Raw genomic sequence first — 115,343 nt, forward strand, 5'->3', positions numbered from 1 at the left:
AGAGTAGACATCATTAAATCTCTGGAAGAGTCGGTGGATACCTTCTTCTATCAAATCGCCTATGACATGGGGATTGATAAACTCTCAAACTGGATGCGCCGTTTTGGGTTTGGTGAACTTACAGGAATTGATATTTACGAAGAGAGCAAGGCGAATATGCCAACGCGCGAATGGAAAATGGCGCGTCACAAAGTTCCTTGGTATCAAGGAGATACAATCCCAGTTGGGATTGGTCAAGGTTATTGGACCGCCACACCAATGCAAATTGCTAAAGCGACGTCGGTGGTTGTCAACCATGGTAAAGTAATTGCGCCGCATCTGCTGCGCGCCACAATAGATAATGGTGAACAGTTCACTACCCAAAAACAGACCGAGTACACTACTTATCCATCGATTGATGGTGTACCGAAAAAGTATTGGGATATGGCCATCCATGGCATGTATTTGGTTAACCACGGAACCAAAGGAACCGCACGTCGCGCTTTCCAAAACATGCCTTATGAAACGGCAGGAAAATCAGGAACCGCACAAGTATTCGGTTTAGCCGAAGGTCAAAAATATAATGCTAGCCAGTTAGCTGAGCACTTACACGACCATGCTCTTTTTACTGGATTCGCTCCACTAAAAGACCCTAAAGTCATCGTAGCTTTGGTACTAGAAAACGGTGGTGGGGGATCCAGTAATGGTGCGCCAGTGGTACGACAAATTTTCGATCACGTGATTTTGGGTAAAAAAGAAGAAGAGCCAAAAGAAGAGGTAATACAGCCATGAAGATGGATCCTGCAACCGGACAAAACCGTGCGCTGTTTGAACGTTTTCACATCGATCTACCTCTGCTACTTGGCGTTCTTGCCCTAATGGGATTTGGCTTAGTGGTGATGTACAGTGCCAGCGGTCAGAGTCTCGCGATGATGGATCGTCAAGCCATGCGTATGGCCATGTCTTTAGTTATTATGGTGATTCTGGCGCAAATTCCACCTCGCACTTATGAAAGTGCCGCACCTATCCTATTTTTCTTCGGCGTCGTGCTACTCGTGTGTGTGCTACTGTTTGGGGAAATATCGAAAGGCGCACAACGTTGGTTGGATCTCGGCGTTGTCCGGTTTCAGCCTTCAGAACTGCTCAAACTTGCCGTACCTTTGATGGTGGCACGCTACATCGGCAAACACGCCCTCCCACCTTCGTTCAAAACTTTAGTTGCCTCGTTGATGATGGTGTTTGTACCAACGATTTTAATTGCGAAACAGCCCGACCTTGGTACCTCAATTTTGATTGCGGCCTCAGGTATTTTTGTCATTTTCTTGGCAGGTATTAGCTGGAAGCTGATTACTGCAGCCGCCGTAGCAATCGGTGGTTTTGTGCCTGTGCTGTGGTTTTTTCTGATGCACGAATACCAAAAAACCCGCGTACGTACTCTATTCGATCCTGAATCAGACCCCCTTGGGGCTGGCTATCACATCATCCAAAGTAAAATTGCAATTGGTTCAGGTGGCTTGTCAGGAAAAGGTTGGTTACACGGCACACAATCACAACTTGAATTTCTTCCTGAACGACATACTGACTTTATCTTTGCAGTCATTGCCGAAGAATGGGGTATGATCGGCATCTTAGTCCTACTCAGCCTCTATTTATTTATTATTGGCCGTGGACTCTACCTTGCTAGTCATGCGCAAACGTCCTTTGGGCGTATGATGGCTGGTAGTATCGTACTGAGCTTCTTTGTTTATGTGTTTGTTAACATAGGCATGGTGAGCGGAATTTTACCCGTGGTGGGTGTTCCACTACCACTGATTAGTTATGGTGGAACATCGATGGTGACACTGATGGCCGGCTTCGGTATTTTGATGTCAATCCATACGCACCGCAAAGCGTTTTCGAAGACGATTTAATGAACCGAATTTATTTATACTTACTGCTCGTTTTAATCCTCGCCGGATGTAGCTCGCCTGGTGGTCGCTATGATATGTCTGATGATCAGGCACCTGATACACCGCTGTCTGTCGAGCATATTGAAGATGCACATCCACAATACGAACCGTACAGCTTCGGGGGTAATAAAGATTACAATCTGCGCGGTAATAGCTATCGCATCATTAAAAACCCTAAAGGTTTTACCGAAAGTGGCAAAGCCTCTTGGTACGGAAAAAAGTTTCACGGCCATCTCACCTCAAATGGCGAGATTTACGACATGTACTCGATGACGGCAGCGCACAAAACGCTACCAATTCCAAGTTATGTTAAAGTGACCAACACGGATAATGGCAAATCGACCGTGGTCAGAGTCAATGACCGTGGGCCTTTCCATGATGGCCGAATCATCGACCTAAGCTATGCTGCAGCTTATAAAATAGGGGTTGTACAAGCAGGAACGGCCAATGTGCGTATCGAAGTGATAACCGTCGACAAACCAGCCAGACCGCGCCCCAAAAATAAGAACAACGCACTCGAATATGTGATTCAGGTGGTTTCGTCACAACATATTGAACGCGTGCGAACTTTAGCGCAAAACCTCGGTCAGAACTTATCGTCACCGAGCTTCGTCGAGAGTACAAATAATACTCATCGCTTATTCCTCGGGCCATTTACTGACGATGACCTGACGCAGACTTTACTTGAACAAGTAAAATCCGCAGGCTATGACGGCGCATTTATTAAAACGATTAATAAACGCGCTCAATGACCACTCAAACCTGACTTGAGACTATCTGGTCTGGTTTGAGACGTTATTTTTGTTAAGATTACAGACACTTAAGTAGAACTAAGCATTCACCATGAAAAAATCAATTCTCAAATCTGTGCTAGCGTCTTCTATTACGCTTTCTATCACGCTAAGCAGCACTGCTTTCGCCTCTCCTATCGTAACACCCGACGCTCCGCAAATTGCCGCTAAAGGCTATGTCTTGATGGATTACCATTCAGGCAAAGTGCTAGCCGAAAGAGAGATGGATACCAAACTCTCTCCAGCTAGTTTAACCAAGATGATGACCAGTTACGTGATTGGTCAAGAAGTAAAGCGTGGCAACATCTCGCTAAATGACGATGTAGTGATCAGCAAAAATGCTTGGGCTAAGAATTTCCCTGATTCTTCGAAAATGTTCGTTGAAGTCGGTACCACGGTTAAGGTCAGCGATCTCAACCGCGGCATCATCATCCAATCGGGTAATGATGCGTGTGTAGCGATGGCAGAGCACGTCGCAGGGACGGAAGATGCGTTTGTTGACCTGATGAATGCTTGGGCAAGCTCACTTGGGATGAAGAATTCGCACTTCACTAACTCTCACGGCTTGGACGACCCAAGTCTTTACTCTACGCCATATGATCTGGCTCTACTTGGCCAAGCACTGATCCGCGATGTGCCTGAAGAGTACGCGATCTACTCTGAGCAAAAATTCACTTACAACGGCATCACTCAATACAACCGTAACGGTTTGCTTTGGGATAAAAGCATGAATGTGGACGGCATTAAAACCGGACATACGAGTGGTGCTGGCTATAACCTCGTGAGCTCTGCTACAGAAGGCAACATGCGCTTGGTTGCTGTGGTGATGGGCACTGACAACGAAAACGCACGTAAAGCGGAAAGTAAGAAGCTACTGAGCTATGGCTTTCGCTTCTTTGAAACCGTGGCACCACACAAAGCGGGTGAGACTTTCGTGAATGAAACCATCTGGATGGGCGATAAAGACACGATTGCACTCGGTGTTGATAAAGATACTTACGTGACTTTACCACGCGGACAGGCCAAAGATCTCACCGCCAGCTTTGTACTTGAAAAACAATTGAAAGCACCGCTAGCTAAAGGCGATGTCGTTGGTACGCTTTATTATCAATTAGCTGGTAACGATGTTGCACAATACCCATTGCTCGCACTGGAAGATGTGCAAGAAGGCAGCCTATTTAGCCGCCTATGGGATTACTTGGTTTTGCTGTTCAAAAGCTGGTTTTAAGCCGTTAAGCCAGTAAAGCCTATACTGCCTAAAGAGATTTATCTCCCCAAAAGCCGCTTCATGCGGCTTTTTTGTGAGCTTGAGATCACACCCGAATGGCTGTAGTATTTCGTCCCGTTTTTCCAATGCTCAAACTGGAGTTTCACCATGCTGAACATCAACTCTGATGCGAAATTAAAAGATCTGCTCGAATTCCCATGCTCCTTTACCTACAAAGTGATGGGACACGCTAAGCCTGAGCTGCCAGAACGTGTGTTGGAAGTGATTCAACGTCATGCTCCTGGTGACTACAGCCCGCGCGTTAAACCCAGCGCTAAAGGTAACTACCATTCAGTGTCGGTGACCATTCACGCGACCTCAATTGAACAAGTAGAGATCCTTTATAAAGAGCTCGGTGAAATCGATATTGTGCGTATGGTTCTGTAAAACCACGCTATTATTTTATTTATTCAAATATTTTTGAAAGCAGCTTAGGCTGCTTTTTCTTTATTTTTCAAAAAATTAACAAAACCACCTTATTATCAGGGTCAAAAAGTTCCCCCTGATGTGTAGTTCATTACAGGTAAGCAGTTTATAATCGAAAAACTTTATATATCTCTGGCGGATGACAATAATGGAAAACCAGCTGTTGGTGAGACGCCTTGGCAGACAGGACTACACTCCCGTTTGGCAGGCAATGCATCAATTCACTGATCAACGTGACTCCACAACGCTTGATGAAGTGTGGCTTGTCGAACACAACCCCGTGTTTACTCAAGGACAAGCCGGCAAAGCTGAGCACCTCCTCAATACTGGAGATATTCCTGTTGTACAAAGTGATCGGGGTGGGCAAGTCACCTACCACGGACCGGGGCAATTAGTCGCCTATTTTCTGATTGACCTACGCCGTAAAAAGCTCGGCGTCCGTGAATTAGTGACACACATTGAAAATTTGGTTATTCACACCTTAAAACATTATCAAATTGAGTCAGCCGCACGACCCGATGCCCCCGGAGTTTACGTACAAAATAGAAAAATCTGCTCTTTAGGTTTGCGTATCCGCAAGGGATGCTCTTTCCACGGACTCGCACTCAATATTCAGATGGATCTTGCTCCATTTTTACGTATTAACCCTTGTGGGTATGCTGGAATGGAGATGATTCAAGTGAGTGACCTGCATCCGGTCAGCATGGAACAGGTTGAAAAAGTATTAATCCAAGAACTCGTTACTCTACTGGACTACGAGCAAGTCGAATTCAGCACAGAAGCATACAATCATGAGTAAACCAATTCAGATGGAACGCGGCGTTAAATATCGTGACGCCGACAAAATGGCTTTGATTCCCATCAAGAACATGCCGACAGAGCAGAAAGAAGTTCTGCGCAAACCAGAATGGATGAAGATAAAGCTACCTGCGGATAGCCAGCGCATTCAAGACATCAAGGCCGCCATGCGTAAAAATAATCTTCACTCAGTCTGTGAAGAAGCCTCCTGCCCTAACTTGGCTGAGTGTTTTAACCATGGTACGGCGACCTTTATGATTTTAGGTGCTATCTGTACCCGTCGCTGCCCATTCTGTGATGTTGCCCATGGCCGCCCCAATGCACCAGAAGCGGAAGAGCCGAAAAAGCTCGCACAAACCATTCATGATATGAAGCTCAAGTACGTGGTAATTACTTCGGTGGACCGCGATGACTTGCGTGATGGTGGTGCACAACATTTCGCCGATTGTAACCGTGAAATTCGCGCTTTGAATCCGCACATCAAGATTGAAACCTTAGTGCCTGATTTCCGTGGTCGTATGGAAGTGGCTCTTGAGGCCTTAAAAGACAATCCGCCCGATGTTTTCAACCACAATTTGGAAACCGCACCACGCTTGTATCGTAAAGTGCGCCCAGGCGCTAACTATAAGTGGTCGTTAGAGCTGCTGCGTCAATTTAAAGAGCAGCATCCTCATGTACCGACTAAATCAGGCTTAATGATGGGCTTGGGTGAAACTAAAGAAGAGATCGTCGAAGTATTGAAAGATCTCCGTGCTCACGGCGTCACCATGCTGACTCTTGGCCAATATCTCGCACCAAGTCGCCACCATCTGCCGGTTGAACGCTACGTGCCACCCGCAGAGTTTGATGAGCTGAAAGAGATTGCTCTAGAGCTCGGCTTTACTCACGCCGCCTGTGGACCCTTTGTACGTTCCTCTTACCATGCTGACTTACAAGCCAAGGGTTTAGAAGTCAAATAAGCCTCTTCATCAAGCCTGCACCTCGCAGGCTTGATGCTTTTCACGGGGATGAGATCCTTCACCATAATCTCAACCGATTCCCCGATTTAACCTTGAATCCTACGCTTGGCTTCTATACGCTTAGGCTAAAGTTTCGATTAATTTTCGCTCGCCCGATGGTACTTTTGAGTGAATCCTGACCACAAGGAAATAATAATGAATCATATCGGCTTATTTGCCCTAACTGCTGCAGCGCTATTAGCTGGTTGTTCCTCGAACACCAAGCAAGATAATTATCGTGAAGCCTCTTTTGAGCTGTGTAATACCGAAGTGAACATTTACTCAGTCAGCGATGATGGCCAAGTACGCATTGTGTGCGCTGATGGTGCAAAGTTTGCCCTGAAAACCGAGAAAACTCTCGATATCATGCGTGATATCAACGTAGATTATTGTGATGGGGAAGGCTTAGGTAAGTTTACCGAAAGCAACAAGTACTACATGTTCAAGTGTAAATCCGGCACCATGATCAGTGTCAGTAAGTAAATACTGACTCCATTGACCAAAACAATCACCACCGCTAAAAGCGGTGGTTTAGGGATGACAACAAAAAAACCTGCGAAGTTCGCAGGCTTTTTTATCAGAACAACCTAACCAAAGAAAGTTGCACCATTGCGTTGCAACTTCACATGGTTGGGGTTTTAGCGCTTAAGCGTAAACAGGCAGACGTTGACAGATCGCCAATACTTTTTGTTTCGTCGCTTCAATCACACCTTGATCATTGATGTTGTCTAGAACATCACACATCCAGTTCGCGAGATCTTTTGCGTCTTGCTCAGTAAAACCACGGCGAGTGATTGCAGGCGTACCAACGCGGATACCTGAAGTCACAAACGGGCTACGTGGGTCATTTGGTACCGAGTTCTTGTTAACCGTGATATTGGCAGCGCCCAGAGCGGCATCAGCTTCTTTACCTGTGATGTTTTTATCAATCAGATCAACAAGGAACAAATGGTTTTCCGTGCTGTTAGAGACGATCTTGTAGCCACGTTCTTGGAACTGCGCCACCATGGCTTTGGCGTTTTTCACCACACGCGCTTGATACTCTTTAAACTCAGGCTCCATCGCTTCTTTGAACGCCACCGCTTTAGCCGCAATCACGTGCATCAAAGGACCGCCTTGGCCGCCAGGGAATACTGCTGAGTTCAGCTTCTTGTACATCTCCTCACCAGCATTTGACAAGATCAGGCCACCACGTGGACCTGCCAGTGTTTTATGCGTGGTAGTCGAGACAACGTGTGCAAAAGGCACTGGGCTTGGGTAAACACCCGCAGCAATTAGACCTGCAACGTGTGCCATGTCAACAAACAGGTAAGCCCCCACTTTATCGGCGATTTCACGCATGCGTTTCCAATCCACGATTTGTGAGTAAGCCGAGAAGCCACCGATGATCATCTTTGGCTTATGCTCAAGTGCCAAAGCTTCCATTTCATCGTAGTTAATTTGACCCGCTTCATCGATACCGTAAGGGATCACATTGTAGTGCTTACCCGAGAAGTTAACCGGTGAACCGTGAGTCAAATGGCCACCGTGAGCAAGGCTCATACCTAGCACGGTGTCACCTGGGTTGAGCAGCGCCATGTACACAGCACTGTTCGCTTGAGATCCAGAGTGCGGCTGAACGTTCGCGTATTCACAGCCAAACAGTTGGCAAGCACGATCAATCGCTAAAGCTTCTGCTTTGTCCACGTACTCACAACCACCATAGTAACGCTTACCTGGATAACCTTCGGCGTACTTGTTGGTCAATTGAGAACCTTGTGCTTGCATTACACGCGGGCTGGTGTAGTTTTCTGAAGCAATAAGTTCAATATGTTCTTCTTGACGAAGCGTCTCTTCCTGAATGGCAGCGTATAGCTCCGGATCGTAATCAGCGATGTTCATATCACGCTTAAGCATCTGTATCTCCTGACTCAGATTGACTGAAATTGCAAAAAAACCACACAATGACTCCACGCAAACGTTTTCGTCATCACTTTATGGCGCGCATTCTACATAATTTGATCTTTATCATAAAGCCCAAATTCATGAATTTATCATGCAGTTTTTTCATAACCACTACGACAGTATTCATGCTCTAGGTATAAAACCTATCTAAACAACAAAACTGTCAATTTTTTGCTTTACACCCTGTAAAGCGGATGTGACATAGGTTTACCTCAATTTTCCATCCCTAGCTACCGAAAATATCCGCTTTTCATTAACATCCGCGCCATTCTCTCTCCTGATAACGGAATTTATGGAAAAACATTCACATAAAGAAGATTGGATCGCGATTCTGACTGGGACATTTCTTGTCGCACAGGGCGTCTATTTTCTACAAGCGGGGCAACTGCTAACCGGAGGAACCACAGGATTAGCGCTGTTAATGACCCAATTTTTGCCACTGACTTTTGGCGTGCTTTATTTTCTCTCAAATTGCCCATTTTATCTGTTGGCTTGGAAGCGCTTTGGTGCTCGTTTTGCGTTTAATAGCGCGATTTCAGGCGCTTTAGTCTCGATTTTTGCCGATCATCTGGCCATGTTGATTACTCTTGAAAAAGTGAATGTGGTTTATTGCGCGGTAGCCGGAGGGCTATTGATGGGCTTAGGGATGCTGATTTTGTTTCGTCATCGCTCAAGCCTTGGCGGCTTTAATGTGCTGTGTCTCTTTATTCAAGACAGATTTGGCATCTCAGTCGGGAAAAGCCAGATGGCGATTGACGGTTTAATCTTGCTCGCCTCGTTCTTTTTTGTTTCTCCACTGACCATAGGTTTGTCGATTTTGGGGGCGTTTTTACTCAATATCGTGCTGGCAATGAATCATAAACCGAGCCGTTATCGCGTCATTTATTAGTCTGTTCTGCTAGTTATACCAAAACTACTTGGAGTTGCAGGTAGGCGGCAAGAGAGTGAATCCCCATGAGCATAGATACACTATGTGATTGGGGTGAGCGAACGTAGCCAACACCGCTGCAGCTTCAAGTAGGAAGGGTATAGTGAAAAGAGAGCCTAATAAGGCTCTCTTTGCTTACGTTGCAGTAAACCCGCGAGCATAGTGTTGATCACGCTCGCCAGTGTCACCCCAATCAAACTGGCTAAGATGTCTTGAATAGAAAAAGTGCGAAGTGGTGTGAAGGCTTGAATACCTTCATCAATCAAGCAGCAAATCGCCACCAACAGGCCAGTGAATACGACCAGCTTATAGCTGTGGCTCGTGGCAGAAAGCACTCGATACAGCGCCAACGTCAGCAACATGGCTAATAGGCCATGCAAATGGGTATCTCCCCCCACTGCCCTTTCTAACTGGTAAACATAATCGGCATGCCAGCCGGAAGATTTCAACCAAGAAGCCAAAGCCGTTGACGAGGCTAACAAGCCAAACAACACCAAAGAAACTGGACGCTGTTGATAGATTTGAAGGCCTATTTTAAGACGCTGTTGCAAATGGAAATCTCTAATTTGGGCTCACGGCGTGAGGCTAAAGTGCAAGCCAGTTTGAACTGATGCGCCGATTTTAGGTAATCCGCCAAAAGGTGTCGACTATTTTTACCGTCTAGTCCGCGTGCTAGATGTTCAATCACCAACCACTTTTGTTCACTATCCCACTGTTTCCAGTGTGCTAACCCCACCTGCGAGATGGCAATATTCACGGCTGGTGTATACGGCCCATACCAGTCAGCATTGCGCATAAATTTATCGAGAGAGTCCTTGCTCGAATGAAGCTGCGTTACATGATGAGCAGATAACTGAGCTTCGATCTTTAACAATTCAGCCCAAGTGTCAGGCCAAGTTGGGCGCCGCTCGGCACTGTCCAGAAACGCGGTTTTAGCCGCATGCAACGCTTGCTGCGTATCTTGCTCCTGAGCAAGATACGCTTGCCACTGAAAAATCCGTCCCTGTAAAAAATAATACTGCGGATGTTCAGGGCTATACTCAATCGCACTCTGGATAGCCTTGTGCACATCATCCACGGCCGAGAGCGTCGCCGGAGAATGATTCCAAGCTAGCAGAGCCTTCTCAGCGGTAACACCATACAAGGAGGCGATCCCTTGTTGGAAGGCGAAATAGATCACCCACAATGCCGAACTCGCCACCCCGACACGCCATCCAAACTGAAAAAAAGCGTTCACTTTGCCGCGCCCGATTTCGTCTCTTCGCCATAGTAAGCTTGGTAGTGATAATAGCCGCTGTAGCGTGAAGCCTTTTTCGCATTAAGACGATTGAGTATCACACCATCAATACGACTGCCCTGCTGAGTCAATTTACCCACCACTTCACGCACGACTGGCGTTCGAGTATGGTTGGCATCGATCACCAAAATCACAGAGTCCACGTATTGCGCCAACATAAAGCTATCGCTCACCGCGAGACAAGGTGGCGTATCAATCACAATGCGTTGATAGCGAGTACGTAAATCAGCCAACAGTTCACTAAATTTGCTCGAAGAAAGCAGCTCTAACGGGTTGGAAGCATAAACACCCGCAGTAAGAATATCGAGCCCGGATTGCTCATCATGGTAGACGCAATCTTCTAAGCTTTGCGTGCCATTGAGTAAATTGGTGACGCCCGGTTGTGAGCCAGAAATACCAAAACGGTGTGCAATCGCCGGTTTGCGTAAATCACAGTCAATCAGCAAGGTTTTTTCCATTTGCGCCAACGACAAGGCCAAGTTCAGGCTAGATGTCGTCTTCCCTTCTCCGGGCAGACAAGATGTGAGCATCACGACATGCTGATCTTGGTTGACATGCGCAAGCAGATAGCTGGTCCGTATCGTACGCACCGCTTCGGTTAGCTCACGCAGTTTCTCATCAAAATAGGCTTTCGCATCCAGTTTGCCACGCTGTTTACGCACCACAGGAACAACACCCAATAAACTCAGTGCCAGCTGTTTCTCGACCTGTTTGATGTCGGCAAAGGTATCAGTCATCGCATCAGCGATAAACGCCACTACACAAGCAAAACCAAACGACACCACAAAGGCGAGCAATACAATCAATTTTTTATTGGGTTTACTCGGCGCTAACGGTGCACTGGCTTGGTCAGTAAAGCGAGCAATCGTAGTATTAAAATCCCCCGAAGCACTGGTCTCTTTTTGACGCGCTAAAAACAGGTCAAACAATTCACGGTTAGTTTGTACTTCGCGCTTCAGCTCAGAATACTTAGCATTTTTTACCGTCAGGGTCTGAAACTCAGATTTACGCTGATTAAATTCCGTTTGTAATGATCGCTCGGATTGCTTGGCCGCTTGCACCTCGTTGTTGATCCCATTGAGTAACTGCCTTAGCTCTGCACGCAGATTTTTACGCACCGCTTCTAACTGCGCTGATGCCGATTTCAATTTCGGGTGTTTAGGGCCATAACGCTTAGAAAACTCAGAAACTTTCCGCTCTGCATCCACTTCAGCGACTTTCAAATCACGAATAGTTGGATGATTGGAAATTTCAGGAATCGACGACAAAGCCGTCAAGTCACTGTCATTTTTACTGTAGCTGTTCGCCACTTGATACAGGGTTTCCGCGGCCACGCGGCGATCGCGTGCTTTATTCATCTGCGAGGTCAGATCTTCCAACTCTTGCGTTGCGAGCCCTTCGACACCCTGCACATCAACCAAGCCTTCCGCTTGCAAAAACGCTTGTAACTTAGCTTCCGATTCTCGTAATTGAGTACGCAGCTCTTCCATACGGGTATTTAGCCAAGTATTCGCTTTTAGCTCTACCTCTAACTTGGCTTCCAAATGGCTGTCCATATACACCCGCGCAATCTCATTCGCGATTTTCGCCGCCAACTTAGGATCACCTGCGGTGTAGTAGATATTCACCAACTGGGTTTTGCGGATCGGGCTAATCTCCATTCCGCGTTTGAACTTATACAAGATCAGTCGATTTTGACGATACGCTTCCAAATCAGGATCGGCGACGGTCTCTTCCTGCTTAAATCCCTGCAGGAATGGCATCCACTCTACCAAGCGTTCTTTTAAGCTTGGAGAAGCGTCGCTCTCTGGGCTTAAGTCGAATTCAGGATCGGAGGCTAAATCAAGCCGTTCAATGACTTCTTGAGCGATCGTGTCAGATTTGAGGATCTCAATTTGGGTCAGGTAATACTCCTGACTTTTAGTATCGAGCCCATACACTTCTTCAATGGATACCGCTTTCGCTTGCGTCGATTCAATCAAAATAGTCGCACGCGCTGTGTATTCTGAGCGCATTGAGAGCACGAACAGTAAGGTGATCGCCGTCACCATCACGGAGAAAAGTAAGATGCGCCACTTATAGTTAAGTAGCACATTAAAATACTGACGAATATCGATCACTTCTTCTTGAGTGAATTGTTTGCCTGTCATCTTGTGTACCGTTACACCCTAAAATTAAAAGAAGCTTTCGGCGACTGTCAGTATGTCACCGGGTTGAAGTTTACTCAGCAATGTGGCTTTGGTCGGTTTGGCTTCCGGATCGTCACTACTGGAGATAAACAGATTGGTTTTTGAGGCACGCTCCGTAAACCCACCTGCGATAGTGATCGCTTTGTTCACCGTCAAACCGGGATGATAAGGATAACTTCCAGGCTTCATTACCTGACCATTCACAAAGAAAGGACGGTATTCCAAGATCGAGACGGAGACATTAGGGTTGAGCAAATAACCATCCAGTAAGCCATCATGAATCGTGGTTTTGACTTCTTCCAAAGTTTTGCCTTTCAAACGAATTCGACCAAGAAAGGGGTAATCAATATTGCCGTTGTCACTCACTCGCGTCTCAAATGAGAGTTCGGGCTCGTCATAAACTTGAACACGGATCTGATCGCCAACACCGAGACGATAAAAATCCTCATTGGCGACCGCCAATGACGGCCATACCAATAGGCACAGCAAAAATGAGAGTAGGTATTTCATCATGGGTTACATCACGCCCTGAACAGACAGGTAATACACATTTTGACTATAGCTTAACGAGTCGATATTGGAGTCTTTCCGTTCTCGTCCTACACCCAACTCAAAGGTCAGCCAACGACGAAAATCATAGCTGGCACGTAAACTCGCATTCATCGTTTCATCAGCACGATTCGATGCTGTGTAGTCTTCCTCTAAACGCGTTAATGCGGCTTCAGTCGTCCATTGGGTATTCCAATTGTGTGACCAGTTGACTTGATAGGTTGCTGCGTCAATCGCGTCACCATCGCCATCAGAGTCGGTCGAACGTCGATTGGTCACCAGTTGGAGCGCTGAGTAGGTGCGAACCAGATAAGTCACATCGACATCCCATGAAAAAGAGTCAAAGTCTTTACGGCTGGCTGCATCAAAATCTTTTTGCTGGTAACCAAGCTTTGCGTTGCCTCGCAACTTCCCTGTGGCATCCCAAGAAGCACCGAGATAACCAAAGTAGTGATTATTATCTTTACTGCTGGCTCCCGGTGCGATCAGGTCATAACGACGAGAGTTAGCAATCACTTGCGCGATAAACGAGGTACGCGGTAATGCCTGATAATAAAAAGTGGAGTTAAAGCGCAGCTCATCCCAATCCTGATATTGAGTAATGGTGCGGTTATTTTGGTAAGTAAAATCTTGCCAACCGATATTGGTTTCAATCCGACCAATCGCTTCTGTTGAACCAAAGCCATACCCAAGATTGGCACTGTGGCTTTCATATTGGTTATAATCAAGTCCGAGTGTTGTATCGTTCTCGCCACGGCCTTCATGGGCTAAGGCTAAGTTATACTCAAACCCAATGCGGTGGCGGGAGTTCAATTCCCAATCACTGGTCAGATCAAGGTAGTGATCGGTAAAGTTATCTTGTTGAGAACTAAAATACGTTCCGTTGCGAAAACGGTATCCCAATTGGGTTTTGCTGCTTTGCGGCTCGACTATAAAACCGATCCCCGATTCAATCACCGAGAAGGCCGAGCTGTCTTGCTGCTGGTTTGATTTGGCCAAGTTATCGTTATAGCCCGTCGAAAGATTAAGAAACGGCACTACCGCCATCCCAGATTCCGTCACGATAGGATTCGGCGTTGGCTTCGCAACCCCCAATGGCGCATAAGTCACAGCCAGCGTGACCAAGCTGGCTGAAAAAAGAGAAGTCAGTTTAATCGGTTCCATTTGCCTGCACTTATTTAAATCGATATTTATTCAAGAGTAGCACTCGCGCTTGCGACGTAGACGTAAGTGCTCAGTCCTAATACGCGTTTTTTCCAACAAATCCTTTGAAAATAGTCAGGAAGACGATTTTCAGATCAAACCACAGCGACCAGCGATGGATGTAGTCCAGATCGAACTGCACTCGCTTCTCCATCTTGTCGAGCGTATCGGTTTCACCACGCCAACCATTGATTTGTGCCCATCCAGTAATACCGGGCTTCACTTTGTGACGTAGCATGTAGCGATTCACTATGGTGCGATATTGCTCGTTGTGCGCAACGGCATGTGGCCTTGGCCCCACGATCGACATACTTCCTTGCAACACATTGAAAAACTGCGGTAATTCATCCAGCGATGTTCGACGAATGAACGCACCAAATCGTGTAACTCGTGGATCGCCTTTGGTGGCTTGCTGCACATGACTGCCATTATCCATCACTCGCATACTGCGAAATTTCCAAACTTGGATCGGCTTGCCATCTAAACCATAGCGGTTTTGTTTAAAAATGATGGGGCCAGGCGAGCTCAGCTTAACGCCAATAGCGATGGCCAATAACACTGGGCTGATCAAGAGCAAAATCAAGCTGCTCAGCACCAGATCTTCAAAGCGTTTCACCCAGTTGAGCAAACCATTAAAGGGGGTATCAAAAATACTAAACGCGTTGACATCGCCAATCGTGTACCAGCGTGAGTGCAGTAAATTAAAAGTAAAAAAGTCAGGCACTATGTAGGTATTGACCGTACTGTCCGAAAACGCATCCAAAATTTGGTTGATACGGCGCTGTGCTTGCATCGGCAAAGCAATATAGACATTTTGCACCTGCCCTGTTTTCGCAAGGCTTAATGCATCATTGATATTGCCAAGCACAGGCGCCCCCTCTTTAAGACGCTCAGGCGCACGGTCATCATAAAAGCCTTGCATCACAATCCCTAGTTCAGGGTTTTTGAGCAGATTGTTTGATAACTCTTGCCCTTGAGTAGTCATACCGATAATGACCGCTTTCTTGGTATGCAGACCCTTTTTGTGCATGTAGTGAATGGTCGCAAATGCCAATACACGCCAACCAATCAAGCCCACAAAAGAACCGACAAACCAAGCGCCCATCACCATGCGAGAAAACTCGATCCCCGTTTTGGAGAAGTAAGCCAATAGGGTCAAGCTAGCGATGGTCGCAGCCCAACAGAATGCCGTATGCAAAGAAAGTGAACGCAGCTTTGCTGTTCGCCAACCACTGTAAATATCTAAACTTTCTGCAATGTAGGAGTAAAAAAGCACTCCTAGCAAGGCAACCGAAATATAAGACATGGTAACAACATGCTGATTCGACTTAATCGATATATACATAATTACTAATATAAAAATGCTATCAATTAATCGGTAGAAAAATTTACCGTGATAGTTAGTAATGCGTATTCTGCTTTTTTCCTTCATCACTAGACGCTCCTAACCGATGTAAGATTTCCCGAAGAATAATTGGAATGTATTAAATTCTTTTTTAAAGACTACATCTTTATTAATAGAAATACCTGAATCAATTCTAAGACTGAATACAAATAAAAAAGCACATTGAAACAGATTGAAATAAACCTAGACACATACAGACCAACATCAACACCAACAAACAAACCACATAAAAACAAATAGTTAAACGAAACACAACTTGAGAGAACATTTTCAATCAAGCTCAAAACAAACCAAAGTTAACACGATGATTAAACAATTAGTTTACAAAGGTACAAAATCAAAAACAAAAGAACCAATCTAAATAAAAACACAACCTGTATTACTTTTTGGACTTTATTTGATTTATTTTTGAGAAAAATGAAAAACAAATTATTTAACCCGCAACATAGACCAGTCGTGATTTAAGATACCATAGAGAAATAATATGAATCGTTTATCGAAAGGAAAAACAAAACAATATGAAACCCATACCATTACCACTAGTGCTATTGATTGCATTTTTTCCTAGCATGAATGCATTCGCAGAATCTGTAATAAACACTACCGCTTCATTTGATCCTGCTCTGTGTACACAAGAGAGTCAGTTGAACAGCGCTTTAAATCAAACTACCGACCTACTGACAACGGTGGCATCACTCATGGCGACATGTCCTGAGAATGCCGTGCAAATCGCCGCCCTAGCGAGCAACCTAAATCCGTCACTAACACGAGAAATTTATCTCGTGCTTTTTAGTGATGTTGCGGATGACCAACGAGTACAACTCGCCGTTGACGCAGTGCGCAGTATCGATCAAGAACGACGTGCCGATGTGGTACAAGCCGCGATTGAAAGTGCTCCACAAGAGCTTGCTCAAGCGATCGTTGATGCCGTTGCCGAAGCTGGGTTGATGGACCCTACCGAGATTATCATCGCCGCCATCGCGGGAGGTGCCGACCCAGGTTCAATCACTGAACCAACCGCGGCAGGTATTGCTACGCCGCCGCCAATTGCATTGGCTCCGGGCTTAACCAATACCTTTGGTACAGGTAACGGTAATGGTGGTGGTACTGCATCACCTAACTAACCCACATCACTGACTTGATATTCCTAGCATACAGCGCGGAAACACCGAATCAACGTGACCGCGTGTTATGAGCCGGCCATGGCATGGCGGAGCAAGTTGAAGGATTTCTCTCATTACCCACTTAAATCGATCAAATCTTTAAGTGGGTAAACTGCTATTTTGAGCCACCGAATTTATGCTTTCGTTTCACAAAACTCTATTTTTCGCTTTTTTACTGTTTGTTTTCTGGTTACCAATCCCTCTTGGCAGTAATCGTCCTTGGGCATGGTCGCTCAATGAAATTTACGTAGCCTTCTTATTATTAGGCTGTTTGTTTCTGCTCCCTGCAGCACAGTGGTGGCTAGCTATACAACGAGCGAAAGTCATTCTCATCCCCGTAGCGCTTTTTACTCTATGGTCTTGGGTGCAAAGTTGGCCAAGTTTGGGGCTCTCATCCGATCAAGCTTTGGTATTTATCTCTGCCGTTAAATCCTTACATTACCTACAAATCTGCTTGGTTGCCGCGTTATTGGTCGATACCCCTCATAAGCTCAAAATGCTGGCGACCACTATGATCGCAAGTGGTATCTGTCAGGCCTTCTATGCTGGAGTAATCCTGCTGCTCGAATTGCAAACCTCACCGTTTTTTTCCTTACCGTTAAACCAACGAGCCTCGGGAAGTTTTGTCTATCATAACCATTTAGCCAATTTTCTAATGCTCAATCTTTGTCTTGGTTTTGGTTTGTTGATTGCTGAGCTCAATCACCAAACAACACAAGGTTGGAGAAGCACCCTAAAAAAATTATTGGCGATACTCCTCTCCGACAAAGCATTTATTCGTCTGGGCTTGGTCATTATGGTGATCGCTCTGGTACTCACCCGCTCAAGAATGGGCAATATCGCCTTTTTTGTCGCACTCAGTATCGGAAGCTTACTCATCCTTCTCTTCTATAAAACGAAGCCGAAAAGCCTCTATCTGTTGATCGTGAGCTTATTTATTGTGGATGCTTTGGTTGTCAGTAACTGGTTTGGCTTAGATAAGGTTCGCCAGCGTTTAGTTGAAACCAGTTTGCAAAATGAATCGCGGGATGATGTGGTTCGTGATGCCTTAAACGCCATTCAAGAACGTCCCCTTACCGGTTTTGGCAATGGCTCGTTTTACTCCACGCTCCCCTCTTACAATCAAGGTAAAGTGGTGCTTTTTTATGACCATGCACACAACGATTATGTGCAGTTCACCTTGGAGTCAGGCCTGATTGCCACCAGCGTATTTGGCATCATGGTTTTGTTTTGTGCATGGCGGGCTTTATCAGCCTTTCGCAATCGAACCAATAAGACTATGCGTGGTATTGGCCTGGGCAGTTTAATGGCGATCATCGGGATGCTGTTGCACATGAGTGTGGATTTTCCACTGCAAGCCCCAGCCACGGCGCTCTACTTTCTATTTTGTCTATTAATCGCCAATTGGAGCATCACGCTTCCTACCCCGAAATACCGCTCATCCAGAACCTGATTGCTCTTCATCTCCTGCATGATCACTGCGAAAACGATGAGTTACAGAAGATAAACAATCGCCACCGCTAAAAGCGGTGGTTTAGGGATGACAATAAAAAATACCCCGATAAATCGGGGTATTGCTCGGTAAGTAATTTCTTATCTAATCATGATTAGTAGATGAACTGGAAGCCTTCCACTAACCAACCACCGGTCCATACATTAATCTGTTTGATACGTTTACCTTGAGGCACTGTGTATGTTTCCACTTTCTTATTGCTCGCATAGTGGGTTGAACCAAATAACACATTAGAGCCATCCTTCATCGTGAACTTAATAGCCACTACGTGGTACCCACCCCAGTTATAAAGCCCCGAGGTGACTTCAACTGATTGCAATTGATCAAGTGCAATCGGTGCTCTTAACACACCACCGTTAGTGCCTTGCACCGGCCCGCCTATCAAGTTGTTGGCGGTAGTACCAATGGCATCGATCGCAAAACCTGAACGCAGATACATCTGGTTATCCGCCGTCACGACACGTTGCGCTTGCTGAGTATTTGAGTAACCGAAAATTGGAGACTCACCACCCACTGCAGCGCGTAATGTGCTTGAACGGTACGTATTATGGCTCAACCAACTTGGCTCAACAAAAGTCGGCAAAGTACCATCTTGATTGATGTTGGTGAGATGGAAAGCATGCTGGTTCCAAATACGAGTCGCATTCTTCCAAGGTTTCGCACTGTCCGCAGATTGGTAAACGTAAACCCCATGGTTAATCGAATATTGGCGATCGAAATCGTTCGCTACCACGATCAACTCTGCGTTGTTATCACCTTCCAGATCGACCACGATAGGATATTCCCAAAGTGTTGCCGTGGAGTGTGCTAGCGATGCACGTTCTTTGCCCGTTTTGCCATCTAATACACGCACGCGTGCATGATCTTGCACGAGCACTTCATCGATACCATCGTTATCAAAGTCATACGCAGAGACACCAATTTTTCCGCTACCAGCGTCGTCATTCGCCACAGACCAAACACGCTCGCCTTTGCTGTTATACATATCGACAGCGGCATAGCCTGCGTAAACAATCCCTTTTACATCCAGATCATTGGTACCATTTTGCGTAGCTAACTCAAATTGAACACCGTCCAACAGCCAACCCGCGGTCCAAGCTTTGATGCCTTTAATGCGGCTACCTGCTGGCACAGTAAAGCGCTCGGTCTGCTTGGAGTAAGCATAGTTTTTAGAGCCCATAGAAATCACGCTACCATTGCTCATTCTAAAATCGAGCGCTAATAGATGATAACCACCCCAATAGTATTTACCCCAAGTCAGGTCAATCGCCTTAATATCTTTGACGTTAACCGCGGCATTAAGATTGCCTCCCGTGCCACCGACTAACGTCGAAGCAGAAGCACCAATCGCATCAATCGCGAATCCTGAACGAACCGAGATCTTGCCATCGACGGCCAAAGCAATCGAAGCTGGATTGTTATTAGGCTGATAACCATAGACTTTTGAGAACTCACTCGTTTCAACGGCTTGAGCTTTACCTAAAAAGTTAGATACCGCCTGCACGCCACCACCTGGGTTTGCTGTGTTGTTGATTTCCCATTTAATGGTGCCATCGTGTTCTAGCACAGCAAAACGTGCATTATGCCCCGTTGCTGCAGAAGCAGGAACAGAAGCAACAATTTCAGGTTCAGGATCATTATCTAAATTAACTAATGAAGAGAACCAAACCGCATCGTTCGCTTGATACTGCCAATTGATCGCACCGTTATTTTGAAACAGAGTACCACCTGAAAAAACTTCTTGTTGCTGATCGCCATCGACATCGACGTTGATCGATGACGGCGCCCAAGGGTGATTAAAAACCAGTCCAGTGTGGTAATTATACACACCATCTGCAGCCAGAATTTCTACACTGCCATCATGGTCTAAATCCGCCAACGTGATATCACCAACAATCCGCCAGCCACTTTCTGTGGTTGGGATCTGTTTTTTAATGTTGCCTTGGTTATCCAAAATCGTAATGAATTGATCGCGATTATTGGTTGTCACAATCTCAACGATTCCGTCACCATCCAGATCGCCTACCGCAGGGGAATAACGCGCATCCGCGATCACACCACCATTCGCATAGCTCCACAGCTCAGAACCATCCACGCCACTTAAAGCACGCACTAAGCCGCCATTGGTGTATTTGTTTCCTTCAAATGTCACCACGATCAAATCTGCGACATCTTTTTCATCAATCTTGCCATCACCATTGTCATCGTTCAGTTGCGCGACAACAGGCGTAACCATCACTTGGTTAGAATTAGGTTGGAAAGCACTACCTTGCCAAGACCACTTAAGCTTCATATTAAGTGCCGAGCTGTCACCGTCATAAGGGACAACGCGCATTGAGCGTGGTTTAGAGAAATCAAGCGTTTCGCCATTGTAGGCTTTGGTTGCACGCATTTGCTCGTTCTGGGTGTTACCACCGAACACCGCAAGACGGTTGTATGAAAGGTTATCCCAATCACTCAGCATGACACCCAAACCTAGAGGTGCTTCAACATCAACCTCATGGCCATAAATGTACGCTGGTAGCGAGTAACCAGAGCGCTCACCCTCTTTTAAACAGAAACGTTCACCCGTTTGGCGACTCACAATACAAGCCTCAGGATAAGTTTCATAAGCCAGTACTCGCATTGAGCGTGGTTTAGAAAAATCTAAATAAGCACCGTTGTAGGCTTTAACATTCTTAAGATCTTCGTTGCCGGTATAACGATTGAACACCGCCAAACGGTTATAAGACAGGTTATCCCAATCACTTAGCATGACAGAGACACCACTCGGAGCCTGTACATCTACTGGATGAGCATAAATCCAGCTAGGGAGGGAGTAGCCCGAACGTTCTCCCACTTTTAAACAATATTTTTCGCCATTCAGGCGGCTGATAATACACCCTTCGGCTTCATTCGTTGTGGCTTGAGCCACTGTACTGCTTAACGATAAAAGACCGACAGCAAGTGCAATATGGTGAGACGTCATTTGTAAGACTCCCTTTACCTTGTGTTAATTTTATTCAAAGCCAGAGACAATATGCATCTGGTTGATTTGTTGTAATTATTATTCTAAAACCTAGGAACTGGTATCACGGATTGCCAATAACAACCTGACGGAATTATCAATACCTGAAAGCGCCATTTCAACACAGCACACCTATTTTTACGCCTCACTAATGAGACATCTCAAAGTTGAGAAATAAATCGACTACAATGAATCTCTTTCTCTTTTTCAAGAAGCATTTTCTAGGTGCTGTTATACTTTAATCAATTCGATAAAGGGGGCCGCATCTTGCGTTACATATTTATTTCACTTTTTCTCTTTAGCCCAGCTATTTTTTCAGAGGTCAATTCTCATAATGTCATAGAATATGGCGCCATCGCGAATGATGGAGAGGATGATTCGAGCGCATTTCAACATGCACTCAATCAATTAAACAATGGTGATGCCTTGATTATCCCTACAGGGGAATACCAAATTTGCAAAACGCTTTATTTAAAAGAAAAGAATAATATTGAAATTATTGGTTCTATAAACAGTAAATTAAAGAAATGTCGTTCATTTAATGGGGAATACTTACTCCATATCACCTACACACAAAATCTCAAGATACAAGGCCTCAGTTTTGAAGGGCTAAATAATGGTGACCTAAAACCTTTGTGGGGAGAACAAGGTGTCTACCTTGGCAGCACTAAAGGTACCTTAGTGGTTCAAAATCAATTCGCTCGCTTTGGTGACGCCGCATTGCGCATGACGACGGCAAGTCAGGACCACTCTATACCGCCAGGATCTATGGCAATCAAAGTGAGCCATAATCACTTCAAAGACTGCGCTCAAGTCACCACGACGCAAGCGACAACAGGAACAGAAATGCCAGGTACACAAGATATTATTATTGATAACAATCAATTTAATGCTTGTAAATTAAAATTATCTGCACGAGCAGATACTAGAGGTGCCAAGGTTATTAATAATAAATTTGAAAATATTAATGGTACCTCAAATGAGGTTAGTTATTATTCTGACGTTTATTACTCAGGAAACACATTTTCAAATATCAATGGGTTCGCTATCAATATTTACCCAAACTCTAAAACAGAACAAAATGTTCAGTGGGGAAACATCTCCATTATAGGTAATACTTTTGATGCAATCCAACAAGGTATACGTTTGCAAAGCTTCAGTACAAATGACTCTATTAATCAACCCATCAAGAACATTCAAATTAGCGATAATACATTCGAAAATATTTACTTTGGCAATGAAATAGAAGATAAGTATAAATCCATTATTAGAACAAATAGCCAAGATAATCTCGTTTCTTTCGAACATGTCAATATAACTGGCAATCAATATCAATTAACACCACATAGTAAATTCATTTCAATTGATCATAAAAGCAAGTTAATCAATATTAAAAACAATGACAGAATTTATAGTGACCATTATTATATCCAGCACTTTATTAAAGATTGATTATAGATAACAACTTGGATTGATAGGTAGAGAGGCAGAGAGTGAATGGAAGAAGAACAGGTCATCATTATGCTTAATGAGGAAAGAGATAACTCACACCATAAAATCACTCATCACATTATGCACTAGTTTTAAATAAGAAAATAAAAACCGCCATCGGCGGTTTTTATACATACGACTAAGTAACTAAGTAAAATTATTTTTTTACCACTGTCATTGACTGTTCTACTCGCTCACCAGAAACAACATCTACAACTTGAGCATTAATTGTGTATTCACCCGCTGGATAGCTTTTATCAAAATTAATTCCACGCACTTTAGAGAAAGTGTTTCCAGCGGTGATCATCCATTTTTCTCTTGAATGAACCGGAATAATCAGACCATCAGGACCTACCGCAGTCATCCAAAACTCAACTTTAGCTTCTCCCTCACGGCCATTATTTAAATCAATGGTGAATGGAACAAAACCGCCGGTACTTTCCACACTATTAATACCAAATTGATTTTTGATATCAATAGTCAAACCATTGAGTTCAGGTAGGCTATTTAAATCGACACCTTTCACAAATTCTTGGTTGGATTTAAATACTTCTCCATTTTCTGCAACGACTTGAAGAGAAACAGTATATTTACCATCAGCCATATACTCTGGAACCCAGAAGCCACGCGTAACATTCAACATACGACCATCAGTAAGAGCGCCAGACTCTTGTTGCGCTGTATCGACTCCAACTACCGCTTTGGCTGGGAAGTAGATACCTTCTGGACCTTTAATCGATACCCAGTACTTGAACTTCACTGTTTCGCAGCTTTCATTACGGATCCCTAGCTGACTAGAAATGTATCCACCGTTACTTGCCAACTGATTTTGATTCAATGAAAGGTTTGCCTCAATCACTGGCTGTAACTCACAATCCACTTCCGCATAAGAAGCAGCTGAAAATAACAACGCCAAGCATGATGCCAGAGAATAATAACGTTTGTTCATGATAGATCCTTTAAAGTTAGACAACCATTTGTTTTTACAACTGGCGCTAAGGCTAATTCATAACTATAGAAAATACATCCGCTTTTTATTAAAGGATCTACCTTTATCAAATCTAAGACAATTGCATTGGCTAAGCATTAATAATATTTAAAAAACTTGATTCAATGAATAAAATCCAGAATACAAAAAATAAACCAAAGTTTATCACCGCGTTAAAAGATTAATTCTTTGGTTTTATTTTTTCATTAAGTAATAACCAAGCATAGCGGCTATTAGTAATTAAATAACGCTTCCACATTCTTTCGGGTTCTTGTAACACACGATATAGCCATTCCAATCCGGCTTTTTGCATCCATAAGGGAGCCCGAGAAACATGACCGGCGACAACATCAAATGTCCCGCCAACCCCCATCACAAATAACACCCCTAACTGCTCTTGCCAGCGGTTGATAAAGTTCTCTTTTTTCGGGGATGTGATCGCCACAAACAGAAGTTTTGCACCTGACTGACGGATTTTTTCAACTATCGCTTGCTCATCATCCCAAAAATAACCGTGGTGATAACCAGCGATCACTAATTGTGGGTGCTTTGCCTGCATCACGGCTGCCGTTTTTTCAACAATCTCCGGCTTTGCACCGAGGTAGAATACGGGCATTTGTTCTTGTGCGGCCATTGCATTGAGCTCAAGAAATAAGTCAACGCCCGCCACTCGTTCGGGAACCTGGTGGCCTAAAAAGCGTGCACCCCAAACCACCCCCATACCATCGATATTGATAATGTCACACTCGGTCACGGACTGAGCCAATTCCGGATCCTTACGCATATTGACCAACTTAGCGACATTGACCACCACGTGCTGGGTAAACTCTTGGCACAAAATGCGTTCACGGATCAGCGCAACCGTTTCACTCATCGAAGCCACATCCATTGGGCTACCCAGAAAATTAATGCGTTTCAATCGGTTATTCCTCATTGGTAATTCTTAAATAAAAACGGAATGAAAAGTACATCCACGCCTGTGTCCAGCGCGCGTAGTGAATTCGGTTAACCCAACGTTTGTTACGTTGATAAACAAACTGATCCCGCTCAGGCATGTATAGCGTTTGAATAGCACGCTGAATGACGCGTTTAACCAAAACAATATCACTCTCCTCACCACCAACACTGAGTAAGGTAATAATGGCCTGTGATACCGAGTGCGGATCCAGTGGATAAGGATTGTTGTGGTAATACTTCGCCGTTCCATCGGCTTCAAATAGATGCTGCTTGTAAAAATGAAAACCGCGTGCAATCACCTCATCAAATTCGTTTGTCGCTAAAGTCGTTCGTATAAGGTGTAGCGCTTCTAAGTTGTAGCCCGTATGAAATCCGTCAATAAATCCATGATGATGACGAGTGCCATAGGCCCAGCTACCATCGGCAGCTTGAGCTTGAGCACTGTTACGCGCAATGCGTAATGCCAACTCGGTGTAATAAGGGCGAGACGTTTCGCGGCCAACCACCGCCAGCCAAGCAGCCGCCCACAAACTGGCGTTGTGTACAAATGCCGTTTCCCCGGGGATATACGCAAAAAACTCCCCGCCCTCATTTTGAGTCAATAAATGGCCAGCAATAAAATCACCACTGCGCAGCGCCAAGTCGACCCAGTCAGCTCGCCCCGTCAGTTGCCCCAATTGGTGTAATGCACGACTGACATAGACTGTCGTGATCACATTCGGCTTTCCCTTAGGAACAAAGAATGCACGCGCTTTCCAATCAAAATGATATCCCCAACAGGCACCATGCCAGATTTGCTCATCACAACGCTGAGTCACTAGCCACTGCGCAAGTTGCTCCGCTTCTGTGAGCAAAGCGGGATCTTTTGTTACTTGATACTCTTCGATTAATCCGAGAATAAACAGAGCCACGCCTTTAGGGTTTCGCGCTTTGGGCACACCTAGCCATGGGCGAAGATTAATTGGAGAGCGTTTGAACAACTGGATCCACGCTAAACCAAGAGTCGAATCTTTGCTTATCGGCAAGCGCTTGAACCAGCTTGAATTGAGACCATCAAAAGGGTCATATCCTGCGAATTGTTCTGTGCGAGCTTTATTCAATAAGCATTGGCTAATGTCAGCTACAGTCGTTGATTTCATGATTTTAAAAGCTCATCGTAAAGTGTTTGTAGACGCGGGATCACCGCTTGCAAAGAGAAGTTTTCAGCAAACTTTTGCTTCGCCGCTGTCGCAATACGTTGATTTTCGGCACGCTGTTCGATCAGATCTCCGAGTGCTTGCGCTAAAGCAACCACATCACCGGCCTCAATTAAACGGCCTTGCTCACCATCACTGATCGCATCAGGGATTCCGCCCGCTCGACTTGCGACGACGGGAATCCCTGCCGACATAGCTTCTATAACGCCCATAGGAAAACCTTCGTTATAACTGGGTAAGCAGTAAATATCAGTTTGGGTCAATAATTTGAGCTTAGCTTCGCCAGCTATCCAGCCTAAACAGTGAACGGACCCGTTCAAGCCAAGCTGCTCAGCCATCGCTTGATAGGTTTCAATCTCACCATCGCCAGCAAGATACAGCTGTGCTTCAGGGCAGCGCTGCTTAACCAATGCAAAGGCTTGAATCAAATCACCGACTCCTTTGCGCGTTCCCAAACGACCAAGGAAGGCAATACGGCCAGGTTGAGCAAGGTGGCGATCTAAAGCCAAACTGGGTACGGCGTTATACAGAACAGAAACGCCTTGTGTTCTACCTATGACCTCTTGTAGCCATACGAGCCATTGCGTTGAAAGAACCAGCACATGATCCGCCAGAGCAAAAGTGTGTCGAATATGCGTTTGCTGATCCATATTGCACTCATCTCGATAGAAATCACGAAACTCGGCACCATGTAGATGTAAAACAACCTTTCCTTTCAAAAACTTAACTAGACGCACAATCACAGACTTACGTCGATAGCTTCCCCTTGATGACATGTGAATATGCACTATGCCAACTCGGTAACGCATAAAGCAGTACAACAATTGACAGAGTGCCAGCATAAAGCGCAATGTCATTCGCCATTTCTGCCCGTGGTCCAAACTTGAGTGTGAGGCAATCAACTTGATGTGGTTTTCTTCTAGAAAACCACAATCCGCGTAGGTTGAGACCACTGTTGCCACACCACCTTGACCTTTGCGATCGGTGGCAACCATTAGATTAATCGCTTTTCTCACAATACATCCTTGATAGTACAAATCGCTTGGCGAATCTTACCGTTTGCAGTGCGTTCAAGTGCTGACACTATGTCTATCGTCACATTGAGCGAGCTTCCTAAGCGAGCTTGAGTATTGCTGATTAACTGTTTTTGCTGCTCTTGATTAAATTGCTCAGCATCAGCCACCACTTTCACCACAATCTGCCCTCGTTCACTCTGCACAAATTGGCATGCCATAATCCCAGCGATACCTTTGGGTATATGGTTAAGAATATGCACCTTTTGACCGTCTTCACCGACGAGATAATCACCAATCCTTCCCTCAATACGCTCAATCACAGGAAAGACTCGACCACAAGGGCAGGCCTCGTTTTCCGATAAATGCACATGATCACCGGTCTTATACCGGATCAAAGGGAAATACTGATTATTAAAGTTAGTGCCGACTAACTCGTAACGCCCGTCGCCTGCGGCTAACAATTCCACATGCGAATAGTCGGAGAGCAAATGGTAGCGACCATGCTCACACTGCCCTATCGCAGCCACTCGCTCAAATAGGCCATACCAGTCAAAAACTTTGCAACCAAAGCGTGTCTCAATCACCTGTCTATCTTCTGCTGATAACGATTCTGATGAAGTCATAATCGATTTAAGCTTCGCCGGATAATAACTTTGGTTGGCTTCTAAATAGCGGGCTAACGTAGCAATCGAAGAAGGGTATGCCTGAATCACTTCAACCCCAAAATCGACCATGGCTTGCAGGTAACTCGACATCGTTTGCGGTGTCAGATGGAAAGAGGAAAGCACTATCATCTGCTCAAACCAAGAGTAGCGCCAGAATGGTCCTTGCTTTTGGCTTAATGGCACCACCATATCGCCACGGATCCACGCTCGTTTATCCCCTTTACGATATCCCGCCCAAGCCAACTGTCTTTCGACAAAGGCTTGCTCACGAATAACCGAATGCCTATCTTGCAAAATAGTCAGAGGCGTACCCGTTGTGCCACTGGTCGCCCCTTTCACCACCACTGATGGTTTATTTTGTGAGATAAACTGTTTGTGCTCACGGCGTAATACGGATTTATCGAGATAAGGGAAAGCCTCAAGCTCAAGATTAGGCAGCTCTAAATCCTGATAAAACGGCACATGGTTACGAGCATTCGCCAAGGTTTTTTGTAGCTGCTTGTGTTGATAATCCGCTAAATGAGTACGTGAAAACTCGTTAGCTTGGATCTCTTGCAACACCGCGCGCATCTCACCATTTTCTCTGACCATTTTGCGTGACAGCGCCCGCACAGAAAGCATGACATTTTGCAGCCAGATTGGTGCTTTAACATAAAGTGAACTGGTAAACATCAGTAAAAGTCCTTGGGATTAATATTTGTTTTGATCACTTTGGCGGGCATTCCGACCACAACGCTGTAAGGCGGGACATCTTCAAGTACCACTGCATTCGCACCAATCACGGCTCCATCACCAACTCGAACATCACCCAGTACTTTTGCCCCAGTGGCGATATAGACATAATTACCGATCACTGGAACATGGTGTGAACGAGAACGGCCACCAATAGTCACATTACTCCCAATCACACACTCTTTACCGATTACACAGCGCTTATGAATTACAACCGCAATCCCTCCATAGCCAAAGACAGTCCCTTTGCCAATTTCAGACTGACTATAGACGGCACAATTATGAACCAAACGAATCAAACCATTACAGACCTGAGGTAATAGCGGTATGCGGTGCTTGTGGAAGAAATGGCCAACACGGTACAACCACATTTCTTATCTCCTAATGACTATTGCTCGCCAACGAACGATCAGATGAACGATAACGACAGACTAAAGCGACAACGAATAACACGAGTGCGGGGGTCTTCACCGTTAGCGCATTGTTAGTCAGTGATATCAACATAAAACTAAGTAAAGCAACTTGAGCAGGAAATTCTTGTCGGCAAATCAAGCGCACTGGAACAGTGTAAGTTGCCAGCAATAAACCGATACAGCCCAGTAAGCCAAAATTCAAAACCCAGCCAATCAAATAGTTTTCCACGACATTGATCCCGATATAAAAGGCGATATCACTCAGTAATCCATGAGAGGCTCCGAATACCCACTCCGAGGGTGAAAGCTGTTCAAGCAGAATAAAAACATCGAATCTCGCTTCGGCACTCTTGTCGATATATAACTTAGACAGTATTCGCTCGCCTATAGGACTTAACACTAGGGTCAATATGACGGCAATTACAGAGAAATAAACCAAGGCCTGCAGATAAGCGAATTTCAACTTGTGGTAACGAACGCCTTGGCCTAAGAAGTCACGTAATTTGGGCAACAGCATCAGGAAATTCCCCAATAGGAAGATCCCCAACGCAGCTCGCCCTCCAAAAGAAAACAGGGCTAACACGATAACAGAGACATACAAAGCCACCGGAATTCGTGTATAACGCATCACAATCGGCGTTAATGACGCCGTAATGAGCGCATTATTCAGTGGATGCGCCAAAAATGCGGTCGAACGGAAAGTTGAAAAACTTCCAATCTCTACCGCCACAATACTCTGCGCCAATATAAGCTCAATAATAGCAATACAAGCATTAAGAAATAGAAGATAGCCGAGTAGAGCAAGTAATCGACTTTTAGCTCTATCGGATAACCCGTATACAATAGGAACCAAAACCAAAGGGATAAAAATCGTATCAATAAGATAAGCGAGTCCCGACGTACCGAATCGCATAAAGCCGTATAAAATAACGGCCAGCATCGATACCATGGCCAGCCACCATGCCTTTTTAAGCTCATTCAAAGGATTAATAAGATTGAAAAGTCCTACCCGTAATATCAACAGGGCAAAAATCCCCATAGTCAAATAGGAATAGACATGAATTTTGAGTATGGGGCTTCCGCCTTCTGAAACGTACTGAACACCCATATTTTCGAGTAAAAAAGCCCCCAACAGAAACGCACTGAGGATAATCAGAATCATCCATCGATTGAGATTACGTTCGCTCAATTAGGCCTCCAGATTGAGAATAAACGCTGACGTGCATTAAAAGCATTCAAGCACCACAAACAGATACCATAAAACAACAATGAGGTAGTGACATAAAAGGCTAGAGCGAATAACGAATGGATCGCCAATGGCCACTGTTTCACTAGGTATAAGTAGCCACCCATCAGCAGTGCCGAAATGATCACTTTGATACCATCCATGCCGATAGCATAACGATACCCCGATCGCCATGAGCTAATAAAAGAGAGTATTGCGACTAAGCCACTCACTATAAGTAAGGTAATAGCCGCGCCGAACATGCCAAATTGATTGAGCATCAAAGGTAGTAGGAAAATGCTCGCGATTAAGCCCGAGAGAGAAACCCATAGCAGCTTGCGAGTCTGTAATAGAAACTGTAAACCGTGATCAAGGTAATGACCTTTAAAATTAATCAGATAAACAGCGATCGCTAACACCCAGAATAGTTCGCTAGAACGACTCAGATATTGCTCACCCAAAAAGAGCCTAATGATCTCATCTTGTAATATGCCAAGACCAAGTAAAGCAGGAAAAGTAAGGGTAACCAGTAAATGCAGATAGGTTTTATGCTGACTCACAAGAGCGATTTTATCTTCCGCATGTTTGGCTAAGTTAGGGTAGAGAGGCATAGAAATCACCATAAAAACGAGCCCCAAAACCCCCATCAATAAGTTAGCTTGCGCAGCATAAACACCAGTTTCATTCATCCCAACAAAATGAGCGATAAATAAACGATCGATTCGTCCACCCAGTACACCAATTCCCCCAGCCAACATGATCGGAATACCATAAGCAAGCAAACGCTTTAACATTGCAATATGCCATTTAGGCCGCTGAGGTAAACCCAGACACAAAGCCCCAATGCCAAAGCTCAAGGTTAAAGCAAATAACGCAGACTCAATAGTCGCCGCCCAAGAGAGCGAAAGGATGGAGAGCACTACCGCTGAAATTGATTGCAATACTGTCGCTTGACGATAAACGCTCAATCGCTCATTTAAGCGACTTAGCTCTAACTGGTATTGAAATATCGATTTAACCGACAATAAAGCACTCAGTATCAATAATCGTTCCCAATTCAATTGCTGATAAATAAATAAAGTCGCGGCAATAACAATAAAGCCAAGCAAAGATCCAATGATGACCAGCAGTGAAATGGTTTGAACGAGTTGGACTTGCTCCCGATCTGAATACCCAGGGTAAAGACGTAACATCGACGTGTTGAGCCACTGAGCACTAAAAGCACGCACGAGTTCGAGCACCACCATCGCTACCGCCAACACACCATAATTTTCTGGGGAGAGAAAGCGAGTTTGTACAGCGATCAGAGCAAAGACACTCAGAGCGGAAAAGACCTGAACAGGAGCATATTTGAGTAGACTAGCAATCAACTCAGTACCTCTCGATATAGATTCTGGTAATGTTCAATCACATTTTCTACTGCGAATTGATCGCGCAAATAGGTTTGGATTGCTTGGGTATCCGTTATTTTTATCTGACTGATTCGCTCAGCAATCATCGCTTCCTGCCCTTCTTGCATAAAAACCACCCCTAACTGGTCAAACGTTGCTTGCCGCTCACCTAAAATTCCGACAGGAGTACTAATTAATGGCAAGCCCGCCGCCATCATTTCCAATGGCGCTAAGCCGAACGTTTCTTGTTGTGACGTAAATATTCCAATATTCGCTTGTTGGTACTGTTGTACAATTTCACGCTGATTAAGTTTGCCAAGAAAAATGACCTCTTGTTCAAGCTCATACTCTTTGATCAATTGCTGCAATTGCGCGTAATAAGCAGAATCCATATTGGGTCCGATAATACGTAAGGTAGCTGCTTGCCCTCGCTGTTTTAGCTCACGCAGTAATACAATGGCTCGATCAATACGCTTGCGTCGAGTAATCAATGCACAAGTGACTAAATTGACTTCATTCTGGGGCAGATTCTGGTTCGCAGAGTTGGCAGAGAAATAGTCAGGATCGACTGGATTGCCAATCACTTGAATTGGCTTATTCGTCTCCAGAGATAACGCTTGACGCAACTCTTCGCCAACACAAGTATAAAAATCGACGGAAAAATTACTTACCCATGGAATGATTTGTTCATAAACAAAATCATTGAGTTTTGAAACTGGCTTACGCCCAATCTTGCGATAAGAATGCAAGGTCAACACATTACGAGTTTTCTGCCCAAGTCCCATCATCCAACTGTTGAGATGAGAGTGAACCAAATCTGGCTGATAGTCTTTTAGTTGCTCTTGGATGCGGAGCCAATTGGATAATAAGCTAGGCAAAGGCAGCCCAAATCGCTTTTCCCGCAACGGACAAATCACCACTTCCAGATGTTTTGACAACTGGATAATCTCACCTGAATAAGAGTGATTGTTGAGTGGATCAAACGCTAACACTCGGTAATGGTATGGACGCTCTTGCTGAGCGAGTTGACGTACCAACATTTGGCATACTGAATCCACACCACCAAGATTTTTCTCCCCCCAATTGAGCGTAGAGAGTGGCATGATAAGCAATATTTTACTCATGACTTGCTTTCCAATTGCGCGGGGTGGCGAATATAGGTTTGATGGCTTGGTATTGTTAGTACGCGTCCGGGATTACCCACGACTACTGAGTTTGGGGGAACATCACGAATGACGACGCTCCCCGCACCAATGATAGAACCATCACCAATCGTGACATCTTCAACGAGAGAGACATGCGGGCCAATATATACATAGTCACCTATCGTTGCGGCTTGTCCTTGATTTGAGCCAATCACAGTAAAGGGACTCAAATTACAATTGGCGCCAATCTTAGCGGTACTATTAACAATTACCCCAGTGGCATGCCCGAGGTATAACCCCGGGCCGACTTGAGTCTCTTTTGGGAGCTGGATCTGATAACGCACTGACAGCATGCGATGCATAAGACGAGCAACAGTGCGGATCAACACATTCTTGCTACGACATAACCGAAACCAGAACATGTAGGCAAAACCCGCATTGATTAGTAGGTGCTTTACGACTAACCCAATACTTACTTGCCCAGTATGCCGATAAAGATCAGCTTTAATCAGCTCCCAAGGTGAACTCATGCCACCACTCCGCGAGTATCAATCACCACTTTCTTAGCAAACTCAGTTTTATCCGCCGCTTTGAATTCTTTGTGATCGACCAGCACGACAACGATATTGGCAAGCTCAAGCGCGCGCTCTAGAGAAACCAACTCGATACCTTGCTTCGCAAGTTTGCTTGGTAATTGAGTAATATTAGGTTCAACCGCAAGCAGCTGTCCCACTTTGCTCTCAGCCAGATGTTTAGTGATATCCAACGCTGGACTTTCACGCAGATCATCAATATCCGCTTTAAACGCTAAGCCTAAGCAAGCAATGATTGGCTTTTTGAATTGGTCAGCCGCTTGTTTAACTTGATCCACAACCCAATGAGGTTTGCCATCATTGACTTCACGTGCAGTACGGATCAATTGCGCTTCATCTGGACAACTATTAACGATAAACCACGGATCAACCGCAATACAGTGACCACCAACACCTGGGCCTGGGTTAAGAATGCTCACACGAGGATGACGGTTGGCTAAGCGGATCAACTCCCATACATTGATTTTCAGCTTGTCGCACACCAAAGAGAGCTCATTGGCAAAGGCAATGTTGACATCACGGAATGAGTTTTCGGTCAATTTAGCCATTTCCGCCGTACGCGCATTGGTGACAATGCACTCACCTTTTACAAAGGTTTTGTACAGGGCAACCGCCTTTTCGCTACAAGCCTTACTCACGCCACCAATCACGCGGTCATTACTCACAAGCTCTTGTAGGACATAACCCGGCAACACACGCTCTGGGCAGTACGCAATCTTCACATCCGCAGCGATGCCTTTTTGCTGAGGAAACGTCAGATCCGGACGCGCTTCTGCAAGCCATTGCGCCAATTTTTCGGTTGTGCCTACTGGGGAAGTACTCTCGAGAACCACCAAGTTCCCTTTAGCAAGAACGGGAGCGATGGTTTTTGCCGCCGCTTCAATGTAGCTAAGATCAGGTTCGTGGTTATCCCCTTTAAAAGGTGTAGGAACGGCCACCAAAAACGCATCGGCAGGCTCTGCGGTTAATGTCGCTTTGAGCTTTCCCGTCATGACAGCACTGCGTACCACGATATCAAGATCCGGCTCCACAATGTGAATTTCGCCTTTGTTAATGGTGTCCACTGCATGGGCGTTGACATCAACACCGACCACATCTAAACCACGAGAGGCCAAAACGGCTGCTGTTGGCAGACCAATATAACCTAGGCCAATCACTGAAACTTTATTAAACATCTGTCATCCCCTGATGAGTCTATTTCGCTAAAATGTCCGCAATACGTTGACAGGCTTTACCATCCCCATAAGGGTTGTGTGCCTGACTCATGGCTTGATAAGCCTGTGGGTCAGTCAGTAGTAAGCTTAACGCATCACAAATTTGTTGTTGGTTGGTACCGACTAATTTCACCGTGCCCGCGGCCACCGCTTCAGGACGCTCAGTCGTTTCACGCATCACCAGCACTGGCTTACCCAGCGAGGGCGCCTCTTCTTGAATACCGCCAGAGTCAGTCAAAATAATGTGTGCGCGATCCATCAAGTAAACGAAAGGCAAATACTGCTGCGGTTCAATCAAGACAATATTGCTGACACCTTTTAGGAGCTTATTGACCGGTTCACGCACATTCGGATTGAGATGCACAGGATACAAAATTTGGCATTCGGGATGCTGCTCTGCGGTAGTGATCAGCGCTTGGCAAATACGCTCAAAGCCACCACCAAAACTTTCACGGCGGTGTCCTGTTACCAGAATCAGCTTTTTGCTCGCATCAAGCATTGGAAACTGACTCTCTAGAGTGGCTTGTAGATCCATATCGGTATGGATCTTTTCACGCACAGCCAACAACGCATCAATCACCGTATTGCCAGTGACAAAAATATTCTCTGCGTTGTAGTTTTCTTGCAGCAGATTGGCACGCGAAGTTTCAGTGGGTGCAAAGTGGTACTGCGTGAGAGCAGCCGTGAGTTTACGGTTACCCTCTTCAGGCCAAGGGGAATAGATATTGCCCGTTCTCAGACCCGCTTCAACATGACCTACTGGAATTTGTTGATAATACGCGGCTAAAGAGGCAGCAAAAGTGGTAGCGGTATCACCATGCACTAAAACCACATCCGGCTGTTCACTACTCAACACTTGCTGCATACCGAGCAAAATTTTGCTGGTCACGCCATTGAGTGTTTGCCCTGGCTCCATGATATTGAGATCAAAATCAGGCGTAATCGAAAACAGCTCTAATACCTGATCTAACATCTCACGGTGTTGGCCCGTCACACATACCTTGGCGATAAAACGATTGTCTTGACAGAGTTGCTGCACCAGAGGTGCCATTTTAATCGCTTCTGGGCGCGTACCAAATACGATGAGAACTTTTTTCACTTCTCCACATCCTCTTTAAAAATGAAATTTCACAAAATTCAAGCAATAAAACACCACTGCTCCTTAAATAAGGAACATATGCATAAGCGAACACTGAATTATTTCGTGTTGTTGTATTTAATCTCAACGAGAGAGATTACCAATGTATGTCAGCTTATTATTTAAATTCTTTCGTTATTAATAATCGTATTTACTTGAAACCTTATGGTTTTCCTCAAGGCAAAAAGAACATACAAAAAGCTTAATTTCTCTGTAAACTTTCGCTGTACGCATTGCTTAACCCCTGCTCTTGCCAAGAATCAACCAAAGCCACCGCTCCAGATTCAATCAACAAAGCTGTACGTTGAAAAAATTCACTATTGCGCCGATAGGGATCGGGTACTTCTTTTTCTTGTCGATTCGCCTTGCTAAGAAAAAGAGCCAGCTTGTTTTTATGCTCTGCAGGACAGATATCGAGCAAATCAGCAAGATTGGTCCTATCCATAGCATAGATAAAATCATGCTCGATAAAGTCTTGTTGAGTCACTTGCTGGACTGGGTTGACCATAGGGTGATACCCATAATCCTGTAACGCTTGTAACGCTTTATCATCAGGCATTGTTTTTCCTGTCTTTAGCGTGCCAGCACTACGTACTTGGATATTCAACCGTTTCTGCCGGATCTTATCGCGTAAAATAATCTCTGCCATTGGTGAACGACACAAATTACCGGCACACACGACTAATACTGATAAACCTTTAACCTTCATACACCAACTACGCACATGATTTAATATTGTTAAAGCAATACGCAACCTACCCACTATCAGAGTATCCTAAGCTTACCAATAATGTCTGTCTCATAATTGAGCTGGATATTAATTAGAACTAAAGCAGTAAAACGAAAGTAGTTTTATTTATTGTATTAGTATTAAAAGCCATCGGTTTGAATCAATAATACGACAGGGCATATTTACTAATAAATGAAGGTTGACATCTTCGTTAAATGCCTAAACGCCTTGAAGTTGCAGCTAGGCGGTCAGTGAGTGATAAGCATCAACGTAAATAACACGGCTGCATCAATAGGATAAGGATAGGAAAACAAAAAATGGATGAATATCGCCAATACAGCAATATCCATCCATTGCAACAGATGTAAATGTTCCCACCGCACTAAGCGATGGGATAAAAAAGATCAATGTTGAGCGCGGCCTTTCACATCTTGTTGCAACTCATGATTGAGCTCTGCTTCAACATGACCGGGAGCTTGGGTTGAACCGGAAATCAAGCGGTACATGGCAGGAATCACCAACAAGGTCACTAAGGTTGCAAACCCCATCCCAAAGAAAATCACCGTACCGACCGCAATTCGGCTCTCATAGCCTGCTCCTGTTGAGACGATCAAAGGAATGGATCCTGCAAGTGTCGTAAAAGCCGTCATCAGGATTGGACGCAAACGGCGCGCCGATGCATCAATGATCGCCTTTTCAAACTCAACACCGCGATCGCGCAGTTGGTTAGCAAATTCGACAATCAAAATGCCATTTTTGGTTACCATACCAATCAGCATGATCATGCCAATCTGGCTGTAAATGTTCATCCCTTGTCCCATTACAAACAGCCCAAGGAAACCGCCAAACACCCCCATAGGTACCGTCAGCATTACCACCAGCGGGTTGATAAAGCTTTCAAACTGAGCAGCCAGCACCAAATAGGCAACTAGCAGCGCCAGAGCAAACACAATGGCCACGCTGGATTGGTTCTCTTTGAAATCTTTCGATTCACCCGAGTAGCTGACTGAGATATCACTTGGCAGTATCTCTTGCGCTTTTTGGTCAAGAAAATCGAGCGCTTGCCCTAACGTGTACCCAGCTTCTAGGTTTGCGGTAATGGTAACGGATTTCTGTTTATTGTAGTGCGCCAAACGAATCGCTGACGCCACTTCATCAATACGCGTCACCGTATCCAGTGTCACCAGTTCACCGGTTGCGGTTCGCATATAGATTTGGCTTAAATCCGCCGCATTGTTGAAGCTGTTTTCATCCCCGCGCAGATACACATCATACTCTTCACCACGCTCAACAAAGGTCGTCACTTTTTTGCCGCCCAGCATCACCTCTAACGTATCGGAGATCGATTTTACGCTGATCCCTAATTCCGCCGCGCGCTGCTTATCAATCGTCACCACCAACTCTGGCGTTTTTTCTGAGTAATCGATATCAGCCCCCGTCATAAACGGTGACTTCTCCGCTTCCTCTTCTAACTTCTCAGCCCACGTTTTGAGCTCGCTATAATCCGAGCCACCAAGCACAAACTGTACAGGCTCATTAGAGCCCCCACGAAAACCGGGCATGAATGGGAATACTCGCACATCAGGAATCCCCGCTAAGGCTTTACGCACTTGGCTTAATGCTTCCTGAGCAGTAACGGTGCGATCATTCCAATCCTCAAGGATCATGATCACAAAACCGGTTTGGTCACCGGCGTTACCACCAAAGGCAGGTGATTGAATACTAAACGATTTCAAAAAGCCTTGACCCAATAAGGGCATCAACCGCTGCTCAACCAAATCCATATTAGCCGCCATGCGGTTATAACTGGTGGCATCAGCACCACGCACAAAAGAGAAAATCACACCGCGATCTTCGGAAGGGGTTAGCTGAGCTGGCACCAGCTGCATCAAACCATAACTACCACCAATACAAGCCGCAATCACAACCGGCGCCGCCCAACGCCAGCGAATCGCTCGGCTCACCACTTGGCGATAGCCCGATTCCAGTCGTGCGAACAGCCTATCAATCAACTGATTAAAACGTCCCGGTTTTACATTGGCTTTTAAAAGCTTACTGCCAAGCACAGGCGTCAGCGTTAACGCGATCAGAGAAGAGAAAATCACTGCCATCGCCAGTAGTACGGAGAACTCAGTAAACAGGAGTCCGACCATCCCGTCCATAAACGAGATCGGCAGAAACACCATCACCAGTACCAAAGTCGTGGCTATCACGGCAAAGCCGACTTCTCGTGTACCTTTGTAGGCGGCTAGAAGAGGTTTTTCGCCCCGTTCAATGTGGTGAAAAATGTTTTCAACGACCACGATGGCATCATCGACCACCAGACCAATCGATAAGATCAACGCCATTAAGGTGATGAGGTTAATAGAAAATCCGAAGTAGTACGCAGCCATAAAGGCCGAGATCAGCGAAACCGGAACCGTTACCGCAGGAATTAAGGTGGCTCGCAACTGGCCGATAAAAATGTACAACACCAAAATCACTAAACCCCCCGTGATAAAGAGTGTGCTATACACCTCGCTTATTGAGCGCTCAATAAAAACGGTAGAGTCGTAATCAATAGCTAAACGGGTACCTTTAGGTAAAAACTGCTGAACCTTATCCACTTCTTCATGCACGCGCTTCGCCACTTCCAGCGGGTTCGCGTCGGATTGCGGCACAATGCCCATGCTCACGTTGACGATGCCATCACTTTTAAAGGTCGAGTTTTCGTTTTCCGCCCCAATAAACACATCCGCGACATCTTTGAGGTAGATGGGGGTACCATCACTGGCACGTTTCACCACCAGATACTCAAAATCTTCAGCAGATTGATAACCACGCGCGGTGCGCACCGACATCACGGTCGAATCGTTGCGAACCTGACCACCCGGACTTTCGAGGTTCTCTTTGTTGAGTGCATCGGAAATATCGCTGGTCGCAACGCCGCGCCCCGCCATCAGTTCTGGCTTGATGCGTACATACATCACTTTATAGAGGCCGCCAGAGACATCCACCGAACTCACACCGGAGATCAAGCTAAACCGATCGAGCAACACCCGCTCGATGTAATCGGTCAACTGAGTGCGATCCATTTCTGAGGAGCTGAGATTGATATAGACCGACGCCTGACCAGAGCCATTATTCTTGAACACCTGCGGATCGTCCGCTTCTTCAGGCAGTGAACGCTGCGCCCGAGCTACCGCGTCACGAATGTCACTCACACCGGTATTGAGATCATAACCAAGCTCGAAAGTCACCGTGATACGAGACATTCCGTTGCGGCTAACTGAGGTAATCTGATCAATCCCACTGATGCCCGCTAATTGATCCTCCAGCACGCTGGTGATCTGACTTTCAATAATGGTGGCCGAAGCGCCTTGATAACGGGTGGAAACCGATACCACAGGGCTTTCAATATCCGGCATTTCACGTACTGCGAGTTTAGTGAAAGAGACCACACCAAACACGCACAGCAACATACTCAGTACTAACGCCGCGACAGGGCGCTTTACCGATACATCTGACAACCACATTATTTGTCATCCTTCTTCAGCGGACGCCCTTCTACGGTGACTTCGCTAACACGCGCGTTGTCACGCATATTGACTATGCCTTGAACGACAATTTTCTCACCAATCTGTAAGCCTTTCTCAATCACGACCTGATTTTCAACCCGAGCGCCCAGACTCACTTCACGTCGTTTGGCTACATTGTCTTCACCAATCACGTAAACAAAACGTTTGGTGCCGGAATACTCAAGAGCCTGCACTGGAATAATCGGTGCACTAATAGCGGGGAAATGGATGCGTGCCGACATCAACATGCCCGGCTTGAGGCGCTGATCTGGATTGGGGAAATGCACGCGCACTCGTAAATTTAAGGTTTCTTGATTGATACGCGAATCCACAGCCACCACCGAACCTTCAAACTGCACGTTTGGCCACGCTTCGCTACTGCCTTGCACCTTCATGCCTTTGCTTAACTGTGGCAGATAACGTTCTGGAATTTGCAGATCGAGCTGCATCAAGGAAAGATTATCCAGCGTCAGTAATTCAGAGCCCGCACTCACCCACTTACCGCGGCTAAAATCGATAAACCCAACCGTGCCATCAAAAGGAGCAGTAATGTGTAAATCGGCCAAATTGGCCTGAGCGGCATTCAATCTCGCTTGACCAATCTCCACTCGGGCGCGCTGTGCATCAATTTCCGTGGGCGTAATCGCATTACGTTTTAGCAAGCGCTCGTATTCCGTCAGTTTACGCTGCTCATCTTGTAAATAAGCTTTCGCTTCCACCAAGGCCGCTTGAGCTTTGTCATCATCTAATTTGATCAGAATCTGATCTTTTTTGACTTGCTGATTGGCTTGCACCGCAATCATGTTCACTTTACCCGCCACTTCGGCGGCAATATCGACCGATTGCTCGGCTTTAAGCTTACCCACAACAGAAAGAGATTGAGAAATTTGCTGAGATTGAACCGACTCTGTCACAACAGAAATCGCGGACGGCTGGTTCGGCTCTTTGGCCGATAGCACAGCGCTGTTCATGAGTAGGGTCAGTAAGGTCAATGAAAGTACAGTGTTTTTGTTCATGATTTGGCTTAGTGTCTAAAAAATCCGTTTATATTGTAGCGAGTTATACGCAACTGAAACGTCAAGGAACGTAAAGATTGCCAGTAAAAGTGTAAGGTTCGCTGTGACTTAAGCAGCTAAAATGGTCAATTATTTGCGTCTTTGCCCAAAAAGCCATCATTCGATTCAATTTGCTAAAAAAACAGTTTACAGAGAGAGCGAGTTTGATAAGATGCGCTCCGCACTTGAGCGATGTGTTGGGAAAACATCACTTAAGCTTTTCAGAAAATGAAAAGAAAACACCCTGGAGGGGTTCCCGAGTGGCCAAAGGGAGCAGACTGTAAATCTGCCGGCTCCGCCTTCGATGGTTCGAATCCGTCCCCCTCCACCATATTCTTCTCGTAAGAGAAACCCTTGATTGATGCGTTGGGAAAACGTCAGTTAAGTCTTTTCAGAACTGAAAAGAAAAATACCCCGGAGGGGTTCCCGAGTGGCCAAAGGGAGCAGACTGTAAATCTGCCGGCTCCGCCTTCGATGGTTCGAATCCGTCCCCCTCCACCATATTCTCTCGTAAGAGAAACCCTTGATTGATGCGTTGGGAAAACGTCAGTTAAGTCTTTTCAAAATTGAAAAGAAAAACCCCCTGGAGGGGTTCCCGAGTGGCCAAAGGGAGCAGACTGTAAATCTGCCGGCTCCGCCTTCGATGGTTCGAATCCGTCCCCCTCCACCATATTCTCTCGTAAGAGAAACCCTTGATTGATGCGTTGGGAAAACGTCAGTTAAGTCTTTTCAGAACTGAAAAGAAAAATACCCCGGAGGGGTTCCCGAGTGGCCAAAGGGAGCAGACTGTAAATCTGCCGGCTCCGCCTTCGATGGTTCGAATCCGTCCCCCTCCACCATATACAGAAAGCCAGCTCATCGAGCTGGCTTTTTTGTTAGCTAAGCATTTTGCTGACCAAACTTGGGGTTGAAAAAATAATCCATCCCTTGTCACCCTTTCTATTTTCACTATCTATATTTTCACTACCTATATTTTCCACTCTCCATAAAAAAGCCCCGACAATGCGGGGCTGAAAAGTGATTGAATCCTATAGGGGTGACTCAATCAGGATGATGCGTGTTTCGTATGGACGTAACACTTGGTGCGCCAACACGCGCTGTAATTCAATACCCGGATAGTTGCCTAGCAAGTAGAGCGCATCATCGAGCGGCAATTCTGGCAGAACACATTCAGTTTCGTGACCGTAATAGTTGTTCAAACAGATCAACACTTGTTTCTGATTACGGCGCTGATAAGCAAATATCTCTTTATGCTCCGGCAACAAGTCGGTGTAATCACCGTCCGTAATCACCGCCACTTTCTTACGTAGCGATAGCAAACGACGGTAGAAATAGAACACCGAATGCGGGTCTTCTAACGCGGCCTGTGCATTGATTTCAGGATAGTTACGCGCCACTTCAATCCAAGGTTCGCCACGAGTAAATCCAGCGTGGAGACTGGCATCCCATTGCATTGGCGTGCGTGAATTATCACGAGATTTTTGCGCCAAAATCGCCATCATGTCACTTTCAGAGACACCTTGTTGCTGCACCATGATTTGGTGAATGTTGATGCTTTCAACATCGCGATACTGCTTGATCGACGTAAAGCCTGGGTTAGTCATTCCAATCTCTTCACCTTGGTAGATATAAGGTGTGCCTTGCATTAGATGAATGGTGGCCGCCAGCATTTTGGCTGACTCAACTCGGTACTGCTGATCATCACCTAAACGGCTCACAATCCGCGGCTGATCGTGGTTACACCAAAACAGCGCGCCCCATCCTTTGCCATTGAGCCCCGTTTGCCAATGATTGAAAATTTGCTTGAGTTGCAGAAAATCAAACGGCGCTTTCGTCCACTTTTCGCCATTCGGATAATCGACTTTCAAGTGATGGAAATTAAACACCATAGAAAGCTCTCGACCATCGAGCGCAGAATATTGTTGGCAATGTTCTAAGGTGGTTGAAGACATTTCGCCGACGGTTACGCTGCCATAACGCTGGAAAACATCACGGCTGATCTCTTGCAGATACTCATGCACTCTTGGGCCATCAGTGTAAAAGCGGCGACCATCACCGATGTCATCATTGGCAAAATCTTGTTGCTTGGAAATGAGGTTAATCACGTCAAGTCGGAAGCCATCGACACCTTTTTCAGCCCAAAATCCGATGATGTTTTTTACTTCTTCTCGAACGTGCGGATTTTCCCAGTTCAGATCGGCCTGCTCTTTGGCAAACAGATGCAAATAATACTCACCGGTCGCTTCATCCAGCGCCCACGCACTCCCGCCGAATTTGGATTGCCAGTTATTCGGCGCACCACCATTAACCGGCTTACGCCAAATATAGTAATCACGGTAAGGGCTATTGCGATCGCCCAATGCAGATTGGAACCAAGCGTGTTCGGTTGAGGTGTGGTTAACCACGATATCCATGATGATGCGAATACCACGACGATGGGCTTCTTTCAGCAGTTGTTCGAAATCTTGCATCGTGCCAAAGTCTGGGTTAATCGCGTAATAATCGGCAATGTCATACCCATTATCGACCATAGGCGATTGATAAATCGGCGTCAGCCAAATCGCTTCAATCCCAAGCTTTTGCAAATAATCGAGCTTGCTGATAATGCCTTGCAGATCGCCCACGCCCTTCGCGCCACTATCGCAAAAGCTTTTCGGATAAATTTGATAAATTGCAGCGGTTTTCCACCAAGGCATGGATTGGGTTGAGCTACTCATACTACTCTCACTTACTCAAAAATTGACTCAAAAACAAAGAAAGGAGTGGCATAAACCACTCCTAAATCGGGTAGAGATTAAGCAGCCGAAACGGCCAATTTGCCTGAACTCTGTGCGCGCTTGTACATCAGCAGAGTCAATGCTGCGGGTACCAAAATCGCAATTAACATGGCGACGAGGTAAATACTCCAAAACTGCGGCTGAATCGAGAGAATACCCGGCAAACCGCCGACACCGATGCCGTTGGCCATCACACCTGCGCTACCACAGACTGCGGCAGCCAAAGCACTGCCGATCATTGCGCTCAGCATAGGGAATTTGTATTTAAGGTTGATACCGTACATCGCAGGTTCAGTCACACCAAGGTAAGCGGAAATCGCCGCCGGTACAGAAATGTCCCGTTCGCCCTGCTTTTTACTGATGATAATGATGCCCACTACTGCCGATGCTTGCGCAATGTTAGATAACGCGATCAACGGCCAAATTGGTGTACCGCCAAGCTCTTGCATCAGCTGCAGATCCACCGCGTTAGTAGTGTGGTGAATGCCAGTAATCACGAGAGGAGCATATAATAAGCCAAATAAAGTCGAACCAATCACTGCGAAATCACCCGTCATCGCCGCCTTCGCTGCAAATGCAACGCCATCACCAATTACGCGACCAAATGGGCCGATGAAGGCGTGAGCAAGTACCACTGACACAATGATCGACACAAATGGCACCACCACCAAATAAAGGTAAGAAGGCACTACACGTCTTAAATTGTTTTCAATAAAGGCCAGTACAACGCCAGCTAAAATGGCAGGGATAACCTGAGCTTGGTAGCCTACTTTCTCAATCGCAAACAGTCCGAAATCCCACACTTCTGGCACTTCTTTACCAATCAGGTAAGCGTTCATCAATTGCGGAGAAACCAGCGTTACCCCAAGGGTGATACCGAGGATTGGCGTACCGCCAAGTTTTTTCACGGTTGACCAGCAAACACCGACAGGTAAGAAGAAGAAGATAGCTTCACCAATCAACCACAAGAACGCATGAACCGATGCCCAAAACTGACTGATTTCAGTCAGAGTTTTGCCATCAAACATGCGAATGTCACCAATCACATTACGAAAACCGAGGATCAAACCACCAGTGATGATCGCAGGCAGCAGTGGCACAAAAATTTCAGCCAAATGGGAAATGCCACGCTCTAGCACATTCATGTTTTGACGCGCTGCGACTTTGGCATCGTCTTTGGAAACCGCCTGTTTCCCGGTTTGTTCCAGCAGCATTTTGTACACTTGATCGACTTCGGTACCAATGACTACCTGAAATTGCCCAGCATTGGTAAAGCAGCCCTTAACTATGCTCAGCGCTTCCAAACCCGCCTTGTCAGCCTGATCTGGCTGATTTAACACAAAGCGTAAGCGTGTCAAACAGTGAGTAACGCTCGCAATATTGCTTTCGCCTCCCACCAATTCGATAAGACGCGTAACGTCTTGTTTCGCTATCTTGCTCATATCCTCGTCCACCCTATTGAATTATTATCATTGCAGCAATTGGGAACAGTCCCAAATCAATTGGTGCGATATTGACACAATGCATAACAGATAAAAATGGGAACAATCCCATTAATTGAATAGGATCACATTGTGCGTTATTTATGCGTCAATTTAGTGTAGTTAAAAGAGAGGCAAAATCACAAAAGTGGCGAAAAAAACACTGATGAGGAGCCGAATGAAAACACCGAATTAAAGAAAGAATAGACTTAGCGAGATACTGGCATTTGGGTCAAATGCACACAGCCATGGTGAGAGCCACACAGCTGTTCAATCAGCAGATCTGCCGCCAGTTTTCCGGCCTCACGATAACCTGGATCGACACTGAATATGTTCGGAAACAGGAAAGAGAGCAACTCATTACCACCAACCCCCGTAACCACTACGTCATCTCGCTGCAGCTCTTGCAAACGCTTAATCACGCCGAGCGCCAAAGTATCACTCGCGCACACAATCGCTTGGGTTTGCTCCGTCAGCACTTTATCTACCAGCAAATAAGCGCTTTCATGATGCAGTTGTCCGGTTTGGTAATTCGCAACAATCTCATGCTCAGTACACCAATTGAGATAGGTGTTGAGCCGCTGCTCACCCGTGGTTTTGTCACGTGGGTCAACCCCAATGAAAGCAATATCGCGTAACTGTTTTTGTGCCAAATGCTGCAGCGCACGCTCTATAACCCCAGCATTGTCATAATTGATAGAGGAAATCTCATCACTGTGCATGGCCAAGAGCACGCAGCGGTGCTGCCAACTGAGTAAAGCATCATGATCGATGTCGGTAAAGCCAAACACAATGACGCCATCAACTTGTCGCTTGGCGAGCACTTTCAAATGAGAATTGGTTTTTTCACGGCTAAATTGGCTTTCCATGATCACCACATCGTAGCCGTGAGCATAGAAAGCTTGCAGCATAGTGCTGACCGCTTTGTTTTCAGAAGGAGAATCCAGACGTGAAATAATGATACCCACGACTTTCTGACTACCACCGCGCATGGTTTGTGCCGATTTAGAGGGCACATACCCCGACTCTGCAATCACCTGCTCTACTTTAGCGCGGGTTTCAGGCTTCACTTTAGGATCATTGGTTAACACGCGCGAAACGGTAGATTTACCGACGCCTGAAAGTCTAGCAATGTCTAAAATAGTCAGTTTTCGATTCATGCGTTTGTATTGGTATTCATTGATAAGAAAAGAATGAGCGGTCAATAAGGTCACTGAAGCGACCTTATTTTTTCACTCGCAGTAGATAATGAGGCACATCGCGAATGCTATCGAGCACGATGGTCGCTAAGGCTTCACCTTGCTCTGTGATTGGTTTACCGGTGCGCACCAAAATCTTAGTGCCTACACCCGCCGCTTCAGCTGCCATCATATCTTCGGCTTTGTCACCGACCATTACCGAATTGGCCATGTCGATGTTCAGGAAATCACGCGCCGAGAGAAACATGCCCGGCTTAGGTTTGCGGCAATCACACTCTTCTTTGTATTGCCCCATGCCATGTTCAGCATGGTGCGGACAATAATAGATACCATCAAACTCAACCCCATTATCGGCAAAGTTCCAGTCCATCCACTGGGTGAGAGAAATGAAACGTTCTTCGCTAAATTTGCCACGCGCAATACCGGATTGATTGGTAACCAGCACCAACAAATACCCCATACGCTGCAAAGCCGCAGTCGCTTCAAATACACCTTCAATAAATTGGAAATCATGCTCATCATGCACGTAACCATGATCGACGTTGATCACGCCATCACGATCCAGAAATACGGCGGGTTTGGCCAAAATGCTGTCTCTTTCAAGTCACTTTGCGCGAATTATTGCACGCTTTATTTTTTTCATCACTATCTATATTTTTTTCGTCACTATCTAATAACTTTCTCTTCTAATTACCCGCAACCATTTAGACGTCTAGACGTAAAAATATCTATTGACTTAAACTCAGCAAGCCCATAGCATCGACTACCAATTGAGGAAGAGGCCAACAGATTATTCTGCCTCGAGCAGTACAGGGTTGCACATGATTGAGATTAAAAGCGTAAATAAGGTGTTCTATCAGGGGGATAAACAAATCCACGCCCTGAAAGACATCAATTTATTCATTCCACAGGGTACGATTTTTGGGGTGATTGGCTCATCCGGTGCCGGAAAAAGTACGCTGATCCGTTGTGTCAACATGCTAGAAAAACCGACCAGCGGCCAAGTGATTGTCGATGGTGTGGATCTCACCACGCTCAGTAATCCACAACTGTGCGCGGCTCGCCGTAACATAGGTATGATTTTCCAGCATTTTAATCTGCTTTCATCACGCACTGTGTTTGAAAACGTAGCTCTGCCACTTGAGTTAGCGGGCCAATCACAACAGCATATCGAAACGAAAGTGACTGAATTGCTGGCCCTGGTTGGTCTCTCTGAGAAAAGAGAGAGCTACCCGGCGAATCTGTCAGGCGGCCAGAAGCAACGTGTCGCGATTGCCCGCGCTTTGGCAAGCGATCCCAAAGTATTGCTGTGCGATGAAGCCACCAGCGCGCTGGATCCAGCGACAACGCAGTCGATTTTAGAACTACTTAAAGAGATCAACCGTCAGCTTAATCTGACCATTTTGCTGATTACCCATGAAATGGATGTGGTAAAAAGCATCTGTCATGAAGTGGCGATCATTGGTGGCGGTGAGCTGGTTGAGAAAGGCACGGTCGGCGATATTTTTGCCCACCCGAAAACCGAGTTGGCACATCAATTCATCCGCTCAACGTTGGATTTATCGATTCCAGAAGATTATCAAGTGCGCTTACAGCCAACTCGCGTAGCAGGCAGCTACCCACTGGTGCGTTTGGAATTTACCGGCGCCACCGTGGATGCGCCACTGATGACGCAAATTGCTCGCAAATACAATATTGATGTCAGCATTCTTAGCTCAGATCTGGATTACGCCGGCGGCGTGAAGTTTGGCATGATGGTCGCTGAAATTTTTGGTAATGCCGACGATGATGAAGCCGCGATTCGTTATCTGCGCGAAAACAACGTAAAAGTAGAGGTGCTGGGTTATGTCCTTTAATACGATTGCACAATGGTTTGCACTCAATAGCGACCTACTGTTAACCGCCACATGGCAAACACTGTATATGGTCGCGATTGCCGGTGCGGTGGGTTTTGCGCTCGGGATTCCGCTAGGAGTGATTCTCCATACCACCAAAAAAGAGGGCTTACTGGAAAACCTACCGCTGAACCGTGCGCTCGGCGCCGTGGTTAACATCGGTCGCTCAGTACCCTTTTTGGTATTGATGGTCGCCATCATCCCTGTCACCAAACTGATTGTCGGCACTTTTATCGGTACCACTGCGGCTATTGTGCCACTCACGATTGGGGCGATTCCGTTTGTAGCGCGCCTGATTGAGAGTGCGCTGCTTGAAGTGCCAACAGGCTTAGTGGAAGCGGCGCAATCTATGGGGGCGACGCCACTGCAAATCATTCGTAAGGTACTGCTGCCTGAAGCGCTGCCGACGATTTTAAACTCAGTCACGATTACTCTCGTGACACTGGTCAGCTACTCAGCCATGGCAGGTACCGTTGGCGGTGGTGGTCTGGGCGATGTGGCGATCCGTTACGGATTCCACCGTTACGACATCACCATCATGGCGGTCACTGTGGTCATGCTGATTGTGCTGGTACAAATTATTCAATCCATCGGCGATGCGTTGGTACGCCGCGTCGATCATCGATAAGCAAAACAAAAGCCTTTTTTGAACAAGGAGTTCATCATGAAGTTTAGCCTGAAAAGTTTACTGACTATCGCTGCTGCAGCCTCAACCCTAATTTTGGCCGGCTGCGGTGAAAAAGCCGTAGATAACAACAAAGTGAAAATTGGTGTTATGGCGGGTGCGGAAGCACAAGTTGCTGAAGTTGCATCTAAAATTGCCAAGGAAAAATACAATCTTGACGTGGAGTTAGTCATTTTCACCGACTACGTTACACCAAACGCCGCATTGGATGACGGTTCTATTGATGCAAACGCATTCCAGCACAAACCCTACCTCGATAAACAAATCGCGGACCGCGGTTACAAATTGGCGATCGTCGGTAACACCTTTGTTTATCCCATCGCTGGTTACTCAAAACAGATCAAATCAGTTGATGAACTACAAGATGGCGCGCGCATTGCAGTTCCAAATGACCCAACCAACCTAGGCCGTTCACTGCTACTACTGGAACAACAAGGTCTGCTCAAACTGCGTGAAGATGTTGGCCTACTAGCGACCGTACGTGACATCGTTGAAAATCCGAAGAAACTTGAGATTCTCGAATTGGATGCTGCGCAGCTACCACGTTCACTGGATGATGTTGCTCTATCTATCATCAACACCACTTACGCAAGCTCAATCAACCTGACCCCAGAAAAAGATGGCATCTTCGTTGAAAACAAAGAGTCACCTTACGTCAATATTTTGGTTGCCCGTGAAGCAAACGTGAACGCCGAAAACGTACAAAACTTCAAGAAAGCCTACCAAACCGATGAAGTCGCTAAAGCCGCGTCTGAAATCTTCCAAGGTGGCGCCGTAAAAGGCTGGTAATCGCCATTTCTAATGGTCTTCCCGCTTAAAAACAGAAAAGGTTGGCGCTACGCCAACCTTTTTTATTACTGAGTGCTTTGAATACGAATAGAGAAAAGATGAATGCGGGGGCATGAAGGTGCATCCAGCACTCTATTTCAAGTGATCCCAAGAAATATTGGAGACAATTCGGCACGGCTCACAACGGAAATGGAAGATGTCGTGCAGTGGCTCATCCAGTAACCAGTGACCGCCGCATTTAGGGCAAGGGCGCGCTTTTTCTTGCGCAAGGCTACTGCCTCCAACCCGATACTGATAGTAATAGGTTGGCACTTGAGTCAAAAATTCAATCCGCCCACGTAAATCCCAACCTCGGCGGAACAAATCACTGTCCACATCACAAATCTCATGCAGTGCGGCATGCTCCGCTTTGCACGCTCCGGCCATTTGCAACTCATCACACGCTTGCCACTCGGTTTGCCATTTGATCACCGCTTTGTGGTCACCATTAAAGGTCGGCGGATTACGATACAAAGGAATAGGCAACAGACTTTCACCGCTGCGCAGTGGTGAACACGTATGTACATAGGTGGTGTACAGCACCTGCCAACTCGGCATTTCCTCTTCTGCGGCTTGTTCTGAGTTGATGTCTAACCCCAGAATGCGAACTTTCGGCGCGAGCAAACTGGCCTCACTTAAACGGCTCACACAAGTTTCAACATATTCGGAATGAAATTTCGGGTGCAGGCTCTCTTTTTCAGGGCAGACGGCGCGCACGTAAAATACCCCATCACCCAGCACAATCGGGAACTCACGCCCCAATACTTGTCCGTTATAGCGCAGCGCATCCATCAAGCCATTGATCGCTTTATCCACGGCGCTGATGGTAGTGTTATCAAAACACTCAAACTCCAACTCAACCACGTACATCTCAATTCACCTTTGGTTCAAGCTGTTCTAAAAACGTCTCAAGATCGGCAGTCAATACTTCACGCTGCGCTGTCCCTAATTTCTCGAGGATCACATTACCACTCAGGTTACACACTGAAACCACTGCCATTTCATCCTCGGTTGTGGCGATAAATACGGTTGGCTTTTGCTTTAAGCGGCGCTGCATCACCAAATGCCCCAAGATGTTTTCCTGCAGGCGGGTGAAATCGTCTTCACTCCATACTTGCAGCAAAGTCAGCTCTCGGCCTCGCCACTGCGCAGGCATATCAGCACTAAACTGGCTAGCGTAAAACACTTTAATATCCTCGTGCAGCGTCAGCTCAATCGCTCGTTCGACATTACTGAAATCCGCCCACACGTCACGATGAACAGGACGCCAGCGCACCACATCGGTCAGCACTTCGACCACACAAGGCGAAGCCAGTCCCAATAATTCATCATTTTCCGGTAATTGGCCGGTTTGCTGGGCACAATGTTGTAGAAAACGCTGACTGAATGCACTCAAGGCTTGCACTACGCTTTGCGTCATAATCATCTCCATGTTGAGTTTGCGCCGCCTCGTTAATGACACTGGCACTGGGATTGCGTAAAATTCTGCACATTCTAATTGAATCGACTAAAAAACATGAGCAAATATTCCGATGCCAAAGAGCTGGCAAGCTTAACTCTGGGTAAAAAAACCGAGTATGCCAACCAGTATGACCCAAGCTTACTGCAACCGGTGCCACGTAGCTTGAACCGCAATGATCTGCATCTTAGCGCGACTCTGCCTTTTCAAGGTTGTGATATTTGGACGCTGTATGAGCTCTCTTGGCTCAATCAGAAAGGCCTGCCCCAAGTGGCGATCGGTGAAGTGTCGATTCCGGCAACCAGTGCCAATTTGATCGAATCCAAATCGTTCAAGCTCTATCTCAACAGCTATAATCAGACTCGTTTTGCATCTTGGGATGAAGTGCAAACACGCTTAGTGCACGATCTTTCTGCTTGCGCGGGAGAAGCCGTCACCGTTAACGTAAAGTCTCTGAACGAATACACCGCAGAGCCGATAGTGACTATGCAAGGCGAGTGCATTGATGATCAAGATATTGAAATCGCTAACTACGAGTTTGATGATGCCTTGCTGCAAGGTGCCGCACAGGGTGAAGAAGTCAGCGAAGTACTGCACAGCCATTTGCTTAAATCCAACTGCCTAATCACCAATCAACCCGACTGGGGGAGCGTCGAAATTGCGTATCACGGCGCTAAGATGAATCGTGAAGCCTTACTGCGTTATCTTGTCTCTTTCCGTGAGCATAATGAGTTTCATGAGCAGTGTGTTGAGCGTATTTTCACCGACATTATGCGCTACTGCCAACCACAGAGTTTGACCGTGTATGCGCGTTATACTCGACGCGGTGGCTTAGACATTAACCCATTCCGCTCCAGCCACCAGTCAGCACCGAACCATAATCAACGCATGGCGCGACAATAAGGATACGACTTAGGATGAGATTTCTGCGCTGGATAACCATAGCGACCTTACTTCTGGCTTCAAGTTGGGCTCAGGCCACGATTTACTCTTCACCTATGCTCAATGAAGCTAGCGGCTTGGTCGAGGTCTCACCCTTACAAGCAAAAAAAATGGCGCAGCAGTACCTTAATGAGCGCCATTTAGCCGAGAAACAGGAAAAACACCCCGCCACAATTGCTCGAGATGAAGCCGACAGCCGGACACGCACACCCGGCAGTACGGTCGATGCCTTGATGATTTTGGCGCTCGCTTTGGATAATCTTGGTGAACATGAACAAGCGCAACAGATTTTGCGCGATGCCAATGCACTGACTGAACAATACCAACTCCCCTATCTACACCTTGATGTGCAAATCCTTAGCACTCGTCTTATTTGGCAAAAAGAGGGCGATGCACAGGCCGCGCGCGAAAGAATACAGAAGATCAATGAGCAGTATCAGGTGATCGAAAATGCCGATCAAATCGCCAAAGGCATTGATTACAAACTTACGTTACTCAGTGCCGAAATCGCCTCAAAAGCCAATGAGCTTGAATTGGCCGATAAGCTCTTTGCCAAGGCCAAACCCTATCTTGACACCTTACAAAACGAAAAACCGGCCATTGAGTATCACCTAACCTTAGGTGAGCACAATCTTAGCCATGGACGCTATAACCTGGCGCTTTCCGAATTGTTGATCGCCTATTGGAGTGCTATTGAGAACAACGCCGGCGTGCTGTTAGCGCAAGCAAATACACTGCTAGGCAAACTGTTTTTCAATCGCCAAGTGTTAGATAAAGCACTCGATCACTTCTCACAAGCGGCAGACTTTTATGGCCGCTACGAACAATCCCCATTTTTATCTGCTGTACTCAAACAAATGGGCGATGTCTACTACCAACAAGGCAAATATAACTTAGCCTTGGTGCATTATTTAAATGTGATTGACCATCAAAATAATCAATCGTCACTCAGTGATGAAATTGAAATTCGCATCAATCTCTCCGCTACCTATTTACAACTCTACAACTATCCCATTGCTGAGCAGTATTTGACCAGCGCTGAAGAGCTATTAGGAATGGCTGATATTCCTCGTTTAAATGGGCACGCCGCCCTACTGCATTCAGGGTTGGCTTATTATCAAGAAATAAATCAGGATATCGTTCGTTATGCAGAAATGGCACTGCACATTGGTCAATCGATTCAAGATGACGAACTTCAAGAGCGAGCTTACCGTTTACTTTCTCTCGGTTATGAAAGAACCGGCTCAGCCGCCAAAGCGCTAGACAATTTTAAAAAGAGTCAGGTTATCGCCCAAAAACGCCAAAATAAGCTTAACCAAATCAGTGAAGATGCATTTCGTCAGCAACGGGAGTTTATTGAACAGACCTTGCATTTAGTTGGACAAGAAAAACAACTGCAAGAGACCAACCATCAATTTAGCCAATTACGTAAAGTAGCCTTGTTTTTACTGAGCATTAGCTTAGTGCTTTTTTTGATTACTTTGCGACGCGGTTATCTTATTCAAGGCTTTCAAGATCAAGTTTCTGAGTTACATGACACGTTATTTACCCACTCAAGATCGCGCCTCAGCAATCTGCGTATGCTGAATGCGAAGTTACCCAGTTCATTAGAAAACAGTAACCGTAACTATGAACAGTGGCAGCTAGGGGAGCTCATTCGTCAACCGCTCAACGATAGATTACGTTTTGTGCTGATCGATATTCCCTTCATGCGCAACATGTATCTGCAAAATGGTTATACCGCCGGTTTAGAATTAGAGCGTGCTTTTGGAAAATTTCTTAAAACTAAAATAAAAGAACCCGATCGGTTGTACCATTTTTCAGATGCAAGCCTGTTGTATATCGAAAAAAATGGCAGCGAGCGAAGTGAACCAGAAATATTATTCAACCAGATTCAATCTTGGCTGAATGATTTTGCACCAGAAAGAAAAATAAACCGAATAGTTCGAATTGGTATTGCCGATTACCCATTTTTACCGCGGGCTTATACCGCCATCAATGATAAAGAATTGTTGGATATTTTGTTGATGGCAACCAATATCGCCAGAGAGTTAAGCTTGAGTGAAGGCCAAAGTCATTGGGTCTATTTTAAAGCGATTGATAATGCCCCAGCCGCCAGCTTTGCTTCAGAAAATATTCGACTTTCTTGTAAACAAGCAATAAATCAAGGGCTGATCAAAGTCCACTCTTCTTATAAGAATGAGGACAACATCAAAAAACTCTTAAAAGATGGATAAATGCTGCCCAGTCGGCATAAACACTGGGTGACGCCAGCAAAATATTTGTTATTATCGACAAATCAATAAATAGGATCAGAATTGATCCTCAACTATCCAGTTTGTTGTACATGGGCGTTCTAGAACAAGATATCCAAGCAGAGCTTCAAAAACTGAAATCTCAGTTAGAACAAGTACGTTTGACACAAAGGGATACTTCGTTCAAATTTAACCGAGAGCAGCAAGTTCTTAAACGAATGGTCACTTCCTTGGCTACGACTTACCGCGGCAGTAGCTCTCGACTAAACCAAAGTTTAGAAGAACTCTGTTTTGCATTAGAACAACAAAAAGACATCAGTACGCTGATCCCGAAATTAGCCGTACTGGAACGCATGTTGAAACAACAGTCATTGGCCATGGACAAACAAACGAGTCATCTGGATAGCCAGCTACAGCACAGCGGTGAAACGCTACTGCGCGTCCCCGGCTTACCCGCCAAGATCAAACGCGATCTTCGAGATCTGCTGAGTTTTAGCGCCGCGCAGCCGCTGGAAAAAACTCAGCAAGCTTTGCGTTTGCTGGAAATTTATGAACGCGCGGTCAAAATTCAATGCGCAAATCCCAATCTGGCGCTCAATGAGCTTACTCAACAAGCGGATCGTGAGCTGCTGCATCGACTTGCCGTTGATTTACAACACTTGATTACTGAGTTGGATTTCAATGGTGAATCGGGTGATCAACTGACCGATATCCGAACCAAGCTTCTGCTTGGCGTCAATACCCATACCCTGCTTGAGCTCACCCTTGAAGTACTGCGTTTAGTCGTCGATGGAAGCCATGCTGAGCGCAAAGCAGCCGAAGCCTTTCTCGAGCAAGTGAATCTCTCAATTGGCAATAACCTAAAAAGCGCGACTCAAAATCTTGAGCAAAGCCAGAGTTACATGGCACATCGTCAAGAGATGAATGGCGAGCTGAGCAGTTTGGTGGCTCGTAGCCAGACCGCGCTCAAAGAACAGACGGAGCTAGAACAGCTCAAGCTGAAAATGGCGCCTTTACTGCGCGAGATGTCTTCACTTTCTGAACGCTTACTCTTAGCGGAGCAACGTGAGCAAGCCCTACTTGAGCGTATGCGCTATAGCAAAGATCAGATGGAAGCCCTGTCTGATTTGGCACAAGATTATCGTCGCCGCCTTGAAGATCAGGCATTGCGCGCACAACTCGATCCTCTGACCAAAGTGTACAATCGCAGCAGCTTTACTGAGCGACTTGAACATGAGTATCGCCGCTGGATCCGTACGCAACACAATTTGCGGGTAGTGCTGTTTGATATTGATAAATTCAAATCGATCAACGACAGCTTTGGCTATACCGCAGGCGATAAGGCTTTAAATATCATTGCTCGCACCATCAAAAAAGAATTACGAGACAGTGACACCGTGGCTCGCTTCTCTGGTGAAGAGTTCATTCTGTTACTGCCTGAACGCTCCGACAACGAGAGTTACCAGATTATTCACCAGATCCAGCTCAACGTCTCGAAACTGCCGTTCAAGTTCCGCGATAAGAGCCTGACCATCACGCTGTCTGCAGCGAGTATCCGTTTCATGGATTCTGATACGCCCGAAACGGTTCTTGATCGTTTAAATCTGACGCTAAGTGAAGCCAAAAATATCGGTCCAAGTCAGTTGGTTTGGAAATAACTGATTAATATTTAAACTAATTAACTGTTAATTTGTGCTCAATTTCACAATTACCCCCTCAATCTATTTTCTTACCTAACTAGATACCTCTAGATTGAAGCCAGATATATCAAGAGGTTATCACCCCCTTCTCTGGGTATCTCTGCTACTCTTGTTTTATAACAAATGCTCAACATCATGCTCTAGCATGACCTCAACCTCAGGTTGAAGGAGGACACTATGATTATTCAAGTCAGCCCAGCCGGCAGTATGGATCTACTGTCGCAACTCGAAGTCGAACGTCTGAAAAAGACCGCCTCGAGTGATCTCTACCAGCTTTATCGCAATTGCAGCCTGGCCGTGTTGAACTCAGGCAGCCACACGGATAACTCAAAAGAGCTGCTCGATAAATATAAGAATTTCGATATCACCGTCATGCGCCGTGAACGCGGTATCAAACTTGAGCTGGCGAATCCCCCCGAACATGCTTTTGTCGATGGACAAATCATCAAAGGAATTCAAGAGCACTTATTTGCCGTGCTGCGCGATATTGTTTACGTCAATATGCATTTAGCCGATAGCCAGCGCCTTAACCTGACTAACGCGACGCACATTACTAACCTCGTGTTTGGTATTTTGCGCAATGCCGGAGCACTGATTCCCGGAGCGACACCCAATCTCGTTGTATGCTGGGGTGGACATTCAATTAATGAAGTTGAATACCAATACACTCGCGAAGTCGGCCATGAGCTCGGTTTACGTGAACTGAACATCTGTACCGGTTGTGGTCCCGGTGCGATGGAAGGCCCAATGAAAGGCGCGGCGGTTGGCCACGCCAAACAGCGTTATTCGGAATACCGCTACCTCGGATTGACCGAGCCTTCAATTATTGCCGCCGAGCCGCCCAACCCTATCGTCAATGAGCTGGTGATCATGCCAGATATCGAAAAACGTTTGGAAGCGTTCGTGCGTATGGCACATGGCATCATCATTTTCCCCGGAGGTCCCGGTACGGCAGAAGAGCTACTGTATATCTTGGGCATTATGATGCATCCGGAAAACGCCGATCAACCGATGCCTATTGTGCTGACTGGGCCAAAACAGAGTGAAGCGTATTTCCGCTCTTTGGATAAATTTATCACCGATACCTTGGGTGAAGCCGCTCGCAAGCATTACAGCATCGTCATCGATAATCCAGCGGAAGCAGCACGTATTATGAGTAATGCCATGCCACTGGTGCGCCAACATCGTAAAGATAAAGAAGATGCGTACAGCTTTAACTGGTCACTCAAAATTGAGCCGGAATTCCAACTGCCGTTTGAGCCTAACCACGAAAGCATGGCGAACCTTGATTTGCACTTAAATCAACGCCCAGAAGTGCTTGCCGCCAATCTGCGTCGAGCCTTCTCTGGTGTTGTGGCAGGCAACGTCAAAGCGGAAGGGATCCGTGAAATTGAACGCCACGGTCCCTTTGAAATGCATGGTGACCCAGTGTTAATGAAAAAAATGGATCAGCTACTCAATGATTTCGTTGCCCAAAACCGGATGAAACTTCCAGGCGGCAGCGCATACGAGCCTTGCTATAAGATAGTGACTTAAACCTAAAGCCAATGTCTGCTCAAGCCAGAACTCGTCGCTTGGGTAGTAATCTTGACGGATTTGATTACAATAAGGGCCTCACAAGCCCTTATTTTTTATGGTTTTTGGTTATGTCTCTTCATCTTGTCATTATTGATGCGCTTAATTTGATCCGCCGCGTTCACTCCGCGCAGCCCGATCCCAACGACATCACCAGAACCGCGGAAACCACAACACGCACTCTGCAGCGCATCATTAATGAAGCGCAGCCCAGCCATATGATTGCGGTGTTTGATCATCATTTATCTGATCGTGGCTGGCGCGCTGAGTTACTCCCAACTTACAAAGCCAATCGCAAACCCATGCCAGACGTTTTGCAGCAAGGGCTAGACTCGATTCAAGATGCGTGGTGGCAACTAGGGATTGATTCGCTGTTATCGGAAGGCGATGAAGCGGACGATCTGGTTGCAACACTGGCTTGTAAAGTGGCGGCTCATCAAGAAAAAGTGACGATTATCTCGACTGATAAGGGCTACTGTCAGTTACTTTCTCCGACCTTACAAATCCGCGACTACTTTCAGCAACGTTGGTTAGATGAGCCTTTTATCGCTCAGGAGTTTGGCGTTACTCCCGCACAATTAACCGACTATTGGGGATTAACGGGCGTCAGCTCAAGCCAAATTCCCGGTGTGGCCGGTATTGGCCCGAAAGCGGCGAAAGAGATTTTAAACCAGTTCTCGAGTATTGAAGAGGCATATGCCAGCCCTGAACTACCGGCAAAGTATCGCAAAAAACTCGATCCTCACATTGAAATGGCGCGCATCTGTAAACAAGTCAGTGCCTTGAAAACGGACATCGAGCTTGGGTTTAACTTGCAAGATATCCGTTTTAACTCATCGTCCGCGGACTAAATCCCCTCTGATTAGGCATCACAACACAGACTACTGACTTTTCCACGCCGCGTAACTAAACCAGATCCAGCCTAAGATGAACATCACGCCACCAAAAGGCGTGATAGGACCAAACCACTTCACACCCGTGAGTGCGAGCGCGTACAAGCTACCGCTAAAACAGACGATCCCGACCAAGAAAAACTGTGCCGCGCGGCGAAAGCCTTTATGCGCGGCTTCATGGAGCGGCAGCAACAATAATACGCCGCAAACGAGCAGAGCCAATGCATGGATAAATTGATACTGCACCCCCGTCTCAAACACATCGAGTAAATACGGGCTTAACATCTTTTTTAAACCGTGCGCCGCAAAGGCGCCTAAACCCACCGCAACACCCGATAGCAAGCCCCCGAGAGCGAGTAAATACTTACTGTTCATCCTTTACCTCATAACCCGAATTTACTGGTTGTGCTTATGTTGCAAAATATCCACTTGCTCACTGCGCGCTTTTTTGAGCATCCAATCGCGGAAAGTGGCGATCCGTCCCATATCCGCCTGCTTTTCATGGCACACCACATAGAAGGCGTTATTGGTCATCAATACCTCATCAAAAGGGGCAATCAAGCGACCAGCATCAATTTCTGGTTGCGCTAACACGTTATTGCCTAACGCGACACCTTGCCCATGCGCAGCCGCTTGCAACACCATGGTTGAATGACTGAAGATCGGCCCATGGTTAACATTGACGTTATCAAGGCCATTCTCTTTGGCAAATTGTTTCCAGTCTTTACGCGAGGTATCGTGCAACAAGGTGTGATAAGCCAAATCGCTTAATTTCTCCATTGGCTTGTTACCCAGCAACAACGCCGGAGAACAGAGTGGGATCAAAAACTCCTGATACAACTTATCGGCGCGCAAGCCCGGCCAACTGCCTCGGCCATAATAAATCGCCACATCCACATCATCGGTAAGCGAACCTTCATCCATATCGACGGCCTTAATGCGCACATCAATATCCGGCTCTTGCTGGTTAAAATCCGCCAAACGTGGCACTAACCATTGAATCGCAAAACTCGGCGGCAAACTGATGGTCAGCGCCCCTTTTTCACTGCGCTCAAGTAATTTATCGGTCGCTTCAGCTAATGAACTAAAAATATCTTTTATGTCGAGGAAATAACTTTGCCCCTCTTCGGTCAGCAATAAAGAGCGATTACGACGACGAAAGAGTTTCAAGCCTAAAAACTCTTCTAATGCTTTGATTTGGTGGCTAACTGCGGCCTGCGTCACAAATAATTCTTCAGCTGCTCGGGTAAAACTCAAATGGCGAGCGGCCGCTTCAAACACTTTTAACGAATTCAGAGGTGGTAATCTTCTGGACATAGAGGCACTCAATTAGAGATTAGTTTTTTTTATCTGAAACATTATAATTTGTCCGTTGCTAACAGACCAGAGAAAATCTATATTTCACCGCGCAACGGCGGCCTGAACGGCTTGATTTCCTTGTAAATCAATAGGCTTAGTTGTTGCGATGTTGTGTTTGCAAACTCGAAATTCGAGTTAGGTAGTTTCTACCACCCGTTTTGTGCAGTTATCCCTGCCACAAAACAAATACTTCCTGTATTTATTTTTGACCTGTCTGTCAAATTTTTAGCACCGCCTTTAGGCGGTGTTTTTTTATCTGCATTTTTAGCTCCAACCCAGTAAATACTACACTTATACACAAACTACTTGGCGTTGCAGGTAAGCGGCAAGTAAGTGACAAATTTGTCTGGAACAAATTTGCACAGCCATCGGCTGGCCTTTGGTGAGAGCCAAGGATGGCTCTCATAATCCCCATGAGCATAGGCAAACTATGTGATTGGGGTGAACGAGCGTAGCCAACACCGCAGCTGCTTCAAATAGGAAGGGTATAAAGCAAAAAAACGCAGAGCCTGCTGAGCAAACTCTGCGTTTCATCTATTCATGATCACGTTATGGGCAATGAACTATCGACAATGGACTATGGGCGATAGACTTTCACATTGTTAAACCCTTGCTCTTGCAGGTACAGCGCTTGCAAGCGGCTCATCACGCCACGTGAGCAGTACAGCAAGTAGGTTTTTGACTGATCGAGGTCACCAAATTGAGTCGCAAGCTTATAGAAAGGCAGATGCTTCACTTCCACACCCGCAATCTCTAGTGGGCTTTCGTCCTCTTCGTCTGGGCTACGAATATCCAGTACGACGGCGTTGCCCTCTTCTGCGCTGTTAACCAGCTCCACTTCAGGGGCTTTTTCCAGTGACTCTTTACCAATATCACGAATGTCGATTTGGCGTGCGTTGTACACCACTTGATCAAGCAGAGCAAAATCGAATTTGGCTTCTTCTTCTTCCAATTTCTCTTTTACCGCTTTGACCGTTGGGCTTTTTGAAATCACCCCGCAGAATTCAGGCATGGTTTTGGCGAAATCTTCCGTACCAATTTCACGCGCCAGACGGATGATATCCTCTTTATCCCAGTTGATGAGCGGACGCAGAATCAAAGTATCAGTCACGTTATCGATATGGCGCAGGTTAGTCAGGGTTTGGCTAGAAACCTGACCTAGCGCTTCACCCGTAACCAAAGCTTGAATGCCAAACTTCTCAGCCACCATACCGGCGGTGCGCATAAACATACGCTTGAGCACCACGCCCATTTGACCATCATCGATTTTCTCGAGGATCTCAGCCACCACAGGAGCAAAATCGATCGCGATAAATCGCACTTTGGCCGATGAACCGTATTTTTGCCACAGGTAGTAAGCGGTTTGCTTCACACCAATTTCGTGGGCAGGGCCACCTAGATTAAAGAAGCAGTAATGCACTTTTGAACCACGTTTAATGTGCAGATAGCTCGACACACCGGAGTCGAAGCCACCAGAAATCAGGCTCAATACATCTTCTTGGGTACCCAGAGGGAAACCACCTAAACCTTTATGACGCGCGATCACTTGGTTGAGCAGCTCATCGACCACTTCCACTTGCACGGTCACATCAGGGTTAATCAATTTTACCTTGGCACTGGCGATGGCTTGATTGAGGCCACCCCCAACATAACGTTCGAGTTCAATAGAGGTAAAATCATGCTTACCACGGCGTTTCGCGCGCACGACAAAGGTTTTGTTTTCGAGGTTAGCGCGATTTAGCTCCAGCACTTGCTCGTAGATGTTGTGCAGATCGGTAAAGGTTGATTGCTGCACTTCCAACACTTGCTGGATACCTGGTGTGGTGGTCAGAATCTCCAACACTTCAGAGTAATAAGTATCGCTGTTTGACGTCACTTCAATATGATCACGACGATTGAATACCGCCACCCCTTGTGTGCGGGCTTTCACAATAATTCGAATATTGCTTTCAAGGATCTTTGTGAAACGCTTACGTACCGATTCACTTTTCACAAAAATTTCCGGATGGGGTTTAACGATAAATTTCATACAGTTATTCGCAATCTGAGTTAGACAATCTGGCGAGCAGCAGGTAAACCTTGGCAAAGCGCTTACCGCTAAAGGGGCGCGATTATACACGATCACACTTTATTGAGAAAAGCCCATAAAAAAGACAAGCCCAATGGCTTGCCTTTTTTAGTTTACAGTCGGTGTGTATATACCCAAACTACTTGGAGTTGCAGGTAGGCGGCAAGTGAGTGAGTCCCCATGAGCATAGATAGACTATGTGATTGGGGTGAACGAACGTAGCCAACACCGCTGCAGCTTCAAGTAGGAAGGGTATACCTTCGGTTATTGTTGTCCACCGCCTAGTGAAGGAACTTCGTCACTGTAGACAGGATCGCCTTGCAAAATACTGATTTCAACGCGGCGGTTGGTGGCCCGTTGCGCTTCGGTATCGTTAGGCCCTAACGGTTGGGTATCAGCCAGTCCACGCACTTGCAGTCGTAGATGGTCAAAATCTTTGACCTTTTCCATCTCTTGCGCCACCGAAACTGCGCGCTGCGCTGAGAGATCCCAGTTCGAGCGATACAGTTCAGAGTCCAGTTTCTGGTTATCGGTGTGCCCTGTCACCCGCACTTTACCGGGAATGTCTTTGACCAACTCGGCAATCTGGCGTACCAGAGGGCGAAATTTGGGTTGTAAGAATGCAGAACCTTCTGGGAACGCACCTTTTTCGCGGATCCGAATATCAATCTGCTGCCCCAAGTTTTCCACTTCAATCGCCCCTTGCTCAATCTCTCTAGACAGCGCTTTTTTGATGCTTTCCGCCACGGTCTCCATTTGCTCCGACATCGCCTGAGCTTGCTGCTGTTGCATTTCGGATTGGGTGTTTTGGTTATCTTGCACCGAAGTTTCTGCCGACTGACCACCAGTAAGCTGACCGGAATCACGTTGATTACCGCCCGCACGGTCTGATTCACCCTCTTGGAATTCAAGCGTTTGCTGGGTGATATCTATGGTTTGCTGCATAATCACATCAATCGGTGTCGGTTCTGGGCGACCGGGACGAAATTCTTGAGCAATGACACTGGTTCCTTTAGGAATATCTTTCACTTCCAAACGGTTTTGCACACCAAAGGCAAACTTCATCGAGCCTGCGATCTGCTTAAATTTTAGTACGTCCATCTCCGAAAACGAGAGCAGGAGTACGAAGAAACACATCAAAAGCGCCATCAAATCGGCGAAAGTACCCATCCACTGAGGTAAACCAGGAGGAGGACATTTACATTGTTGTTCGTCATCCATAGTCGACCCCGTTACTCTTTATCCACATCAAGTACACGTTTACTTGCGTTGAGGTAGTTTTTCAAATAACTATCGATAACTCTAGGGTTTTGCCCATCTTGAATCGCTAAAACGCCATCCATGATCAGACGGCGGTTAAGGGTTTCCTGATCTCGACGCAATGCAAGCTTATCGGCAATCGGGAAAAACACCATGTTAGACAACATGGCACCGTAAAGCGTAGTTAACAAAGCTACCGCCATTGCAGGACCAATCGACTTCGGGTCATCCATGTTGGACAGCATAGCAACCAGACCGACCAGAGTTCCGATCATCCCCATCGCAGGCGAAACATCACCAAAGGCGCGAAATACTTGGGTACCCTTGCTGTGGCGCTCATCGGTTAATGCTATGTCTTTTTGCAAGGTAGCTCGCACCACATCCGCATCGTGACCATCCACCAAAAGGTCAATCCCCTTTTGCATAAACGAGTTGGGAATTTCCATCTCTTCCAGTGCTAAAAATCCCCCTTTACGAGCGGCATCGGCCATTTCAACGATTTTAGCAATCAAATCTTCGGGCGTATCGGTCTTAAACATAAAGGCCTTGCCTGCAATTTTAGCCGCACCAAAAAACTGCCCCATCTCAAATTTCATTAGCACGACAAACACCGATCCGCCGACGACGATAAGGATGGATACCACGTCAACGAACATCATTATGCTGCCGCCCAGTACCATCGCCATAACCACGAAAGCTAAGCCGCCAATAAGACCAACCAGTGTTGCTAAATCCACGAAGCACTCCTCAGGCTACACACTCGCGATAATGAAAATCTTACCTTCATTATCGGCAACAGAATAAATTCTTTAATGAAATTGTCAGAATAGACGGAAAAAACCTTAGTCAAGTGTATACGCAAAACTGGCAGAGATGCACCTATCACGCGCAGAGTTTTTGGCCTTCGATTTATGACTTTGTGGACTTTTTTCCATTTCGTTATCTGACACGGTAAAAAAGCCTTCTATTTCTGACAAAATCGCTTGGTTAAATTTGACCAGCCAAGCCCCCTGAGGTAACTTTCGTGCATCTTAAGTAAGGCATAAAAAATATGGCGAGTAAGAAACCGGAAAACATGTCCTTTGAGTCAACCATCGAAGAGCTGGAACAGTTGGTCGAACAGCTAGAAAGTGGCGATCTGGCGCTGGACGAAGCACTGCGCAAATTCGAGCGTGGTATCTCATTAGCCAGAGCTGGCCAGCTCAAACTAGACGATGCCGAGCAGCGTGTGCGAATTTTGCTCAGTAACCGTGATGATGCCCCGCTCAGCGATTTTAGCGATGTAGCAGAGTAACCAGCTCCACAGCCAGAACAACCGACAAAGATGAGTGTCCTATGATCGAGGCGTTATCCTCATACCAACAGCGAAATAACCAGCAACTGGATCAGTGGCTAAACCGTATTCCTTTTCAAACCTTGCCTTTAATCGAGGCGATGCGTTACGGGTTACTGCTTGGCGGCAAACGGGCTCGGCCATATTTGGTATACATCACTGGACAAATGCTCGGCTGTGAACTTAGCGACTTAGACACTCCAGCTTCTGCTGTAGAGTGTATTCACGCTTATTCGCTGATCCATGACGATTTACCTGCCATGGATGATGATGAACTGCGCCGCGGCAAGCCCACTTGCCATATCCAGTTTGATGAAGCGACCGCCATTTTAACCGGCGATGCCCTGCAAACACTGGCGTTTACTATTTTGGCGGAGGGCCCTCTTTCTGCTGCAGGCGAAACACAGCGCATCGCCATGATCCAAGCCCTAGCTGAAGCTTCTGGCGCGCAAGGCATGTGTCTTGGTCAAGCGTTAGACCTGGCGGCGGAAAATCGCTTAGTTTCACTAGAAGAATTGGAAACCATTCATCGCAATAAAACCGGCGCTTTAATGCGCTGCGCAATCCGTTTAGGTGCTTTAGCTGCTGGTGAAAAAGGCCGCGCCATGCTACCGCATCTTGATCGCTACGCAGAAGCGGTTGGCCTCGCGTTTCAAGTCCAAGATGACATTCTCGATATCATTAGCGATACCGAAACCCTTGGTAAACCACAGGGTTCTGACCAAGAATTAAATAAAAGTACCTACCCTGCTCTTTTAGGCTTAGAGGGAGCACAACAAAAAGCACACTCTCTGTTACAAGAAGCGCTTCTGGCTTTAGAAGCAATTCCCTACAATACGGAGCATCTGGAAGAGTTCGCCCGATATGTCGTCGAGCGCAAGAACTAAACAATAAGCGCGCATACTTATGACTCTTGATATCTCAAAATACCCAACACTGGCTCTGGCGAATACGCCAGACGAACTGCGCAGCCTTCCAAAAGAAGTGCTGCCTAAGCTGTGTGACGAGTTACGTACCTATTTGCTCAACTCGGTGAGCCAATCCAGCGGTCATTTGGCCTCAGGATTAGGCACCGTTGAGCTGACGGTTGCGCTGCATTACGTCTACCACACCCCATTTGATCATCTGATCTGGGATGTGGGTCATCAGGCTTACCCACATAAAATTTTGACTGGTCGTCGTGATCAGATGCCAACCATTCGCCAAAAAGGCGGTTTACACCCTTTCCCATGGCGTGAAGAGAGTGAATACGACACCCTCTCGGTGGGTCACTCTTCCACCTCGATCAGTGCTGCACTCGGCATGGCAATCTGTGCGGGTAAAGAAGGTAAAGACCGTAAAGTGGTCAGTGTGATTGGCGATGGAGCGATCACCGCAGGCATGGCGTTTGAAGCCATGAACCACGCGGGGGATGTGCACCCTGATATGCTGGTCGTACTCAATGACAATGAAATGTCGATTTCAGAGAATGTCGGCGCACTGAACAACCATTTAGCGCAAGTGCTGTCTGGCAGTCTGTACACTTCTATTCGCGAAGGCGGCAAGAAAGTGCTGTCTGGCATTCCGCCAATCAAAGAGCTGGTTCGTCGCACCGAAGAGCATCTCAAAGGCATGGTGGTCCCCGGTACGCTATTTGAAGAGCTCGGCTTTAACTACATTGGCCCTGTGGATGGCCATGACGTACTGGAACTGATCAAAACCCTGAAAAACATGCGTGAGCTAAAAGGACCACAGTTCCTCCACGTGATGACCAAAAAAGGCAAAGGCTACGCGCCTGCGGAAAAAGATCCGATTGGCTATCACGGCGTGCCTAAGTTTGATCCAAGCCATCACAGCTTACCCAAAAGCAGCAATACTAAGCCCACTTTTTCGAAAATCTTTGGCGATTTTCTGTGTGATATGGCGGCGCAAGATCCTAAGTTGATGGCGATTACCCCAGCCATGCGTGAAGGCTCTGGCATGGTACGTTTCTCCAAAGAGTACCCAAGCCAATACTTTGATGTGGCGATTGCCGAACAGCACGCAGTCACGCTGGCAACCGGTATGGCTATTGCGGGGTATCACCCGATTGTGGCGATTTACTCCACCTTCTTACAGCGTGGTTACGATCAACTGATCCATGATGTGGCGATCATGAACTTGCCGGTGATGTTTGCCATCGACCGCGCGGGGATTGTCGGAGCCGATGGTCAAACTCACCAAGGTGCGTTTGATTTAAGCTACATGCGCTGCATTCCGAACATGCTGATCATGGCTCCGGCGGATGAAAATGAATGTCGCCAAATGCTCTACACGGGTCATCAACATCAAGGCCCCAGTGCCGTGCGTTACCCACGCGGTAATGGCATGGGCGTTGAGCTAGAGAGCAACTTTACCGCGTTGGAAATCGGCAAAGGCCGCTTAATGCGTGAAAGCACGGCCTGCGAAGGTGAGAAAGTCGCGATTTTGAGTTTCGGTACTCTGCTGCCTAACGCTTTAGAAGCCGCTGAAAAACTCAACGCGACAGTGGCCGACATGCGCTTTGTTAAACCACTGGATGAAGCCCTCATCAAACAACTCGCCCAAACTCATGATGTCCTAGTGACATTGGAAGAAAATGCGATTGCCGGTGGCGCAGGGGCTGGCGTGATTGAGTTTATGATGAAAGAGAAGCAGCTCAAGCCGGTTCTCAATCTCGGCCTACCGGATCAGTTCATCGTGCAAGGCACGCAAGAAGAGATGCATGCAGAACTAGGCTTAGATGCAGCAGGCATTGAGCGCGCAATTCGCGACTATCTGGCCAAATAGTCCTTTCCACCCGCCGCTTAACGTCGCAGAGGTAGAAATCAGAAAGAGAAAAGCCTTCATGATGAAGGCTTTTTTATTGGGCATATTTTAACAATCAATCAGCGCTGCTTAGTAGCGACTCTTGCCAACCAAACTCACACAACAAACCTTGCCAGACGTCATCCAAACCTGCACGAATCACTAACGGCTGCTGGGTATAAGGGTGCATAAAACGTAACTCGCTGGCATGCAGCATTAAACGCTGAGCAGAAAAGTGTTCTCGAAACAGTCGATTATGCACACCATCCCCATGCGTGGTATCTCCCACTATCGGATGACGCAGATGTGCCATGTGACGACGTAGCTGATGTTTGCGCCCGGTCTTCGGTTGCAGCTCCATCAAGCAATAGCGGGTAGTGGCAAACTTTCCCGTGGCAATGGGCAGTTCCACTTTGGCGAGTGGCCGATAAGCCGTCACCGCCGACTGCGCTTCTTTATCTTGCTTGGCAAATTTATCGGCAATTTTGTCGAGCTCTTCTTTGAGTGGATAATCGAGCACATTCGCCTCTTCAATCCAGCCGCGCACAATGGCGTGGTAGGTTTTCTCCATCTCATGATTGGCAAACATCGGCATCACATCGGATGCAATTTGACTCGAAAGCGCAAACACTAAAACGCCGGATGTCGGGCGATCCAAACGGTGTAGCGGGAAAACGTGCTGACCAATTTGATCGCGCAGGGTCTGCATCACAAACTCGGTTTCATGCTTGTCGAGCCATGAACGGTGCACCAACATGCCAGCCGGTTTATTGACTGCGACCAAATATTCATCTTGATAAACAATCTCGAGCATCTATTGGCAGACCTTGTCGATTTGTTGAATGACCACAAGCACCGCTTGATAACGTGGCTCACGTTGCCACACTTCTGAGAAATACGGCTCCAACGCGAAACCACGCGGCACCGCATTTTGGGCGATCGCCTGTTGCATTTTGGGCAGAAAAATCCACTGCAGCCACTCGTGAGGCAACAGAGTATCCACTGCAAAGGGCTCTTGGCTGGCGAGAGCTTGTGAAGAAGGCGGGGTCGCTTGCCACAATTGCGCAGCACGCAATCTGACTTCCAACTCATCGAGTAACTTCACCAATACGGCGTTGAACTGCATAATTCGTCCGGTTTATTTCTATGATGACCTTGAAAAAGTGCCATAGAGTACCATTTATTGGAGAAAGAAAGTTAGGATCAATTTCCGCATGGACACTATTCGTACCCTCACGGCTCTGCTGCAAAATAGCGGTTGCCAGTACCAAATTTTTGATCTCGGACGCCGCGTGCAAGCGATGGATAACCGCCAATTTGCTCAAGTGGAATTAGGTCAACAAGCTTACCCGTTTCCGCTACAACGTCATGCACAATTCGCTATCGTGTATTGGAATGAGCAGCGCCAACCTTGGATCTGGATGCTCAAATTTGCACTTGATGAACGTGGCTTACTGCAACAAGCCGATGTCGGGCAATTTATTCAATATCTGCTCGAAGCGATGGGCAGCCGACTCCATCAATCTTTGACGGAAGAGCAGCAACAGAAGCTCGCCAATAATCCTTACACTTTCAAACCCAGTGAAGACAAACTCGCGATGCTGCATAGCCAGATCCGCGCGCAGCTTGGTCTAGCCTGCAGCCAATACTACGAACACACTCAGCACTATTTTTCTGGCGGTTTAGGCTGGGATAAGTGGCATACGGTGGGTTTGCAAGGGATTACCGATCTTTGTGCCCGTTTAGAGCAAGAACAAAACGGCGTATTGCTCCGTAAAGCCCTGACTCATTTGCCCGCCCAGCCACTTTACGCTGTGCTCGGGGCATTAGAGCATGTCACCTTACCGGAAAAACTGGCGAAACGCTTAAGTGAGCTTGCGGAGGCGGAAGTCAAAGCCAGCGATCCAGATCTGTTTTTGCTCGCGGCTCTAGTGAGAGCCTTGGCCGGAGCGCCTGCCAATATCCTTGATGCGACTTGCGATGCGATTCTCGCCTCTCCCGCAATTTGCCATCCAGAAGTGCTGATTGCGCTTGCAGGACGCAGTTGGATGAGCCTAGAAAATAGCGGCCGTGCGCAACGCTTTTTAGTTCGCTTAGCGCAAACTCAAAATCAACCCTTATTTAATCAATTGTTCGCGGACGTGGTCATGCTGCCCGCACTACGGGGAGTGATGCTGCCTCTATTGCACGCCAGCCCATCACCAGAGTTGGCGCAGGCTCTAGAGCAGTTACAGCAGATGACACGAGGATAATTCATGATTGGCGATTTGCTCTTGATACTGGCGCTCTGTTTTGCGGGATTTCTGTTTTGGCAGCAGCGCCATCAAGCGGAAATCGCCAAACAAGCGATTCAACGCCACTGCGATAAGCTTGATTTACAGTTACTTAACGTCGCCTTTGGCCAGCATAAATTCAAAACGCCCTCTGGCCAGTGGCGTTGGCACACCATTTACTTGTTTGAGTTTTCCTCACTTGGCGACGATTGTTACCAAGGTCAGTTAGAAATGCGGGGATTTAGAACGGTAGGTTTTGCTCTGCCACCACACCGGATGGGCTAAGCCTATCCGCTTCAGCCGTCCAGACAAATTGGCTACATGGGCCATAAAATTCATCCACATCCATGGCGTGGATAAAACCGAGCTTTTGCAAAATAGTACGCGCAGCTTCATGTTGCGCTTTAATGGTTGCGACCACATGCTGTAAACCAAAACGCTGACACATATTGGGGAAAAAGGCATTCAACGCTTCACTGGCGAATCCTTGTCCCCAGTAGGCTTTATCAAATAGAAAGCCCAACTCAGCGCGCCCTTCACTCTCAAATTCGATAAAGACATGCCCCATGTACTCACGGTTATAGTTATCCAGCACGGCCATCGCGTACAGTGAAGAATCATGCAATACCCGCTGAAAAAGCTGTTTCGCTGCCGCTACGGTCGTCGGCCCGTTCATCAGGGCGCGGTTTTTCACACAGTAATTGAGCACCAAAAAATCTGACTCAAACGCCTCAGTGTAAGGGATAAGTAGCGTTCTTCGGGTCGCTATGGTCACGGACATTCCTTGTATAGCAGAAAAATCAAACGGAAATAGCGCCTTCCCAGATAGAAAGGCGCTATTTTATTTACAATGACCTCGTCCATATCAAGGATCGAATGACACGAGGTAAAGCCTGCTGACGTTGTTATTTTTATGGTTTATCAAGAACCTGATATGCGCTTATTTTTTTGTTAGCCAATATTGTGACCAATTTGGCCTGATTAACGCAGGTTCTTATGCTCGAAAGGGAGATTAAGGAAAGCCCCGACACAGGTGTCGGGGCTTAATCTTAGTCGCAGCATCCGGCTACTTGAATGTGCTCCATGCATCATCCTTAACGGGCTGATCCTTTCAGCGAACTCCGAGCATCGCCATCCTAGCGGTGTCCTATTCGTCCTGATGCCGAATAATCCTATTCAGCCTTCATCACTTGTTCCTTGAGCGGTGTCCTTACCATCGTCCTGATGGGGTTCCCTCTCACATCCCTAGAGTATCCTGAATCATCCTTGCTGCTCACCTCACTGTGCGCTGACGCATTCCTTATGCGTGTCCGGCTTCCTGCTTGTGGTCATCCTCACCACTTCTCATCCTGAGAATCACAGTTCCTAGGTCATTTCCTTCGACAAGAGATAATTTACCCGTTTTGCTTTTTCGTACAAGCGGCTACGGGCCTACAGGCTAAGCCCCCAAACCCAACCAATAAAATAGGCATTAAAAATCAAACAGATAAGCAAAACCCCTCGTTATTCCTGCATCAATTCACTGTTTTTGCTTACACAAGGTGTAAGCGATCTCTCACAAACGATTGCCCCTTTTGCTCGCGAGTGTTTCTCAGTAAGATGGCGGCAAACCCGAATAAGGAAAGATTATGCTGACCAAAGACGTGTCTCATGAGCTGGAAGAGATCCTCAATAGCCTGCAGCAGCAAGGCAAAGAGCCTTCTGTCGCACTGGTCAAAGCGCGTTTAAAAACGCCAGTGCCAATGCCTGCGATTATTGCCACGATAAAAAGTTGGAAAAGTACCCAACGCATCCCCAAAGTCGAAGTCGCCACGACAAATACTGACCCGAGCCTTGAGCAGCGCATTGAACAATTAGAACAGACGATTTTACAGCTTACAGCGCGTATTGAAGCACTCGAAAGCACAAACAAAGGAGGACAAGCATGAAGATTTGGGTAGACGCCGATGCGTGTCCGAAAGTGATCCGTGAAACGCTGATCCGCGCCGCTGAGCGTACAGGCGTTGAATGCACCTTTGTCGCCAATCATCTGATCCCACTGCCCAAACGCGACAACATTCGCGCGCTACAAGTCTCTTCAGGGTTTGATATTGCCGACAATGAGATAGTCAGACGCACCGAAGCGGGCGATTTGGTCATAACGGCAGATATTCCCCTCGCGGATGAAGTGATCAGCAAAGGCGGTTTGGCGCTCAATCCACGCGGTGAGCTGTACACCAAAGAGACCATCAAAGCGCGCCTGAATATTCGCGATTTTATGGACACCATGCGCGCCAGCGGTATTCAAACCGGCGGCCCTGCCGCCCTTTCGCAGACCGAACGGCGCGAGTTTGCCAATCATCTGGACAGAATTTTGGCTAAGCGCACTGGGTAATGACATTTTCTGAATATAAAAAAGCCTGCGATATGCGCAGGCTTTGGCTCAAGAGATAACTCTCATCCTACTAGCGCTGAACGGCTTTAAAGCGAGGATTTGATTTGCAGATCACATACAAACGGCCACGGCGTTTGACAATTTGACAATCTGGGTGACGATTTTTAGCGCTTTTTAGCGAGCTGAGCACTTTCATTTTGACTCCTTAGCAAACTGACCGAAACGACGAGTGAAGTTCGCAACGCGACCTTCTTTTTGTACCACACGTTGTTTACCGGTATAGAACGGGTGAGATTCTGACGAAACCTCGATGGTAATGTAGGGGTAAGTTTTGCCTTCCCACTCAATGGTGCGATCGGTTTGCAAAGTAGAACCAACCACAAAATAGTGATCAACCGTGGTATCGTGGAACACCACTTTACGGTAATCGGGATGAATGCCTGCTTTCATCTTAAACTCAAAACCTCAAATTGTTATGTTATAACATTTTAATTAATAATTATTCTCAAGGTGATTTGCAAGCGATTTTTACGTCTAGCTATGCTATTTTTTTCCCCAACATCGCGTGAATATCGATAAAAAACATGTATCCCATTGAACCTATTGCAATTATTGAAAGCCCATACCAAGAAAAATTTGCCGTACCTCGTCAACCACGTTTGGTGCCAAGCGCGACCGCAAGAGTCAAATTGCTCGGTGAGTGCAACTGCGCTGAATCCATTCGTGGCATAGAGCAATTTAGCCATGTCTGGCTGCTGTTTTTGTTCGACCAAAACCTCGCCGCAGGTTGGAAACCAACCGTACGTCCACCTCGTCTTGGTGGTAATGAACGAGTGGGTGTTTTCGCTTCACGAGCAACTTTTCGCCCTAATGGGATTGGCATGTCAGCGGTCGAGTTAAAAGGGGTAAGCAAAGAAGGCGATCAATATTATTTAGAGCTCGGAAGCGTCGACTTGGTCAATGGCACACCGATCATTGATATCAAACCTTATATCCCCTACTCCGACTCCATTACCGACGCGCAAGGTGGCTATGCCGAGCAAGAGCCACAACGCATGGCGGTTACCTTCTGTGATGCAGCGTGGCAAATGCTCCAGGCACATCCTGAAGGTAAGATTCGCCAAGCAGTGATCCGTGAAGTGTTAGCGCAAGATCCGCGCCCGGCTTACAAAAAACATCGCGCTGACGATAAGTTATATGCGGTGAATTTGTACGATTGGAACGTGAAATTTACGGTTAACGCTGAAGCAATCGTTGTCAACGCAATTGAACCCTTTTGACAAAACCATTTGGCTGATATTATTAGCGCCCAATTTCGCTTTAGATCCCCAAACCACTTCGAGTGGCAGATAGATGGCAAGTGAGTGAATCAGCATAAGCATAGAGAGACTGTGTGATTGGGCTGCATCCACTTAGCCAACACGCCTGCCGCTTGCAGTAAGAAGGGAATGACGTCACTCCTGTTAAAGCGATCCTTTAAACTTTGATGAAACGGATACCATAGAATGCGTACCAGTAAATATCTTCTTTCCACTCTGAAGGAGACTCCAAACGACGCAGAAGTTGTGAGCCATAAGCTCATGCTCCGTGCAGGTATGATCCGTAAGCTGGCTTCAGGTCTCTATACTTGGCTGCCTACTGGTCTGCGTGTACTGCGTAAAGTCGAAAACATCGTTCGCCAAGAGATCGATAATGCCGGTGCAATCGAAACCTTGATGCCGGTGGTGCAGCCGTTTGAATTGTGGGAAGAGACTGGTCGCTCTGAAAAAATGGGCCCAGAGCTACTGCGCTTTACTGACCGCCATGAGCGTCCGTTTGTTTTAAGCCCAACAGCGGAAGAAGTAATCACGGCGCTGGTCCGTAATGAGGTGAGCTCTTACAAGCAGTTGCCACTGAACTTGTACCAAATTCAAACCAAATTCCGTGATGAACGCCGTCCACGTTTTGGTGTGATGCGTGCCCGTGAATTCTGCATGATGGATGCGTACAGCTTTGATATCGACAAAGCGGGCCTAGAAAAATCCTACGAAGCCATGCACGTTGCGTATTGCAAAGCGTTTGACCGTATGGGCCTCGATTACCGCCCAGTGCTAGCCGATACTGGTGCTATCGGTGGTAACGGCTCACACGAATTCCACGTACTGGCGGAAAGTGGCGAAGATCTGATCGCCTTCTCAACCGAATCGGATTACGCAGCCAACATCGAAAAAGCGGAAGCGGTTGCACCGGCGATTGAGCGCCCAGCGCCTACGCAAGCGATGACCTTGGTTGATACCCCTAACGCCAAAACCATCGCAGAATTGGTTGAGCAGCACGGTCTGCCTATCGAAAAAACGGTGAAAACCTTATTTGTCAAAGCCTCAGATGAAATTGATGCGCCTATCGTTGCGCTGATCATCCGTGGTGACCATGAACTGAACGAAATCAAAGCCGAGAAACTGGCCGAAGTGGCCTCGCCGCTGGAAATGGCCAGCGAAGAAGAGATTCGCGCGCTGATCGGTGCTGGCCCTGGCTCATTAGGCCCTGTCGGCCTGAAACTGCCCTTCATTGTTGACCGCACCGTTGCTGTGATGAACGATTTCGGCGCAGGCGCGAACATCGATGGCAAACACTACTTCGGTATCAACTGGGGTCGTGATGTTGAACTGGGTAAAGTCGACGATCTGCGTAATGTGGTTGAAGGCGATCCAAGCCCATGTGGCAAAGGCACACTGATGCTCAAGCGCGGGATCGAAGTGGGTCACATCTTCCAATTGGGTACCAACTACTCTGAAAAGATGAACTGTGGCGTACTCGATTCAAACGGTAAAAACGTCATTCTTGAGATGGGTTGCTACGGTATCGGCGTCTCTCGCGTCGTCGCGGCAGCCATCGAACAAAACCATGACGATTACGGCATCATCTGGCCTGATGCGATTGCACCTTTCCAAGTGGCTATTGTGCCGATGAACATGCACAAATCTGAGCGTGTTCAGCAAGCCGCTGAAAAATTGTATGCAGAATTGACAGCTGCAGGCATCGAAGTGCTGTTTGATGATCGTAAAGAGCGTCCGGGCGTCATGTTCTCAGATATGGAACTGATCGGCGTGCCACACACCATCATCATTGGTGATCGCAGCATGGATGAAGGTCACTTCGAATACAAAAATCGTCGTAGTGGTGAAAAAGAAGCGGTGGCGATGGCATCCATCATCGACTTTATCCAAACCAAACTGGCCTAATTTTCGGTCACATTCGCTGACAAAGGCTGCCTTCGGGCAGCTTTTTTATTACCTAATCTCTTTTGCTATTAACCTCATTTCTTTTCTATTAACCTCATTGCAACCGCTTTAAATAGGCTGTCCATGAGTGCTCAACAATTCAACAAGCTCTCGATTATCTTGCGCTAGCGCAAGCAGTGGGTTTGGTATTTCTCTGCTCTCAAGGTATATTGAGATCAGTTATCATTTGAGGACACCCTGATGAAAGTTTATGACTGTTGCGAACTGGTACGCGAGCTTTACGCGCAAATTGGTAGTGGTGATCAAGGCTATATTCCGCAAGCCATCAGCTGCGCTGTACGTGCATTAAACGAGATTGCGGCTGATACCGCCCTGCCACTGGCGGCACGAGAAAAAGCGGCGTTTGCAGCGGCGAATTTACTGATTTCCGATTTTGAGGATTGATCACCATGAATCTCGCGAATTTTGCCACTATGGATCCGATCATGCTGATGAGCATCATTAACATGAAACTGCGTGACGACTTTGGTGGCGATTTGGATAAATTGGTTAACTATTTCGATATTGATCGCAGCGCGTTAGAAGCTAAGTTAGCGAGCGCTGGTTTTGAATTTTTACCGCAAGTCGGCCAATTCCGCTAAATCAACGGTTATCGCAAAGCGCCCTTTCAAATCGGGGCTGACAAAACGAAAAAAGCGCAGAAGTTCTCTGCGCTTTTTGTTGTGCTTAAGCTTAAATCAATTAGCCAAAATATTTACGAGCATTCTGGAACATACGCATCCAAGCGCCGTTCTCACCCCAGTTATCTGGGTGCCACGAGTTGGCGACAGTACGGAATACACGCTCAGGGTGCGGCATCATAATCGTCACACGGCCATCTTGAGTGGTTAAGCCGGTAATCGCATTCGGTGAACCGTTCGGGTTGCTTGGGTAAGCTTGGGTTGGCTGACCAAAGTTATCCACGAAACGAATCGCTACGGTGCCAGATTGCTCAATTGCCGCCAGATGCTGAGCATCACGCACTTCCACACGACCTTCACCATGAGAAACCGCAATCGGCATTCTTGAGCCCGCCATCTCGCTAAAGAACAGCGATGGCGATTTTTGCACTTCGACTAAGCTAAAGCGCGCTTCAAAACGATCCGACTCGTTACGCACAAAACGTGGCCATAGCTCAGCACCCGGGATCAAATCACGCAGGTTAGACAGCATTTGACAGCCGTTACACACCCCAAGTGAGAAAGTATCTTTACGTTGGAAGAATTGCTCAAACTGCTCACGCGCTTGGGCGTTAAACAGAATCGATTTAGCCCAACCTTCACCCGCACCCAGTACGTCACCGTAAGAGAAGCCACCACAAGCCACCAGACCTTGGTAAGAATCGAGCACGGTTTGCCCAGTCAGAATGTCGCTCATATGCACATCAACCGCATCAAAACCAGCGCGGTCAAACGCTGCCGCCATCTCAACGTGTGAGTTGACGCCTTGCTCACGCAAAATCGCCATTTTCGGACGCACACCTTTGGCGATGTACGGCGCAGCAACGTCGGCTTGCACATCGTAGGTTAACTTCGCATTCAAGCCTGGGTCGCGGTTATCTTGTTTGGCCGCAAACTCTTGATCGGCACAGGCTGAGTTATCACGCAGAGCTTGCATCTTGTGGGTCATTTCCGCCCAGATAGTACGCAGCTCAGTACGAGAGCGCTCAATCAAAACTTCTTCACCACAAGTGATCAGCAGACGATCGGACGCTTCTACTTCACCAATCACGTGAGCACACGCTTCTAAGCCATGGGCGGCAAGCGTTGCCAGAGCGGCATTCAACTCATCATTTTTCACCTGAATCACAGCGCCAAGCTCTTCATTGAACAGTGCCGCCAGAACATCATCACCCAAGGTTTCAATATTGGCTTTAATACCACAGTGACCCGCAAAGGCCATTTCCGCCAACGTCACCAATAAACCACCGTCGCCTTTGTCGTGATAAGCCACCAGCTTGTCGTTACGTACCAGCGTTTGTACTGCATCAAAAAAGCCTTTGAGCTGCGCCGCGTTATCCACATCAGCCGGCTTATCACCCAACTGTTTGTACACTTGCGCCAATGCGGTTGCGCCAAGACGATTTTGACCATTACCCAAATCAATCAAGATTAAGCTTGTCTCACCAAGGTCAGTACGCAGTTGTGGCGTCACGGTCTTGCGAATGTCTTCCACACGTGCGAAAGCAGTGATGATGAGTGACAGCGGCGAAGTCACTTCTTTCTGCTCGCCATTTTCCTGCCACTTAGTTTTCATCGACATCGAATCTTTACCGACTGGGATAGTGATACCCAGTGCTGGACAAAGCTCTTCACCGACCGCTTTCACCGCTTCATACAGACCGGCATCTTCACCCGGATGGCCCGCTGGAGACATCCAGTTCGCCGAAAGTTTGATGCGTTTCAGCTCGCCAATATCGGTTGCGGCAATGTTGGTAATGGCTTCACCGACCGCTAAACGTGCGGAGGCACCGAAGTCCAGCAGCGCAACTGGGGTACGCTCCCCCATCGACATGGCTTCGCCGTGGTAAGAATCAAAACTCGCGGCCGTTACTGCGCAGTTTGCGACGGGAACTTGCCATGGGCCGACCATTTGATCCCGCGCGACTAAGCCAGTCACTGAACGGTCACCAATGGTGATCAGGAACGTTTTTTCTGCGACTGCAGGTAAACGCAGTACGCGATCCACCGCTTCATTAAGCTCAATACCAGAACGCTCTAAGGCTGGGCTAGCCACTTTCAGAGTGCTCGCTTCACGATGCATTTTCGGCGGCTTACCCAACAGAATATCCATTGGCATATCAATCGGCGTGTTAGTAAAGTGGCTATCTTCCAGCGTCAAATGACGCTCTTCGGTCGCTTCACCCACCACAGCATATGGTGCGCGTTCGCGCTGGCAAATCGCATCAAACAGCGGCATATCTTCCGCAGCAACCGCCAGCACATAACGCTCTTGCGATTCGTTACACCAGATTTCCAATGGGCTCATGCCCGGCTCATCATTCGGCACGTTGCGCAGCTGGAATTTACCACCGCGATCGCCGTCATTCACCAGCTCAGGCAGAGCGTTAGAGATACCACCCGCGCCCACATCGTGGATAAAGGCGATTGGGTTTTTGTCACCAAGCTGCCAACAACGGTCAATCACTTCCTGACAGCGGCGCTCCATCTCAGGGTTTTCACGCTGCACAGAAGCAAAATCCAGATCTTCAGCAGACTGGCCAGAAGCCATCGAAGAGGCAGCGCCGCCACCGAGACCGATGTTCATCGCTGGGCCACCGAGCACGATCAGTTTTGCCCCCACAGGGATCTCTTTTTTCTGGATATGTTCGGCACGGATATTACCCAGACCGCCGGCAATCATGATCGGCTTGTGATAACCACGCACCTCTTCACCGGCATGCGAGGTCACTTTTTCTTCATAAGTGCGGAAATACCCAAGTAGGTTGGGGCGACCAAATTCGTTGTTGAACGCCGCGCCGCCAAGTGGCCCTTCCAGCATGATATCCAACGCATTCACAATACGGCTTGGCTTACCAAAGTCGCTTTCCCATGGCTGTTCAAAACCGGGAATACGCAAGTTCGAAGTAGTAAAACCCACCAAGCCCGCTTTGGGCTTGCCGCCAATACCGGTTGCGCCCTCATCACGAATTTCACCGCCAGAGCCAGTCGAAGCCCCCGGCCAAGGCGAAATCGCCGTTGGGTGGTTATGCGTCTCCACTTTCATCAGAATATGGGCATCTTCATGGTGATAAGTGTACTGACGGCTCTCTGGGTCGGGGAAGAAACGGCCAACGGTCGAGCCAGTCATTACCGCGGCATTATCTTTATAAGCCGAAAGCACATAATCCGGCGTCTGTTCAAAGGTGTTTTTGATCATTTTGAACAGCGATTTATCTTGCTTAACGCCATCAATGGTCCAATCGGCATTAAAAATCTTGTGGCGGCAGTGCTCTGAGTTCGCCTGTGCAAACATCATCAGTTCAATGTCGTTAGGATTACGACCCAGTTTAGTGAAGCTCTCAACCAGATAATCAATTTCATCTTCGGCCAATGCCAGACCAAGGGAAACGTTTGCCTCTTCAAGCGCAAGGCGACCACCCGCTAACACATCGACCTGACTCATAGGCGCCGCCTCTGCTACGCTGAACAGTTGCTGGGCATCGGTGAGTTCTGCGAACACGACTTCCATCATGCGATCGTGCAACAGCGCCTTAAGTGTTGCGATTTGTGCTGCGGTCAGCGCCGCTTCTGCTTCAACATAATAAGCCGTACCGCGCTCAAGACGCTTGATGCCATGCAGGCCACAGTTGTGGGCAATATCGGTGGCTTTTGAGGACCAAGGTGAGATGGTTCCGGGGCGGGGCGTCACCAACAGCAGTAAACCTTGCGGTTCATGCTCTTGAATGGTTGGACCATAAGTGAGCAGTTTTTCGAGCTTTTCCAACTCTTGCGGATTGAGATCTGCCTTGAGGTCAGCAAAGTGCATAAACTCGGCGTAAATACCGGTTACAGGTAGTTGCTGTTCACGGCACGCGGTAAGGAGCTTGTTAACACGAAACTCTGAAAGAGCTGGGGAGCCACGCAAAATTCTCATGTGCTTAGGTCTCTATGTCCAATTGATTGAGGTGTAATTGGCATAAACTCTTTCGAATACAGCACATTAAACTCTATTTGTTGAATGTATGCCGATTTCACCTCTACTGATGGCTGCGCATTATAGAGGAATTCTTTTTGTGACGTAACATCAAAAGCAACCGTTTGCGTCATTTTTTTCGTTAATTTTGAGTTACGGCCCATTTGCACAAATCTTCGAGCAAAATGACAGCTTACTCAGTGAGGACTTTGCCAAAACCAGCGCCTTTGATATAAAGGCATCTGTCTTGATGAGAGAAAACCCAAATTGATGACTCCTTTTGCATATAAACATCCCATTCGCGCACTCTGGCTAGGCTTATTGAGCCTGCTCTTAGTCGGTTGCCAAATCGATTCTGAGCCCAAAAGCGAGCTAGAAAAAATTCGTGAACGTGGTGTTTTACGCGTTGGTACACTCAATAATCCCCTCTCCTATTACATCGGCCCAGATGGTCCGGCCGGATTAGATTACGAGTTAGCCCGCGAATTTGCTAAAGAGCTTGGCGTAAAGTTGGAAATGAAGCCAGCATACCGCCTATCTAGCCTGTTTCCTGCCTTAAAAAACGGTGAAGTGGACATCATTGCGGCAGGCTTAAGCCAATCCGAAGAACGACTCAAAGATTTTCGCGCCGGTCCTGCTTATTATTACGTCTCGCAGCAAGTGGTCTATAAAAAAGGTGACTGGCGACCACGCAGCTTCAAACAGTTGGTCGAACGCCAGCAAGCCTTATTAAAGGACAATCCTGAACTGGCCTTTTTCAGCGTGGTGGATGACTCCCATTTTGAGCACACCTTGCTAGCCAAACAGCACAAATACCCCGATTTTCAATTTCATGTCGACAGCAATTCCGATGTAAATGACTTACTGAAAAAAGTCTCACAAGGTGAGTTACTGTTTACTATGGCCGACTCTGTTGAGGTGTCGCTTTCTCAACGCATCTATCCTGAGCTGGCAGCAGCATTTGAATTAACCGAAGATCAGCCGATCTCATGGTTTATCCGCCGTTCCGACGATGAAAGTCTGTATGCCTTAATGATTGAATTCTTTGGCAATCTCAAGCAATCGGGCTATTTGGCGTCTTTGGAAGAAAAATACATCGGCCATATTGGTACCTTTGATTATGTCGATACCCGCGCCTTTATTCGCGCGCTGGATACAAGGTTACCTCGATGGACACCTCTCTTTCAAAAGTACTCGGCAGAGTTTGATTGGCGTTTAGTCGCCGCACTTGCGTATCAGGAGTCGCACTGGAATCCGTATGCCAAATCGCCTACAGGTGTCCGTGGTTTGATGATGTTGACGCTACCAACCGCGCGCAGCGTGGGAGTAAGCGATCGCCTCGATCCAGAGCAGTCGATTCGTGGTGGTGTGGAATACTTGCGACGTATGATGGAGCGTGTTCCTGACTCGATTTCCGAACATGAAAAAATTTGGTTTGCCTTAGCCTCTTACAACATTGGCTACGGGCATATGATGGATGCGCGACGCTTAACCAAAAGCCAAGGTGCAGATCCTGACTCATGGGCGGATGTCAAAGATCGCCTGCCACAGCTGCAGCAGAAAAAATACTTCACCCAGACCCGCTATGGCTATGCGCGTGGCGACGAAGCACGTAATTATGTGGAAAATATTCGCCGTTACTACCAAAGCATCATCGGCCATCTTGAGCAGCGTCAGCTGGCAACAGGTGATGAAAGCATTGAAGATCTCACCGTGATTGCGCTTGATGAAGAATTTTTCAATGAAGAAGCAAACCGTGAAATCTTGGATGAAGAAGCGGAAGCACTCGAATCAGAGTCACTCGAAAACAGTGAATCGAGCGCCGAGCCATCCGCCAAACCATCTACTGAGAGCAAAAATTAGCCACTTGATTTTTGGGAAGAAAACACGTAAATCAATGTGTGAATTAAATCGCTTTCCTGTTGTCAGAAACAGGTAACATTCCAATGCAATAATAAAGCAGATCGATAAGCGATTTATTAGGTTCCCTGACGTTAAGTCGTCAGGGTTTTTATGTCAGTCAGTCGTAGGAGGGTGTTTTATGTTGAGACGTAAACGTCAATCAAAACTCCTGAACAAAACCGTATCCGCTAACCGCAGACGCCGTATGCTGGCCAATAGCAAGAAAAAAGTCTTGGCTCGTCATCGTGCATTTGTCCAGTTAAGTAGCTAGATACCTACCTCTCGAATGGCAAACATCTCTATCGATGTTTGCCAAAAATTCACTGCTCATTCTTTCTCTCAGCATCATTTCGCTCTGCATCACGTTTGGCTTTAATTTCTTTTCTTCGGCGCTGAAAAAACGCTTGTAACTGAGCTCGACACTCCTCTTCCAACAGCCCTTTTTCAACCGTCGCGTAGTGATAAGCCGCTTGGCTGCTAAACAGATCCATCACCGTTCCTGCCGCACCCGCTTTCAAATCTGGCGCGCCATACACAATACGCTTTACCCGACTGTGCAATAGCGCCCCGGCACACATAGGACAAGGCTCCAGTGTCACATACAAGGTGGTATCGAGTAGTCGATAATTACTCAGTGCTTTGCCAGCTTTTCGAATCACTTCAATTTCTGCATGCGCAGTCGCATCATGGTTCGTAATCGAACCATTCCAGCCTTCTGCAATGATTTCGCCATCTCGAACCAACACCGCTCCAACAGGGACTTCTCCCTGCGCTTCAGCTTGGGCGGCTAACGCGATGGCTCGGCGCATAAATTGTTCATCTTGAGCAGAAAATAGAGACGCTGACAAAATCACACTCCACGGATTCTTGAAAACGGTGATTCTAGCGGAGATCGCGGACAAAACAAAAGCCAGCCCAAGAAAAAGCCCACTCGAAGGAGTGGGCTGACGATGTTTATCGGTTTAATCACTTACATGGTGTAAGTGTACGGAGCTTGAATACCCAGCGGGATACCCAGTGCCCAGTAAACCAGCAGGAACAGTGACCAACCAATCAGCATAGCGATTGAGTACGGCATCATCATCGAAGCCAAAGTACCGATACCGGTTGATTTCACATAGCGTTGGCAATACACCACCACCAGTGGGAAGAACACCATCAATGGAGAAATAATGTTAGACACCGAATCCCCCACACGATATGCCGCTTGAGACAGTTCAGGAGAAATACCCACTGCCATCAACATTGGCACCAAAATAGGACCAATCAACGCCCACTTAGCCGATGCTGAACCGACTAATAAGTTGACCATCGCAGTGAGTAGAATCATGCCCACAATCGTGGCTTGACCCGGCAAATTCATCGCTTTTAGACCTTCTGCACCATACAGAGCCAACATAGTACCAATGTTAGATTGACCAAAAGCAGACAAGAATTGCGCACAGAAAAACGACATCACAATGTACGCGCCCATGGTCGACATGGTGGCCGACATCGCTTTGATCACATCGTTACTGTTTTTGAAGGTTCCTGCGACACGGCCGTAGACAATCCCCGGGATAATAAACAGGATAAAAATCAGTGGCACAATCGACTTCATAATCGGCGCAGTGAAGGCGGTAATTTCACCTTCAGGCGAACGTAGAGCAGAGTTATCAGGCCACACAGCAGCCACTAACAGTGCGATACCCGCAACCATTGCCCAACCTGCGTAACGGAAAGCTTTTGATTCAATCGCAGTGAAAGAGCCTAGATCGGGTGCTGATTCTGCATCCTCATCCACTTTCGTCGCCGCCAAACGTGGCTCAATCACTTTATCTGTCACATACCAACCAATCGCTACGATGATGATTGAGGAAAGGCCCGTTAAGTAAATGTTGGCTAATGGGTTAACTTGATAAGACTGATCCAACACTTGCGCTGCCGTTTGCGTAAAGCCCGCCAACAGCGGATCGATACCTGACGGAATAAAGTTTGCCGAGAAACCACCAGATACGCCAGCAAACGCGGCAGCAATACCTGCGAGCGGATGACGACCTGCTGCATGGAAAATGATACCACCGAGAGGAATAACCAGAACGTAGCCTGCATCTGCTGCGGTATGCGAAACAATCGCCACCAAAATCAGCATAGGTGTCAGCAGTTTCGCCGGTGTGACATTAAGCATTTTCTTTAGGCCAGTGGTAATAAAGCCTGAAGAGTCAGCAACGCCAACCCCGAGCATGGCGACAAGTACAATGCCCAATGGCGCAAAACTGGTAAACGTGGTCACCATATTGGCAAGAAAATGAGCCAGTGATTCGCCAGTCAGTAAATTTTTGATTTCTAATGCCTCATTAGTACGAGGGTTAGTCAATTCAAAACTGACGTTAGAGAGTAGCGCAGAAGAAACCCAAACGATAACTAAAGCCCAGAAGAAAAGAATCGCGGGATCTGGGATTTTATTCCCTGCCCGTTCAATAAAGTTGAGAAAGCGATCCATCCCACTTGGTTTGGCCGATGGCGCTTGATTGATAGCTTGGTTACTCATAGTAAATTCCGTAATGTGATGTTGCTGCGTGAGGCCTTGTTAGTGTGGCCTTCTGTATCCGTTTCGAGTTTTTCCCTGTGAACCATTGAAATTGGTCACAATGAAACGGCGATTTGTCGCTTGGCATTGTATAGAAACGCCTAAACCAAAGCACAGCGTTCGTCCTTTTTTTACATATTTAGAGACATATTTTGCAAAAATAGAAAACCAAAGACACACACTCGAAACATTATCAATAACGAAGCATATACATTTAAGAAACCAATTTGCAAAACATGAGTTTGCACTTATCAGCGCCGACAAAAGCAAAAATGAAGCAAATGGATGGGAAAAGAGCAAAAGAAACGAAACTCACAGCACAATAAACCGAGGGAGAATAACGTGGCCAGAAGGACTCGTTCAGTCAAATTCGCTGTATTTAGAGATCATGGTTTTCAACTCTACCGACTGAGTTTCACCATGGCGATCCTTCCATGACGCTTGGATATGAATGGTTTTGAGAGCCCCCGACAAGGTTGCAGCGGGTACAGACCAAGACAAAGTATAGAAAGGATGTGAAACATCATTCCCAGAGACAATATCGGTCGCGAAATTTGCAGTTGGTATGGCAGGGTTAGCTGAAGAAGCGCCACGAGTACGAAACCACTCCAATTTTTGCTCAGCAAGATTTAACGCTTCAATACTGTGCATCGCGTAATCAGCGCGTTGCTCGATATAAGCTTGTAATTTCACCAAACCAAGCGCACCAACGCCAATCAGTACAAACGAGATCATCACTTCGATTAAGCTAAAACCACATTGCTTATTGCGCATTCCAGCTTCCTTCTTGCCACTTAGGAGGGGAAGAGCTATTTACAAACTCCTTCATAATATCTGAATTAAATTTAAGATTGACTGAGTTTTTAAACAATGCACTCTGATTACGAGCATCCAAAATCATCCCTCCTGAAAAATTAAATGAACCTTCCATATACATAGTAGCTAGTGTCGCATCACCATCTTTATAAGATTCTTTCCCATTTATTGCTTCAAGCCCAGCTTTAAACTCATTAGGATTATGTTTTAGAGATGCGATTAATGATGCATCAAAAGCAGCATTGTTCCATTGTTCTTTTACTGGCGTATAAGTGCTATTCACATGAACAAAAACACCATTAATATCTACAGCACTTCGGCCTCCAACAATGCCATTATGAACGACCAAAAGAACCTTCATTTTGGGATATTTCCCTTTGTTTAGCAAATTAGTAAGATTAGTATCAAACTCACATGGACCATCAATCCAAATAGCATTATTTCCGTTAGTTTTTAAACCGACTTGATTAATTTTTGTGAAACAATCGCTACCTTTAGTTGTTGATATTTTCTTAAAATCATTTTTTGGATCATCTCTAACTTTATGCCAATCAGAAACATCTTTACCGAAATAATCTTTGAATGGTGATAAATCGGTATCTCTTTGTGTATCTAAATCAACAGAGTGACTTACAAGCTCACCCTTTTCATTTAAATAATATCCAGATGGTTGTGAAGAATTTGTTTTGTAGCTCGTCCCACACTTTACATCTTGCTTATAATCAGTACCAGGACTAACTCCTGAAGAATAATTCAAATCACCATTTATAAACCCACCACCAAAATATGCTTTATCTCTAACAACCATTGATACACATTCATAATATTCATCATTACCCGTGCTATTTATATTCCCAGGATCAGGTGAAATACTTACTGATGCATTAACAACTAAATTTGATGCGCTACGTATAGCACCAGCCCCTACTCCAGATAAAGGAATAATAATGTTCTTACTTACGTCTGTGTAACCAATTTTGCTACTTATTTTTGTTGTAAGATTAGCTGACGCCAAAGATTCATATGTGAAAGCGATTGTATTACCAGCAATATTACATGCAGGGATAGAAGATGCATTTGGTATAACACTATCTCGAATAGTTTTTGTGTACACACACTCCAACCCTCCCTCTGCAAGCCAATGTTCTTGCCTCGCTTTAACCTCATTCTGTGCACGCTTAATTTGGTAAAACAGATTTTTATAGGAGCCTAAAGTCACTACCAGAGCAACAGAGAGTAATATAGAGGTGATTAGTAAGGTTGCTACCCCTTGCTGATATTGACGCATCATTGCCAATTCCTTTGTTGAACCTTTAATGACATGGTATGAGAAATCGAGGGATCATTTTTTAACTCAGCCGCCACAGAAATTGAAACAAATGCACTTTCAACTGCAGAACCTGATAAAACAGTTCGATGAACGTCAAACTGAGTGACTTTAATTTGTTTCGGGTCAAAAAGGTCAAAGCATCCTGTCGCTGCAGATACAATATTTAAAGGTACGGATGAGTCCTTTTGGCAATACTCCAACATATTATTATTGAGTTGATATACAGTATTACTCGTAATGGTTGTATTTTTTCTATAAACATAGCCAATCTTATTCGTTTGTTGAAAAAGGATATTAGCTGAGCCAGAAAGCATCATTGAGTTTGTGGATATTCCATCAAAACCAGCACGCTGAATATCCTCTTTCATCTGTTGCATTACACTGCTCATTTGTTGCAAAAGCATAATTTCTTTACTGCGTTGCGCTGCCGCTTTTTGGTTCGACAGAAATACCGTGCCAACAATAGCCAAAGCCATCGCCCCCACCAAAGCGGCAATCATAAATTCAATGAGCGTATTACCTTGCTGTTTAGCACTTTGCAAAGCCATATTTTGCCTCATTTTCAGTGCAGACTTTGACTCGCCCAGCTCGATTATGAACGATAACTTTGATAGGACTCTTATCAGATTCGGATTGCTTAATCACTATACTGCCTGCTTCTTGTGGATTGCCCATCACATGATCGAATTTCAAACTGGTCAATGTGTTCGTACTCGACAACAACAAATTTCGATATCGGTTACCTTGCAACTCAGCGATTGTATTGTTTGACGTAATCGTCGAAACATTAGACACACTCGCGAGGATGAGCTTCCAATTTCCTGTCGATGAAGGAAAACCTTGAATATGAACCCATAAATCCTGATTGCGTAACACGGATTCGGACTTCGCTTGAATCAAGAATCCTTGCAATTCATTGGCTAAATTCACCATTTTTGTTTGTTGGCTGACTTTGGAAAAATTGGGGGCAGCAAAAAGCAGTAGCGCAGTGAAAACAGCGACCGTGATAAGAAGCTCCAGTAAAGTAAAGCCGCGATGCATTTCCCAAAATCCTTTGCAAACCGTGAGAGTATGATGAATCAACTTGCATAGATGCTAACAGCTATCAAAAATGGTGTTGTTTTATAAAGAGAAGTAATGGAAATGATTCGAAAAATTTTCTGCAAGCCAAGTATGAGTCAGCAACAAGGTATGACATTGATCGAATTAATGATCGCGGTGGTGATTGTGGGTGTTTTAGCAAGCATCGCTTATCCAGCCTATACCGACTATGTCAAAGAAGGTCATCGCAAACAGGCGATGGCAGATATGGCCAAAATTCAGCTCTATTTAGAAGAAAAGTACCACAATGGCTATACGGCGACAGGCATAGTCGATGCTCAAAAGGTATGTAATGCGTTTTGTAGCGTAGACAATGATCGTTACAAGATTGCGGTCGAAACAACAGCTAACGGCTATCTCATCACCGCGACTCCTCAAAAAAACAAAGGCCAAAATAGTGATAAATGCGACGGTAACACTTACCCCTCTCTCACCTTGAATGAGAAAGGAGTGACATCACCGATTGGGTGCTGGAAATAAGAAAAGACCAGCAAGCTGGTCTTTTCGATAGTGACTCATTGAATCTTGATTAACTGGTTAAGTCATCAAAAAACTTCTTCACACCATTAAAGAAGCCTTCGGCTTTCGGCTTGTGTTTCGTCGCCGCCTCACCGCCACAAGATTCTTCAAATTCTTTCAACAGCTCTTTCTGGCGAGCACTTAGATTGACTGGAGTTTCGACCACAAGTTTGACAATCAGATCGCCCAGTGCTGCAGAGCGAACGCCTTTCACGCCTTTACCGCGCATGCGGAACATACGACCCGTTTGGGTTTCCGCAGGCACTTTCAAGCTCACGCGACCATCGAGTGTCGGTACTTCCACTTCACCGCCCAGAGCCGCCATCGCGAAGCTCACTGGCACTTCACAGTACAAGTTGTTGCCATCACGCTCGAAAATGTGGTGCTCTTTGACATGCACTTGTACGTACAAATCCCCTGCTGGCGCGCCCATTTCTCCCGCTTCACCTTCACCGGAAAGACGAATGCGATCGCCGGTATCCACACCCGCTGGGATTTTGACATTGAGTGTCTTGGTCTTTTGCTTACGACCTTGGCCATGACAGACGTTACAAGGATCTTTAATGATCTTGCCTTTACCATGACAGGTTGGACAGGTTTGCTGCACCGCAAAGAAGCCCTGACGCATCTGAACTTGGCCATGGCCGTGACAGGTTCCACAAGTTTGTGCCGAAGTGCCTTTTTTCGCACCCGAGCCATCACAAGCGTCACAGTGTACTAATGTCGGTACTTCAATCTCTTTCGAGCAGCCACGAACCGCTTCTTCAAGGCTCAGTTCCATGTTGTAACGTAGATCGGAGCCACGCTGTGCTCTTGGGCCGCCGCCACGGCGACCACCACCGAAGATGTCACCAAACACGTCACCGAAAATATCGCCAAAATCAGCACCGCCGCCGCCGAAGCCACCGCCACCAAAACCACCCGCGCCTTGCTCAAATGCCGCATGGCCGTACTGGTCATAAGCTGCTTTCTTCTGCGCATCAGTCAGAATTTCATACGCTTCTTTGACTTCTTTAAACTTTTCCGCCGCACCAGCATCTCCCGAGTTGCGGTCCGGGTGGTATTTCATCGCAAGGCGTTTGTATGCCTTTTTAATATCACGCTCGGAGGCGTCACGGCCTACGCCTAATACTTCGTAAAAATCACGTTTTGACATGTTCTCAGTCACCAATTTATTACTGCCAACGGCTATGCCGCTCGGTGGGTATCGATATAGATAAGGGGATCCGGTTGCCTTTATCTGTAGCGACACGCTTCAAACAGACGGGCGTAAGAGTTTCCTCAAACGCCCGCTGCTTCAAAGTTCAATAAGAACTCAGCAAACCGCACGCATCATATCGTGCGGAATGACTTCATTACTTCTTATCGTCGTTAACTTCTTCAAACTCAGCGTCCACTACGTCATCTTCTTTAGTTGAAGATTGACCCGCGTTTGCACCTTGTGCTTGAGCTTGTTGCTGTGCGATTTCCATCAGCTTCTGTGCCGCTGCCATCAGTGCTTGCACTTTGGCATCGATTTCCGCTTTATCTTCGCCTTTTTTCGCAGTTTCTAGCTCGCTAATTGCAGTCTCGATCTTCGCTTTCTCATCCGCTGGCAGTGCTTCGCCTGCTTCTGTGATTTGTTTGCGAGTCGCGTGGATCATCTGGTCTGCTTGGTTACGTGCAGTCGCTAACTCTTCGAACTTTTTATCCGCTTCTTTGTTCGCTTCTGCTTCTTGAACCATTTTTTCGATTTCAGCATCGCTCAGACCGCCAGAAGCTTGGATAGTGATCTTCTGCTCTTTACCAGTCTGTTTGTCTTTGGCTGAAACGTGCAGGATACCGTCCGCATCCAAGTCGAAGATAACTTCGATTTGTGGCATACCACGTGGCGCAGCGTTGATGCCCTCTAGGTTAAATTGACCCAGAGATTTGTTGTACATCGCTTGCTTACGCTCACCTTGCAGTACGTGGATGGTTACTGCGCTTTGGTTATCTTCCGCCGTAGAGAACACTTGGTTCGCTTTGGTTGGGATAGTGGTGTTTTTCTCGATGAGCTTGGTCATCACACCGCCCATGGTTTCGATACCCAGAGACAGAGGCGTTACGTCTAGCAGTAGAACGTCTTTTACTTCACCCGCTAGAACACCACCTTGAACCGCAGCACCTACCGCTACCGCTTCATCAGGGTTCACGTCTTTACGTGGCTCTTTACCAAAGAATTCAGCTACTTTCTTCTGAACCATTGGCATACGAGTTTGACCACCCACAAGGATAACGTCAGTAATCTCGTTTACAGATAGGCCAGCATCCGCCAGAGCAACTTTCAGTGGTTCCAGAGAACGTTGCACCAGATCTTCAACCAGCGCTTCCAGTTTCGCACGAGTCACTTTGATGTTCATGTGCTTAGGACCAGTCGCATCTGCCGTGATGTATGGCAGGTTCACGTCAGTTTGCTGCGCAGAAGAAAGTTCGATTTTCGCTTTCTCAGCCGCTTCTTTCAGACGTTGCATTGCCAGCGGATCGTTACGCAGGTCGATGCCTTGGTCTTTTTTGAACTCGTCAACTAGGTAGTTGATCATGCGGTTGTCAAAGTCTTCACCACCTAGGTGAGTGTCACCGTTGGTAGACAGAACTTCGAAGGTTTTCTCGCCTTCAACTTCATCGATCTCAATGATAGAGATATCGAATGTACCACCACCAAGGTCATAAACCGCGATAGTGCGATCGCCGCCTTGCTTGTCTAGGCCGTAAGCCAGAGCTGCCGCGGTTGGCTCGTTGATGATACGTTTCACTTCTAGACCTGCGATACGGCCAGCATCTTTGGTTGCTTGACGCTGAGCATCGTTAAAGTAAGCAGGTACAGTGATAACTGCTGCAGTAACGGGTTCACCGAGGAAATCTTCCGCGGTTTTCTTCATTTTCTTCAGCACTTCAGCAGACACTTGAGGAGCCGCCATTTTTTGGCCTTTCGCTTCAACCCAAGCATCACCGTTGTCAGCCTTAACGATTTTGTAAGGCATGATTTTGATATCGCGCTGAACTTCTTCGTCTTCAAAACGACGGCCGATCAGACGCTTGATTGCAAATAGCGTGTTTTGTGGGTTAGTGACTGCTTGACGTTTCGCAGGTTGACCCACCAGAGTTTCACCGTCTGTATAACCAATTACAGAAGGAGTAGTACGCTCACCCTCTGCGTTTTCAATTACGCGAGGCTTGTCGCCGTCCAGCACAGCAACACATGAGTTTGTAGTACCTAAGTCAATACCAATGATTTTACCCATCAGGCTATCTCCAAAAAAATTCTATGTTCGAGTTTGTATACCCCTAATGTGGGGATGGAGAATCGGGTTTCAACCCCTACTCACAAACCAAAACGGGCTTGTTTGCTTCTCGTATGCCCCTTAAATAAGGTCTTCAAAAACCATTTCAAGGGTAAAAGTGAAAAAAATTCAGATTTATTGTGTTTTTGCGCATAAATCGGTTTTAGAACATAAAAAAGCGAAGCCAATCGGCTTCGCTTCTTCTGTCGCTCAGGCTCTAAGAACTACTTAGACACCATCACCATAGCAGGGCGTAATACGCGGCCATTCAGTTCATAGCCTTTTTGCATCACAAACATCACCGTGTTTGGCTCATGCTCAGCGCTTTCTTGAATCGACATCGCTTGGTGGAATTCAGGGTTAAACGCTTCACCGTGCGGGTTAATCTCTTTCAAGCCGAACTTCGCAATCGTATCAACGAAAGTTTTGTGCGTCAGTTCTACACCTTCTAGCAGAGGTTTGATCGCTTCAACTTCACCATCGGCGGCTTGAATCGCACGCTCAAGGTTATCAATCACTGGCAGTAGCTCTTCAGCAAAGCGGCTCAGCGCAAATTTACGTGCTTTATCCACTTCCTGCTCGCTACGGCGACGCATGTTTTCGACTTCCGCACGGGCACGCAGTACGCTGTCTTGCTGCTCTTTCACGCGCTCTTCGCTCACAAGCAGCGCCGCTTCTAACTGAGCAATTTTCGCTTCTTTCTCATCGATTTCGTCAGCAGCTTGGTTCCAGTCGATATCGGCATCTGTTCCTACAACTTCAGCTTCAGTCTCAACCGCGTCTTGTTGCAGCTGCTCGTCTTTGTTCTTGATCTCTTCGTTGCTCATGATATCTCCAAAATTCACTTCATACTGGTCAGGAGAAATCGTCTAATCGTCGATTTCCCAACACAAAAATTCGCATAAAAGCACAACTTGCCCTTATTATGGGGACGATGAATTCTGATTCAAGCATAAATCGGTTGGAAACCTTATGAAAAAGCCGTTCAACGTTCTTGCCATCATTGGAAAACCGCGCGATCAACAAGCCATTCAAACTCATAAAGAGATTTATCACTGGCTAAGATCGCTCGGATATACCGTGTTTATCGATGATCGTTTACGGGAAATTCTGACCGATTTACCCACCGAACATTTTGCAAGCCTGATTGAACTGGGCAAAAAAGCCGATTTAGCGATTGTGGTCGGTGGCGATGGCAACATGCTTGGTGCTGCGCGCGTGTTGTCCCGCTTTGATATCAGTGTGATCGGGGTTAATCGTGGCAATTTAGGCTTTTTGACCGATTTAAACCCAGAAGATTTCCAACAGCGCTTACAAGAAGTGTTGGATGGTCACTATTTGCAAGAAACTCGCTTTTTGCTTGAAGCGGAAATCCATCGCCACGGGCAAGTGAAAAGCCATAATGCCGCCTTGAATGAAGCCGTGCTTCATCCAGGAAAAATAGCGCATATGATTGAATTTGAAGTCTATATTGATGATAACTTCGCTTTCTCTCAGCGCTCCGATGGGTTAATTGTCTCAACCCCAACCGGCTCAACTGCTTATTCGCTTTCCGGCGGAGGCCCGATCCTCTCACCAAGCCTGAATGCCATTACTTTAGTGCCTATGTTTCCGCATACCCTCTCCTGCCGCCCATTAGTGGTGGGCGGAAATCAACGCATTAAACTGGTGGTTTCCCCTGAAAATCGCGGCACTCAAGAAGTGAGCTGTGATGGACAAGTCTCATTACCTGTGTCGCCTGGTGATGAAATCCACATCTATCAAAGCCCTAATGTGCTGAAACTGATCCACCCTCAAGACTACAGTTACTACCACGTATTGCGCACTAAGCTTGGCTGGTCGAGCAAACTGTTTTGATTTCGTTCACAGATTTTGCTCATAGAGCGTAAAAGTGACCAAAAAATTTTACCTGAGTGACTTTACTGTATAAAGAAACAGTATAAACTGTTTAAACATACAGTATTGGTTAATCATACAGGTGCAAACATGCTGGCTCACTTAAGTATCAATAACTTCGCTATCGTAAAGTCACTACAACTCGAATTATCAAAAGGAATGACCACCATCACAGGTGAAACTGGTGCTGGTAAATCCATTGCGATTGATGCTTTAGGTTTATGCCTTGGTGGTCGAGCCGAAGCCAGCATGGTGCGTCAAGGTGAAGATAAAACCGAAGTCAGCGCAGCCTTTCATCTGGATAACAATCTGCTCGCCAGCCGTTGGTTAGAAGATAATGAACTGCTTGAAGGCAAAGAGTGCATTTTGCGCCGAATCATCACCAAAGATGGTCGCTCTAAAGCCTTTATTAATGGCAGCCCAGTTCCGCTTTCTCAGCTCAAAACATTGGGGCAACTACTGATCAATGTGCATGGTCAACACGCACATCAGCAACTGATGAAACCGGAATATCAACTCAGCATGCTTGATCAATACGCAGGTCATGCAGACTTGCTCAAAGCCACGCGTCACGCCTATCAAAATTGGCGTCAAGCGAGCAATCAGCTCAAACAGCTGCGCGAAAATAGCCAACAAAATCAGGCACAGTTACAACTTTTGGAATACCAAATCAAAGAGCTCAACGAATTGGCTCTCGGTGAGGATGAGTTTGTCGAGCTAGAACAAGAGCACAAACGCTTAGCCAATAGCGGCGATCTGGCACTCAACTGCCAACGCGCGATTGAACTGCTCAATGAAGGGGAAGAAGTAAACGCCTTAGGCCTTTTACAAAGTGTTAGCCATACGCTGATTGATCTGGCTGAAATGGATAGCAAACTGACAGCGCTCCCTTCTATGGTGGCCGAGGCGCTGATCCAACTTGAAGAGACTTACCATGAACTACGCAACTACTTAGATTCGATTGATGTCGACCCAGAACGCATGGCGTATGTGGAAGAGCGCTACTCCAAAGTCATGTCGCTCGCGCGTAAACATCATGTACTGCCAGAAGAGCTGTATCAGCATCACCAAGCACTCTTGCAGCAAATTGCTCAGTTGGATTGTTCTGACGAGAAAATGTCAGCACTCGCGAGTGAAGTCGACGTGCTCTACCAAACCTTTGTTGCGGCCGCTGACAAACTGCACAAATCTCGTGTTCGCTATGCCAAAGAATTGGATAAATTGATTAGCCAAAGCATGCATGAGCTGAGCATGGAAAAAGCGCAATTCAAAATCGAAGTGCTGCAAGACAGCGCGCACTCATCGCCATTAGGTTTTGATGCCGTGACTTTCTTAGTCTCGACGAACCCGGGTCAACCATTGCAACCCATCGCTAAAGTGGCCTCTGGTGGTGAGCTGTCGCGTATGTCGCTCGCAATCCAAGTGATTACTGCGCAGAAAGTCGATACTCCAAGCCTGATTTTCGATGAAGTTGACGTGGGTATTTCAGGGCCAACAGCAGCCGTAGTTGGCAAACTATTGCGCAAATTGGGTGAATCAACTCAAGTACTGTGTGTCACCCACTTACCGCAAGTGGCAGGCTGCGGACACCATCAACTGTTTGTCGCCAAACAGACCAAAGCAGGCAAAACCGAAACACAAATGCTCAAACTGGATCAAGAACAGCGCATTGCTGAACTTGCACGCTTGCTCGGAGGCAGCCAAATTACCGAATCCACGCTCGCGAATGCTAAAGAGCTATTAATCGCAGCCTAATTTCATATCGCATCACTGGATTTTTTGTTCAGCTTTGCAACCAAACTCAAAATTCACAGTCTCAATAGGCTCAGAGCACGATCGAGGTTTTTACATCTGCTCTGAGCTTGTTTATTATCAGCCAAGTTTTTAGCCCTGAGGGACAGAGAGTTTTAACAATGCAGTTTACTAAGTGGTTCATCGCCCTTCCCCTTGCCGTCACCGCCTTATCGGGCTGCTCTTTATTAGAGCGCTTGGTGTATCGAATCGATATCAATCAGGGTAACTATGTTGATCAACAATCCGTAGATCAGCTCAAGTTTGGCATGAGCAAAGATCAAGTTCGTTTTGTTCTCGGCTCACCTATGTTGGTTGAAAATGGCTACCCAGATACTTGGTATTACATTTATCACCATACCCAAGGCCATAACGATCCGGTACAAAAGAACCTGATCGTAAAATTTAACGATGGTGGCAAACTCGTGAATGTCTCGGGAGATTTCCCAACTGGTGATGCTTTCTTCGAAAGCGTTAACTAAGCGCACTTTGCCGAGTAAAAAAAGAAAAGGCTTTCACAAGCCTTTTCTTTTTGGTGTTTGTTCTTCAGCCGTCACATTAACTTTGACTAGAGGCAGCTTTGGCTTGCTCCGCACGTTTACGGCGAATCTCTTTCGGGTCAGCCAATAGTGGGCGATAAATCTCAATCCGATCTTTATCTCGCACCTTAGCATCCAACTTCACATTCCGGCTGAAAATACCCACTTTATTGACCGTCAGATCAATCTCAGGATACATCTGCAAAATGCCTGAGGTACGGATGATCTCTTCCACCGTTGCCGATTTCTCAACCACCAGCTTGAGTACACGTTGCTCATGCGGTAGCGCATACACCACTTCAACATGAATCATTTCACTGCTCATCATCACTCTCCATACACCTGTTTTGCTCGGCGAGTAAACGCATTCACCATATTGCTGGTCAATTCATTAAAAATTTTGCCAAACGCCAACTCAATCATCTTGCTGGAAAACTCAAACTCCAAACGCAGCTCAACTTTACACGCGGCTTCATCCAACGGAGTGAAAAACCATCCACCGCGCAGCGTTTTAAAAGGCCCATCCACCAAGCTCATGGCAATCGACACCCCGGGCGTCAATTGATTCGAGGTGGTAAACGTCTTACTGATCCCCGCTTTTGAAACATCCACCGATGCCACCATATGTGCCTCACTCTGCTCCAGAACACGAGACCCCGAACAACCGGGCAAAAACTCAGGATAGCGCGCCACATCATTGACCAAATGAAACATCTGCTCTGCACTAAACGAGACCAAGGCAGAACGACTCACTTGTTTCATTTTCACTCCTTACCACGACTCAAACAGCTTGGGAAAACGGATTGTACTTTCATCCCCCGAGCACCTCAAGCCATCAGGCTCGCACAACACAATACAGCGCTTGAGTCATCGCGCAGATAACCGTATGCTACGGCAAACAAAAGCGTTTCCTAACCGCTGACCAAACCGTATAATGCGCCCACTATGACAAAAAAGAAAACCAATACCAAAGCGGGTAGCAACACTATCGCGCTGAACAAAAAAGCTCGCCACGAATACTTCATCGAAGATGAATTTGAAGCTGGCATGGAGCTACAAGGCTGGGAAGTCAAATCACTTCGCCAAGGTAAAGCCAACATTGCAGAAAGCTACGTCTACATCAAAGATGGCGAGGCGTTCATTTCCGGTATGACCATCATTCCGTTGCAGCAAGCCTCCACTCACGTGGTAGCCAACCCTACCCGTATCCGCAAGCTGCTACTTTCACGCCGCGAGCTGGACAACCTGTTTGGCCGCATCAACCGTGAAGGGATGACACTAACCGCATTGTCACTCTACTGGTCTCGTTCGTGGGTCAAAATCAAAATTGGCGTTGCGAAAGGTAAGAAACTGCACGATAAACGTGAAGATCTGAAAGAAAAAGAGTGGCAACGCCAAAAAGATCGAGTGATGAAGAGCGCGTTGCGCTAATAGTAACCACTTGAAAAATGGGAGCTAGACAGAAGCACGTATTCTGGTACTATGCACCCGTTACCTCTGGGGCTGATTCAGGATTCGACGGGAATTTTGCAGTCTGAGGTGCATGCCGAGGTGCGGTAGGCCTCGTTAACAAACCGCAAAAAAATAGTCGCAAACGACGAAAACTACGCACTAGCAGCTTAATACCCTGCTCAGAGCCCTTCCTCCCTAGCTTCCGCTTGTAAGACGGGGAAATCAGGAAGGTCAAACCAAATCAAGCTGGCGTGGATTCCCCCACCTGAGGGATGAAGCGCGAGATCTAATTCAGGTTAGCCATTCGTTAGCGTGTCGGTTCGCAGGCGGTGGTGAAATTAAAGATCGACTAAGCATGTAGTACCAAAGATGAATGGTTTTCGGACGGGGGTTCAACTCCCCCCAGCTCCACCAAATCATAGTTTAAAGACGTCTCCGGACGTCTTTTTTCTTATATCAAACAATCAAAAATCAACAACTTAGCATTCATAGCTATTCCACATGATTCCATAGCAGCTTTGATTTTTAGGAACCAATGTAGGAACCTTAGTTTTGTGTTCCTAATTTATGGTTCCTAAACATGCCGAGACAGACAAATCAGCTATCCGCTACGGAAGTCAAAAACGCTAAGGCAAAAGAGAAAGAGTATTACCTCACGCTAAAAAATATTCCGTAGATTTACCAATCTTCTCAGACGAGAGAATCCCTGCCGAGACCATATCATCCAATTTTTGCTTGGCGCTGTTATAGCTAATACCTAGCAGACTCTCGACTTCCCTAGCAGTGACCGTTGGCATTTTGCGGTAACGGGGCTCACCAGAGACAAAACCAACGATCTTCCTCTCGATATCCTCTAAGCCAGAATAACTCTCTTCTAGCGCCTGCATTCGTTGTACAGCTCGTTGATAAACTGCAACAAATTCATCAATAGCGCGGCCGATCACCTTGAGCTGATGTTTAATGAAGTAAGTCAGATCTAAGTTGTCGTGCTCCGTATCTAGGTAGCTAACACCATATTGAATTGGAGCTTTCTTGAGCAATGCTGATATCGCGATATATCGGAAGCCGGTATAGCCGGATTTGAACATATACCAGTAGAACAGGGCCCTAGCGACTCTTCCGTTACCATCTCGAAACGGGTGGACATAACCGATAACAAAATGAAGTGTGATAGCTTGGATAACCGGATGAACACCACTGTCATTGGAATTGAGCCACTTCACAACGCGGGTTAGTAGCCTATCAATGCTATTGTGATTGGGTGGTTGGTGAACAATCTCACCTTCTGCATCGACAACCGCAACATCATCCGTTGTCCTAAACGCGCCAGACGTGTATTTTTCTTGCTCTAATGTTTTCGTACCGATGCTGTGCAAATCTCTGATCAGCTCAATGCTAAACGGCTCATCCCTAAGATCCCAGGCACTTTTCATTAGGTCAAAGTTACCAAAAATCATCCGCTCATCGTCAGTGCGAGGCTTTCTTTTTTTTCGGATCATCTCTTTGGCTAGGATGGTCGTCGTCGCTGCACCTTCTAATTGACTGCTCGATATCGCCTCATCATCCACTAGATTATTCGCTAAGTGCTCAAAGTGTGCCCGCTCGCCAATTTGCTCTAAGATACCCAACATTGCACTGTGCGTGGTGTAGCGATCAATCTGCGACAGCACACGACCAAATTCATGCAAATTATTGAATCGGCAATGTTGTGTATAGTCAGATGAGTTCAACAGAGCTTGGATCACTTGCTCAGGCAAGTCGGGAGGCAAAGGTTTATCTTCTAAGGGAGTGAGATTGATTAACGTACTGTCTCGAGACAGACGAGTTAGCCACCAGCAATATTTGACGTCTAAGCCAGACTTCACCCTACGCCTAAACTCGTTGAATGAATGGTACTCGTCAGTAAATGGGACGATGTAATCGGTATAGTCATTTGGATCTAGCCCCTGGCTGCCAATCTCAAACAAAACGTCTCCGATTGTGCTAAATGGGCATGCTGGTGGGGACAAATACTTACCTGACATTACTTTCATCTCAAAAACTAACGATTATGAGACCAGATTAATCAATGTTGCGTTCCTTGGCTAGTTTTTTACCAGTAACGCTTCAAGATCTGCAAGATGACGAGAAAAACACTGAAAATAGGCAAGCGTTTGTTTTTAGGAACAACCTGCATCACTGAACAAACAATTAACGCCCCGCTCCCTATCGCAGCTTTACATAGCTAAAACAATCCGTCTTGCTCATCAACAAATTTTGACTTACAACCCATGAGTAATAATTTACTCATAAATAGTATCCACACACATTAACGAGTAATTCTTTACTCACAAATTGAAAAAAAATGGCTTTAAGAGTAAAGTTTTACTCATTGATAAGTAGAGGCGTTGTCGATGGATGAGCTAACCGTACAAGCTTTTATCAGAGGTGAATGGATAGATATTGGTATCATCTCATTCCCTAAAAGTAGCCAACATAATTTCCGAGTGACTGAACTCAACTACCTCAGCGACTATGCGCTAGAACATTACGATAAAGATGACTTTCACGCTGTTTCACTAAACCACCCTGTCTCATTCTTTTTTGATGACATGGGTAAGCCTGGATGGTTAAAGTTTCTAGACGATATTATGCCTAGTGGCGCTAGTAGACGATACTGGGTCAAACACCTAGATATTGAAGATCTTAGTTCTGATGAACAAGACTATGTTTTGCTCAAATTTGGCACGATGTCGCCTATTGGTAACTTAAGAATAAAAGACTCCCTTCCTGAACGCTACGAAGTCGCAGACAACCTCTACTTCTCTGTTGATGATGTTAAAAATCGAGCTGGTGATTTCCTCGACTACGCACAGCAAAGAGGGGCAGCCGCAGGTGGTGCAACTGGGGCTGGAGGTGAAGCGCCAAAACTGATCCTCCGATGTGGTTTCGATCATGGATCTGGCAGCGAAAAAATATGGATTGATCCATACCAAGATGACAATAGCAACCACGACTTACATTACTTAGTAAAGTACCCTAGAGGCTCAAGAAGCACCATCGACTGTAATATTCTAAGAGCTGAGTTCTACTTCTACCACGAGCTCACTGAAATGGGAGTTGAAACGATCTCCACCGACGGTATGCGCTTGGAGGAAGGATTAAACTACCCTTCCTTATGGCTTCCTCGATTTGATGTTCAAATTATTGATCAACAAATAGAGCGATTTGGCATGGAATCAGTGTATTCCATTTTGAACAAAGGCGCTGGAGTCACTCTTGATCACGAAACAACAATCCGAACTCTCATAGAAAAAATTACTGAAAGTAATATGGTTAAACACCAAGGGTATAGGTTTGATACCCAAGCTTTCGTTATTGAATGGGTGAAGAGAGATCTACTCAACATCTTGTTTGGTAATAGTGATAACCATGGCAGAAATACTTCATTCTTAAAGGGTGATGGAGTCATAAAGCTTGCTCCCATTTACGATTTCGCACCAATGAAAGCTGATCCTGCAGGAATTCCAAGAACAACAAAATGGAAAGCCCCACTAGAGGTTGGCGGAACTTACGACTTTGTCGGCATTGCAGACACCTTATCTGATCTGGTGCCAAAGGAAATGTTATTAAAAGAGCTAGCAATTACTGCAAGTAAATGCGTAGGCCTAAAGCAGAGACTCGCTTTACGAGGAGTACCAGAACAAATCTTGGAGATGCCGGCCGTTGGACTTAATTATTTATCAGAAAAGCTCACTAAATGGGGGCTACTATGAAGCCAAGCAATAAAGAGTCCGTACAAGATACGGTAGCTCGTCTAAGAGCAAACCGAAATCAACAGCAGCCCAAGATTGGGAAGAATGCAACTCATTCGATCAAAGAGCAAACACCACTCGATACTCCAACGAGATCGAAAGCCTCAAAAAACGCCAAAGCAGTAAGTGCAGCAGAGCGCAAAACCGAAGCAAACAAAATCATCAAACACTTATTGCTTGGAGAGCTAACACAGGGCCAAGCGCTGAAAAGTCTACGCATTAATATACTGGGACTCAAACAGGATGTATTCGCAAGACTTGTCGATGTCTCAAGAAAAACACTCTCAGACATAGAGAATGATCGGGGCAGCTACAATACAGAGATTCTCAACAAGGTATTCAAACCATTTAGCTTAAAAATCGGGCTGCTGCCTTCTTCTCCCGATGCGTTAAAATCGCTCTTAATGGATGGTGAGGATGGGTAAATTGCTCAGCATCAGCTCTATTTATTTAGATTGAATTGCTATAACAAGCTAGCATTTTTAAATGATTTAGGAATACATGGACGCGGGTTCAGTTGCTTTTGGGCTCCTAATTTATGGTTCCTAAACATGCCGTGACAGACAAAACCGCTATCCACTACAAAAGTCAAAATGCTGAGGTAAAAGCGAATTAACTCGTAGACGCTCAAGAATTGAAACCACCGATGCTCCCTACTATTTAAACCATGATGTCATCTTCTAACTGACCCTGACTTGCCCAAAGCCGCTTGAGCTTACGAGGAGAGCATCTTGAACCAACAAGCCGTACATCCTCGATTTCACAAAGTAGCTCACAGTTACATTGCAACTCATTGAGCAATGAGGATGAGGAAGTTACACTCTGCATCCAATTCAGGAGGAGCTCACGCCAATGTCTGTAGAATTTTACAATCAAAACGCACAGCAGTTTTTCTCTTCCACTGTCGAAGTCGATTCCACTTCCCTACTTGACCAGTTTGTACCTTACTTACCTCAAGGTGGATTAGTGTTAGATGCAGGATGCGGCTCAGGACGAGATAGTAAACGATTTCTAGATATGGGCTATCAGATCGATGCTTTTGATGCCAGTGCACCTTTAGCGGCTTTAGCTGAAGAACTACTCAACCAATCTGTCACTGTGACTACCTTCGAGAACTTTACCTCTAGTAAACGCTATGACGGAATTTGGGCTTGTGCTTCCCTACTGCATGTCACGAGAGAATCGTTACCGGAGACGTTTGCTCACTTAGCAAAAATGCTCAAGTGTGGCGGTGCTTTTTACTGCTCATTTAAATATGGTCAGGACGAGGTAGAGAGAGATGGGCGTCGCTTCACCAACTGTAATGAAGCCCTTTTAAATCAATTGCTCACCTCTTCACCTCTGGCCATCGACAAGCTTTGGGTCACACAAGATCTCAGAGCAGGGCGTGAACATGAACAATGGCTCAATGCCATATTAATTAAGCGTTAAGTGATGTGTGATGAGTGATAGACAAAGTTTTCTGTATTCAGGTCATAAGCTCTCTTCTGGTGGTGCAAACGATCCGCTCCTACCAAGACTTGTCCAAGCCATTAATCACGCGACTGAAATTGAAATTTCAGTCTCATTCATTCAGCCATCCGGTCTGGATTTACTGTTTGATCCTCTGTTTGATGCTGTGCAAAGTGGTGCTCAGGTAAAACTCCTAACATCAGATTATCTCTCGATTACTCATCCTGTTGCGCTGCGACGCCTAATGTTGCTAACAGAACGCGGCGCTCAGTGTCGTGTATTTGAATGTGGTCAGCACAGCTTTCATATGAAATCGTACATTTTTGTCCGCTGTGAACAGGGAGAAATACTTGAAGGTTGCGCTTGGATTGGTTCCAACAACATCAGCAAAACAGCGTTATTAGACAGCCATGAATGGGCTCTACGTCACGACTTTGAACCACCTGAAACCAGTGCTGCTGCCCTTGAGTTTCTCCATATTCGTCAACAGTTTGCTGCCATTTTCACCCACAACCAGAGTCAGCCATTAAGCCATCAATGGATTGATAATTACCTCTGCCGTTATCAACAAACACAGCAGCAGCGTACCATTGCTCAGTTGGTCACAGAAGATGAACAAGAAACCATCGACGTTCCAACACCAAACTCAATCCAAATTGAAGCTTTAGCCGCACTGGATGCCACTCGACAACAAGGTTATTCAAGGGGGTTAGTGGTGCTTGCGACAGGCATGGGAAAAACTTGGTTATCCGCCTTTGATGTGATGCAAATGCAAGCGAAAAACGTGTTGTTTGTTGCCCATCGTGAAGAGATCCTGCTGCAAGCAGAAAAAACCTTTAGCCAGTTGCTCCCCCATGCCAAAACTGGTCTCTACAACGGTTCGATACAAGATGATCAAGCAACGCTATTGTTTGCCTCTGTCGCAACCTTAGGTAAGCAAAATCACCTACAACGTTTTGCCGTTGATCACTTTGATTACCTAATAGTGGATGAGTTTCATCATGCCGCGGCAAGAAGCTATCGTCAGTTGCTTGCCTATTTTCAGCCTAAATTTCTCCTCGGTTTAACGGCGACACCGGAGCGTTCTGATCAAGCTGATATTCTCTCTTTATGTGATGATAACTTAGTCTTCGAACGCAATTTAGTGCATGGCATTGATGATGAGATTCTCACACCGTTTGATTATCACGGTATCTACGATCAAGCGGTAAATTACCAAGAGATTCCGTGGCGTAACGGTAAGTTTGATCCTAATACGCTTGATAATAAACTGGCTACATCACGACGCGCTGAACATGTCTATCGTGAATGGCAAGCTAAAAAACAAACGCGAACCTTAGCCTTTTGTGTCTCGAAAAAACACGCGGATTTTATGGCGCAGTATTTTGTCGCCAAAGGCATTCATGCCGTTGCTGTGTACAGTGATTCAGCCGTAAGGCGTAATCAAGCGCTGCAATGGCTAGACCAAGGTAAAATTGAGATTATTTTCTCGGTCGACCTGTTTAATGAAGGCACCGATCTCCCCTCGATTGATACGATTTTAATGGCTCGCCCAACCGAATCAAAAATTCTCTTTCTACAGCAATTAGGTCGCGGCTTACGCCTTTCTCCCATTACCAACAAACGCAAACTTGTCGTGCTGGATTTTATTGGTAATCACGATTCATTTTTAAACCGCCCAGCAACCTTATTTAATGTCAAAACACTCCGAGAAGTGATAGGGAAATTACAAACTAACGCGCCACTTGCCAAAGGTTGTCATGTTAATTTTGATATTGAGCTGATCAACTTTTGGCAACGTTTAGCCAAACGGCTACGCAATAATGTGCAAGATGATTATCAACAATTAGCGCATCAATTAGCTCATCGCCCAACCGCCAGTGAATTTTTCCATCATGGCTACCCGATGAAGAAAGTTCGCCAGCAAGCCATAAGCTGGTTTCATCTAGTCGCCAGCCAAGAAAATGATCCACACCTCAGCGAACTCGTCAGCCATTATGGTGATTTTCTCCTCCATGGCATTGAAAACACAGCGATGAGCAAATCGTTTAAAGCGATCTTGCTCGAAGCCTTACTGGAACTTGATGGTCTGCGCCAGCCACCAACACTCAGCGCGTTAGCCGAGCGAAGCCATCATGTGTTGTCACGTCGTCCACAGTTAATGGCGCAAGAGCTCACCGAAAGTGCCAAGCAGTTTCAAGCCAGCGATCAAGGCTGGTTAAAATATTGGCTAGCGAATCCGATCAACGCTTTTACCAAGCCCAATAATAAATCGGCTCCTTGGTTTACAATTAACGATCAAAAATTTGTCGCTACCTTCGCGATAAAAGATCAGCATATCGAGTTATTACACGATGCCATGCAAGAATTGGTTGATTTACGCTTGGCTGAATATGCCAAGCGACCACAGCAACAACAGCCATCGAATCAGCCAGACATTGAACACTCACCTTCAGCCCAAGTGCTGGAGTTTGCCAAACAAAGTGATCCGCAAGGGACGATGCTGCCTTTTTACCCTGAACTGAAAATTGCTTGCGGCCATTTTAAACGCGGCTCTCATGAAGCGGTTCAATATCACTGTGTTGCCGATGGCTATGGCAAGTTAGACCCTACTCGCCATTTTGTTGCCCCCGCGGCGGGAAACTCTATGAATGGCGGCAAAAATCCGATTCAAGACGGGGATCTGTTATTACTTGAATGGGTGACACCAAGCAGTGCTGGATCTATATCAAATCTCACCATGGCTATAGAAACTCAAGATGAAACGGGGGATAACCAGTACTTACTGCGGGTAGTACGTAAAATCGCACCGAACCAGTATGAACTACAAGCACAAAATCCAAGTTATCCAAATATGCCAGCAAGCGATGCTATGAAAACGTTCGCACGATTAAAAGCAGTGATAAAAAATAATAGTCAGCAATCACAGACTCGATGACGATGAATAAGGCATAATTCAAATATATAAATTTTAAATAACAATACGTAAATAAAAAGGCTAGGTAGTTATGATAGTAAAAGAAAAAACACATATTAAAACTAGTAATTTCAAACAAGACTTAGGCAATCAAGTAGAAAATGATGTAGCATTCTATTTGAGACGTCATTTTTCCGAAAATGAGAGTATCTTCATTTATAATGATTTACGTATTGAGCATAAAGGTGAAATCGCACAAATAGACCACCTTGTTGTTTATAAAAAAGGATTTGTTATTATTGAATCAAAATCCATCAAGGGTACTGTTCAAATTAACAAACAGCTAGAATGGCAAAGAACGGTTCGTGGAAAATGGGTCGGCATGCCATCTCCTATAACCCAAGCAGAAATGCAAACCAAACTATTGAAAGCATTATTAAATGATAATGCAGAACAGTTACTAGAAAAGATATTAATGCTTCAAGGCTATTTTGGCGGCCGATGTTGGGACACTCTGTGCGCGGCTTCGAATGATGCAATCATCGATAGAGACAACATCCCATCAAAAATATCACCAATGATTATTAAATCAGAACAAATTGCTAATCGAGTGGAAGAAATAATAGCTAGTAGATCGAGTATCTTAAAGCCAAATCCAACATTTAGTGATAATGAGCTTCAAAATATTAAAAACTTCTTAATTGAAGCACACAAGAACCCGTTAATCGAAGATAAAAAATTCACTAATAAGATCAATAAACCAGATAACATTACCCATCAAATAGAAACAAAAATAAACATCTCAAATCCTTGGTTTGTATGTAAGGAGTGTTCGAGTAACAATACCTCACCAAAATATGGTAAATTTGGATATTATGTCACCTGTAAAGATTGTAATAAGAACACATCAATGAACTTAGCTTGCATAAAATGTGGGAATAGAAAAACCCATGTATCAAAAGATAAAAACACTTATACTGTAAGTTGTGAATGTGGTCATAAAGTAGAGTATGAATATCAATCATTAGAAAAAACAGCATAGTGTATATTTCATGATTGATATAAAATAGTGCCCTGCTTAATCAACAGGGCATGGCCTATTATGTTGATATTATTTAGTATAGTTCACACTAGAAAGCCAACAAAAACAATATTAACAAAGAAAGAAAACCAGCACAGACACTAATTATTAGATAGATATACTTGGAAATAAATGTATTCTCTCTTGCGTTTTGAGGTTCATTTAATGGAACACGCAAAACAACTTTCTCTCCTAGTTTCTTACCAACAATACGATGTAAAGTAGCATCGTAAGTTACTAATAATGATTGAGTGTAAACCTGACCATTCCAAGTATATTCAACCTGAGGATTGAGAAATTTTTTCTTTCTAAAACGCTCCTCGATATTTCTATTGTATTTAACAGTTACTTCAAATCCGACCACGACACCGGTTGTGATTCCATATTGGTTATTGCGCTCTTTTATGAATTGTTTAATTGCACCCATTCCAGAGAGCGCAAGAGCTATTACAAACCATCCACCAATAATGAATCCACCTTGTTGTTCAAAAGTCAAAGCTGAAATGATGGCGGTAGGAATTGAGAGTAAAAAGAGGAAGAACCCATGTGCTCTATTCATATTCAATCATCTAGAAAAATATAATGCCGAACTTGATATTTATTTTTTTATACCCTTCCTACTTGAAGCTGCAGCTGTGTTGGCTAGGCTCGTTCACCCCAATCACATAGTTTGCCTATGCTCATGGGGATTTACTTACTTGCCGCCTACCTGCAACTCCAAGTTTTTTGGGTATAATAGCAACCAGAAGAGAACCACTAAACCTGCTTTGGATAGTGCTTTTTCAATAAGTTATGCATATTTCGCTTACGTTTGTAGGCTTCTGCCAGAGCGGTGATTTCGAGATAAAAATCGGCCAACACGGTGGGATTTTTGGCTAATAAACGCTCGATACGTTGTAGATGGTGAATCGCATCTTGATAACCTTGGTTGCTGGTTTGTTCAATTGAGGCGCGCGCCACGCGAAGGTAGTACTGCAACGAGAGCTGAGGTTGGTTGGCAATAATGTGATCGGCCAATCTGAGTAGTACCTGAGTTTCGGTGGGTCGATTGGCTACCCAATCACAGGCTTTTTGCCATGCTTGCTGCTCGATATAAAATTCCACCACATCACTACTGTTGCGGCTGATAAATCCTCGTGCATCAGCGGGTTGATAGCAGGCGATCAAACTCTGTTCGATACGCGCTAAAAACTCCGCATCTTCAATTTGGTGTGTGGCTTTAAACGCGCTCAGCTTTTGGTAACTATCAAAAGAGGGATTCTCAGTGAAAAGTCGGTTCGCCAACTGCCACGCTTGAGTCATTTGCCCCAAGCTGAGGTAGAGGTTGACTTGCAACTGCTCGCACTGCTGCTTTTCATAAGGGGTCGCGTGCTTTTTGGCTTTAGCTAACCAGAATTCCGCTTGATGTGGCTCTTGATGCTCAAGGTAGAGCTGCACTATGTCCAGAAAATCGTCGCAGCGCCACGCAATTTTTTGCTTGATGGCGATAACTTCATGCCAATCCGTTGCCATGGCCAGTAGTGGTGCGGCCCACGTGTTGAGATCCCACGCGTTTTCACGGTTAAGTGGTGTGTTCTCAATGGCTTTGCGACACAAGTGTAAAAATGTTGGGTTGCTCTGCCAAACGATCGCGAAGTCGGTTTCAATTGAGGGATACACATCAAACTCATGGTGGGTCATGCGCTCAAACATCCACTGCGCTTTCTCTTCCTCACTCCACTCCAATCGGTTCAAAATCATCGGCATCTGAACATTGATCAGCGCTTCGACTCCAGAACGTTCACCGTTGGAGTCATCAATCTGCTCTAACACGCTGTTCAAACGGGTGACAGTGTGCTGGATCAGTTTCCACTGCTGATCGGTTGCAAGTTGCATCGCAACATCAAATACCCAGTCGAGCTGCTCTTCGGCCTGTGCAAAGTAATCGCTCACGTCACCCCAATCCCAAAGCTGTTTACGAGGGAGCGCTTGGGTAATTTTTTTCTTCAGCTCGTTATAACTGAGGCTCTGATCTTTGGGGTGTTCTTTCGCCAGTAAGGCTTGCCAAACCGACTTATCTCGCTCGAGATAATCAAGTAGCATCTCGAGCCTCGCCTCTTCGCTTAATGTGCTTAGATAACGGCGGATCTGCTCACGTTCACCGTCTTCATTCTGTGCTTGCTGATCGAGTAAGCAGAGGGCAACGGCCACGGCGTGTTTGCATACCGCTTGATAGTCCGTCGCAGGGCAAGTGCAGCGGCTAGAGGAAACTTGACCGCCAGTAAGTTGCACGCGATAAAGTTGAGAGCCTTTCACTTCAGCGTTCACGGTATGCCCAGTGATGGTGAGCTTGCGTACTGCGCCACTTTTCGCGAGTTGTGCGCCTTTGAGTAGTGAACTCTGTTCGCACTGTTCAAACAGCGCTGAAATATCTAAAAACGAGGAGTGGCTAGGCATGGGCAGTTCCATTTCAAAGTTGGTGGCTTTCTGGAGTAGAGATAGCTCAAGATGAATTGCACTTTGCCTATCGAATCCCGATGGATCAAGTCACTCTATGCAATTTTTAGCTTTACTGCCCAACACCTGCTTACAATTAACCCAACCAGCCGCTACTAAGGGGCTTGAGTCAAACCGCTTCATTCGTATACTGAGCGCTCAATCACTAGGAAGTTGTTTGTATGAAATCCAACCAAAGCTTACTCAGTAATGTTCTGATCAACATTGTTATCCCAGTGGTGATTTTGAGCAAAATGAGCGGTGAAGATAACCTTGGCCCAACGTGGGCATTGGTGGCCGCGTTAGCCTTTCCCCTGCTGTTTGGGGTGTACAGCTTTATTCAAGAGCGCAAAGTCAATTTTTACTCGGCGCTGGGCATGATTAGCGTGTTGCTCACCGGTGGCATTGGCTTGCTGCAACTCGACCCTGCTTATATAGCCATTAAAGAAGCGGCGATTCCGGGGCTGATCTTTGTGATCGTTATTGTGAGTAACCTGATTGGTTATCCGCTAGTGCGTAAAATGCTGCTCAATGAAGATATTGTCGATCACGACAAGCTGCACAGCGCGTTAAGCACGCCAGAGAAGAAGGCGGAGTTTGAGCGTCGGGTGAATGTCAGCTCTTATCTGATTGCGTTCTCGTTTTTTGTTTCAGCCGTGCTCAACTATGGCTTGGCAAAGTGGATTGTGAAAAGCCCTGCGGGTACGGAAGCCTTTAACGAAGAGATCGGTAAGATGACGGCGCTGAGCTTTCCGGTGATTTCACTGCCGGTGACGATTTTGATGATGGGCGCGCTGTTCTATCTGTTTAGAAGCCTTTCCAGCATCACAGGTCATAAGATGGAAGATTTTCTGCGCAGCAAGTAATCGCTTCGCATCGAACCATCAAGATCAACAAAGGGCTCAACTGAGCCCTTTGGTTTTATTCCCCAAAATACTGGAATTAGCAATCAGGCGCAAAGTGTAACACTGGCCAATCGCGCTGCTCGGCAATATTACTGAGTTGCTGATTGGGGTTGGTGGCGAACGCCTGATCAGCAAACTCAAACATAGCCAAATCGTTGTGAGAATCGCTGTAAGCGTAAATGCGGCTCGGGGTAAAAGCTTGCTCATCTAACCATTGTTGAATCGCATTCACTTTTCCTTCACGGTAAGTCAGTGGCTGAATGGCTTTACCCGTAATATTCCCTTGCTCTGTGACAATACCAATACCAATGGCCGCATCAATTTGCAGTAGTGCTTGCCAAGGTTTAACCAAGAAATCTTCGCTGGCAGAAACAATAATCACACGTCGTCCCTGTTGTTGATGTTCTTGAATCAACTGCTTGGCTTTTGGATACAGTTGGCTGAGTAAATGCTGCTCCACAAACTGCTGCGCCAGTTGCGAGATGTGCGCATAGGATTGGCCAACCAAAGGAGAGAGCGTGAGATCCAAGTACTGGTTCATATCCAGCACACCTTGGTCATACTCTTGCATCATACGCTGATGCTGAACCTGTAGTGCAGGCTCTGCCAACCAACCTAACTGGTACATATGCTGCCACCACTGGGCTGAGCTATCGGTGGCAATTAAAGTGTGGTCTAAATCAAATAAGGCCAGTTCCATCTTTTTTCCTAACAAGTCAATTCGGCGCTATTTTGCCACTCTCCCCCTTCACTATGCAGCCAGTTTTTCTCGCGCTAAGCCCTAAATTTACTAATGCCGTCACGCACTGGTCATATTTCACTCTTAAGGTATCGAGAAGTCAGATTTCGCATAGAGAATGAATATGAGTAAGTTACCGCCACTGAATGCGCTACGAGCATTTGAAGCTTCGGCTCGTTTAGGCAGCTTTACTAAAGCGGCTGATGAGCTGAATGTGACTCAGGCGGCCATAAGCCAACAAGTCAAGATATTAGAGCACCATCTGCGCACTGAACTCTTTGTGCGTGAAGCGAAAGGCATTCGCTTAACCGAGGCAGGGCAAAGCTATCAACCTGTGATTAGCCAGTCCTTCCACACTCTTCGTCTCGGCACCGAAGAGCTATTTGGTGAGCGAGGCAAAAATACCTTATCGATTCGTGTCTCTAACTCGTTTGCGGAGCACTTTTTAGCCCCGCGTTTGGCAAGCTTTTTACAAGATTACCCACGATTTCGAGTGCGCTTATACACCTCACCATGGATTCCCGCAGATCATTTAGCTCATGCCGATATCGAAATTTACAACGGTTATGGCGATTGGGATGGCCTACATGTTGAGCGTTTAACACATGAGTGCTGGCAAGTGGTCTGTAGCCCGCAAGCCATACTGAAACATGGCCCTGTGACGGATGCCGAGCAGTTGCTCAATTGGCCAAGAGCTTCTGTGATTGGTTACCGCGAAACTTGGCTGCAGTGGTTTCATCAACAAGGTGTCAAGCCAATCCCTACTTCGGCTTGTCTGGAATTTGACACGACCACCGTTGCCTTACGAGCCATCAAGCAAAGTGATTTTGCTCTGTTAACTCGCAGCTTTGTGGCAGCTGAACCACTACGACATGGTGAACTGGTATTGGCTCACCCTGCCACCATGTCGACCAGTGGTGGACACTATATGGGATGGCGCAAAGGTGATCAGCGTCCCAAGGTGTTGGCGTTTTGTGATTGGATCCGTAGAGAAATCGCTAAGCAACAACATGCTTAACTTCTTTTATTGGAGTAGACATAAGAATATCTAAGCCTTTTCCTTGAATCACGTAACGGTTTCGTCATCTAACCCGCTTAATTTAGTCATTAATCCAATCACTCACGACACGCTTCCCGAGGATTTGAGCTGGTAGATGCAGACTTGATTCAGATACAGCGCAGCTTCAACTGAGCGTTAAACACGCGCTTTAATGGGCCAGTAGGCAATTTGTCATCTCAGGTTAAAGGGAAATTTACTTTTTCAATAGGAATGAACCATGTCAACACGAAAACTTTTCAGCAACGGACTGCTGGCTTTGGCCGCGAGCATTTCTTTCACCCTGCATGCCACAGAATTAACGGTGTACACCGCCATCGAATCTGATGACTTAACTAAGTATGCAGAGCGCTTTAATGCCGATCATCCTGAGATTAAGATCAACTGGGTTCGTGACTCAACAGGCGTCATTACTGCCCGTCTATTGGCAGAAAAAAATAACCCTAGAGCGGATGTAGTATGGGGATTGGCAGCCACCAGCCTGATGCTGCTTAAAGATGAGAACATGCTCTACCCTTACTCGCCTAAGGGCGTTGAAAAGCTCTCTAGCAAATTTAAAGATAGCTCTGAGCCAACCCACTGGGTGGGCATGGATGCTTGGATGGCGGCGATTTGCTTTAACACCGTTGAAGCAGCCAAACACAATTTACCTATGCCAACTTCATGGCAAGATTTAACCAAACCTATCTATAAAGGGCATATCGTGATGCCGAACCCTGCCTCCTCTGGCACTGGGTATCTGGATGTTTCCTCTTGGTTACAGCTATTTGGTGAGCAAGAAGGCTGGGCTTATATGGATAAGCTACACGCGAACATCAAAAACTACACCCACTCTGGATCTCGTCCATGCGTCCATGCCGCCACCGGAGAGACTGCAATCGGCATCTCGTTTGCCTTCCGCGGCGCACGTGAGAAACAGCGTGGCGCACCTCTTGAGTTGGTTTTCCCAAGTGAAGGTTTAGGCTGGGATATGGAATCAACCGCGATTGTCTCTGGCAGTAAGAATCTTGAGGCGGCCAAAACTTTGATGGATTGGTCAATCAGCCAAAAAGCGATGGAAATGTACAACGAAGGCTATGCGATTGTCGCTATGCCGGGCGTTGCTAAACCTGTGCAGTATTTCCCTGAAAATGCGGAAGCGCTATTGATCGACAACGATTTCCAGTACGCCGCAGCCAATCGTGAGCGCATTTTGCGTGAATGGGAACGCCGTTACGACGGTAAATCAGACGCCAAGTAGGCAGCACATCTCTGCGCCATGCTTGCCAATGTCGCCACTGAATGTGGCGACAGTGCAAATCAATGTGATGGCGGAGAGGAATTAAGGCAAGTCACCTGTGGCTTGCTGATTTAAGAGTAGTTGGAATACGTATTATGCGATGTCAGGGTAGTCAATTAGTCATTCGAAACGTCAATAAATGGTTTGCAGAAACGCAAGTGCTCAAAGATATTCAGTTAACTGTACAACCGGGCGAATTGGTCTGTTTTTTAGGCCCTTCCGGCTGTGGTAAAACCACCTTGCTGCGGATCATTGCGGGTTTGGAACAACAAAATAGTGGAACCTTGCTCCAAGGTCAGCAAGACATTAGCGCTTTGCCGGTTAAAGAGCGGGATTTTGGGATTGTATTTCAGTCCTACGCGCTTTTTCCTAATATGAGCCTATTTGACAATATTGCTTTTGGTTTACGCTGCCAAGCAGCTAGCCGTGACACCATTCAGCAACGTGTCGATGAACTGCTTGCCTTAGTTGAACTCAGTCAACATGCCGACAAATTCCCTGCGCAAATCTCAGGTGGACAGCAGCAGCGAGTAGCATTAGCGCGTGCTCTCGCGCCGGCACCGGGTTTACTACTGCTTGATGAACCTCTCTCAGCATTGGATGCCAAAGTGCGTTCACACCTACGCCAAGAGATCCGTAGCCTGCAAAAACGTTTAGGCGTCACCACCATTATGGTGACTCATGATCAGGAGGAAGCCTTAACTATGGCCGATCGCATCGTGGTGATGAACCATGGCGTGATCGAACAAGTGGGCACACCGCAAGAGATCTATAACCATCCGCGCACCGCTTTCGTGGCTAATTTTATCGGTCAGATGAACTTTATTGATGCCCAACACAGCAGCGTGATTTATCAACTTGATGCGGTGCAACAACACTTAGCGAATAAGCCAGCCAGCAACACTCAGGTGACTCGAATTGCCTTTCGACCAGAGCACGTCACTGTGGTGGCAGAACGACAGGGGCAACTCAAAGCTCAAGTGACTAATATCGAGTTTATGGGGGCTTTCTTACGCTGTAATTTAAGCCTACTCGATAGCCAAGAAACCTTATGTGCCGATGTCACCTTAGGTTTAGCGCACACCTTGCAATTAGATCATGGCAGTATCGTGGGCGTATGCCTTGCTGCAGAAAAGCTGCACTGTTTTGCAGCCTAAACAGCGATAAGGAAGAAATATGCTCTCAAATCGACTCTCATTATCCAAACGCACCCGAATCTTAGGAATTAACGGGGACTATCGGGAGCAGCAGTGGCTCAACTTACTACTGACAGTAGGTTTGCTGTTTTTGCTGATCACGCTGCTTGGCCCACTGTATGCACTGTTTAGCCGTAGCTTAATGAATCCCCAAGGCGAGTTTGTCGGGCTGAGTAACTTTTCAGCCTACATCGCATCAGGAGGTATCACCCATGCTGCGCTCAACTCTCTGTTTATCGCCTCTATCAGCACAGTATTAGTGATCCTACTGAGCTTTATGGCTGCTTATGCCTTAACCCGCACCCGCTTACCAGGCAGCCAATGGATTCGCTTGATTTTAACTATCCCGATTTTAGCGCCCTCACTACTACCCGCGATAAGCTTGATTTATCTATTTGGTAATCAAGGGATTGCTAAATCTATGCTATTGGGTCATACCATCTATGGTCCGGTTGGGATCATTCTTGGTTCCGTTTTTTGGACGTTTCCCCATGCATTGATGATCTTGTGTACCGCACTAGCCCACGCCGATGCGCGCCAATATGAAGCCGCAGAAAGTTTAAAATCTTCCCCTTGGCGAACCTTTTGGTCAGTGACGATCCCTTCCGCGCGTTACGGTTTGGTGAGTGCCAGCTTCGTCGTCTTTACCTTAGTCATCACCGACTTTGGAGTTCCTAAGATCATCGGTGGTCAGTTTAACGTGCTGGCAACTGACATCTACAAACAAGTGATTGGTCAACAAAGATTTGAGATGGGTGCAGTGGTTGGGGTGATTTTACTGCTGCCCGCTTTGCTCGCCTTCGCCGCCGATCTCTGGGTGCGGAAAAAACAGGTCGCGAACCTCAATGCACGTTCAGTACCTTATCAAGCGCCGCGCTCTTGGCAACGCTCACTGTTTGGTGTGGCTTGTATCGCCCCGAGCACTTTATTTATTCTGGCGATTTTAGTCATGGCCATTTTCGCCTCTCTGTTTACTTATTGGCCGTATAATCTGCAGTTAACGCTCGCTAACTATCAATTTACGCGCTTTGATTCAAATGGTTGGCAACCTTACCGCAACTCACTGTTAATGGCTTTGGCGACCATGCTGATCGGCACTGTCGTGATCTTTTTTAATGCTTGGCTGCAAGAGCGTACCTCACCACCACCATGGTTAACGAAAGCGTACCAACTGGTCGCGCTACTTCCTATGGCCGTACCCGGCCTCGTCTTAGGCATTGCCTACATCTTCTTTTTCAACCACCCATCTAACCCGTTACAAGC

106 protein-coding genes, 4 tRNA genes and 1 other RNA gene (2 of these 111 cut by a window edge) are annotated in these 115,343 nt (G+C 46.3%); 55 read left to right on the forward strand and 56 right to left on the reverse strand.

All coding sequences use genetic code 11. The features are described from left to right. From mrdA to R4537_RS14610, 8 genes are all read left to right on the forward strand, one after another. Positions 1-771, forward strand: partial view of a penicillin-binding protein 2 gene (gene mrdA, locus R4537_RS14575; protein ID WP_071178554.1) — the end only. It extends 1,134 nt beyond the left edge of the window; 771 of the gene's 1,905 nt are visible here — the last part of the coding sequence; the start codon falls outside the window, past its left edge; its stop codon occupies positions 769-771. Then, positions 768-1,889, forward strand: coding sequence for a peptidoglycan glycosyltransferase MrdB (gene mrdB, locus R4537_RS14580; RefSeq protein WP_000781446.1), 1,122 nt, complete (start codon positions 768-770; stop codon positions 1,887-1,889). Before mrdA ends, mrdB begins: the two co-directional genes overlap by 4 nt. Further along, the gene (rlpA, locus tag R4537_RS14585) at positions 1,889-2,680 is read left to right on the forward strand and encodes a septal ring lytic transglycosylase RlpA (protein ID WP_071178555.1); all 792 of its coding nucleotides are present in this window, start codon (positions 1,889-1,891) and stop codon (positions 2,678-2,680) included. The genes mrdB and rlpA overlap by 1 nt, the downstream gene beginning before the upstream one ends. 91 nt (positions 2,681-2,771) lie before the next feature. Next, positions 2,772-3,947, forward strand: a complete 1,176-nt coding sequence (locus R4537_RS14590) for a serine hydrolase (RefSeq protein ID WP_071178556.1) — start codon at positions 2,772-2,774, stop codon at positions 3,945-3,947. 147 nt (positions 3,948-4,094) lie between these two features. After that, complete coding sequence (ybeD, locus tag R4537_RS14595) at positions 4,095-4,373, forward strand: DUF493 family protein YbeD (RefSeq protein ID WP_000932180.1); 279 nt, start codon at positions 4,095-4,097, stop codon at positions 4,371-4,373. 187 nt (positions 4,374-4,560) lie between these two features. Next, positions 4,561-5,211 (forward strand): lipoyl(octanoyl) transferase LipB, encoded by a 651-nt coding sequence (gene lipB / locus R4537_RS14600; protein WP_057554223.1) that lies wholly within the window; start codon positions 4,561-4,563, stop codon positions 5,209-5,211. Further along, a complete protein-coding gene (gene lipA / locus R4537_RS14605) occupies positions 5,204-6,169 on the forward strand; it encodes a lipoyl synthase (RefSeq protein WP_000042590.1) in 966 nt (321 codons plus the stop codon). The genes lipB and lipA overlap by 8 nt, the downstream gene beginning before the upstream one ends. A 195-nt stretch (positions 6,170-6,364) precedes the next feature. Further along, positions 6,365-6,691, forward strand: coding sequence for a hypothetical protein (locus tag R4537_RS14610; RefSeq protein ID WP_001015525.1), 327 nt, complete (start codon positions 6,365-6,367; stop codon positions 6,689-6,691). Positions 6,692-6,853: 162 nt separating this feature from the next. Here the strand turns inward: R4537_RS14610 and glyA are convergent, their stop codons facing one another. Further along, positions 6,854-8,104, reverse strand: coding sequence for a serine hydroxymethyltransferase (gene glyA, locus R4537_RS14615; RefSeq protein ID WP_002031659.1), 1,251 nt, complete (start codon positions 8,102-8,104; stop codon positions 6,854-6,856). Positions 8,105-8,444: 340 nt separating this feature from the next. On the opposite strand from glyA, the gene R4537_RS14620 reads away from it, so the two are divergent. Then, positions 8,445-9,041, forward strand: a complete 597-nt coding sequence (locus R4537_RS14620; RefSeq protein WP_000410937.1) for a YitT family protein — start codon at positions 8,445-8,447, stop codon at positions 9,039-9,041. A 155-nt stretch (positions 9,042-9,196) separates the two neighbouring features. On the opposite strand, the gene vpsQ is transcribed toward R4537_RS14620, so the two are convergent. The 6 genes from vpsQ to vpsL all read right to left on the reverse strand — a co-directional run bounded on the left by vpsQ (position 9,197) and on the right by vpsL (position 15,753). Next, on the reverse strand, positions 9,197-9,631 hold the full coding sequence (vpsQ, locus tag R4537_RS14625) for an exopolysaccharide biosynthesis protein VpsQ (protein WP_071178557.1): 435 nt from the start codon (positions 9,629-9,631) through the stop codon (positions 9,197-9,199). Next, positions 9,610-10,281, reverse strand: a complete 672-nt coding sequence (gene vpsP, locus R4537_RS14630; protein WP_235859098.1) for an exopolysaccharide biosynthesis protein VpsP — start codon at positions 10,279-10,281, stop codon at positions 9,610-9,612. The genes vpsQ and vpsP overlap by 22 nt, the downstream gene beginning before the upstream one ends. A 32-nt stretch (positions 10,282-10,313) precedes the next feature. Then, entirely contained in the window at positions 10,314-12,527 is a 2,214-nt protein-coding gene (gene vpsO / locus R4537_RS14635) for an exopolysaccharide regulatory tyrosine autokinase VpsO (protein ID WP_071178559.1), read from the reverse strand. A 24-nt stretch (positions 12,528-12,551) separates the two neighbouring features. Further along, positions 12,552-13,079 carry an exopolysaccharide export protein VpsN gene (gene vpsN, locus R4537_RS14640; protein WP_080483360.1) on the reverse strand — a complete coding sequence of 176 codons (528 nt, stop codon included), beginning with the start codon at positions 13,077-13,079 and terminating at the stop codon, positions 12,552-12,554. A gap of 3 nt (positions 13,080-13,082) precedes the next feature. Next, positions 13,083-14,279 (reverse strand): exopolysaccharide biosynthesis beta-barrel protein VpsM, encoded by a 1,197-nt coding sequence (vpsM, locus tag R4537_RS14645; RefSeq protein WP_071178560.1) that lies wholly within the window; start codon positions 14,277-14,279, stop codon positions 13,083-13,085. A gap of 76 nt (positions 14,280-14,355) precedes the next feature. After that, entirely contained in the window at positions 14,356-15,753 is a 1,398-nt protein-coding gene (vpsL, locus tag R4537_RS14650) for an exopolysaccharide biosynthesis glycosyltransferase VpsL (protein WP_080483361.1), read from the reverse strand. Between the two features lie 488 nt (positions 15,754-16,241). On the opposite strand from vpsL, the gene R4537_RS14655 reads away from it, so the two are divergent. Continuing rightward, positions 16,242-16,847, forward strand: a complete 606-nt coding sequence (locus R4537_RS14655) for a hypothetical protein (RefSeq protein WP_071178562.1) — start codon at positions 16,242-16,244, stop codon at positions 16,845-16,847. Between the two features lie 175 nt (positions 16,848-17,022). Then, positions 17,023-18,339 (forward strand): O-antigen ligase family protein, encoded by a 1,317-nt coding sequence (locus R4537_RS14660; protein ID WP_071178563.1) that lies wholly within the window; start codon positions 17,023-17,025, stop codon positions 18,337-18,339. A gap of 154 nt (positions 18,340-18,493) precedes the next feature. Here R4537_RS14660 and R4537_RS14665 read toward each other — a convergent pair whose 3' ends face one another. Beyond that, a complete protein-coding gene (locus R4537_RS14665; protein ID WP_071178564.1) occupies positions 18,494-21,367 on the reverse strand; it encodes a beta-prism lectin domain-containing protein in 2,874 nt (957 codons plus the stop codon). Between the two features lie 264 nt (positions 21,368-21,631). Here R4537_RS14665 and R4537_RS14670 point away from each other — a divergent pair, with 264 nt between their 5' ends. Further along, positions 21,632-22,858, forward strand: a complete 1,227-nt coding sequence (locus tag R4537_RS14670; protein ID WP_071178565.1) for a glycosyl hydrolase family 28-related protein — start codon at positions 21,632-21,634, stop codon at positions 22,856-22,858. A gap of 196 nt (positions 22,859-23,054) precedes the next feature. Here R4537_RS14670 and R4537_RS14675 read toward each other — a convergent pair whose 3' ends face one another. From R4537_RS14675 to vexG, 15 genes are all read right to left on the reverse strand, one after another. Next, positions 23,055-23,846 (reverse strand): RbmA family biofilm matrix protein, encoded by a 792-nt coding sequence (locus tag R4537_RS14675; RefSeq protein ID WP_071178566.1) that lies wholly within the window; start codon positions 23,844-23,846, stop codon positions 23,055-23,057. Between the two features lie 220 nt (positions 23,847-24,066). Continuing rightward, on the reverse strand, positions 24,067-24,819 hold the full coding sequence (gene vpsK, locus R4537_RS14680) for an exopolysaccharide biosynthesis glycosyltransferase VpsK (RefSeq protein WP_071178567.1): 753 nt from the start codon (positions 24,817-24,819) through the stop codon (positions 24,067-24,069). After that, positions 24,809-25,981, reverse strand: a complete 1,173-nt coding sequence (gene vpsj, locus R4537_RS14685; RefSeq protein WP_071178568.1) for an exopolysaccharide biosynthesis protein VpsJ — start codon at positions 25,979-25,981, stop codon at positions 24,809-24,811. The genes vpsK and vpsj overlap by 11 nt, the downstream gene beginning before the upstream one ends. Next, positions 25,978-27,054, reverse strand: coding sequence for an exopolysaccharide biosynthesis glycosyltransferase VpsI (vpsI, locus tag R4537_RS14690; RefSeq protein ID WP_217631772.1), 1,077 nt, complete (start codon positions 27,052-27,054; stop codon positions 25,978-25,980). Before vpsI ends, vpsj begins: the two co-directional genes overlap by 4 nt. After that, positions 27,051-28,391 (reverse strand): exopolysaccharide biosynthesis protein VpsH, encoded by a 1,341-nt coding sequence (vpsH, locus tag R4537_RS14695; RefSeq protein ID WP_071178569.1) that lies wholly within the window; start codon positions 28,389-28,391, stop codon positions 27,051-27,053. The genes vpsI and vpsH overlap by 4 nt, the downstream gene beginning before the upstream one ends. Then, positions 28,391-28,822, reverse strand: coding sequence for an exopolysaccharide biosynthesis acetyltransferase VpsG (vpsG, locus tag R4537_RS14700; RefSeq protein ID WP_071178570.1), 432 nt, complete (start codon positions 28,820-28,822; stop codon positions 28,391-28,393). Before vpsG ends, vpsH begins: the two co-directional genes overlap by 1 nt. A 10-nt stretch (positions 28,823-28,832) precedes the next feature. Beyond that, on the reverse strand, positions 28,833-30,053 hold the full coding sequence (gene vpsF / locus R4537_RS14705; protein WP_071178571.1) for an exopolysaccharide biosynthesis protein VpsF: 1,221 nt from the start codon (positions 30,051-30,053) through the stop codon (positions 28,833-28,835). Continuing rightward, positions 30,050-31,459 carry an exopolysaccharide biosynthesis flippase VpsE gene (vpsE, locus tag R4537_RS14710; protein WP_071178572.1) on the reverse strand — a complete coding sequence of 470 codons (1,410 nt, stop codon included), beginning with the start codon at positions 31,457-31,459 and terminating at the stop codon, positions 30,050-30,052. Before vpsE ends, vpsF begins: the two co-directional genes overlap by 4 nt. Beyond that, the gene (vpsD, locus tag R4537_RS14715) at positions 31,456-32,604 is read right to left on the reverse strand and encodes an exopolysaccharide biosynthesis glycosyltransferase VpsD (RefSeq protein WP_071178573.1); all 1,149 of its coding nucleotides are present in this window, start codon (positions 32,602-32,604) and stop codon (positions 31,456-31,458) included. Before vpsD ends, vpsE begins: the two co-directional genes overlap by 4 nt. Then, on the reverse strand, positions 32,601-33,155 hold the full coding sequence (gene vpsC, locus R4537_RS14720; RefSeq protein WP_071178574.1) for an exopolysaccharide biosynthesis acetyltransferase VpsC: 555 nt from the start codon (positions 33,153-33,155) through the stop codon (positions 32,601-32,603). Before vpsC ends, vpsD begins: the two co-directional genes overlap by 4 nt. Then, on the reverse strand, positions 33,152-34,393 hold the full coding sequence (vpsB, locus tag R4537_RS14725; protein ID WP_000482528.1) for a UDP-N-acetyl-D-mannosamine dehydrogenase VpsB: 1,242 nt from the start codon (positions 34,391-34,393) through the stop codon (positions 33,152-33,154). Before vpsB ends, vpsC begins: the two co-directional genes overlap by 4 nt. 19 nt (positions 34,394-34,412) lie before the next feature. Further along, positions 34,413-35,531: a UDP-N-acetylglucosamine 2-epimerase (non-hydrolyzing) VpsA gene (gene vpsA / locus R4537_RS14730; protein ID WP_071178575.1), complete on the reverse strand. Its 1,119-nt coding sequence runs from the start codon at positions 35,529-35,531 to the stop codon at positions 34,413-34,415. A 241-nt stretch (positions 35,532-35,772) separates the two neighbouring features. After that, positions 35,773-36,279 carry an exopolysaccharide regulatory protein-tyrosine phosphatase VpsU gene (gene vpsU, locus R4537_RS14735; protein ID WP_071178576.1) on the reverse strand — a complete coding sequence of 169 codons (507 nt, stop codon included), beginning with the start codon at positions 36,277-36,279 and terminating at the stop codon, positions 35,773-35,775. A 425-nt stretch (positions 36,280-36,704) separates the two neighbouring features. After that, complete coding sequence (vexH, locus tag R4537_RS14740; RefSeq protein ID WP_071178577.1) at positions 36,705-39,815, reverse strand: vibriobactin export RND transporter permease subunit VexH; 3,111 nt, start codon at positions 39,813-39,815, stop codon at positions 36,705-36,707. Further along, on the reverse strand, positions 39,815-40,873 hold the full coding sequence (gene vexG, locus R4537_RS14745; RefSeq protein ID WP_071178578.1) for a vibriobactin export RND transporter periplasmic adaptor subunit VexG: 1,059 nt from the start codon (positions 40,871-40,873) through the stop codon (positions 39,815-39,817). The genes vexH and vexG overlap by 1 nt, the downstream gene beginning before the upstream one ends. Before the next feature lie 285 nt (positions 40,874-41,158). On the opposite strand from vexG, the gene R4537_RS14750 reads away from it, so the two are divergent. The 4 genes from R4537_RS14750 to R4537_RS14765 all read left to right on the forward strand — a co-directional run bounded on the left by R4537_RS14750 (position 41,159) and on the right by R4537_RS14765 (position 41,751). Next, a tRNA-Tyr gene (locus R4537_RS14750) sits at positions 41,159-41,243 on the forward strand. 85 nt (positions 41,244-41,328) lie between these two features. Further along, positions 41,329-41,413, forward strand: a tRNA-Tyr gene (locus tag R4537_RS14755). An 84-nt stretch (positions 41,414-41,497) separates the two neighbouring features. Next, a tRNA-Tyr gene (locus tag R4537_RS14760) sits at positions 41,498-41,582 on the forward strand. A gap of 84 nt (positions 41,583-41,666) precedes the next feature. Continuing rightward, positions 41,667-41,751: transfer RNA gene (locus R4537_RS14765), tRNA-Tyr, on the forward strand. Positions 41,752-41,940: 189 nt separating this feature from the next. On the opposite strand, the gene treC is transcribed toward R4537_RS14765, so the two are convergent. The 4 genes from treC to gmhB form a co-directional block, all read right to left on the reverse strand. Further along, on the reverse strand, positions 41,941-43,629 hold the full coding sequence (gene treC / locus R4537_RS14770) for an alpha,alpha-phosphotrehalase (RefSeq protein ID WP_071179666.1): 1,689 nt from the start codon (positions 43,627-43,629) through the stop codon (positions 41,941-41,943). A gap of 77 nt (positions 43,630-43,706) precedes the next feature. Then, positions 43,707-45,131 (reverse strand): PTS trehalose transporter subunit IIBC, encoded by a 1,425-nt coding sequence (treB, locus tag R4537_RS14775; protein WP_071179665.1) that lies wholly within the window; start codon positions 45,129-45,131, stop codon positions 43,707-43,709. Between the two features lie 248 nt (positions 45,132-45,379). Then, complete coding sequence (gene treR, locus R4537_RS14780) at positions 45,380-46,330, reverse strand: trehalose operon repressor TreR (RefSeq protein WP_032480199.1); 951 nt, start codon at positions 46,328-46,330, stop codon at positions 45,380-45,382. Positions 46,331-46,394: 64 nt separating this feature from the next. Continuing rightward, positions 46,395-46,955, reverse strand: a complete 561-nt coding sequence (gmhB, locus tag R4537_RS14785; protein ID WP_057554630.1) for a D-glycero-beta-D-manno-heptose 1,7-bisphosphate 7-phosphatase — start codon at positions 46,953-46,955, stop codon at positions 46,395-46,397. Between the two features lie 235 nt (positions 46,956-47,190). Between gmhB and metN the strand changes: the two genes are divergently transcribed. The 3 genes from metN to R4537_RS14800 are packed head-to-tail and all read left to right on the forward strand — an operon-like array spanning position 47,191 to position 49,738. Then, on the forward strand, positions 47,191-48,225 hold the full coding sequence (gene metN, locus R4537_RS14790; protein ID WP_000569878.1) for a methionine ABC transporter ATP-binding protein MetN: 1,035 nt from the start codon (positions 47,191-47,193) through the stop codon (positions 48,223-48,225). Then, a complete protein-coding gene (locus R4537_RS14795) occupies positions 48,215-48,892 on the forward strand; it encodes a methionine ABC transporter permease (RefSeq protein WP_000009571.1) in 678 nt (225 codons plus the stop codon). Before metN ends, R4537_RS14795 begins: the two co-directional genes overlap by 11 nt. A gap of 36 nt (positions 48,893-48,928) precedes the next feature. Continuing rightward, the gene (locus R4537_RS14800; protein ID WP_071179664.1) at positions 48,929-49,738 is read left to right on the forward strand and encodes a MetQ/NlpA family lipoprotein; all 810 of its coding nucleotides are present in this window, start codon (positions 48,929-48,931) and stop codon (positions 49,736-49,738) included. Between the two features lie 132 nt (positions 49,739-49,870). On the opposite strand, the gene R4537_RS14805 is transcribed toward R4537_RS14800, so the two are convergent. Both R4537_RS14805 and syd read right to left on the reverse strand, forming a co-directional pair. Further along, positions 49,871-50,647, reverse strand: a complete 777-nt coding sequence (locus R4537_RS14805; protein ID WP_071179663.1) for a Zn-ribbon-containing protein — start codon at positions 50,645-50,647, stop codon at positions 49,871-49,873. 1 nt (position 50,648) lies between these two features. Beyond that, on the reverse strand, positions 50,649-51,197 hold the full coding sequence (gene syd / locus R4537_RS14810; protein WP_071179662.1) for a SecY-interacting protein: 549 nt from the start codon (positions 51,195-51,197) through the stop codon (positions 50,649-50,651). A gap of 96 nt (positions 51,198-51,293) precedes the next feature. Here syd and queF point away from each other — a divergent pair, with 96 nt between their 5' ends. The 5 genes from queF to xni all read left to right on the forward strand — a co-directional run bounded on the left by queF (position 51,294) and on the right by xni (position 58,559). Then, a complete protein-coding gene (queF, locus tag R4537_RS14815) occupies positions 51,294-52,139 on the forward strand; it encodes an NADPH-dependent 7-cyano-7-deazaguanine reductase QueF (protein ID WP_071179661.1) in 846 nt (281 codons plus the stop codon). Between the two features lie 14 nt (positions 52,140-52,153). Further along, entirely contained in the window at positions 52,154-54,415 is a 2,262-nt protein-coding gene (locus tag R4537_RS14820) for a tetratricopeptide repeat protein (protein WP_071179660.1), read from the forward strand. 110 nt (positions 54,416-54,525) lie between these two features. Then, complete coding sequence (locus tag R4537_RS14825) at positions 54,526-56,091, forward strand: GGDEF domain-containing protein (RefSeq protein WP_071179659.1); 1,566 nt, start codon at positions 54,526-54,528, stop codon at positions 56,089-56,091. A 219-nt stretch (positions 56,092-56,310) separates the two neighbouring features. Then, the gene (gene ppnN / locus R4537_RS14830) at positions 56,311-57,669 is read left to right on the forward strand and encodes a nucleotide 5'-monophosphate nucleosidase PpnN (protein ID WP_000586700.1); all 1,359 of its coding nucleotides are present in this window, start codon (positions 56,311-56,313) and stop codon (positions 57,667-57,669) included. A 110-nt stretch (positions 57,670-57,779) separates the two neighbouring features. After that, positions 57,780-58,559, forward strand: coding sequence for a flap endonuclease Xni (gene xni / locus R4537_RS14835; protein WP_000052134.1), 780 nt, complete (start codon positions 57,780-57,782; stop codon positions 58,557-58,559). Positions 58,560-58,589: 30 nt separating this feature from the next. Here the strand turns inward: xni and R4537_RS14840 are convergent, their stop codons facing one another. The 5 genes from R4537_RS14840 to pomA form a co-directional block, all read right to left on the reverse strand. After that, positions 58,590-58,976 (reverse strand): DUF423 domain-containing protein, encoded by a 387-nt coding sequence (locus R4537_RS14840; RefSeq protein ID WP_001086370.1) that lies wholly within the window; start codon positions 58,974-58,976, stop codon positions 58,590-58,592. A gap of 21 nt (positions 58,977-58,997) precedes the next feature. After that, entirely contained in the window at positions 58,998-59,918 is a 921-nt protein-coding gene (locus tag R4537_RS14845; RefSeq protein WP_000091135.1) for a transcriptional regulator GcvA, read from the reverse strand. Positions 59,919-60,537: 619 nt separating this feature from the next. After that, positions 60,538-61,989 (reverse strand): tRNA uracil 4-sulfurtransferase ThiI, encoded by a 1,452-nt coding sequence (gene thiI / locus R4537_RS14850; RefSeq protein WP_071179658.1) that lies wholly within the window; start codon positions 61,987-61,989, stop codon positions 60,538-60,540. A 303-nt stretch (positions 61,990-62,292) separates the two neighbouring features. Further along, a complete protein-coding gene (locus R4537_RS14855) occupies positions 62,293-63,249 on the reverse strand; it encodes a flagellar motor protein MotB (RefSeq protein WP_000340825.1) in 957 nt (318 codons plus the stop codon). Positions 63,250-63,260: 11 nt separating this feature from the next. Beyond that, a complete protein-coding gene (gene pomA / locus R4537_RS14860) occupies positions 63,261-63,974 on the reverse strand; it encodes a flagellar motor protein PomA (protein WP_316245826.1) in 714 nt (237 codons plus the stop codon). Between pomA and R4537_RS14865 the strand changes: the two genes are divergently transcribed. The 4 genes from R4537_RS14865 to dxs all read left to right on the forward strand — a co-directional run bounded on the left by R4537_RS14865 (position 63,883) and on the right by dxs (position 67,408). Continuing rightward, a complete protein-coding gene (locus R4537_RS14865) occupies positions 63,883-64,092 on the forward strand; it encodes a hypothetical protein (RefSeq protein ID WP_307732195.1) in 210 nt (69 codons plus the stop codon). The two genes, pomA and R4537_RS14865, sit on opposite strands and share 92 nt — an antisense overlap. 247 nt (positions 64,093-64,339) lie before the next feature. Then, positions 64,340-64,582 (forward strand): exodeoxyribonuclease VII small subunit, encoded by a 243-nt coding sequence (xseB, locus tag R4537_RS14870; RefSeq protein WP_000157112.1) that lies wholly within the window; start codon positions 64,340-64,342, stop codon positions 64,580-64,582. Positions 64,583-64,623: 41 nt separating this feature from the next. Continuing rightward, positions 64,624-65,508 carry a (2E,6E)-farnesyl diphosphate synthase gene (ispA, locus tag R4537_RS14875; RefSeq protein ID WP_071179656.1) on the forward strand — a complete coding sequence of 295 codons (885 nt, stop codon included), beginning with the start codon at positions 64,624-64,626 and terminating at the stop codon, positions 65,506-65,508. 19 nt (positions 65,509-65,527) lie between these two features. After that, on the forward strand, positions 65,528-67,408 hold the full coding sequence (gene dxs, locus R4537_RS14880; protein ID WP_071179655.1) for a 1-deoxy-D-xylulose-5-phosphate synthase: 1,881 nt from the start codon (positions 65,528-65,530) through the stop codon (positions 67,406-67,408). Between the two features lie 94 nt (positions 67,409-67,502). Here dxs and truC read toward each other — a convergent pair whose 3' ends face one another. Both truC and R4537_RS14890 read right to left on the reverse strand, forming a co-directional pair. Further along, positions 67,503-68,240 (reverse strand): tRNA pseudouridine(65) synthase TruC, encoded by a 738-nt coding sequence (gene truC / locus R4537_RS14885; RefSeq protein ID WP_071179654.1) that lies wholly within the window; start codon positions 68,238-68,240, stop codon positions 67,503-67,505. Next, positions 68,241-68,552 carry a YqcC family protein gene (locus R4537_RS14890; RefSeq protein WP_071179653.1) on the reverse strand — a complete coding sequence of 104 codons (312 nt, stop codon included), beginning with the start codon at positions 68,550-68,552 and terminating at the stop codon, positions 68,241-68,243. It lies immediately after the preceding gene. Positions 68,553-68,640: 88 nt separating this feature from the next. Here R4537_RS14890 and R4537_RS14895 point away from each other — a divergent pair, with 88 nt between their 5' ends. Both R4537_RS14895 and R4537_RS14900 read left to right on the forward strand, forming a co-directional pair. Continuing rightward, positions 68,641-69,678, forward strand: a complete 1,038-nt coding sequence (locus tag R4537_RS14895) for a DUF3549 family protein (protein WP_000379751.1) — start codon at positions 68,641-68,643, stop codon at positions 69,676-69,678. A 3-nt stretch (positions 69,679-69,681) separates the two neighbouring features. Next, positions 69,682-69,984 (forward strand): DUF3301 domain-containing protein, encoded by a 303-nt coding sequence (locus R4537_RS14900; protein WP_000578705.1) that lies wholly within the window; start codon positions 69,682-69,684, stop codon positions 69,982-69,984. On the opposite strand, the gene R4537_RS14905 is transcribed toward R4537_RS14900, so the two are convergent. Continuing rightward, positions 69,941-70,474 (reverse strand): GNAT family N-acetyltransferase, encoded by a 534-nt coding sequence (locus tag R4537_RS14905; protein WP_080483654.1) that lies wholly within the window; start codon positions 70,472-70,474, stop codon positions 69,941-69,943. The genes R4537_RS14900 and R4537_RS14905 overlap by 44 nt on opposite strands. Before the next feature lie 853 nt (positions 70,475-71,327). Here R4537_RS14905 and R4537_RS14910 point away from each other — a divergent pair. After that, positions 71,328-71,627: a hypothetical protein gene (locus tag R4537_RS14910; protein ID WP_000956109.1), complete on the forward strand. Its 300-nt coding sequence runs from the start codon at positions 71,328-71,330 to the stop codon at positions 71,625-71,627. Beyond that, entirely contained in the window at positions 71,624-72,073 is a 450-nt protein-coding gene (locus tag R4537_RS14915; protein WP_000708225.1) for a YaiI/YqxD family protein, read from the forward strand. Before R4537_RS14910 ends, R4537_RS14915 begins: the two co-directional genes overlap by 4 nt. 70 nt (positions 72,074-72,143) lie before the next feature. On the opposite strand, the gene ykgO is transcribed toward R4537_RS14915, so the two are convergent. Next, positions 72,144-72,269, reverse strand: a complete 126-nt coding sequence (gene ykgO, locus R4537_RS14920; protein WP_000866542.1) for a type B 50S ribosomal protein L36 — start codon at positions 72,267-72,269, stop codon at positions 72,144-72,146. Beyond that, the gene (locus R4537_RS14925; RefSeq protein ID WP_000643440.1) at positions 72,266-72,523 is read right to left on the reverse strand and encodes a type B 50S ribosomal protein L31; all 258 of its coding nucleotides are present in this window, start codon (positions 72,521-72,523) and stop codon (positions 72,266-72,268) included. Before R4537_RS14925 ends, ykgO begins: the two co-directional genes overlap by 4 nt. Before the next feature lie 134 nt (positions 72,524-72,657). Here R4537_RS14925 and tsaA point away from each other — a divergent pair, with 134 nt between their 5' ends. The 4 genes from tsaA to R4537_RS14945 all read left to right on the forward strand — a co-directional run bounded on the left by tsaA (position 72,658) and on the right by R4537_RS14945 (position 75,935). Beyond that, the gene (gene tsaA / locus R4537_RS14930) at positions 72,658-73,353 is read left to right on the forward strand and encodes a tRNA (N6-threonylcarbamoyladenosine(37)-N6)-methyltransferase TrmO (protein WP_071179652.1); all 696 of its coding nucleotides are present in this window, start codon (positions 72,658-72,660) and stop codon (positions 73,351-73,353) included. Positions 73,354-73,578: 225 nt separating this feature from the next. Then, positions 73,579-75,294 carry a proline--tRNA ligase gene (locus R4537_RS14935; RefSeq protein ID WP_071179651.1) on the forward strand — a complete coding sequence of 572 codons (1,716 nt, stop codon included), beginning with the start codon at positions 73,579-73,581 and terminating at the stop codon, positions 75,292-75,294. A gap of 240 nt (positions 75,295-75,534) precedes the next feature. Continuing rightward, positions 75,535-75,738: a YaeP family protein gene (locus R4537_RS14940; RefSeq protein ID WP_000870111.1), complete on the forward strand. Its 204-nt coding sequence runs from the start codon at positions 75,535-75,537 to the stop codon at positions 75,736-75,738. A gap of 5 nt (positions 75,739-75,743) precedes the next feature. After that, positions 75,744-75,935, forward strand: coding sequence for a DUF4250 domain-containing protein (locus R4537_RS14945; protein ID WP_001046693.1), 192 nt, complete (start codon positions 75,744-75,746; stop codon positions 75,933-75,935). 100 nt (positions 75,936-76,035) lie between these two features. Here R4537_RS14945 and purL read toward each other — a convergent pair whose 3' ends face one another. After that, a complete protein-coding gene (gene purL, locus R4537_RS14950) occupies positions 76,036-79,929 on the reverse strand; it encodes a phosphoribosylformylglycinamidine synthase (RefSeq protein ID WP_071179650.1) in 3,894 nt (1,297 codons plus the stop codon). After that, the gene (locus tag R4537_RS14955; protein ID WP_000533378.1) at positions 79,926-80,132 is read right to left on the reverse strand and encodes a hypothetical protein; all 207 of its coding nucleotides are present in this window, start codon (positions 80,130-80,132) and stop codon (positions 79,926-79,928) included. The genes purL and R4537_RS14955 overlap by 4 nt, the downstream gene beginning before the upstream one ends. Before the next feature lie 106 nt (positions 80,133-80,238). Here R4537_RS14955 and mltF point away from each other — a divergent pair, with 106 nt between their 5' ends. Together mltF and R4537_RS14965 are read left to right on the forward strand one after the other, a co-directional pair. Beyond that, a complete protein-coding gene (gene mltF / locus R4537_RS14960) occupies positions 80,239-81,831 on the forward strand; it encodes a membrane-bound lytic murein transglycosylase MltF (protein WP_071179649.1) in 1,593 nt (530 codons plus the stop codon). A 178-nt stretch (positions 81,832-82,009) separates the two neighbouring features. Next, the gene (locus R4537_RS14965; protein ID WP_000946180.1) at positions 82,010-82,141 is read left to right on the forward strand and encodes a hypothetical protein; all 132 of its coding nucleotides are present in this window, start codon (positions 82,010-82,012) and stop codon (positions 82,139-82,141) included. Between the two features lie 49 nt (positions 82,142-82,190). On the opposite strand, the gene tadA is transcribed toward R4537_RS14965, so the two are convergent. The 6 genes from tadA to R4537_RS14995 all read right to left on the reverse strand — a co-directional run bounded on the left by tadA (position 82,191) and on the right by R4537_RS14995 (position 87,626). After that, positions 82,191-82,718 carry a tRNA adenosine(34) deaminase TadA gene (gene tadA, locus R4537_RS14970; protein WP_071179648.1) on the reverse strand — a complete coding sequence of 176 codons (528 nt, stop codon included), beginning with the start codon at positions 82,716-82,718 and terminating at the stop codon, positions 82,191-82,193. 122 nt (positions 82,719-82,840) lie between these two features. Next, a complete protein-coding gene (locus tag R4537_RS14975; RefSeq protein WP_071179647.1) occupies positions 82,841-84,400 on the reverse strand; it encodes an AbgT family transporter in 1,560 nt (519 codons plus the stop codon). A gap of 399 nt (positions 84,401-84,799) precedes the next feature. Beyond that, the gene (locus R4537_RS14980; RefSeq protein WP_001244854.1) at positions 84,800-85,213 is read right to left on the reverse strand and encodes a type IV pilus modification PilV family protein; all 414 of its coding nucleotides are present in this window, start codon (positions 85,211-85,213) and stop codon (positions 84,800-84,802) included. After that, positions 85,203-86,546 (reverse strand): hypothetical protein, encoded by a 1,344-nt coding sequence (locus R4537_RS14985; RefSeq protein WP_080483652.1) that lies wholly within the window; start codon positions 86,544-86,546, stop codon positions 85,203-85,205. Before R4537_RS14985 ends, R4537_RS14980 begins: the two co-directional genes overlap by 11 nt. Further along, positions 86,543-87,133 (reverse strand): PulJ/GspJ family protein, encoded by a 591-nt coding sequence (locus R4537_RS14990; RefSeq protein WP_032481440.1) that lies wholly within the window; start codon positions 87,131-87,133, stop codon positions 86,543-86,545. The genes R4537_RS14985 and R4537_RS14990 overlap by 4 nt, the downstream gene beginning before the upstream one ends. Continuing rightward, positions 87,114-87,626: a GspH/FimT family pseudopilin gene (locus R4537_RS14995; RefSeq protein ID WP_032481441.1), complete on the reverse strand. Its 513-nt coding sequence runs from the start codon at positions 87,624-87,626 to the stop codon at positions 87,114-87,116. Before R4537_RS14995 ends, R4537_RS14990 begins: the two co-directional genes overlap by 20 nt. Positions 87,627-87,722: 96 nt before the next feature. Here R4537_RS14995 and R4537_RS15000 point away from each other — a divergent pair, with 96 nt between their 5' ends. Further along, positions 87,723-88,166, forward strand: coding sequence for a type IV pilin protein (locus R4537_RS15000; RefSeq protein WP_032480646.1), 444 nt, complete (start codon positions 87,723-87,725; stop codon positions 88,164-88,166). Between the two features lie 49 nt (positions 88,167-88,215). Here the strand turns inward: R4537_RS15000 and dnaJ are convergent, their stop codons facing one another. Further along, positions 88,216-89,361, reverse strand: coding sequence for a molecular chaperone DnaJ (dnaJ, locus tag R4537_RS15005; protein WP_000043914.1), 1,146 nt, complete (start codon positions 89,359-89,361; stop codon positions 88,216-88,218). A 199-nt stretch (positions 89,362-89,560) separates the two neighbouring features. Further along, positions 89,561-91,468 carry a molecular chaperone DnaK gene (gene dnaK, locus R4537_RS15010; RefSeq protein ID WP_000516157.1) on the reverse strand — a complete coding sequence of 636 codons (1,908 nt, stop codon included), beginning with the start codon at positions 91,466-91,468 and terminating at the stop codon, positions 89,561-89,563. A gap of 157 nt (positions 91,469-91,625) precedes the next feature. Between dnaK and R4537_RS15015 the strand changes: the two genes are divergently transcribed. Further along, on the forward strand, positions 91,626-91,739 hold the full coding sequence (locus tag R4537_RS15015) for a transporter (RefSeq protein ID WP_228006377.1): 114 nt from the start codon (positions 91,626-91,628) through the stop codon (positions 91,737-91,739). Here the strand turns inward: R4537_RS15015 and grpE are convergent. Continuing rightward, the gene (gene grpE / locus R4537_RS15020) at positions 91,732-92,334 is read right to left on the reverse strand and encodes a nucleotide exchange factor GrpE (RefSeq protein WP_000064037.1); all 603 of its coding nucleotides are present in this window, start codon (positions 92,332-92,334) and stop codon (positions 91,732-91,734) included. The two genes, R4537_RS15015 and grpE, sit on opposite strands and share 8 nt — an antisense overlap. A 145-nt stretch (positions 92,335-92,479) precedes the next feature. On the opposite strand from grpE, the gene nadK reads away from it, so the two are divergent. The 3 genes from nadK to bamE all read left to right on the forward strand — a co-directional run bounded on the left by nadK (position 92,480) and on the right by bamE (position 95,676). Further along, positions 92,480-93,364: an NAD(+) kinase gene (nadK, locus tag R4537_RS15025; RefSeq protein WP_000742830.1), complete on the forward strand. Its 885-nt coding sequence runs from the start codon at positions 92,480-92,482 to the stop codon at positions 93,362-93,364. A 129-nt stretch (positions 93,365-93,493) separates the two neighbouring features. After that, on the forward strand, positions 93,494-95,158 hold the full coding sequence (gene recN / locus R4537_RS15030; RefSeq protein ID WP_000879550.1) for a DNA repair protein RecN: 1,665 nt from the start codon (positions 93,494-93,496) through the stop codon (positions 95,156-95,158). A gap of 158 nt (positions 95,159-95,316) precedes the next feature. After that, the gene (gene bamE / locus R4537_RS15035; RefSeq protein WP_001160908.1) at positions 95,317-95,676 is read left to right on the forward strand and encodes an outer membrane protein assembly factor BamE; all 360 of its coding nucleotides are present in this window, start codon (positions 95,317-95,319) and stop codon (positions 95,674-95,676) included. Positions 95,677-95,752: 76 nt separating this feature from the next. On the opposite strand, the gene R4537_RS15040 is transcribed toward bamE, so the two are convergent. Further along, positions 95,753-96,058: an RnfH family protein gene (locus tag R4537_RS15040; RefSeq protein WP_001924829.1), complete on the reverse strand. Its 306-nt coding sequence runs from the start codon at positions 96,056-96,058 to the stop codon at positions 95,753-95,755. Between the two features lie 2 nt (positions 96,059-96,060). Then, on the reverse strand, positions 96,061-96,495 hold the full coding sequence (locus tag R4537_RS15045) for an SRPBCC family protein (protein ID WP_000815880.1): 435 nt from the start codon (positions 96,493-96,495) through the stop codon (positions 96,061-96,063). A gap of 183 nt (positions 96,496-96,678) precedes the next feature. Here R4537_RS15045 and smpB point away from each other — a divergent pair, with 183 nt between their 5' ends. Together smpB and ssrA are read left to right on the forward strand one after the other, a co-directional pair. Continuing rightward, a complete protein-coding gene (smpB, locus tag R4537_RS15050; protein WP_000162689.1) occupies positions 96,679-97,164 on the forward strand; it encodes an SsrA-binding protein SmpB in 486 nt (161 codons plus the stop codon). Between the two features lie 68 nt (positions 97,165-97,232). After that, positions 97,233-97,599: a transfer-messenger RNA gene (gene ssrA / locus R4537_RS15055) on the forward strand. Positions 97,600-97,838: 239 nt separating this feature from the next. On the opposite strand, the gene R4537_RS15060 is transcribed toward ssrA, so the two are convergent. Then, on the reverse strand, positions 97,839-99,209 hold the full coding sequence (locus tag R4537_RS15060; RefSeq protein WP_071179645.1) for a Fic family protein: 1,371 nt from the start codon (positions 99,207-99,209) through the stop codon (positions 97,839-97,841). A gap of 369 nt (positions 99,210-99,578) precedes the next feature. Here R4537_RS15060 and R4537_RS15065 point away from each other — a divergent pair, with 369 nt between their 5' ends. The 5 genes from R4537_RS15065 to R4537_RS15085 all read left to right on the forward strand — a co-directional run bounded on the left by R4537_RS15065 (position 99,579) and on the right by R4537_RS15085 (position 106,390). After that, on the forward strand, positions 99,579-100,940 hold the full coding sequence (locus R4537_RS15065; protein WP_071179644.1) for a type II toxin-antitoxin system HipA family toxin: 1,362 nt from the start codon (positions 99,579-99,581) through the stop codon (positions 100,938-100,940). Beyond that, on the forward strand, positions 100,937-101,404 hold the full coding sequence (locus R4537_RS15070) for a helix-turn-helix transcriptional regulator (RefSeq protein ID WP_071179670.1): 468 nt from the start codon (positions 100,937-100,939) through the stop codon (positions 101,402-101,404). The genes R4537_RS15065 and R4537_RS15070 overlap by 4 nt, the downstream gene beginning before the upstream one ends. 427 nt (positions 101,405-101,831) lie before the next feature. Further along, the gene (locus tag R4537_RS15075) at positions 101,832-102,410 is read left to right on the forward strand and encodes a class I SAM-dependent methyltransferase (RefSeq protein WP_019830049.1); all 579 of its coding nucleotides are present in this window, start codon (positions 101,832-101,834) and stop codon (positions 102,408-102,410) included. Positions 102,411-102,420: 10 nt separating this feature from the next. After that, entirely contained in the window at positions 102,421-105,369 is a 2,949-nt protein-coding gene (locus tag R4537_RS15080; RefSeq protein WP_071179643.1) for a DEAD/DEAH box helicase family protein, read from the forward strand. A gap of 70 nt (positions 105,370-105,439) precedes the next feature. Beyond that, positions 105,440-106,390, forward strand: coding sequence for a nuclease-related domain-containing protein (locus R4537_RS15085; RefSeq protein ID WP_071179642.1), 951 nt, complete (start codon positions 105,440-105,442; stop codon positions 106,388-106,390). Between the two features lie 88 nt (positions 106,391-106,478). Here R4537_RS15085 and R4537_RS15090 read toward each other — a convergent pair whose 3' ends face one another. Then, on the reverse strand, positions 106,479-106,988 hold the full coding sequence (locus R4537_RS15090; protein ID WP_001077909.1) for a hypothetical protein: 510 nt from the start codon (positions 106,986-106,988) through the stop codon (positions 106,479-106,481). A 197-nt stretch (positions 106,989-107,185) separates the two neighbouring features. Continuing rightward, the gene (locus tag R4537_RS15095; protein ID WP_071179641.1) at positions 107,186-108,865 is read right to left on the reverse strand and encodes an SWIM zinc finger family protein; all 1,680 of its coding nucleotides are present in this window, start codon (positions 108,863-108,865) and stop codon (positions 107,186-107,188) included. A 221-nt stretch (positions 108,866-109,086) separates the two neighbouring features. Here R4537_RS15095 and R4537_RS15100 point away from each other — a divergent pair, with 221 nt between their 5' ends. Beyond that, the gene (locus tag R4537_RS15100) at positions 109,087-109,770 is read left to right on the forward strand and encodes a VC0807 family protein (protein WP_071179639.1); all 684 of its coding nucleotides are present in this window, start codon (positions 109,087-109,089) and stop codon (positions 109,768-109,770) included. Positions 109,771-109,846: 76 nt separating this feature from the next. On the opposite strand, the gene R4537_RS15105 is transcribed toward R4537_RS15100, so the two are convergent. Beyond that, complete coding sequence (locus R4537_RS15105) at positions 109,847-110,509, reverse strand: HAD family hydrolase (RefSeq protein ID WP_071179638.1); 663 nt, start codon at positions 110,507-110,509, stop codon at positions 109,847-109,849. A gap of 163 nt (positions 110,510-110,672) precedes the next feature. Between R4537_RS15105 and R4537_RS15110 the strand changes: the two genes are divergently transcribed. The 4 genes from R4537_RS15110 to R4537_RS15125 form a co-directional block, all read left to right on the forward strand. Next, entirely contained in the window at positions 110,673-111,566 is an 894-nt protein-coding gene (locus tag R4537_RS15110; protein ID WP_000040824.1) for a LysR substrate-binding domain-containing protein, read from the forward strand. 259 nt (positions 111,567-111,825) lie between these two features. Beyond that, complete coding sequence (locus R4537_RS15115; protein ID WP_000107491.1) at positions 111,826-112,845, forward strand: putative 2-aminoethylphosphonate ABC transporter substrate-binding protein; 1,020 nt, start codon at positions 111,826-111,828, stop codon at positions 112,843-112,845. Positions 112,846-112,979: 134 nt separating this feature from the next. Beyond that, entirely contained in the window at positions 112,980-114,041 is a 1,062-nt protein-coding gene (locus R4537_RS15120) for a putative 2-aminoethylphosphonate ABC transporter ATP-binding protein (RefSeq protein ID WP_071179637.1), read from the forward strand. A gap of 19 nt (positions 114,042-114,060) precedes the next feature. After that, positions 114,061-115,343, forward strand: the 5' portion of a protein-coding gene (locus tag R4537_RS15125) for a putative 2-aminoethylphosphonate ABC transporter permease subunit (protein ID WP_071179636.1). 433 nt of this gene lie beyond the right edge of the window; 1,283 of the gene's 1,716 nt are visible here — the first part of the coding sequence; its start codon is at positions 114,061-114,063; its stop codon lies off the right edge, out of view.

Origin of the sequence: Vibrio paracholerae, from assembly GCF_037672085.1 — a bacterium.
GTDB classification, from domain to species: domain Bacteria; phylum Pseudomonadota; class Gammaproteobacteria; order Enterobacterales; family Vibrionaceae; genus Vibrio; species Vibrio cholerae.

What these genes read in the sequence shown, in the direction of transcription:
- mrdB (WP_000781446.1), top strand. Translation starts at nt 768, where the DNA reads ATGAAGATGGATCCTGCAACCGGACAAAACCGTGCGCTGTTTGAACGT.
- rlpA (WP_071178555.1), top strand. Translation starts at nt 1,889, where the DNA reads ATGAACCGAATTTATTTATACTTACTGCTCGTTTTAATCCTCGCCGGA.
- R4537_RS14590 (WP_071178556.1), top strand. Translation starts at nt 2,772, where the DNA reads ATGAAAAAATCAATTCTCAAATCTGTGCTAGCGTCTTCTATTACGCTT.
- ybeD (WP_000932180.1), top strand. Translation starts at nt 4,095, where the DNA reads ATGCTGAACATCAACTCTGATGCGAAATTAAAAGATCTGCTCGAATTC.
- lipB (WP_057554223.1), top strand. Translation starts at nt 4,561, where the DNA reads ATGGAAAACCAGCTGTTGGTGAGACGCCTTGGCAGACAGGACTACACT.
- lipA (WP_000042590.1), top strand. Translation starts at nt 5,204, where the DNA reads ATGAGTAAACCAATTCAGATGGAACGCGGCGTTAAATATCGTGACGCC.
- R4537_RS14610 (WP_001015525.1), top strand. Translation starts at nt 6,365, where the DNA reads ATGAATCATATCGGCTTATTTGCCCTAACTGCTGCAGCGCTATTAGCT.
- glyA (WP_002031659.1), bottom strand. Translation starts at nt 8,104, where the DNA reads ATGCTTAAGCGTGATATGAACATCGCTGATTACGATCCGGAGCTATAC.
- R4537_RS14620 (WP_000410937.1), top strand. Translation starts at nt 8,445, where the DNA reads ATGGAAAAACATTCACATAAAGAAGATTGGATCGCGATTCTGACTGGG.
- vpsO (WP_071178559.1), bottom strand. Translation starts at nt 12,527, where the DNA reads ATGACAGGCAAACAATTCACTCAAGAAGAAGTGATCGATATTCGTCAG.
- vpsN (WP_080483360.1), bottom strand. Translation starts at nt 13,079, where the DNA reads ATGATGAAATACCTACTCTCATTTTTGCTGTGCCTATTGGTATGGCCG.
- vpsM (WP_071178560.1), bottom strand. Translation starts at nt 14,279, where the DNA reads ATGGAACCGATTAAACTGACTTCTCTTTTTTCAGCCAGCTTGGTCACG.
- R4537_RS14655 (WP_071178562.1), top strand. Translation starts at nt 16,242, where the DNA reads ATGAAACCCATACCATTACCACTAGTGCTATTGATTGCATTTTTTCCT.
- R4537_RS14660 (WP_071178563.1), top strand. Translation starts at nt 17,023, where the DNA reads ATGCTTTCGTTTCACAAAACTCTATTTTTCGCTTTTTTACTGTTTGTT.
- R4537_RS14665 (WP_071178564.1), bottom strand. Translation starts at nt 21,367, where the DNA reads ATGACGTCTCACCATATTGCACTTGCTGTCGGTCTTTTATCGTTAAGC.
- R4537_RS14675 (WP_071178566.1), bottom strand. Translation starts at nt 23,846, where the DNA reads ATGAACAAACGTTATTATTCTCTGGCATCATGCTTGGCGTTGTTATTT.
- vpsK (WP_071178567.1), bottom strand. Translation starts at nt 24,819, where the DNA reads ATGAGGAATAACCGATTGAAACGCATTAATTTTCTGGGTAGCCCAATG.
- vpsj (WP_071178568.1), bottom strand. Translation starts at nt 25,981, where the DNA reads ATGAAATCAACGACTGTAGCTGACATTAGCCAATGCTTATTGAATAAA.
- vpsH (WP_071178569.1), bottom strand. Translation starts at nt 28,391, where the DNA reads ATGTTTACCAGTTCACTTTATGTTAAAGCACCAATCTGGCTGCAAAAT.
- vpsG (WP_071178570.1), bottom strand. Translation starts at nt 28,822, where the DNA reads ATGTGGTTGTACCGTGTTGGCCATTTCTTCCACAAGCACCGCATACCG.
- vpsD (WP_071178573.1), bottom strand. Translation starts at nt 32,604, where the DNA reads ATGAGTAAAATATTGCTTATCATGCCACTCTCTACGCTCAATTGGGGG.
- vpsC (WP_071178574.1), bottom strand. Translation starts at nt 33,155, where the DNA reads ATGAGTTCACCTTGGGAGCTGATTAAAGCTGATCTTTATCGGCATACT.
- vpsB (WP_000482528.1), bottom strand. Translation starts at nt 34,393, where the DNA reads ATGTTTAATAAAGTTTCAGTGATTGGCCTAGGTTATATTGGTCTGCCA.
- vpsU (WP_071178576.1), bottom strand. Translation starts at nt 36,279, where the DNA reads ATGAAGGTTAAAGGTTTATCAGTATTAGTCGTGTGTGCCGGTAATTTG.
- vexH (WP_071178577.1), bottom strand. Translation starts at nt 39,815, where the DNA reads ATGTGGTTGTCAGATGTATCGGTAAAGCGCCCTGTCGCGGCGTTAGTA.
- vexG (WP_071178578.1), bottom strand. Translation starts at nt 40,873, where the DNA reads ATGAACAAAAACACTGTACTTTCATTGACCTTACTGACCCTACTCATG.
- treC (WP_071179666.1), bottom strand. Translation starts at nt 43,629, where the DNA reads ATGAGTAGCTCAACCCAATCCATGCCTTGGTGGAAAACCGCTGCAATT.
- treB (WP_071179665.1), bottom strand. Translation starts at nt 45,131, where the DNA reads ATGAGCAAGATAGCGAAACAAGACGTTACGCGTCTTATCGAATTGGTG.
- treR (WP_032480199.1), bottom strand. Translation starts at nt 46,330, where the DNA reads ATGAATCGAAAACTGACTATTTTAGACATTGCTAGACTTTCAGGCGTC.
- metN (WP_000569878.1), top strand. Translation starts at nt 47,191, where the DNA reads ATGATTGAGATTAAAAGCGTAAATAAGGTGTTCTATCAGGGGGATAAA.
- R4537_RS14795 (WP_000009571.1), top strand. Translation starts at nt 48,215, where the DNA reads ATGTCCTTTAATACGATTGCACAATGGTTTGCACTCAATAGCGACCTA.
- R4537_RS14800 (WP_071179664.1), top strand. Translation starts at nt 48,929, where the DNA reads ATGAAGTTTAGCCTGAAAAGTTTACTGACTATCGCTGCTGCAGCCTCA.
- R4537_RS14805 (WP_071179663.1), bottom strand. Translation starts at nt 50,647, where the DNA reads ATGTACGTGGTTGAGTTGGAGTTTGAGTGTTTTGATAACACTACCATC.
- syd (WP_071179662.1), bottom strand. Translation starts at nt 51,197, where the DNA reads ATGACGCAAAGCGTAGTGCAAGCCTTGAGTGCATTCAGTCAGCGTTTT.
- queF (WP_071179661.1), top strand. Translation starts at nt 51,294, where the DNA reads ATGAGCAAATATTCCGATGCCAAAGAGCTGGCAAGCTTAACTCTGGGT.
- R4537_RS14820 (WP_071179660.1), top strand. Translation starts at nt 52,154, where the DNA reads ATGAGATTTCTGCGCTGGATAACCATAGCGACCTTACTTCTGGCTTCA.
- R4537_RS14825 (WP_071179659.1), top strand. Translation starts at nt 54,526, where the DNA reads ATGGGCGTTCTAGAACAAGATATCCAAGCAGAGCTTCAAAAACTGAAA.
- ppnN (WP_000586700.1), top strand. Translation starts at nt 56,311, where the DNA reads ATGATTATTCAAGTCAGCCCAGCCGGCAGTATGGATCTACTGTCGCAA.
- xni (WP_000052134.1), top strand. Translation starts at nt 57,780, where the DNA reads ATGTCTCTTCATCTTGTCATTATTGATGCGCTTAATTTGATCCGCCGC.
- R4537_RS14840 (WP_001086370.1), bottom strand. Translation starts at nt 58,976, where the DNA reads ATGAACAGTAAGTATTTACTCGCTCTCGGGGGCTTGCTATCGGGTGTT.
- R4537_RS14845 (WP_000091135.1), bottom strand. Translation starts at nt 59,918, where the DNA reads ATGTCCAGAAGATTACCACCTCTGAATTCGTTAAAAGTGTTTGAAGCG.
- thiI (WP_071179658.1), bottom strand. Translation starts at nt 61,989, where the DNA reads ATGAAATTTATCGTTAAACCCCATCCGGAAATTTTTGTGAAAAGTGAA.
- R4537_RS14855 (WP_000340825.1), bottom strand. Translation starts at nt 63,249, where the DNA reads ATGGATGACGAACAACAATGTAAATGTCCTCCTCCTGGTTTACCTCAG.
- pomA (WP_316245826.1), bottom strand. Translation starts at nt 63,974, where the DNA reads ATGGCGATGGTACTGGGCGGCAGCATAATGATGTTCGTTGACGTGGTA.
- xseB (WP_000157112.1), top strand. Translation starts at nt 64,340, where the DNA reads ATGGCGAGTAAGAAACCGGAAAACATGTCCTTTGAGTCAACCATCGAA.
- ispA (WP_071179656.1), top strand. Translation starts at nt 64,624, where the DNA reads ATGATCGAGGCGTTATCCTCATACCAACAGCGAAATAACCAGCAACTG.
- dxs (WP_071179655.1), top strand. Translation starts at nt 65,528, where the DNA reads ATGACTCTTGATATCTCAAAATACCCAACACTGGCTCTGGCGAATACG.
- truC (WP_071179654.1), bottom strand. Translation starts at nt 68,240, where the DNA reads ATGCTCGAGATTGTTTATCAAGATGAATATTTGGTCGCAGTCAATAAA.
- R4537_RS14890 (WP_071179653.1), bottom strand. Translation starts at nt 68,552, where the DNA reads ATGCAGTTCAACGCCGTATTGGTGAAGTTACTCGATGAGTTGGAAGTC.
- R4537_RS14895 (WP_000379751.1), top strand. Translation starts at nt 68,641, where the DNA reads ATGGACACTATTCGTACCCTCACGGCTCTGCTGCAAAATAGCGGTTGC.
- R4537_RS14900 (WP_000578705.1), top strand. Translation starts at nt 69,682, where the DNA reads ATGATTGGCGATTTGCTCTTGATACTGGCGCTCTGTTTTGCGGGATTT.
- R4537_RS14910 (WP_000956109.1), top strand. Translation starts at nt 71,328, where the DNA reads ATGCTGACCAAAGACGTGTCTCATGAGCTGGAAGAGATCCTCAATAGC.
- R4537_RS14915 (WP_000708225.1), top strand. Translation starts at nt 71,624, where the DNA reads ATGAAGATTTGGGTAGACGCCGATGCGTGTCCGAAAGTGATCCGTGAA.
- ykgO (WP_000866542.1), bottom strand. Translation starts at nt 72,269, where the DNA reads ATGAAAGTGCTCAGCTCGCTAAAAAGCGCTAAAAATCGTCACCCAGAT.
- R4537_RS14925 (WP_000643440.1), bottom strand. Translation starts at nt 72,523, where the DNA reads ATGAAAGCAGGCATTCATCCCGATTACCGTAAAGTGGTGTTCCACGAT.
- tsaA (WP_071179652.1), top strand. Translation starts at nt 72,658, where the DNA reads ATGTATCCCATTGAACCTATTGCAATTATTGAAAGCCCATACCAAGAA.
- R4537_RS14935 (WP_071179651.1), top strand. Translation starts at nt 73,579, where the DNA reads ATGCGTACCAGTAAATATCTTCTTTCCACTCTGAAGGAGACTCCAAAC.
- R4537_RS14940 (WP_000870111.1), top strand. Translation starts at nt 75,535, where the DNA reads ATGAAAGTTTATGACTGTTGCGAACTGGTACGCGAGCTTTACGCGCAA.
- R4537_RS14945 (WP_001046693.1), top strand. Translation starts at nt 75,744, where the DNA reads ATGAATCTCGCGAATTTTGCCACTATGGATCCGATCATGCTGATGAGC.
- purL (WP_071179650.1), bottom strand. Translation starts at nt 79,929, where the DNA reads ATGAGAATTTTGCGTGGCTCCCCAGCTCTTTCAGAGTTTCGTGTTAAC.
- R4537_RS14955 (WP_000533378.1), bottom strand. Translation starts at nt 80,132, where the DNA reads ATGGGCCGTAACTCAAAATTAACGAAAAAAATGACGCAAACGGTTGCT.
- mltF (WP_071179649.1), top strand. Translation starts at nt 80,239, where the DNA reads ATGACTCCTTTTGCATATAAACATCCCATTCGCGCACTCTGGCTAGGC.
- R4537_RS14965 (WP_000946180.1), top strand. Translation starts at nt 82,010, where the DNA reads ATGTTGAGACGTAAACGTCAATCAAAACTCCTGAACAAAACCGTATCC.
- R4537_RS14975 (WP_071179647.1), bottom strand. Translation starts at nt 84,400, where the DNA reads ATGAGTAACCAAGCTATCAATCAAGCGCCATCGGCCAAACCAAGTGGG.
- R4537_RS14980 (WP_001244854.1), bottom strand. Translation starts at nt 85,213, where the DNA reads ATGCGCAATAAGCAATGTGGTTTTAGCTTAATCGAAGTGATGATCTCG.
- R4537_RS14985 (WP_080483652.1), bottom strand. Translation starts at nt 86,546, where the DNA reads ATGATGCGTCAATATCAGCAAGGGGTAGCAACCTTACTAATCACCTCT.
- R4537_RS14990 (WP_032481440.1), bottom strand. Translation starts at nt 87,133, where the DNA reads ATGGCTTTGCAAAGTGCTAAACAGCAAGGTAATACGCTCATTGAATTT.
- R4537_RS14995 (WP_032481441.1), bottom strand. Translation starts at nt 87,626, where the DNA reads ATGCATCGCGGCTTTACTTTACTGGAGCTTCTTATCACGGTCGCTGTT.
- R4537_RS15000 (WP_032480646.1), top strand. Translation starts at nt 87,723, where the DNA reads ATGGAAATGATTCGAAAAATTTTCTGCAAGCCAAGTATGAGTCAGCAA.
- dnaJ (WP_000043914.1), bottom strand. Translation starts at nt 89,361, where the DNA reads ATGTCAAAACGTGATTTTTACGAAGTATTAGGCGTAGGCCGTGACGCC.
- dnaK (WP_000516157.1), bottom strand. Translation starts at nt 91,468, where the DNA reads ATGGGTAAAATCATTGGTATTGACTTAGGTACTACAAACTCATGTGTT.
- grpE (WP_000064037.1), bottom strand. Translation starts at nt 92,334, where the DNA reads ATGAGCAACGAAGAGATCAAGAACAAAGACGAGCAGCTGCAACAAGAC.
- nadK (WP_000742830.1), top strand. Translation starts at nt 92,480, where the DNA reads ATGAAAAAGCCGTTCAACGTTCTTGCCATCATTGGAAAACCGCGCGAT.
- recN (WP_000879550.1), top strand. Translation starts at nt 93,494, where the DNA reads ATGCTGGCTCACTTAAGTATCAATAACTTCGCTATCGTAAAGTCACTA.
- bamE (WP_001160908.1), top strand. Translation starts at nt 95,317, where the DNA reads ATGCAGTTTACTAAGTGGTTCATCGCCCTTCCCCTTGCCGTCACCGCC.
- R4537_RS15040 (WP_001924829.1), bottom strand. Translation starts at nt 96,058, where the DNA reads ATGAGCAGTGAAATGATTCATGTTGAAGTGGTGTATGCGCTACCGCAT.
- R4537_RS15045 (WP_000815880.1), bottom strand. Translation starts at nt 96,495, where the DNA reads ATGAAACAAGTGAGTCGTTCTGCCTTGGTCTCGTTTAGTGCAGAGCAG.
- smpB (WP_000162689.1), top strand. Translation starts at nt 96,679, where the DNA reads ATGACAAAAAAGAAAACCAATACCAAAGCGGGTAGCAACACTATCGCG.
- R4537_RS15060 (WP_071179645.1), bottom strand. Translation starts at nt 99,209, where the DNA reads ATGTCAGGTAAGTATTTGTCCCCACCAGCATGCCCATTTAGCACAATC.
- R4537_RS15065 (WP_071179644.1), top strand. Translation starts at nt 99,579, where the DNA reads ATGGATGAGCTAACCGTACAAGCTTTTATCAGAGGTGAATGGATAGAT.
- R4537_RS15070 (WP_071179670.1), top strand. Translation starts at nt 100,937, where the DNA reads ATGAAGCCAAGCAATAAAGAGTCCGTACAAGATACGGTAGCTCGTCTA.
- R4537_RS15075 (WP_019830049.1), top strand. Translation starts at nt 101,832, where the DNA reads ATGTCTGTAGAATTTTACAATCAAAACGCACAGCAGTTTTTCTCTTCC.
- R4537_RS15080 (WP_071179643.1), top strand. Translation starts at nt 102,421, where the DNA reads ATGAGTGATAGACAAAGTTTTCTGTATTCAGGTCATAAGCTCTCTTCT.
- R4537_RS15085 (WP_071179642.1), top strand. Translation starts at nt 105,440, where the DNA reads ATGATAGTAAAAGAAAAAACACATATTAAAACTAGTAATTTCAAACAA.
- R4537_RS15090 (WP_001077909.1), bottom strand. Translation starts at nt 106,988, where the DNA reads ATGAATAGAGCACATGGGTTCTTCCTCTTTTTACTCTCAATTCCTACC.
- R4537_RS15095 (WP_071179641.1), bottom strand. Translation starts at nt 108,865, where the DNA reads ATGCCTAGCCACTCCTCGTTTTTAGATATTTCAGCGCTGTTTGAACAG.
- R4537_RS15100 (WP_071179639.1), top strand. Translation starts at nt 109,087, where the DNA reads ATGAAATCCAACCAAAGCTTACTCAGTAATGTTCTGATCAACATTGTT.
- R4537_RS15105 (WP_071179638.1), bottom strand. Translation starts at nt 110,509, where the DNA reads ATGGAACTGGCCTTATTTGATTTAGACCACACTTTAATTGCCACCGAT.
- R4537_RS15110 (WP_000040824.1), top strand. Translation starts at nt 110,673, where the DNA reads ATGAGTAAGTTACCGCCACTGAATGCGCTACGAGCATTTGAAGCTTCG.
- R4537_RS15115 (WP_000107491.1), top strand. Translation starts at nt 111,826, where the DNA reads ATGTCAACACGAAAACTTTTCAGCAACGGACTGCTGGCTTTGGCCGCG.
- R4537_RS15120 (WP_071179637.1), top strand. Translation starts at nt 112,980, where the DNA reads ATGCGATGTCAGGGTAGTCAATTAGTCATTCGAAACGTCAATAAATGG.